General features: G+C 66.6%; 103 protein-coding genes and 8 pseudogenes (2 of these 111 running past the window's edge). 59 read left to right on the top strand and 52 right to left on the bottom strand.

Features of this window, described 5'->3' with window-relative positions:
• From HEB94_RS27485 to HEB94_RS27500, 4 genes are all read right to left on the bottom strand, one after another.
• Positions 1-1,146, bottom strand: partial view of an amidohydrolase family protein gene (locus HEB94_RS27485; RefSeq protein WP_192752577.1) — the beginning only. 1,419 nt of this gene lie to the left of the window's left edge; the window shows 1,146 of its 2,565 coding nt (coding positions 1-1,146); it begins with the start codon at positions 1,144-1,146; its stop codon lies off the left edge, out of view.
• Positions 1,133-1,429 (bottom strand): transposase, encoded by a 297-nt coding sequence (locus HEB94_RS27490; RefSeq protein ID WP_192752578.1) that lies wholly within the window; start codon positions 1,427-1,429, stop codon positions 1,133-1,135. Before HEB94_RS27490 ends, HEB94_RS27485 begins: the two co-directional genes overlap by 14 nt.
• The gene (locus tag HEB94_RS27495; protein ID WP_192752579.1) at positions 1,365-2,324 is read right to left on the bottom strand and encodes a LysR family transcriptional regulator; all 960 of its coding nucleotides are present in this window, start codon (positions 2,322-2,324) and stop codon (positions 1,365-1,367) included. The genes HEB94_RS27490 and HEB94_RS27495 overlap by 65 nt, the downstream gene beginning before the upstream one ends.
• A gap of 584 nt (positions 2,325-2,908) precedes the next feature.
• Positions 2,909-4,372, bottom strand: a complete 1,464-nt coding sequence (locus HEB94_RS27500; protein ID WP_192752580.1) for an amidohydrolase family protein — start codon at positions 4,370-4,372, stop codon at positions 2,909-2,911.
• Between the two features lie 842 nt (positions 4,373-5,214).
• Here HEB94_RS27500 and HEB94_RS27505 point away from each other — a divergent pair.
• From HEB94_RS27505 to HEB94_RS27560, 12 genes are all read left to right on the top strand, one after another.
• On the top strand, positions 5,215-6,969 hold the full coding sequence (locus HEB94_RS27505) for an ABC transporter substrate-binding protein (RefSeq protein WP_192752581.1): 1,755 nt from the start codon (positions 5,215-5,217) through the stop codon (positions 6,967-6,969).
• 3 nt (positions 6,970-6,972) lie between these two features.
• On the top strand, positions 6,973-7,926 hold the full coding sequence (locus HEB94_RS53745; protein WP_192752582.1) for an ABC transporter permease subunit: 954 nt from the start codon (positions 6,973-6,975) through the stop codon (positions 7,924-7,926).
• Complete coding sequence (locus HEB94_RS27515; RefSeq protein ID WP_192752583.1) at positions 7,923-8,924, top strand: ABC transporter permease subunit; 1,002 nt, start codon at positions 7,923-7,925, stop codon at positions 8,922-8,924. The genes HEB94_RS53745 and HEB94_RS27515 overlap by 4 nt, the downstream gene beginning before the upstream one ends.
• Positions 8,921-9,781, top strand: a complete 861-nt coding sequence (locus HEB94_RS27520) for an ABC transporter ATP-binding protein (protein WP_192752584.1) — start codon at positions 8,921-8,923, stop codon at positions 9,779-9,781. The genes HEB94_RS27515 and HEB94_RS27520 overlap by 4 nt, the downstream gene beginning before the upstream one ends.
• Complete coding sequence (locus HEB94_RS52750; RefSeq protein ID WP_192752585.1) at positions 9,778-10,608, top strand: ATP-binding cassette domain-containing protein; 831 nt, start codon at positions 9,778-9,780, stop codon at positions 10,606-10,608. The genes HEB94_RS27520 and HEB94_RS52750 overlap by 4 nt, the downstream gene beginning before the upstream one ends.
• 479 nt (positions 10,609-11,087) lie before the next feature.
• On the top strand, positions 11,088-11,645 hold the full coding sequence (locus tag HEB94_RS54800) for a peptidylprolyl isomerase (RefSeq protein WP_192752586.1): 558 nt from the start codon (positions 11,088-11,090) through the stop codon (positions 11,643-11,645).
• Between the two features lie 45 nt (positions 11,646-11,690).
• Positions 11,691-12,095 (top strand): hypothetical protein, encoded by a 405-nt coding sequence (locus HEB94_RS54805; RefSeq protein WP_192752587.1) that lies wholly within the window; start codon positions 11,691-11,693, stop codon positions 12,093-12,095.
• 190 nt (positions 12,096-12,285) lie between these two features.
• Positions 12,286-12,681 (top strand): hypothetical protein, encoded by a 396-nt coding sequence (locus tag HEB94_RS27540; RefSeq protein WP_192752588.1) that lies wholly within the window; start codon positions 12,286-12,288, stop codon positions 12,679-12,681.
• A gap of 2 nt (positions 12,682-12,683) precedes the next feature.
• Positions 12,684-13,616 carry a proline dehydrogenase family protein gene (locus HEB94_RS27545; RefSeq protein WP_202896576.1) on the top strand — a complete coding sequence of 311 codons (933 nt, stop codon included), beginning with the start codon at positions 12,684-12,686 and terminating at the stop codon, positions 13,614-13,616.
• Positions 13,617-13,728: 112 nt separating this feature from the next.
• Entirely contained in the window at positions 13,729-13,863 is a 135-nt protein-coding gene (locus HEB94_RS54810) for a transposase (protein ID WP_192752589.1), read from the top strand.
• Between the two features lie 1,749 nt (positions 13,864-15,612).
• Entirely contained in the window at positions 15,613-16,497 is an 885-nt protein-coding gene (locus HEB94_RS27555) for a phytanoyl-CoA dioxygenase family protein (protein WP_192752590.1), read from the top strand.
• A gap of 1,096 nt (positions 16,498-17,593) precedes the next feature.
• On the top strand, positions 17,594-18,361 hold the full coding sequence (locus HEB94_RS27560) for an aminoglycoside phosphotransferase family protein (protein ID WP_192752591.1): 768 nt from the start codon (positions 17,594-17,596) through the stop codon (positions 18,359-18,361).
• Between the two features lie 461 nt (positions 18,362-18,822).
• On the opposite strand, the gene HEB94_RS27565 is transcribed toward HEB94_RS27560, so the two are convergent.
• A complete protein-coding gene (locus HEB94_RS27565; protein WP_192752592.1) occupies positions 18,823-19,020 on the bottom strand; it encodes a hypothetical protein in 198 nt (65 codons plus the stop codon).
• Here HEB94_RS27565 and HEB94_RS27570 point away from each other — a divergent pair.
• The 3 genes from HEB94_RS27570 (at position 19,019) to HEB94_RS27580 (ending at position 20,884) form a co-directional block, all read left to right on the top strand.
• On the top strand, positions 19,019-19,321 hold the full coding sequence (locus HEB94_RS27570) for a histidine phosphatase family protein (RefSeq protein ID WP_192752593.1): 303 nt from the start codon (positions 19,019-19,021) through the stop codon (positions 19,319-19,321). The two genes, HEB94_RS27565 and HEB94_RS27570, sit on opposite strands and share 2 nt — an antisense overlap.
• 160 nt (positions 19,322-19,481) lie before the next feature.
• Positions 19,482-19,628: a hypothetical protein gene (locus tag HEB94_RS27575; RefSeq protein WP_192752594.1), complete on the top strand. Its 147-nt coding sequence runs from the start codon at positions 19,482-19,484 to the stop codon at positions 19,626-19,628.
• Between the two features lie 716 nt (positions 19,629-20,344).
• Positions 20,345-20,884, top strand: a complete 540-nt coding sequence (locus HEB94_RS27580; protein WP_192752595.1) for a hypothetical protein — start codon at positions 20,345-20,347, stop codon at positions 20,882-20,884.
• 744 nt (positions 20,885-21,628) lie between these two features.
• Here the strand turns inward: HEB94_RS27580 and HEB94_RS27585 are convergent.
• The 3 genes from HEB94_RS27585 to HEB94_RS49540 all read right to left on the bottom strand — a co-directional run bounded on the left by HEB94_RS27585 (position 21,629) and on the right by HEB94_RS49540 (position 24,116).
• Complete coding sequence (locus HEB94_RS27585) at positions 21,629-22,237, bottom strand: P-loop nucleotide/nucleoside kinase family protein (protein ID WP_337918026.1); 609 nt, start codon at positions 22,235-22,237, stop codon at positions 21,629-21,631.
• 375 nt (positions 22,238-22,612) lie between these two features.
• Positions 22,613-23,428 (bottom strand): phenylacetate--CoA ligase family protein, encoded by an 816-nt coding sequence (locus HEB94_RS49535; protein WP_202896577.1) that lies wholly within the window; start codon positions 23,426-23,428, stop codon positions 22,613-22,615.
• A 49-nt stretch (positions 23,429-23,477) separates the two neighbouring features.
• The gene (locus HEB94_RS49540; protein ID WP_202896578.1) at positions 23,478-24,116 is read right to left on the bottom strand and encodes a hypothetical protein; all 639 of its coding nucleotides are present in this window, start codon (positions 24,114-24,116) and stop codon (positions 23,478-23,480) included.
• Between the two features lie 414 nt (positions 24,117-24,530).
• Here HEB94_RS49540 and HEB94_RS52755 point away from each other — a divergent pair, with 414 nt between their 5' ends.
• Complete coding sequence (locus HEB94_RS52755) at positions 24,531-24,665, top strand: hypothetical protein (RefSeq protein WP_273376543.1); 135 nt, start codon at positions 24,531-24,533, stop codon at positions 24,663-24,665.
• Positions 24,666-25,063: 398 nt separating this feature from the next.
• Here the strand turns inward: HEB94_RS52755 and istB (HEB94_RS27595) are convergent, their stop codons facing one another.
• The 3 genes and pseudogenes from istB (HEB94_RS27595) to HEB94_RS27605 form a co-directional block, all read right to left on the bottom strand.
• A complete protein-coding gene (gene istB, locus HEB94_RS27595; RefSeq protein ID WP_192752597.1) occupies positions 25,064-25,867 on the bottom strand; it encodes an IS21-like element helper ATPase IstB in 804 nt (267 codons plus the stop codon).
• Positions 25,864-27,435, bottom strand: a pseudogene (gene istA / locus HEB94_RS27600) (IS21 family transposase). The gene istB (HEB94_RS27595) and the pseudogene istA (HEB94_RS27600) overlap by 4 nt, the downstream one beginning before the upstream one ends.
• Before the next feature lie 547 nt (positions 27,436-27,982).
• Complete coding sequence (locus tag HEB94_RS27605) at positions 27,983-28,510, bottom strand: P-loop nucleotide/nucleoside kinase family protein (RefSeq protein ID WP_192752598.1); 528 nt, start codon at positions 28,508-28,510, stop codon at positions 27,983-27,985.
• 68 nt (positions 28,511-28,578) lie between these two features.
• Here HEB94_RS27605 and HEB94_RS27610 point away from each other — a divergent pair, with 68 nt between their 5' ends.
• The 5 genes and pseudogenes from HEB94_RS27610 to HEB94_RS51175 form a co-directional block, all read left to right on the top strand.
• On the top strand, positions 28,579-29,199 hold the full coding sequence (locus HEB94_RS27610; protein WP_192752599.1) for a TetR/AcrR family transcriptional regulator: 621 nt from the start codon (positions 28,579-28,581) through the stop codon (positions 29,197-29,199).
• A 16-nt stretch (positions 29,200-29,215) separates the two neighbouring features.
• The gene (locus HEB94_RS27615; protein ID WP_192752600.1) at positions 29,216-29,689 is read left to right on the top strand and encodes an alpha/beta fold hydrolase; all 474 of its coding nucleotides are present in this window, start codon (positions 29,216-29,218) and stop codon (positions 29,687-29,689) included.
• Between the two features lie 710 nt (positions 29,690-30,399).
• Positions 30,400-31,485 (top strand): IS110 family RNA-guided transposase, encoded by a 1,086-nt coding sequence (locus HEB94_RS27620; protein ID WP_192752601.1) that lies wholly within the window; start codon positions 30,400-30,402, stop codon positions 31,483-31,485.
• A 686-nt stretch (positions 31,486-32,171) separates the two neighbouring features.
• Positions 32,172-32,465: a GlsB/YeaQ/YmgE family stress response membrane protein gene (locus HEB94_RS27625; RefSeq protein ID WP_192752602.1), complete on the top strand. Its 294-nt coding sequence runs from the start codon at positions 32,172-32,174 to the stop codon at positions 32,463-32,465.
• Between the two features lie 367 nt (positions 32,466-32,832).
• A pseudogene (locus tag HEB94_RS51175) lies at positions 32,833-32,949 on the top strand (MmyB family transcriptional regulator); the annotation flags it as partial.
• A gap of 181 nt (positions 32,950-33,130) precedes the next feature.
• Here HEB94_RS51175 and HEB94_RS27635 read toward each other — a convergent pair.
• The 8 genes and pseudogenes from HEB94_RS27635 to HEB94_RS27670 all read right to left on the bottom strand — a co-directional run.
• Positions 33,131-33,437: pseudogene (locus HEB94_RS27635) on the bottom strand (ISL3 family transposase); the annotation flags it as partial.
• A 94-nt stretch (positions 33,438-33,531) separates the two neighbouring features.
• Positions 33,532-34,239 carry a 4a-hydroxytetrahydrobiopterin dehydratase gene (locus HEB94_RS27640; RefSeq protein ID WP_192752603.1) on the bottom strand — a complete coding sequence of 236 codons (708 nt, stop codon included), beginning with the start codon at positions 34,237-34,239 and terminating at the stop codon, positions 33,532-33,534.
• A gap of 41 nt (positions 34,240-34,280) precedes the next feature.
• Positions 34,281-34,916, bottom strand: a complete 636-nt coding sequence (locus HEB94_RS27645) for a GNAT family protein (protein WP_192752604.1) — start codon at positions 34,914-34,916, stop codon at positions 34,281-34,283.
• A gap of 131 nt (positions 34,917-35,047) precedes the next feature.
• Positions 35,048-35,739, bottom strand: a pseudogene (locus tag HEB94_RS27650) (ISL3 family transposase); the annotation flags it as partial.
• A 75-nt stretch (positions 35,740-35,814) separates the two neighbouring features.
• Positions 35,815-36,246, bottom strand: coding sequence for a TIGR03618 family F420-dependent PPOX class oxidoreductase (locus HEB94_RS51180; RefSeq protein WP_192752605.1), 432 nt, complete (start codon positions 36,244-36,246; stop codon positions 35,815-35,817).
• Between the two features lie 763 nt (positions 36,247-37,009).
• Complete coding sequence (locus HEB94_RS27660) at positions 37,010-37,606, bottom strand: DinB family protein (RefSeq protein ID WP_192752606.1); 597 nt, start codon at positions 37,604-37,606, stop codon at positions 37,010-37,012.
• A 293-nt stretch (positions 37,607-37,899) separates the two neighbouring features.
• The gene (locus HEB94_RS27665; protein WP_192752607.1) at positions 37,900-38,817 is read right to left on the bottom strand and encodes a phosphotransferase; all 918 of its coding nucleotides are present in this window, start codon (positions 38,815-38,817) and stop codon (positions 37,900-37,902) included.
• 286 nt (positions 38,818-39,103) lie between these two features.
• Positions 39,104-39,913 carry a class I SAM-dependent methyltransferase gene (locus HEB94_RS27670; RefSeq protein WP_192752608.1) on the bottom strand — a complete coding sequence of 270 codons (810 nt, stop codon included), beginning with the start codon at positions 39,911-39,913 and terminating at the stop codon, positions 39,104-39,106.
• An 85-nt stretch (positions 39,914-39,998) separates the two neighbouring features.
• Here HEB94_RS27670 and HEB94_RS27675 point away from each other — a divergent pair, with 85 nt between their 5' ends.
• Positions 39,999-40,259, top strand: a complete 261-nt coding sequence (locus HEB94_RS27675; RefSeq protein ID WP_202896579.1) for a hypothetical protein — start codon at positions 39,999-40,001, stop codon at positions 40,257-40,259.
• A gap of 16 nt (positions 40,260-40,275) precedes the next feature.
• Here the strand turns inward: HEB94_RS27675 and rox are convergent, their stop codons facing one another.
• The 3 genes from rox to HEB94_RS27690 all read right to left on the bottom strand — a co-directional run bounded on the left by rox (position 40,276) and on the right by HEB94_RS27690 (position 44,952).
• A complete protein-coding gene (gene rox, locus HEB94_RS27680; protein ID WP_192752610.1) occupies positions 40,276-41,820 on the bottom strand; it encodes a rifampin monooxygenase in 1,545 nt (514 codons plus the stop codon).
• 335 nt (positions 41,821-42,155) lie between these two features.
• On the bottom strand, positions 42,156-43,142 hold the full coding sequence (locus HEB94_RS27685; RefSeq protein ID WP_337918027.1) for an AraC family transcriptional regulator: 987 nt from the start codon (positions 43,140-43,142) through the stop codon (positions 42,156-42,158).
• A 373-nt stretch (positions 43,143-43,515) separates the two neighbouring features.
• The gene (locus tag HEB94_RS27690) at positions 43,516-44,952 is read right to left on the bottom strand and encodes an aldehyde dehydrogenase (protein WP_202896580.1); all 1,437 of its coding nucleotides are present in this window, start codon (positions 44,950-44,952) and stop codon (positions 43,516-43,518) included.
• 500 nt (positions 44,953-45,452) lie between these two features.
• Between HEB94_RS27690 and HEB94_RS27695 the strand changes: the two genes are divergently transcribed.
• The 12 genes and pseudogenes from HEB94_RS27695 (at position 45,453) to HEB94_RS27745 (ending at position 55,503) form a co-directional block, all read left to right on the top strand.
• Positions 45,453-46,265: a class I SAM-dependent methyltransferase gene (locus HEB94_RS27695; protein WP_192752612.1), complete on the top strand. Its 813-nt coding sequence runs from the start codon at positions 45,453-45,455 to the stop codon at positions 46,263-46,265.
• Complete coding sequence (locus tag HEB94_RS55115; RefSeq protein ID WP_192752613.1) at positions 46,249-46,764, top strand: pyridoxine 5'-phosphate oxidase C-terminal domain-containing protein; 516 nt, start codon at positions 46,249-46,251, stop codon at positions 46,762-46,764. The genes HEB94_RS27695 and HEB94_RS55115 overlap by 17 nt, the downstream gene beginning before the upstream one ends.
• Positions 46,765-46,822: 58 nt before the next feature.
• Positions 46,823-47,479, top strand: coding sequence for an O-methyltransferase (locus HEB94_RS27705; protein WP_192752614.1), 657 nt, complete (start codon positions 46,823-46,825; stop codon positions 47,477-47,479).
• Positions 47,480-47,764: 285 nt separating this feature from the next.
• Positions 47,765-48,361 carry a protoglobin domain-containing protein gene (locus tag HEB94_RS27710; protein WP_192752615.1) on the top strand — a complete coding sequence of 199 codons (597 nt, stop codon included), beginning with the start codon at positions 47,765-47,767 and terminating at the stop codon, positions 48,359-48,361.
• A gap of 78 nt (positions 48,362-48,439) precedes the next feature.
• Positions 48,440-49,033, top strand: coding sequence for a GNAT family N-acetyltransferase (locus HEB94_RS27715; protein ID WP_238361639.1), 594 nt, complete (start codon positions 48,440-48,442; stop codon positions 49,031-49,033).
• 267 nt (positions 49,034-49,300) lie between these two features.
• Entirely contained in the window at positions 49,301-49,822 is a 522-nt protein-coding gene (locus HEB94_RS27720; RefSeq protein WP_192752617.1) for a hypothetical protein, read from the top strand.
• Between the two features lie 238 nt (positions 49,823-50,060).
• The gene (locus HEB94_RS27725; protein WP_192752618.1) at positions 50,061-51,464 is read left to right on the top strand and encodes an IS1380 family transposase; all 1,404 of its coding nucleotides are present in this window, start codon (positions 50,061-50,063) and stop codon (positions 51,462-51,464) included.
• 97 nt (positions 51,465-51,561) lie between these two features.
• Positions 51,562-52,080, top strand: a complete 519-nt coding sequence (locus tag HEB94_RS27730; protein ID WP_192752619.1) for a hypothetical protein — start codon at positions 51,562-51,564, stop codon at positions 52,078-52,080.
• A 286-nt stretch (positions 52,081-52,366) separates the two neighbouring features.
• Entirely contained in the window at positions 52,367-53,782 is a 1,416-nt protein-coding gene (locus HEB94_RS27735; RefSeq protein ID WP_337918557.1) for a sulfatase family protein, read from the top strand.
• Between the two features lie 304 nt (positions 53,783-54,086).
• Positions 54,087-54,149, top strand: a pseudogene (locus HEB94_RS55120) (zinc-ribbon domain-containing protein); the annotation flags it as partial.
• A 27-nt stretch (positions 54,150-54,176) separates the two neighbouring features.
• Positions 54,177-54,869 carry a DUF4328 domain-containing protein gene (locus HEB94_RS27740; protein ID WP_192752621.1) on the top strand — a complete coding sequence of 231 codons (693 nt, stop codon included), beginning with the start codon at positions 54,177-54,179 and terminating at the stop codon, positions 54,867-54,869.
• 28 nt (positions 54,870-54,897) lie between these two features.
• Complete coding sequence (locus HEB94_RS27745) at positions 54,898-55,503, top strand: dihydrolipoyllysine-residue succinyltransferase component of 2-oxoglutarate dehydrogenase complex (protein ID WP_192752622.1); 606 nt, start codon at positions 54,898-54,900, stop codon at positions 55,501-55,503.
• Between the two features lie 134 nt (positions 55,504-55,637).
• Here the strand turns inward: HEB94_RS27745 and HEB94_RS27750 are convergent, their stop codons facing one another.
• On the bottom strand, positions 55,638-57,860 hold the full coding sequence (locus HEB94_RS27750; RefSeq protein WP_192752623.1) for a HelD family protein: 2,223 nt from the start codon (positions 57,858-57,860) through the stop codon (positions 55,638-55,640).
• Positions 57,861-58,338: 478 nt separating this feature from the next.
• Between HEB94_RS27750 and HEB94_RS27755 the strand changes: the two genes are divergently transcribed.
• From HEB94_RS27755 to HEB94_RS27765, 3 genes are all read left to right on the top strand, one after another.
• On the top strand, positions 58,339-60,084 hold the full coding sequence (locus HEB94_RS27755) for a helix-turn-helix domain-containing protein (RefSeq protein WP_192748203.1): 1,746 nt from the start codon (positions 58,339-58,341) through the stop codon (positions 60,082-60,084).
• A gap of 398 nt (positions 60,085-60,482) precedes the next feature.
• Positions 60,483-61,142: a cysteine hydrolase family protein gene (locus tag HEB94_RS27760; RefSeq protein WP_192752624.1), complete on the top strand. Its 660-nt coding sequence runs from the start codon at positions 60,483-60,485 to the stop codon at positions 61,140-61,142.
• Between the two features lie 281 nt (positions 61,143-61,423).
• A complete protein-coding gene (locus HEB94_RS27765; RefSeq protein WP_192752625.1) occupies positions 61,424-62,254 on the top strand; it encodes a phosphotransferase enzyme family protein in 831 nt (276 codons plus the stop codon).
• A 110-nt stretch (positions 62,255-62,364) separates the two neighbouring features.
• Here HEB94_RS27765 and HEB94_RS27770 read toward each other — a convergent pair whose 3' ends face one another.
• Positions 62,365-63,312 (bottom strand): FAD-dependent oxidoreductase, encoded by a 948-nt coding sequence (locus HEB94_RS27770; RefSeq protein WP_192752626.1) that lies wholly within the window; start codon positions 63,310-63,312, stop codon positions 62,365-62,367.
• Positions 63,313-63,671: 359 nt separating this feature from the next.
• On the opposite strand from HEB94_RS27770, the gene HEB94_RS27775 reads away from it, so the two are divergent.
• Both HEB94_RS27775 and HEB94_RS27780 read left to right on the top strand, forming a co-directional pair.
• Positions 63,672-63,962 (top strand): transposase, encoded by a 291-nt coding sequence (locus tag HEB94_RS27775; RefSeq protein ID WP_192752627.1) that lies wholly within the window; start codon positions 63,672-63,674, stop codon positions 63,960-63,962.
• The gene (locus tag HEB94_RS27780) at positions 63,959-64,579 is read left to right on the top strand and encodes an IS3 family transposase (RefSeq protein ID WP_192752628.1); all 621 of its coding nucleotides are present in this window, start codon (positions 63,959-63,961) and stop codon (positions 64,577-64,579) included. The genes HEB94_RS27775 and HEB94_RS27780 overlap by 4 nt, the downstream gene beginning before the upstream one ends.
• Positions 64,580-64,589: 10 nt before the next feature.
• On the opposite strand, the pseudogene HEB94_RS27785 reads toward HEB94_RS27780, so the two are convergent.
• The 3 genes and pseudogenes from HEB94_RS27785 to HEB94_RS27795 all read right to left on the bottom strand — a co-directional run.
• Positions 64,590-65,084: pseudogene (locus HEB94_RS27785) on the bottom strand (IS30 family transposase); the annotation flags it as partial.
• Between the two features lie 73 nt (positions 65,085-65,157).
• Complete coding sequence (gene ltrA, locus HEB94_RS27790) at positions 65,158-66,960, bottom strand: group II intron reverse transcriptase/maturase (protein ID WP_192748948.1); 1,803 nt, start codon at positions 66,958-66,960, stop codon at positions 65,158-65,160.
• A 682-nt stretch (positions 66,961-67,642) separates the two neighbouring features.
• Positions 67,643-68,521: pseudogene (locus HEB94_RS27795) on the bottom strand (transposase); the annotation flags it as partial.
• Positions 68,522-68,542: 21 nt separating this feature from the next.
• Here HEB94_RS27795 and HEB94_RS27800 point away from each other — a divergent pair.
• From HEB94_RS27800 to istB (HEB94_RS27810), 3 genes are all read left to right on the top strand, one after another.
• Positions 68,543-68,794 (top strand): hypothetical protein, encoded by a 252-nt coding sequence (locus tag HEB94_RS27800; protein WP_192752629.1) that lies wholly within the window; start codon positions 68,543-68,545, stop codon positions 68,792-68,794.
• 96 nt (positions 68,795-68,890) lie between these two features.
• Entirely contained in the window at positions 68,891-70,258 is a 1,368-nt protein-coding gene (locus tag HEB94_RS27805; RefSeq protein WP_192752630.1) for a Mu transposase domain-containing protein, read from the top strand.
• Positions 70,255-71,112: an IS21-like element helper ATPase IstB gene (gene istB, locus HEB94_RS27810; protein WP_202896582.1), complete on the top strand. Its 858-nt coding sequence runs from the start codon at positions 70,255-70,257 to the stop codon at positions 71,110-71,112. The genes HEB94_RS27805 and istB (HEB94_RS27810) overlap by 4 nt, the downstream gene beginning before the upstream one ends.
• A 255-nt stretch (positions 71,113-71,367) precedes the next feature.
• Here istB (HEB94_RS27810) and HEB94_RS27815 read toward each other — a convergent pair whose 3' ends face one another.
• Positions 71,368-72,504 carry an FAD-dependent oxidoreductase gene (locus HEB94_RS27815; RefSeq protein WP_337918028.1) on the bottom strand — a complete coding sequence of 379 codons (1,137 nt, stop codon included), beginning with the start codon at positions 72,502-72,504 and terminating at the stop codon, positions 71,368-71,370.
• A 44-nt stretch (positions 72,505-72,548) separates the two neighbouring features.
• Positions 72,549-72,944, bottom strand: a complete 396-nt coding sequence (locus HEB94_RS51190; protein ID WP_337918558.1) for an FAD-dependent oxidoreductase — start codon at positions 72,942-72,944, stop codon at positions 72,549-72,551.
• Between the two features lie 642 nt (positions 72,945-73,586).
• Between HEB94_RS51190 and HEB94_RS52760 the strand changes: the two genes are divergently transcribed.
• The 3 genes from HEB94_RS52760 (at position 73,587) to HEB94_RS27830 (ending at position 76,809) form a co-directional block, all read left to right on the top strand.
• Positions 73,587-74,330, top strand: coding sequence for a hypothetical protein (locus tag HEB94_RS52760; RefSeq protein ID WP_273376561.1), 744 nt, complete (start codon positions 73,587-73,589; stop codon positions 74,328-74,330).
• Between the two features lie 545 nt (positions 74,331-74,875).
• On the top strand, positions 74,876-75,979 hold the full coding sequence (locus HEB94_RS27825) for an IS630 family transposase (protein ID WP_192756705.1): 1,104 nt from the start codon (positions 74,876-74,878) through the stop codon (positions 75,977-75,979).
• Positions 75,980-75,999: 20 nt separating this feature from the next.
• On the top strand, positions 76,000-76,809 hold the full coding sequence (locus HEB94_RS27830; protein WP_192752631.1) for a DMT family transporter: 810 nt from the start codon (positions 76,000-76,002) through the stop codon (positions 76,807-76,809).
• On the opposite strand, the gene HEB94_RS27835 is transcribed toward HEB94_RS27830, so the two are convergent.
• The 3 genes from HEB94_RS27835 to HEB94_RS27845 all read right to left on the bottom strand — a co-directional run bounded on the left by HEB94_RS27835 (position 76,757) and on the right by HEB94_RS27845 (position 78,985).
• Positions 76,757-77,164 carry a GNAT family N-acetyltransferase gene (locus HEB94_RS27835; protein ID WP_192752632.1) on the bottom strand — a complete coding sequence of 136 codons (408 nt, stop codon included), beginning with the start codon at positions 77,162-77,164 and terminating at the stop codon, positions 76,757-76,759. The two genes, HEB94_RS27830 and HEB94_RS27835, sit on opposite strands and share 53 nt — an antisense overlap.
• A gap of 268 nt (positions 77,165-77,432) precedes the next feature.
• The gene (locus HEB94_RS27840) at positions 77,433-78,101 is read right to left on the bottom strand and encodes a hypothetical protein (protein WP_192752633.1); all 669 of its coding nucleotides are present in this window, start codon (positions 78,099-78,101) and stop codon (positions 77,433-77,435) included.
• Between the two features lie 122 nt (positions 78,102-78,223).
• Positions 78,224-78,985 (bottom strand): hypothetical protein, encoded by a 762-nt coding sequence (locus HEB94_RS27845; protein WP_192752634.1) that lies wholly within the window; start codon positions 78,983-78,985, stop codon positions 78,224-78,226.
• 445 nt (positions 78,986-79,430) lie between these two features.
• Between HEB94_RS27845 and HEB94_RS27850 the strand changes: the two genes are divergently transcribed.
• The 3 genes from HEB94_RS27850 (at position 79,431) to qcrB (ending at position 84,623) form a co-directional block, all read left to right on the top strand.
• Positions 79,431-81,884, top strand: a complete 2,454-nt coding sequence (locus HEB94_RS27850) for a CehA/McbA family metallohydrolase (protein ID WP_192752635.1) — start codon at positions 79,431-79,433, stop codon at positions 81,882-81,884.
• 146 nt (positions 81,885-82,030) lie between these two features.
• A complete protein-coding gene (locus HEB94_RS27855; protein WP_192752636.1) occupies positions 82,031-82,894 on the top strand; it encodes an LLM class flavin-dependent oxidoreductase in 864 nt (287 codons plus the stop codon).
• A 154-nt stretch (positions 82,895-83,048) separates the two neighbouring features.
• Positions 83,049-84,623 (top strand): cytochrome bc1 complex cytochrome b subunit, encoded by a 1,575-nt coding sequence (gene qcrB, locus HEB94_RS27860; protein ID WP_192752637.1) that lies wholly within the window; start codon positions 83,049-83,051, stop codon positions 84,621-84,623.
• A gap of 101 nt (positions 84,624-84,724) precedes the next feature.
• On the opposite strand, the gene HEB94_RS51200 is transcribed toward qcrB, so the two are convergent.
• Both HEB94_RS51200 and HEB94_RS51205 read right to left on the bottom strand, forming a co-directional pair.
• Positions 84,725-85,222 carry a sigma-70 family RNA polymerase sigma factor family protein gene (locus HEB94_RS51200; protein WP_337918560.1) on the bottom strand — a complete coding sequence of 166 codons (498 nt, stop codon included), beginning with the start codon at positions 85,220-85,222 and terminating at the stop codon, positions 84,725-84,727.
• Complete coding sequence (locus tag HEB94_RS51205) at positions 85,183-85,659, bottom strand: sigma factor (protein WP_238361646.1); 477 nt, start codon at positions 85,657-85,659, stop codon at positions 85,183-85,185. Before HEB94_RS51205 ends, HEB94_RS51200 begins: the two co-directional genes overlap by 40 nt.
• A 222-nt stretch (positions 85,660-85,881) precedes the next feature.
• Between HEB94_RS51205 and HEB94_RS27870 the strand changes: the two genes are divergently transcribed.
• Entirely contained in the window at positions 85,882-86,511 is a 630-nt protein-coding gene (locus HEB94_RS27870; RefSeq protein ID WP_192752638.1) for an LUD domain-containing protein, read from the top strand.
• 81 nt (positions 86,512-86,592) lie between these two features.
• Here HEB94_RS27870 and HEB94_RS27875 read toward each other — a convergent pair whose 3' ends face one another.
• From HEB94_RS27875 to HEB94_RS27925, 11 genes are all read right to left on the bottom strand, one after another.
• Complete coding sequence (locus HEB94_RS27875) at positions 86,593-87,708, bottom strand: MDR/zinc-dependent alcohol dehydrogenase-like family protein (RefSeq protein ID WP_192752639.1); 1,116 nt, start codon at positions 87,706-87,708, stop codon at positions 86,593-86,595.
• Positions 87,677-88,693 (bottom strand): zinc-binding dehydrogenase, encoded by a 1,017-nt coding sequence (locus HEB94_RS27880; RefSeq protein WP_192752640.1) that lies wholly within the window; start codon positions 88,691-88,693, stop codon positions 87,677-87,679. Before HEB94_RS27880 ends, HEB94_RS27875 begins: the two co-directional genes overlap by 32 nt.
• Positions 88,694-88,778: 85 nt before the next feature.
• Positions 88,779-90,422, bottom strand: coding sequence for an extracellular solute-binding protein (locus HEB94_RS27885; RefSeq protein ID WP_192752641.1), 1,644 nt, complete (start codon positions 90,420-90,422; stop codon positions 88,779-88,781).
• A 28-nt stretch (positions 90,423-90,450) separates the two neighbouring features.
• Positions 90,451-91,398, bottom strand: a complete 948-nt coding sequence (locus HEB94_RS27890; RefSeq protein WP_192752642.1) for a carbohydrate ABC transporter permease — start codon at positions 91,396-91,398, stop codon at positions 90,451-90,453.
• Complete coding sequence (locus HEB94_RS27895) at positions 91,395-92,366, bottom strand: ABC transporter permease (protein WP_192752643.1); 972 nt, start codon at positions 92,364-92,366, stop codon at positions 91,395-91,397. Before HEB94_RS27895 ends, HEB94_RS27890 begins: the two co-directional genes overlap by 4 nt.
• Before the next feature lie 82 nt (positions 92,367-92,448).
• The gene (locus HEB94_RS27900; protein ID WP_192752644.1) at positions 92,449-94,932 is read right to left on the bottom strand and encodes a glycosyl hydrolase 2 galactose-binding domain-containing protein; all 2,484 of its coding nucleotides are present in this window, start codon (positions 94,930-94,932) and stop codon (positions 92,449-92,451) included.
• 102 nt (positions 94,933-95,034) lie between these two features.
• Entirely contained in the window at positions 95,035-96,030 is a 996-nt protein-coding gene (gene dhaK, locus HEB94_RS27905; protein ID WP_192752645.1) for a dihydroxyacetone kinase subunit DhaK, read from the bottom strand.
• Positions 96,027-96,689, bottom strand: coding sequence for a dihydroxyacetone kinase subunit DhaL (gene dhaL, locus HEB94_RS27910; RefSeq protein ID WP_192752646.1), 663 nt, complete (start codon positions 96,687-96,689; stop codon positions 96,027-96,029). Before dhaL ends, dhaK begins: the two co-directional genes overlap by 4 nt.
• Positions 96,686-97,477, bottom strand: a complete 792-nt coding sequence (locus HEB94_RS27915; protein ID WP_192752647.1) for an HAD-IA family hydrolase — start codon at positions 97,475-97,477, stop codon at positions 96,686-96,688. Before HEB94_RS27915 ends, dhaL begins: the two co-directional genes overlap by 4 nt.
• 2 nt (positions 97,478-97,479) lie before the next feature.
• Positions 97,480-98,412, bottom strand: a complete 933-nt coding sequence (locus HEB94_RS27920; protein WP_337918030.1) for a class II fructose-bisphosphate aldolase — start codon at positions 98,410-98,412, stop codon at positions 97,480-97,482.
• A 17-nt stretch (positions 98,413-98,429) separates the two neighbouring features.
• Positions 98,430-100,265, bottom strand: coding sequence for a hybrid sensor histidine kinase/response regulator transcription factor (locus HEB94_RS27925; RefSeq protein WP_192752648.1), 1,836 nt, complete (start codon positions 100,263-100,265; stop codon positions 98,430-98,432).
• Positions 100,266-100,709: 444 nt separating this feature from the next.
• On the opposite strand from HEB94_RS27925, the gene HEB94_RS27930 reads away from it, so the two are divergent.
• From HEB94_RS27930 to HEB94_RS27940, 3 genes are all read left to right on the top strand, one after another.
• Positions 100,710-101,498 (top strand): hydroxypyruvate isomerase family protein, encoded by a 789-nt coding sequence (locus HEB94_RS27930; protein ID WP_202896584.1) that lies wholly within the window; start codon positions 100,710-100,712, stop codon positions 101,496-101,498.
• A gap of 62 nt (positions 101,499-101,560) precedes the next feature.
• Positions 101,561-102,439, top strand: coding sequence for an alpha/beta hydrolase fold domain-containing protein (locus tag HEB94_RS27935; RefSeq protein ID WP_192752649.1), 879 nt, complete (start codon positions 101,561-101,563; stop codon positions 102,437-102,439).
• Positions 102,440-102,486: 47 nt separating this feature from the next.
• Positions 102,487-103,008: a DinB family protein gene (locus HEB94_RS27940; RefSeq protein ID WP_192752650.1), complete on the top strand. Its 522-nt coding sequence runs from the start codon at positions 102,487-102,489 to the stop codon at positions 103,006-103,008.
• Positions 103,009-103,121: 113 nt separating this feature from the next.
• Here the strand turns inward: HEB94_RS27940 and HEB94_RS27945 are convergent, their stop codons facing one another.
• The 3 genes from HEB94_RS27945 to istA (HEB94_RS27955) all read right to left on the bottom strand — a co-directional run bounded on the left by HEB94_RS27945 (position 103,122) and on the right by istA (HEB94_RS27955) (position 107,412).
• Positions 103,122-104,339: a Gfo/Idh/MocA family protein gene (locus HEB94_RS27945; protein ID WP_202896585.1), complete on the bottom strand. Its 1,218-nt coding sequence runs from the start codon at positions 104,337-104,339 to the stop codon at positions 103,122-103,124.
• Positions 104,340-105,103: 764 nt separating this feature from the next.
• Positions 105,104-105,865 (bottom strand): IS21-like element helper ATPase IstB, encoded by a 762-nt coding sequence (istB, locus tag HEB94_RS27950; protein WP_192752343.1) that lies wholly within the window; start codon positions 105,863-105,865, stop codon positions 105,104-105,106.
• Positions 105,862-107,412 (bottom strand): IS21 family transposase, encoded by a 1,551-nt coding sequence (gene istA / locus HEB94_RS27955; RefSeq protein ID WP_192752342.1) that lies wholly within the window; start codon positions 107,410-107,412, stop codon positions 105,862-105,864. The genes istB (HEB94_RS27950) and istA (HEB94_RS27955) overlap by 4 nt, the downstream gene beginning before the upstream one ends.
• A gap of 658 nt (positions 107,413-108,070) precedes the next feature.
• Here istA (HEB94_RS27955) and HEB94_RS27960 point away from each other — a divergent pair.
• The 5 genes from HEB94_RS27960 to HEB94_RS27980 all read left to right on the top strand — a co-directional run bounded on the left by HEB94_RS27960 (position 108,071) and on the right by HEB94_RS27980 (position 110,251).
• Positions 108,071-108,298, top strand: a complete 228-nt coding sequence (locus HEB94_RS27960) for a DUF2188 domain-containing protein (protein WP_192752651.1) — start codon at positions 108,071-108,073, stop codon at positions 108,296-108,298.
• A gap of 169 nt (positions 108,299-108,467) precedes the next feature.
• The gene (locus HEB94_RS27965; protein ID WP_192752652.1) at positions 108,468-108,854 is read left to right on the top strand and encodes a PRC-barrel domain-containing protein; all 387 of its coding nucleotides are present in this window, start codon (positions 108,468-108,470) and stop codon (positions 108,852-108,854) included.
• Positions 108,855-108,965: 111 nt separating this feature from the next.
• Complete coding sequence (locus tag HEB94_RS27970; protein ID WP_202896586.1) at positions 108,966-109,211, top strand: hypothetical protein; 246 nt, start codon at positions 108,966-108,968, stop codon at positions 109,209-109,211.
• The gene (locus tag HEB94_RS27975; RefSeq protein WP_192752653.1) at positions 109,201-109,371 is read left to right on the top strand and encodes a hypothetical protein; all 171 of its coding nucleotides are present in this window, start codon (positions 109,201-109,203) and stop codon (positions 109,369-109,371) included. Before HEB94_RS27970 ends, HEB94_RS27975 begins: the two co-directional genes overlap by 11 nt.
• A 31-nt stretch (positions 109,372-109,402) precedes the next feature.
• Positions 109,403-110,251: a hypothetical protein gene (locus tag HEB94_RS27980; protein ID WP_192752654.1), complete on the top strand. Its 849-nt coding sequence runs from the start codon at positions 109,403-109,405 to the stop codon at positions 110,249-110,251.
• On the opposite strand, the gene HEB94_RS27985 is transcribed toward HEB94_RS27980, so the two are convergent.
• Entirely contained in the window at positions 110,234-111,178 is a 945-nt protein-coding gene (locus tag HEB94_RS27985) for a phosphotransferase family protein (protein WP_192752655.1), read from the bottom strand. The two genes, HEB94_RS27980 and HEB94_RS27985, sit on opposite strands and share 18 nt — an antisense overlap.
• A gap of 523 nt (positions 111,179-111,701) precedes the next feature.
• The gene (locus HEB94_RS27990; protein WP_238361647.1) at positions 111,702-112,643 is read right to left on the bottom strand and encodes an IS630 family transposase; all 942 of its coding nucleotides are present in this window, start codon (positions 112,641-112,643) and stop codon (positions 111,702-111,704) included.
• 62 nt (positions 112,644-112,705) lie between these two features.
• Between HEB94_RS27990 and HEB94_RS27995 the strand changes: the two genes are divergently transcribed.
• On the top strand, positions 112,706-113,389 hold the full coding sequence (locus HEB94_RS27995; RefSeq protein WP_192752656.1) for a haloacid dehalogenase type II: 684 nt from the start codon (positions 112,706-112,708) through the stop codon (positions 113,387-113,389).
• A gap of 82 nt (positions 113,390-113,471) precedes the next feature.
• Here the strand turns inward: HEB94_RS27995 and HEB94_RS28000 are convergent, their stop codons facing one another.
• On the bottom strand, positions 113,472-114,062 hold the full coding sequence (locus tag HEB94_RS28000; RefSeq protein ID WP_192752657.1) for a hypothetical protein: 591 nt from the start codon (positions 114,060-114,062) through the stop codon (positions 113,472-113,474).
• Between the two features lie 68 nt (positions 114,063-114,130).
• On the bottom strand, positions 114,131-114,565 hold the full coding sequence (locus HEB94_RS28005) for a VOC family protein (RefSeq protein WP_192752658.1): 435 nt from the start codon (positions 114,563-114,565) through the stop codon (positions 114,131-114,133).
• A 237-nt stretch (positions 114,566-114,802) separates the two neighbouring features.
• Here HEB94_RS28005 and HEB94_RS51210 point away from each other — a divergent pair.
• A pseudogene (locus HEB94_RS51210) lies at positions 114,803-115,343 on the top strand (isocitrate lyase/PEP mutase family protein); it runs 273 nt beyond the window's last position.

Genomic DNA, 115,343 nt, shown 5'->3' on the forward strand with positions numbered 1-115,343 from the left:
GCCCTGCGGCGGCGCCAGCGTACCGTCGATGAGGGTGACATCGCGCAAGATCAGCCGTGGATAGGGCCCCTCGCCCACCGTTCGGTCGGGAGCGGAGTGGGTTGTCTTCGCGGCGTCGTCGGTCATTCCGTCTCCATAACGTTGTCGATCGGGACTACGGTCTGGGCGCGGAGCGGGACGCGCCACGACGCCTGCGCCTGTTGCCGCTCGTGAGCCATCGACCAGCACGCCGGCCGATGGCCACGGCAAGCGCTGCGACTCCGGTGGCGCCTCGGAATCGGCGACCGCCTCCGACAGGTACAGCAGGGCGTCGTCGCGGACTGCGATCACGACGGCGTCGCCCGGATCGAAACGGCTGGCGGCTCGCGGCACCTCGGCCGTCACGACTGTGTCCGACGGGCCTGCGGCCAACTGGTACTGCGTGACGCCGCCCAAATATGTGCGTTGCACGATCGTCGCCCGCGCGACCATCTCGTTGGCGCCGTGCTCGGCGCCCGCCTCCCGCACCGCAACGCCGCCGCCGCTCTGCCGGATCCCGATGTAGCTGGCGGGCGGTCGCCCGGCCGCATTGAGTTCGAAGACGTCGTCCGCACATCGGGACGACCCGCGCGAGGTCACCGGCAAGATGTTCTCCACGCCGAGGAAGTCGGCCACGAACACGGTGCGTGGGCTGTTGTAGATCTCCTGCGGGCTGCCAAATTGCTCGATCACGCCGCCGTTGAGCACCGCGATCCGATCGGACATGGCCATCGCCTCCTCCTGATCGTGCGTCACGAACACCGCCGTCTGCTCGATCTTGCGCAGCAGGTTGCGCAACTTGGTGCGGACCTCCTTGCGCAGCTTCACATCCAGGCTCGACAGTGGCTCGTCCACGATCTGCACTGCCACACCGAGATGTTCTTTGGTCCGGGACAGGAGTTTGCCGGCGTAGCCGCCGTCGGACCAGATCAGCTTGATCCGCTGGCAGCAGGCTGTCAGGTGGTGCAGCAGGGTGGGCGGTGCGTCGCGGTTTTGGACCGAAGCGGCACTCACCATGACGGACAGCAGTAGGCCAAGGGTGTCCACGACGATGTGACGTTTCCGACCGTTGAGCTTCTTTCCTTCATAGCCTCTGCTGGGCTTGGCGACGGTCTCAGCCGCCTTCACCGACTGGCGGGTCGATAACGGCAGCCGATGCCGCAGCGGCGGCACGACCCTCGACCAACCGGACCCGATCTCGCAGACAGTCCAGCACGTTCTGGGTGATGCCGGCGGTTTCCCAGGCGGCGAGGTAGTTGTACACCGTCGACCACGGAGGGAAGTCCGCGGGCAGCGACCTCCACTTGGTGCCGTTGTCGACCAGATGGAAGATCGCGTCCACGATGTCACGCCGACAATGCTTCTCCGGGCGGCCGCCCGCCCGTGACAGCGAGGCCGGATCGGGCAGCAACGCCGTTTACCTCCGGCGCCGCGATTGCAGCACGCAATGCTTGGCGGCAGGCGCGGAGCGCGGGGGTGTTGACTGAGGTCTTGCGGGCCGTCGTGAACACGTGACGCAGAGGTCGCCCGGGAAGATCAATCAGTGTTAGGTCCGCGGGCCGACTCCCGAGGAACAGACTTGGGAGTATCCCGCAAGCGTTCCCGCTCTGGATCAGGAGCCGATGCGCGGTGAGATCATCAGTCTGGTAGCGGACGTCCGGTTCGAATCCGGCCGCGCGACACTGCTGAACTGCCCATTCTCGGGCGGCCGTCCCCAACGGTTCCATCACCCAGACGGCGTTACGAAGATCAGCCAGGGATGCCGCCGAACAGTCGGGGGCGATCGCAATGCGCATAGCATCCTCGCACAAGGGCTCGTAGTCGAAGTCGGGCTGGAGATCGCGTGATGTGCCTGGATACTGCTCCGCGATCACAAGATCGAACCGCCGGCCAGCTAGCTCGAACAAGGCCTGTTCGGGAGGAAGCTGGAACATCTCGACGCGCAATCGCGGATGATCACGCTGAAGAGCCGTCAGAGTCCTCGGAAGGGCGGTCAGGGTCGTCGACTGAAGGGCCGACAGCCGGATTGTTCCGGTCACCTGGTCGGACCCGTTTCGCAGCTCATCCCGAATCTGGTCGTGAAGCGCAAGCAATTCGGCGGCTCGCTCTGCGAGCTGTTCTCCCGCTGGTGTGAGCTGCAGGCGGCGCCCAACGGGAATGAAAAGCCCGACACCGGCCTCTCGCTCAAGGATCGCCAGTTGTTGCGATACCGTAGACGGGCTATAGGAGAGCGCTGCAGCAACCGCCGCCACCGTTCCGCGCAAGCGAAACTCATGAAGTAGCCGTAGTCGATGCAGATTCAGCAATTGATCGCTCCACGAGCTCTCTTTCTCTGAGCGATTTGTCCTCGGGGTTAGTAGTGGCGATTGTGTATTCACCATAACGCTGCCAAGTCCGGGCCGAGCACCGCTGCATCGATGCACAAAAAGGCAACCTCATGTCACTGCGATCGATCGGCTTGGAAGTCCTGCCTGCTCCATCGTCGGTGTTGTGATGAGATCGCATTTTCTTTGTTGTAAATTCGGAGCGACGATGTCGTCCTGTTTCGGGGACGCTGTAGGTGCGCCCGTCTGATGAACAGTAAACACTGCCGCGGATCTGGTCCGGCAGCAGGAAGGGCGGCTATCGCCCAGTTTGAGTGTCCGGCTGATGCCAACGACCACGGAGCGTCGTCGCGGTTGACACGTTGCCCGCAACGGCAGACACGTGTTCGGTACGGCCGTGGTCTGCTGGGCCAACGTTCACCGAAAGCAGCTCACCGGTTGAAGCGCGCCGGCATGATTTCCGCGCGGCGATGGCCTGCCCGCCTACTCACGTAGGCTGCGCGTCCCGGCCGGCGCTCATTGAGGAGTCGCCGGACCGGGACGTGCGCTGGAGCCTTTGGCCGTCCTCAGGCAGGTACGTACTCGCCCGGGTCGTCCGCCAGGAGCCGGCTCGCCGCAAGAGAATCCCGGTCAACCGTGATTCCGTCCTTGATGACGTCGCGGATCTTGCCGTAGTTCTCGGGGGCCGCCAGGGGGTCGGCGTCGAGGACTACAAGATCGGCCACCTTGCCGGGAGTCACGGTGCCATAGAGATCGTCCTTGGCGTATGCCTGTGCGATGTAGGCGCTGGCGGAGCGCAGGATCTCCATTGGCGCCAAGCCGCGTTCCCATGCGGCCTGGATCCATAGGAAGTGGCCGCGACCGATCTGGGTGGGCATGTCCGGGACGGTGTCCTCGAGAATGCCGGGCCGGAAGCCGGCGTGGTTCTTGACCCGCTGACCGTAAGCGAAGGCGTCGGTGGTCAACAGGACGCGAGCGCCCTCCTCGATGAACGTGCGGTTGTTCTGGTCGGCAACCGACCGCTTCGTAGCCATGGTGGGCTTCGCCTCGCCAAGCCAGGCGAGATAGCGCTCGGTGACCATCAGGGTCATGCACGGTAGCTCTTTCGTGACGATCTCCGCCATCAACTTCTCGGGGATCGGCGTCCCGCCGGTGACGTCGGGGTGCTGCAGCAGGTCGGCACCGGCCTCGACCTCCATCCGCAGCGACTCGACCGTGGTGGTGTGTGCCTGGACCAGCAGGCCCTTCTCGTGACAGACTTCCACGATCTTCTTCTGGGCCTGCTCGGAGAAGAGCAGGAAGCCTTCGGCTCGGTGGTCGGAGGCAGCGTACTTGATGAAGTCGACGCCGGTTCCGTCGATGTAGTTGGCGATCGCTTCGCCGATCTGGTCGATGGTCATCGAGATGAGTTTCGTGCCGCAGCCAACCTCCCAGATCTCGTTGATGCGGTCCAACGTCTCGGGCTCGAAGGTGAGGCCGGTCTTGAAGAAGTCCTGCGACATGGGGCCTTCGAGGCCGAGGATGTTGCCGGCACAGAAGAACCGGGACCCCCTCCACTTACCGGCGTTGATCGCATCCCGTGCCGCTACCAGCGGCGCAGCCGGACCCCAGGTGTCGAAGACTGTCGTGAGTCCGTACTTGAGAGCGATCTCGGCTGCCTCGAAGGCCAACTCTTCGTAGCGGCCTTCGAACTCCAGAAGCGTGTCCGGCGTGCGAGCGGAGACCAGGTGAATATTTGCGTCCATGAGGCCGGGAATGACATAAGCGCCGGCGAGATCCCGAATCTCGGCGTCAGAGGGAATGTTCACAGAACCAACAGGGCCAGCGGCCTCGATCTTGCCGTCCACGATCAGGATCGTCGAATCCGGGGTCGGGTCGGTTCCTGTGCCATCAATAAGGGTGGCATGCTGCAGGGCTGTGTATTCCGGCATGAGACTCCCTTTTCTGAGGCTGATCATTTGAATCATTGAACAACGTTGGAACCTGTCGCAGGTTTCAGGCAGGTCACAAGTTCCATCGCCGCCAGGCATGGCGTTAGCAATCCGGCTAGCCGTTGCCCCGCTGGTCGTCGTTAGCGGCCGCCACAACTCCTTCCTGGCGGGTGGGGCAGTGACCCATATGTGTCTGATGCTCGCATCCCGTTATGGCCTAGGCGCTGACACCAAGTCAAGGCTTCTAGAAAAATTGTCTGACCTATGGAGGACGCATAAGGGTCCGGTCATCAGGTGCGCCCAGAGGTGATGGCTGGCGACGGGTTCCGTTGAGCGGCACCGACACTGCGCCTAGCAGTTGGTGGCGCATGTTCGTTTCGGCAGTGATCATTCGGTTTTCCCGAATGATCATCGAGACTTTTAGTTGCTATCGCTGGTGTAGCCCCGTCGGGATACTGAAGGCTCCGCTGAGGCCGCGACGCGGATCGCCCACGAGCTCGACCTGTAACAGGAAGGCTGGCCGGTGGGGCGCTGCACGCGGCGGGAGTTTGGCCTGTCCGTCAACTCTCAAAGGAGCGCTCTCTGTCATGCCAGACGTCAAGTTCATCCGGTTCGAACATGACCGCTTCGGCCCACTCCATCCCTGGGGGGTACCCGATCGGCGCGCGGCACGAGTGGCTTATGAGCCATGAACGGGTTCAGGCGGCGGACTGCGAAGCGTACGCCGCTACTTCGAGCCAGATCTGTTTGATCCAGCAGAATGGGCGCCGCCGACAGGAGGTGCCTACACATGGTCAGGTCCGTGAGTAGCTGACGGATACGCCGACGTTGCCAATGTAGACACGAATGTGTTCGCTGGACTGCTAGCCGTTTCGTAGCTACCGTGTCATCTCCCGTCGGCCTCCAAATACACTTTCCTAGCAGAGATAGGACTTCGACCCATGACCTGTCTTCGCAGACTTGTCGTTGCCGTCGTAGCATCATCTGCCCTGTCGCTTGCCGCCTGCGGGGGTGGAGGTGGCGTCAAATCCAGCAGTGCAGGCATCGACGGGTTCGTCACCGGGAAGGACGGTTTCGCGCTGTATACCGGTGACCCGAAGCAGGGTGGGACGATCACGATCTTCAGCGCGGTCGACTTCGCCCACCTCGACCCGGCCTTGGGTACCGGCGGCGACGTGACCAACATGTATCAGCTGATCTATCGCCAGCTCACCGGCTACAAGTACGACTACAAGACCGGCAAGCTCACGCTGGTGCCAGATCTGGCGACCGACACCGGCACGCCGAACAAGGATGCAACCGTCTGGACCTACCACCTCAAGGACGGGATCTCCTTCGAGGACGGCAGCCCGATCACCGCCGAGGACGTGAAGTTCGGGATCCAGCGCTCGATGGCGCCGGAGTTGTCCGGCGCGAGCGACTACATGAGGCAGTATCTGAAGGGCGCCCAGGACTACAAGGGCGTCTTCGAGGATCCGAAGGGCCTCGATTCGATCAAAGTGGTGGACGACAAGACCATCGAGTTCCACCTGAACCAGACAATGGCAGCCTTCCCCAACATCGTGGCCCAGCCGTCGACGACACCGTTCCCGAAGGACAAGGTGACCTCGCCGGACCAGCTCGACAAGCAGCCGATCGCCAGCGGACCCTACCGCGTGAAGAGCTTCACCCACGGGCAGAAGCTGGTGATGGTGCGCGACGAGCACTGGGACCGCAAGACCGACGACCTGCGGAAGGCGTACCCGGACAGCTTCGAGTTCGTGCTGAATCTTGACCAGAACACCATCGACCAGCGCCTGTTGTCCGGCCAAGGCAAAGATGTGAACGCTCTGGCATCCAGCACCAACCCGATCCTGCCGTCCGCGCTCCCACGCATCCAGCAGGACCCGAAGCTCAGGGCGCGTACGGTCCACGACCTGGCGAACTGCACGTGGTTCATGTCGATGAAGATGACGGTCAAGCCGCTGAACAACCTCAAGGTGCGGCAGGCGATCAACTACGCCACGGACAAGGTGGCGATGGTCAATGCCACCGGCGGGCCGGTCTTCGCCGGGCCGGCCGACGACATGCTGTTGCCGAACACTCCGGGCCGGGTCGACTTCGATCTGTATCCGAGCAAGGGGCACCGCGGTGACCCGGCGAAGGCGAAGCAGTTGCTTGCCGAGGCCGGCTATCCCAACGGCATCAAGCTGACTATGGACGTGCGCGGCATTCCGAAGTGGCAGAACCAGGCCGAGGCGGTCCAGCAGTCGCTCGCCAAGGCAGGCATTGACGTAAAGCTCAACGTCATCGATGCGGCGAACTTCTACGACGTGATCGCCACCCCGAGTCAGCAGCACGACATGGCCATCTCCGGAACGTGCTCGACCGGCTGGAACTCGGGCCTACCGCTGTTGACGCGGACGAACAACGGCCACTACATCACCGAGACGGCCAACAGCAACATCTCCCAGCTCAACGACCCGAAGATCAACGCCGCGTTCCAGAAGGCGGAGGTCATGTCCGACATCGACGAGCAGAACAAGGCGTACGGAGAGATCAACAAGATGATCGCCGAGCGCGCGCCCCGGGTGCCGTTGTTGCGGGAGACCCCGCTCCAGGTTGTCGGGGAGAACATCGGCGGCGCGTACGCCCATGCGGCGCGGACTGGGTACGTCGGCTACGCCGACCTCGGCCTGATCGACCCGGAGCGCTGAGGCATGGCCGTCTCGGTATCCACTGCGATAGAGCGGCTGGAGAATCCGGTCTCCACCGGTGGGCCTGGCCGGTCCCGCGCTCGGGTCTGGCGCAGCCTGCTGCGCAAGCCCTCGGTGGCGCTGTCGGTGGGCTTCCTCGTCCTGGTCGCGCTGCTGGCGATCTTCGCGCCGGTGATCACCGCGATCAGCGGCCACGGTCCGTACGAGTTCAACGAGTCTGCGCTGAACGCTGCGGCCGGCGGTATTCCGGCCGGACCGGCGGGCGGCATCAGTGCCGATCACTGGTTCGGGGTAGAGCCGCAGAAGGGCCGTGACACCTTCGCCAGGATCGTTTACGGCGCGCGCGTCTCGATGTTGATCGGCATCTCTGCCACTGCCGTCACCACCGTACTGGGCGTGACGCTCGGCATGCTGGCCGGATTCTTCGGCGGCCGGGTCGACCAGATCATCTCCCGGATCATGGACTTCCTGATGGCCTTCCCAGCGCTCATCTTCATGATCGCCGTGCTCTCGGCCATCCCGCAGGGCAACCGCCCGATGCTGTTGGTGATCGTGCTCAGCATCTTCAGCTGGACGCATACCGCGCGGGTAATCCGCGGGCAGACCATGTCGCTGGCCAACCGCGAGTTCGTCGAGGCGGCCCATGCCTCCGGTGCCGGGCCGTTGACAATCACCTTCAAAGAGATCCTGCCGAATCTGTCGGGCACGGTGATCGTGATGGCAACGCTAGCGGTGCCCCGCTTCATCGCCACTGAGGCCGGCCTCTCCTTCCTCGGTGTCGGTGTCACGCCGCCGACACCGTCGTGGGGTCAGATGATCGCGACGGCCGTTCCGTGGTACTCCGCCGACCCGATGTTCTTCGCCATTCCCGGCATGTTCCTCTTCCTCACGGTGTTCTCCTTCACCGTCCTCGGCGACAACCTGCAGCAGGCCTGGGCGACAGGAGGTCGGGCGTGACTGTCCTTCCGTACCTCGGGAAGCGGCTGCTGGCGGCGCTGATCACCCTGCTGGCCGTGGTCTTCTTCACCTTCGCCGTCTTCTTCTGGCTGACACCGGATCCGGCGTCGAGTATCTGCGGCGAGACCTGCACGCCCGATCAGATCGATGCGATCCGGCACCAGTTGGGCATCGACCAACCCTTCCTCGAGCAGTTCTGGACCTTCCTCACCGGCATCTTCGTCGGCCGTACCTACGGCTCCGGCGCGTCGGCCATCCACTGCGCCGCACCGTGTATCGGCCACAGCTTCCAGTCGGGGGCAGATGTGCTGCACACGATCGTCCAGCGGATGCCGGTGTCGATCACCGTCGCCGCCGGGGCGGCCGTGCTCTGGCTGCTGGTCGGTGTCTCGGGCGGGATGATCTCAGCGGTCAGGAAGGGCACCTGGTGGGACAAGGGAGCCATGATGGTGGCGCTGGCCGGCATCTCGCTGCCCAACTACTTCGTCGCTCTGGTGCTGCAGTACCTGCTCGTGGTCAAGCTCCAGTGGCTGCCGTTCCCGGCACTTGTCCCGTTCGGCGAGGACCCGGTGGCCTGGTTCGAGACCTATCTGATGCCGTGGATCGTGCTCGCTCTGATGTATGCGTCCATGTACGCCCGCCTGACCCGTACCAACATGCTCGACACCCTCGGGGAGAACTTCATGCGGACGGCCCGGGCCAAGGGGCTGGCGCGCCGGCCGATCTTGTTCCGGCACGCGCTCCGGCCGTCCCTCACCCCGGTGGTGACCCTGCTCGGCATGGATTTGGCCACCCTGCTCGGCGGTGCCTTGATCACCGAGACCGTGTTCGGCCTCAGCGGGATCGGCAAGTTGGCCTACGACGCCATCGGCACCAATGACCAGCCGGTGATCATGGGGGTGACGCTGGTCGCGGCGTTCGCCGTCGTCCTCGCCAACATCGTCGTCGATCTGACCTATTCGATCCTCGATCCGAGAGTCCGGGTGGGTGCCCGATGAGTAGCGAGAGTACGAGCCCGGCGGCGGACGCCAACGCGTCGTCGACGATGCTCGCCGTGCAGAACCTGACCGTCAGCTTTCCGGCTTTCGGGTCGACGGTCGTGGAGGACATCAGCTTCACGATCGAGAAGGGTAGGACGGTCGGACTGGTCGGTGAGTCCGGATCCGGGAAGTCCATGTCAGCGCTGGCGATCATGGGCCTGCTGCCGGAGGGCGCCGAGGTGAGCGGATCGGTCGCGTTCTGGGGGGATGAGCTGCTCGGCCTGGCGGACACCGCGATGCGCCGACTGCGAGGGGACCGGATGGCGATGATCTTCCAGGACCCGCTGTCGTCGCTGAATCCGTACTACACGGTGGGTTTCCAGATCGCCGAGGCGTATCTGGCCCACCGTGGCGGCACCCGGCGGCACGCCCTCAGCCTTGCGTCCGAGGCCATGGACCACGTGCGGATCCCCGACGCGGGACGACGCGTCAGCCACTACCCACACCAGTTCTCGGGCGGTATGCGGCAACGGGTGATGATCGCCATGGCGCTGGTCTGCCAGCCCGATCTGGTCATCGCCGACGAGCCGACGACGGCGCTGGACGTCACCGTCCAGGCGCAGATCCTCACCCTGATGTCCGACCTCCAGGACAGCACCGGCGCCGGAATGCTGTTCATCACCCACGATCTCGCCGTGGTCAGCGAGGTGGCCGACTCCATCGTGGTGATGCGGAACGGGCACACAGTCGAGCAGGGCACCGCGGAAGCGATCTTCTCCCGCCCCAGCAACGACTACACCCGAGCGCTGCTCGCGGCCACTCCCAGGCTGGACGACGTCGTCGAGCTGCCCGAACCGATCCGGGAGGCGCGATGAGCACGCCGGCGTACACGCCACTGCTGCGCGCACGTGATCTTGTCAAGGAGTTCAAACAGCCCGGCCGGAAGGCCTTTCGTGCCGTCGACGGCATCAACTTCGAGCTGGCCCAGCGGGAGACCCTCGGCATCGTCGGGGAGTCAGGCTCCGGCAAATCGACGACCGCCCGGATCGTGGCACGCCTGATCGATCCGACATCGGGCTCGGTCGAGTTCCACGGTGAGGACGTCACCCGACGGTCCGGCGCCGCACTCCGAGACTTCCGCGGCAGCGTCCAGGTGGTCTTCCAGGACCCGTACTCCTCGCTCAATCCCCGGCAAACGGTCGAGCAGATCATCTCGGCACCGCTGCGCTATCAAGGGCGCAAGGCCACCGGTGGCTATCGGAAGGTGGTCAAGGAGGCCATGGCGCGGGTAGGGCTTGATCCCGATCACTCCGACCGCTACCCGGCGCAGTTCTCCGGCGGGCAGGCACAGCGGATCGGGATCGCCCGCGCGCTCGTCGTCCGACCCAAGCTCGTGATCTGCGACGAGGCGGTGTCGGCGCTGGACGTCTCCGTCCAGGCACAGGTCCTCGACCTGCTCCGCGATCTTCAACGGGAGCACGACCTCAGCTACATCTTCATCGCCCACGACCTCGCCGTCGTGCGGCAGATCGCCCACACCGTCGCCGTCATAAGTGGCGGCCGGGTGGTCGAGCAGGGCCCCCGCGACGCAATCTTCGACGATCCGCAGCACGAGTACACCAAGACCCTGCTCTCCGCCGTACCGCGCATCAACCCCGCCTGGGACTCCGTGCGGACGGGGCTGGGCCGGGAAGGGACATGATCAGGTGACGACCGAGGACACCGTCAACAACAGCACGACCAAGGGCGATGCGAAGGAGAAGGCGACTGAGACGACGGTCGGCCCGCTCCGAATTCACTTCTCGTCGGCGCCGGCGTCGACTATCTGGCAGATGTGCCGTGTTGGATCGCCAGCAACGCGGAGCCCAGCCCCGCCGGGCCGACCTAGCCTTCACCTACGCGATGACCACCGGCTTCGCCAACGCCGTCGTCAAGGGCGTATCGCGGCTACACCAGGAATCATGATCTCGTCCAGCGGGGTGATCAGGGATGTGACTCGTCCATCTGCGACATGGCAAAGCCGAATCCCTCGGCAGGTCTTGTTCGAGAGCAGCCTCCAGAACAAGCACCGAGATCCCCGGACTGGTGCAGCGGGCGGGACTGCAGGTCGACCGTAGGCCAACCACCACAGCGGACCGGCGACACAAACATCAGCTCGGGATACAATCAGGAAGGATCTCAATGACGTCCACTACAGGACACCTCCTGCCGGTGGTGGTGATCGAAACCACCCTCGGCAGCATCGAGGTCGAACTCGACGCCGGCGCGGCGCCGATAACTACTGCGAATTTCCTCTTCCGTCTGGACAGCGGGCTCTACGACGGCGGGCGTATGCACCGTACGGTGACGTTGGAGAATCAGACGTCGATTTCCGGGAAGACGGTCGACACCTCGGTCGCCATCGAGGTGATCCAGGGCGGAGCCGATCCGGGGAAGATCGCAGAGGAGCTGCAGCCGATTCCGCTTGAGCGCACCAGTGTCACCGGGCTCAGGCATATCGATGGTGCGATCTCAATGGCGCGCGGCGGCACGGACACCGCGAAAGAGCAGTTCTTCATCTGCGTTGGCGACCAGCCGTCGCTCGATTTCGGTGGCCTGCGTAATCCGGACGGTCAGGGATTCGCAGCCTTCGGCCATGTCACCTCCGGCATGGATGTCGTACACGCGATCCATCAGTCCCCACAGGACGGTCAGCGCCTCGATCCGCCAATCAAGATCAGGAAGGTATTCCGCAAGTGAGCGTGCGTTGCGCGGCATCCCTTCGCGCTCGTCGTCCGAGCCTGCGTGGCGTTGCGCACGAAGGATCCGACGCTTGATGGTGCCGAAATCCGCCTCCTCCGCCGCCTCCTCCTCACCACCACCGTCGAGTTCGGCGAGTGTACCTTCGACGTACCGGCGGGGCAGGTCGAGCTTGTCAGCGATTCGGTGCAGTTGGTCGGCGTTCTGGAGCCGCTGTTCACGCCAGAAGTCCGATCCACCCTCGGCGTCAGCATGCAAGATGTCCGCTTGCCGCCCTGCGCGTGCCGCCACCTGCCGGAGGCGACGTTCACGCTCCTCAGATGGGGTGCTTGGCTGCGTCGCCTGGAGGATGTCGTCCCTCGCGCCCGCGAGGCCCCCGGAGGTGTTCGGCGGCATCGCGTCCAGTTCGGCGATCGCGCCCTCGATGTTCTGCTGGGGTTGGGCTTCTGACCCTGCCGGCCCGACCTGCTCCGCCTGGTCGCGTTCCTCGCCGGCGGGCGCGTCCAGCATGTGCGCGATGCGGCGTAGGTTCTCCGCGCCCTGGCGGTTCGTCTCGCCCTTTACTCACCTCGAATGGAGCCCCAGCGTGACCGCAACCAGTGCCCCGTGGCACGGCGTCTTCGCCGCGACCGCGTTGCCAATGGCGGCCGATCTCACGGTCGACGATGAGCGTTTCCCCGAGCGCAGCTCCCGATGGACCGACATGTGCAGCAGCCGATCCGTCGCCGCCGTCGACTCGCACACCGAGGGGATGTCGACGCGGGTTGACAACGGCGCGGTGATTACCAACGACAGGCTGGCGATCGACCAGGCCAGCGAACGGCTGCGGTTCGCCGATGGCGACTGCTGCGTCAACGACAAGCCCTCTGGTGCGGCGGTCGGTCGACAACCCTTCTACGGTTCCTGGGCGTCGGGCACCAACGAAAACGCAGGCTCGATCCTGAACCTGCATCGTCGGGTCTATCCCCGAGCGATCAGGGAATGCGCGATCAACCCGACCGTCCTCGTCTACTCGCATCAGCTTTCCGAGGCTTGATCATGCCGATCTTGAGACGACTTCTGCTCGCTTCGGCCCGTTCGGCCAAGCTCGGCTCGCTGGCCGAACGGTCTCGGCTGGTCCGCCCCGTAGTCGACCGGTTTGTCGCCGGTAGCAGCGAGGCGGACGCCGTGCACACCACCGGAAGGCTGCTCAGCAGCGGGCTGAACGTCACGCTCGACTTTCTCGGTGAGGACGCCGATTCGGCCGAGCAGACCGCAGCGACCGTCGCGGCTTACTGCTCGGTGATCAATGCACTTGGTCGGGCCACCGCCGGCGGCCGAGCCGAGGTTTCGGTCAAGCTCAGCGCACTGGGCCAAGCGCTACCGCGCGATGGCGACAAGATCGCTCTCGAGAACGCGCGGCAGATATGCGAGGCAGCTGCGGCCGCCGACACGACAGTGACGCTCGACATGGAGGACCACACCACCACCGACCGCACCCTCGGCACGTTGCAGGATCTGCGGGCCGACTTCCCCTGGGTCGGTGTGGCGTTGCAGGCCTACCTGACCCGCACCGCCGGCGATTGCCGGGACCTATCCGGCCCCGGGTCCCGTGTTCGCTTGTGCAAAGGTGCTTATGCCGAACCGACATCAGTCGCGTATCAGGGCAACGCGGTGAACGACTCCTACCGTAGCTGCCTCGAGATCCTGCTGTCTGGTGAGGGCTATCCAATGATCGCCACGCACGATCCTAAGATGATCAGCGCCGCCCGGGAGTTGATCGTTCGGCAGAACCGGACACCGGATAGCTACGAGTTTCAGATGCTGCTGGGTATCCGACCGGAGGAACAGCGGGCACTGGTGGGGTCGGGCAACCGGGTGCGGATCTACGTGCCGTATGGGGGACAGTGGTACGCCTATTTCATGCGGCGGCTGGCCGAACGGCCGGCGAATCTTACGTTCTTCCTGCGGGCATTGGCCTCGGGTAGGTAATTACTGGACAGCTCACCCCACGGGTCGCGCCGACCTCGGGCGGATCTACTCGCGCAAGAATGCGCCGACGAAGGCCTGAAGGAACTCGCCGGAATCGGTACCCCGCACGCTATTGCCGGGCATCGGTACCTCCGGTGCAGCCCGCCTGCGAGTCGAGGTCGGCGAGATCACCCGCTTACCGTCCGAGGCACACTTCGCTTTCTGGAAGGGCACCGGGCCGGAGTGCAATTCGAGTGCGCTCTATTGATCGATCTGTGCGTCCGCCGGTCCGCGCATAGCGCGCTGCTCGACGGCTCTGCGCGGCCTCGCCGCTGACCGGGGGCCGCTGGCGAGTTGTCGTTGCGGTCGTTCGGCCCACGGCAGATGGTGGCCGGAGTGCTTGCCGGTTAGCCGACCTGTTCCGGCTCCCCGAAGGCGCTTCCGCGACACTCTGCCGTGCTGGACCCCGCGCAGACAGCGACGCTCATGCGGCTGCGTCGACCATCGTCGAGAAGCGAGTCGTCACACCCTGGTCCTCGCGATGACCGGCCGATCCTCGGCTGCGGCGTATACGCGGCGAAGATCTGTGTGCTGCGACGAACTCGCAGGTCAGAGCGTGGTTGGCGTCTTTCTGTAAAACCGTCGGCTTCGCCTACACTGGTTCGAACCCAGTACCTGCCACAGCACTACGAACGGCCCCTGACCTGCACAAACAGGTCCGGGGCCGTTCGCGTAGCGGGGTGTTCGAGGTGACGGTGTTCGGACCGTCGGCTCTGGTGGTCGCTAACACATTTTTTGCTGGTCAGAGGCGTGCTGCTGGTCGCCGTTCGGCGGTGTTCGAGTGTCGCGCGGCATATACGCGGCGCCGTTTGGAGGTGCCCGCTAGGGCGTCGATGGCGGCGGTTGTTCTGCGCCCGTAGGTGGGTCGGCGTGCGTGGTGGCGGCGCTCGGGGGATTGTGCGGGGTTTCCGCGGCACTCTGCGGTGCGCCTGACGTGAGGGCGATGGACCGTGCTGACCTGCGCAGACGTGCGTCTGGTCCTGGTTCTGCGAGTTGTGCGGATTCTGCGGTGTCCATGGCGATAACACGGACGTCCCGTTTAGCTGCTGGAGAACCAGATCCGCGACACGACCGGCCTGCTTCCGGCCTCGACCCACCCGGGCGTCGTCGTCGCGGCCCTCGGTGGGTTCGCGTGCGCGGCGACCCCGGCGAGTGCGGTCGGATGGCGGCAGGGACTGAAGGGATGTTGTCTCGGCAGTGGTCTGCGTGCTCTCGCTGTCTGGGACCACGCCGTTGGGGCAGGACCTGACGGCGGCACTGCGGTCAATCTGCCGATCTCCCGGACGACGGACGACCTCGTGGTCACGAGCGATGAGCCATACGCCGGCATGCTGCGGGTCGATGTACGCCGTCCGTGCACGGTCGACCTGCGCATCCCCGGTGATAGCCAGGCGGACCTGCTAGCGACGGTCAACGGCGAAACGATCGCGGCCGGACCGTCCGGAAACCGAGTGTCCCTACGGGGACTGGGCCGTTCCGATGTCGTAGAGGCGGAGTACCCGATGCCGGAACGCATCGAGACCGTGCGTGTGGCGGGCCAGAGTGGACCGTCCGGGGTCGTACGGTCCCCGACATCAATCCGCCGGGCGAGGTCTGCTAAACGTACCGCCGAGAGCATGTGCGGTCGGCCAGCCGACCCGAAGGCGCGCTGCGATGGTGAGCGCTGCGGCGGTGAAGGGCCGATAGTGAGGGCGGAGACCACAGCGTCCGTCGCCGGGCCGGTCTGGACATTCTTCATGCTCGCGCTGATCCTTACCACGCTGGTCTTTAGATCGAGCCCCATCTGGGTCCGCTACGAGGGGGCACGACGCCGACGAAGATCTGGGGGAGAGGGTGTTGGCCGGGCGGTGGTCGGGCTTCTGGCCGCGAGGTATTCGTCCTAGTGTTGGTCCTTGCTGATCATGCCGATGCTTCGTGACGCTGGTCCCGCAGTCGGGAGATAGGGGAGCTGGAACCAATGACGACGGATATGGAGACCGATGGTGATGAGCGACTTGCGGATGGTGGCGCCGATGGGGGCGCGCCGAGGCTTACCGCTGCGCAGCGGCTCCATCTCGATGTGTATGGCTTCGTGCTGCTGGATAACGCCTTGACCTCGGACGAGGTCGCGCGGACGAAAGATGCACTCTATCGGTTGAGAGCTGAGCCGGATCTGGAGCGTTTCCGTGTCTACGTCAACCATCGCAGTGATCATCACCTCAGCGTCGGCCATCTGGTGGAATATGATCCGGCTCTGCTGGAGTATGCGAGCCACCCGAGACTAATCCCGCTCGTGGAAGAGTTCGTCGGTGGATCGGTACGCCTGGAAGAGTCGGAGGCGATCATCAACCGGCGCGGCCCCGACACTCCGGCCGAGTCCTCGACGGACCGTGGATCGGCGAGAAGAGTTGAGCCACTCGGATTCCACACCGGTACCCGTCACGGTTGGGGAACCTACTATCAAGATCATCACTTCCACAGCCTCTTTGTGAAGACGCTGGCCTACCTTACTGACGTCGGTCCCGACGACGGAGGCACCGCAGTGATCCCCGGAAGCCACCGACTTAGCTGGCCGGTGCAGGACATCATCGACGCCGCGCTTGAGGACAACCGCTTGATCCACCAGGTCGAGGCGACTGCGGGATCGGTCCTCCTCTTCTCTGAGGCCCTAGTCCACAGCACTACTGCTATCCGGAGCGACAGAGAACGCGTCGTTCTGATATCGGGGTACACGCCACCCATGATGCGAGAGTGGCCCGGGAACGAGCTCAGCCCCGAGTTCGTGCGCTCGCTCCCCGACAATGTCCGCCCCCTGATATCGGGAAGCGAAAGCTGGCACTGGAAGCGTCATGAGCGCGGATGACCTCCCTGCGTAGCGAGTGGGGCGCGGCTCTATGAAGGTCGGCATCGCCAGCTCTCGCGGGAGATGTAAGCGGCGACCGCGGGTGGCCCATCCGCAAGCGTCGTCCGGCCAGGCCGGCGGCTGTTCCGTCCGGACCGGCCGCCTGAGGGTTATCCATGGCGGCCGCATCCGGATGCCGAACCATCCGCGGGAGAGATGGCCGAGCCGCGCCTTCCACACCTGCAGCGGGTCGGTGTTGTCGGTCTGGGCGTGGTTGTGGTGCAGGCCGGGGGAGTCGGGAAGGCTGGCTGGTTGTGATCGCCCCACGGGATAAGCCCGGCCGCGCCGCGTTCAGCCTTTCTGTAAAAGCCGTTGCGGGTTGTGGTGCGAACGATGGTGACGGGGGTGGTTTCCGGGGCTGTGGGGAAGTGGTCTGGGGGCAAAGTCGCTGGTAGATGGCGTGGTCGGTGTTGCTGGGGGTTTCATAATCTGTCCCTCCTGTCGACTGCTGTTTCGGCACCAGGGCCGTTGAGCGAATCCGGCTGGGTGTCAGGTGGGTAGGGTGCGCCGAATCCGGCAGCATGGGCACGCCGCCCGCACTTCCGCAGGCCGAGCAGCGGGTGGCGCAGCTGTCGGCATTCACCTCCTCGGGGTGGCCGTGCGCTGGAGCATCTGGATGCGCTCCCGGACCTGGCGGGCCGCTGCGACCGGGGGTGCGGATCGAGGGTGGTTCGAGTGACCGGTTCGGCTAGGTCGTGTCCTCCGTGTCGGCGGTCGCGGGGGGTCGCGACGGAGTATTCGGGGTGCTGATTTCGCAGTGTCTGCCTAGGCTCGCCTGAATCGGTATGGGTGGGAGCGTGGGGGCGTGGCTGAGGCGTGGGGTACGCGGGTCTGGCTGGGTGAGGTTCGGGACTGGGTGGCCGAGTCGCTGTCAGGTGTCTGTGTCGACGAGCTCGGTGAGGTGGTGTCGTACTCGATCCAGCCTTGGTCAACGGTATGGACTGTGGAGTGCGGTGGGTCGCGGTACTGGTTGAAGGCGAATCGCCGAACTCGTCGACAGGAAGGAGTCGTTCAGGCTGCTGTGGCTGGATTGGCGCCTGAGTATGTGGACGTCCCGGTGGCGGTGGAACCGGAGCGGGGCTGGATCCTGACCCGGGACGGCGGTCAGGTTCTGTGGACGACGCTGGCGAACCTCCGACGCGTGGAGATCGACTCGTTGGCGTCATTGGTGGCCGACTACGCGCGTTTGCAGCGCCGCACAGTCGGATGTCGCTGGCTGCTTGCGTCGGCTGGTGTGCGAGAGGCCTCGGCCCTGGTCCCCGACGTGGCGGCGAGGGCGCAGGCGTCGCACCTGGTAAGCCTGCCCGCAGACGATCCCAGGCGGATCACCGAGGAGCAGTACGGGCGTGTGCTGTCCGCCCTGCCCGCGCTGCGGCAGGTCGGGAAGATCCTGGCGGCCGGCCCGGTCCCTCCGGCGCTGGACCAGGGCGATCTGTGGCCGGGGAACATCTTCTGCCCAGTTGGCACCTGCGGGTATCGGTTCTTCGACTTCGCAGATGCTGTGTGGGGGCATCCGTTCGGGTCGTTGGTGATGTTGGTGGTCGAGTGTGTGTTCCGGTGGGAGGTTCCTCAGCCCGAAGATGCCGTCGATCTGCGGGATGACCGGATCCGTGAGGTGTTTGACAGCTACCTGCGGCAGTGGACGGACCTCGCGTCGATTGAGGAGTTGCGTGAGCTGGCCGGCTACGCGCTGCGGACCGCGTCCCTCAACTGCGCGGCCGCCTGGTTGCGCAACCTGGGGGATGCCACCGCTGATGACCTGGCCCGGTATGGACGCATGCCCTGGGCGTGGCTCGAGGACGTCACCAAGCCCGTTCTGATCTGACCAAGGACTGGATTTCTAGCTGCATGCGCTCTACAGGGAGTTGCAACACACCCTCACCATGCAGGCCGCCATCGGCTGATGAAGGAGATCGGGTGCTGACGATGACCCGAACCAGGATTGGCCGCGTCTCGAGAGCCCGCCAGAACACTTGGTCGGAGACGACTCTGGCCACTGTTATCGACTGTGATCCCGGGTTGAGTCCGGCTAGTGCCGTAGGCGGGTATCTCCTCCGGCCACGGCGCCTGGCGCGCAGCCCGCCACCACCGTCGGCTGTCGGGGAGAATCGGTACAGGATCCTCAGGCATGGCTGAGGAAGCCGGTGGCTGCCCGAAGGGGCATAGGAACTGCCCGATGTGCCGTCCACTCAGTGAGCGAGGTCCGCCCCACTCGTGACTCAGACTCGGATCTGTGGACCGGGAACATAAGGAACTCGATCGCGATGACGACGTTCTGCGGCGAGATCACCCGGCCGAAGCCCGGTCGGCGCCGCCTGTGCAGCCCATCCAGGGCCGGCAGGCGAAGGCGATCATCCAGGCGTGAAGGTCGGCGTCGCCCGCCCGTTCGGCCGCAACCTCGCGTGCGTCCTCGTCGGCGTCCGGGCTGGTCCGTTCGCACTGGTATCGATGCTGCGGACGACGTTGCCACACAGAATGGGGCATGACGCGTCTCATTTTCGTGCGGCATGGCGAGAGCGAAGCGAACCTGCTCCACGTGTTCTCCAATCGCGGCATGAAGCACGGGCTCACCGCCGACGGCCGCGTTCAGGCGCTCGAGCTCGCCCACCGGCTCGCAGGTGCCTCCGTCGACCGCATCTACACAAGTCCGCTGCTCCGCGCAGTGCAGACCGCACAGGTTCTGAGCCGACGGTTGGGTGTCGATGCCGCGCCGGCCGAGGCGCTGCGTGAGTACGACGTCGGCGCGTACGAGGGCAGCGACGACCCAGCCCACTGGCGCGAGTAAGACGAGGTACTCGGCGCATGGATGCTCGCTCGCGAGTGGGACCGCCGAGTCGGCCGCGGGGAGAGCTACCACGACATCAGGCGCCGCTTCGCACCGTTCGTCGAGCAGGTCACGGCGATGAGCGGTGTGACCGTCTTGGTTGCCCGTCGTCCTTGCCAACGTGACTGCCACATTCGCGCTGGCGCACCCGCTCGCCAACACCCAGCAGGTGGTCGCGGTCCCGCACCACGGGGCGGTTGCCTGCTCCACCTGGGGCAGCATCGCCATCGACCTGGGAGCAGTCCTCGACGCCCCCGCGCCGCGCTGACTACGGCTGCCCACGCAGCCACGCCCGCTTGGACTACGCGGACGACCGGTACGCCGGTGAGGATGGCCGGGCACCGCACGACATCGACGCGCTGGTGAATCGGTCGACCTGACCGGGATGTGTTGGACGAGGCCAGCGCCCGGGGTGTTTCTGCAGAGGTTCTGCGGATTGTGCCGATTCTGCGGCGGACCGGGAGCCGGGGTGTGGTTGCTGTCGCGCGGGGGAGGGGACTGCCGCCTGACCTGCCGGCGCGCATACCAGCGTGGCCGGGCGTGTACTAGTCGGAACGCCCATGACAACGCGTCCGGGCCCACCGCCAGGTCCTTGGGATCACGACCTGCGGTCGCATGAGCCTGGCAGAGGGAGGAACCGTTGGTGGGCGGTTCGAGCCAGACGGTCCAGGCGGGTCCCACCGCTGCGGGATTTATTTCATGATCCCTGGCTTTAGATGAGCCGTTGACTGCCAGATAGCCGAGGGGAGTCGTACGCTCGCCAACGTGGTACGTCTTGTGGATTCCCGCGCCGGTGAACTCGTCCAGATCGGATTGAGCCGTGGCGGGCTGCTGCGAGTGTGCGTCCACCCACATCCCGGTGGCCAGGGTGGTCTCACCGACCTCCGTGCACTTCTCATTGCCGACGTCCTCACCCGAGTAATCGAGCTGAACGACGTACAGGTCCTCGTGGCCCTTGCCATTCCCGACAGTTGGCCAGGCCGGGTGGACGACCTGGTGCAGCCTGCCCGCGCACTTGGCATCCATCCACCGGCCGTGACGAGGGGGGAGGGTGAGGTTCGAGCTGCGCTTGGCGGGTCGGTCGACGTCCACTTCGCTGGCGCTGGCGTCGATGGCCTCGGCGGGGTACGCGTCGAGGTTGGTGAGGCAGCGGCCGTGCCGAATCGGTTGGCTGGCGACCGGGATCCTCTCGCCCTTCGACTGGCACTGCTCACCAGGCGTCACTATTGCGGGGCCCAGTTTACACCCGGCATCCTCGACGAGGCTGATGCGACGCTTCACCGCTGGCGCGATGGCGTTGCCGTATGGGCGCGGGCGCCGTCTAGGCCGATGCCGCCGGACGTCGTGCGGGACGCGTACGCCGCATTTGAAAACAACCTCGACACACCTTCTGTTCTGGGGCAGCTCAACCGACTGGCAGATGATGTCGACGTTGCGGACGGTGCGAAGTTCGAAACCTTCGTCCATCTCGACCGAGTGCTCGCCGTCGACCTAGCACGCGACATCGGCGCGGGCCCAGACTGATCGCCGTTTGCCCGCTGTCGCTTTGGCCTGGACGTAGTGATGCGATGAGGCTCGCCGCAACCGTGGATATTCCCGATGATGTTCTCTACCTGATCGCTACGGGCCTGCGACCCGCGAGGTCTGCTGACCTGGCACCGTTGGTTAACGAGATGCCCCTTGACTCCTGCCTGACACAGATGTTGGAGATCGCCCTTTCCGGCGACGGTGATCAGAAGTCCCCTCGCGGCCTGAGCATGTGCACGAACTCGGCTTGGTTCTTGGTACCGGCATCGCAGCCGCGGGCGGGCTGTCGACGACGCTGCACTGACGGGCACCAGTGCGGCAGGCCTCGGTCAGGCTGGACTTGGCGATGCCGCAGCCGGAACACGTGTAGACCGGAGTACCCCAACGCGGCCGCCAGGAGGCCATTCCGGTGGGACGGCGCGCGACCACTGCGGCGCCCATGGCGGTGCAACCTTTCTGGCGACGCTGGATGTTCTGGCGGCGCTAACGACCTCAACGGATGTCTGGAGGACATCACACCCCCAGCCGCCGATGACTCGCCAGGACTTATGGTCTGAGTGGATGAAGGTCATTCTGAACCTTCGCCAGGTTCGCGGAGCGTCGCCAGCCAGCCTTCCAATCTGGTCACCGGGCCTTCCTGCGCTCAGAGTGCGCCTTCGCGTCCCTATCTTCACTTGTCCTGGGAGGAGCGAGGGGCATTCCCAGATGCGGTGGCCTTGGTCGACTTGGCGGAGGCGAGGGTCATCCTGTCGCTGTTGAGCGATGGTGGTCTGGCGTGGGTCTTCCCAGGTCCTGTAGATGCCCCAGTGCCTGTGCGTAGACGAGATCCGGCTTCTGTACCGCGTCGACTATTCGCGCGTCAGGTCGGTCCAAGCGCTCAAGGTAGTCCCACACGTTCGAGTGGACACTTTGGATCTGTGCGGCAGTTGATCGTGTGCCGCCGCTCTCTTCGTGTCGGCGGGTGATGCGTTCAACGGCGATGTCGCGAGGACAGCGCAGAATGAGCGGGAGAAAGCGCACCTCGGGCTGTCTCCTGAGGATGGCGTCCAGGCGCTGCCATTGGAACTCCCAGCCCATGTTGGTATCGATGACGACCGAGCAGCCTGAACCGAGGAACGTCTCGGCGAGTGTGAAGAGCAGCTCATAGCCGGCTCTGAAGGCATCGGAGCTCTCGACCTTGCCCTGCAGCACGTCTCGGATCGTTCCCCCGGTCGTGTCCGAGGCGAGCAGCGGCAGCGACAGTTCGCGGCTCAGCCGACCGGCGATCTGGCTCTTTCCGGCTCCGGGGAAGCCCCCTATCACCACGAGGACAGGGGCCTCCATAGACATCGCTGGTCGGTGCTTTTGCACTGTTTCCTTTCGCTTGGCGGCACGGATGATCGGCTCTGCCTCAGTACGTGATCATCCTTCGGTGTTCTCCTCGGCCACGCTAAGGTATTGCACCGGGCGTCCGTCACATCCGGTTTGACTGGTCCTGGACGGCCATGGCCGCCCAGCCGAGGATCTCCAGAGCACGTACGAGCAGGTCGCTCGGACTGGACCCAGCCTGCCCCCACGACCTGCGACACCTAACGGTGACGAGCACAGGCCGAGGACCTCCAGAACACGGACGAGCAGCTCGGTCCGCACCCGTCATGAGCGGTCTGTCAGAGGTAGCCGCTATGACGCCCTGTTGTCGGTGCACAACGAAGCCCCTGGCCGCAGGCCCCGGCCCTATTCCGCAGGTCACAGACCTGAGTTTCGACCGCTTTCCTTCAGCGCGACGAACCGGCGCAGCTTTCCGGCGGCGGAGCCGCGCTGGAGGTGGTCGACCAGCTCGACCTCGACCTCGGGATCGGGCAGCCCCTGCCGGCGCAGTTCCCTCGCGATCGCCCGGGTCAGACTGGGCACGTCGGGTGATCCCACCGCGAGGATGCGCGCCCCGGTCGCCGTTTGCCGGACCTGGTACTCAGCGATGCGGGGATTGGTGCCGAGGACCGACCGGAACACGCTCGCGGGCACGGTGCAGGTCGGATAGCGGAAGTCGTCGTCGAGTCGCCCCGCGATGTCAGCCAGACGGACGAACTCGCTGCCGCATTCGCACGGCCCCGGCAGCACGGCGACCTCGTCTCCGAGGTCGTAGCGGATGAAGGGAAACGTCCGGTTCGCCAGCCCGGTAGCCAGAGTGTGCGCCGCCGGCTCGTGCGGGGCGACCGGAACTCCGTTCGCGTCGACGCGTTCGAGCACGACCTCGTCCTCACACACGTGCAGGCCGGCCCCGCGTCCGCACCCGGTCGCCGCCGCGCCGATCTCTGTCGACCCCCACTGGTTGTGGACCGGTGCGTTCCAGGCCTCGGCAATCGCCTGACGATCCTCGTCGAGGAGGGGTTCGGAGTTCGTGCTCACCCGAACGGGCTGGATGTCCAGGTCACCTGCCAACGCGGCGCGGGCCAGTCGTCCCACTACTGTCGCGTACCCGACGAGATGGGTGGGTCGTGCGGCGGTGACCGCGGCGAGCACCTCCTCGAACGGTGCGCTCGCCGGTATCACGACCGTCTCCATACCCCCGACGGTCGCCACGTCGAAAACCGCCGTGCTGACATGCGGCGGCTCACCGGCCTGGAGGACGGCAAGCTTCGCTTGACGCCGCAACGGCGGGTCGCGGCGCTCCTGTCGTGTCTGCATTCGCCAGGCGAGGCAGGCAAAGGTCACGAACAGGTCCCAGTCCCAGACGTAGACGCCGCGCACACCGCTCGATCCACGAGCTGAAGACTTGCAGGCCTCCTGGCGTGTAGGAGAACCACCGTTGCTCGGCCAAGATGCCCTCGGCCCGCTCGCGGGTGAGATCAGGGACGGTGACGATGGAGTCCCACTCCTGCTGCGCCTCCTGTTTGGTCATCACCGGCAACCGGGCCAGGTCGGCGACCGTGGCCGAGGAAGGATCAAGGTCACGGAGGCGGCGCGCGTGGAAGGGCGAGCGTTCGCGAGCGTGGGCGAGGAGCGCCCGCAGTCGCTGGTCGCGGTAGTGCTCGATCCGTTCCCGGGGCCGGTCGAGTCGCGCGATGTGGTCCTCGAGAGCCGCCCGTACGGCGTGCAGGTGGCCGGCGCGCAGACGACCGTACGCGGCCCTCGCGGCCAGGTCTGGATCATGCCCTTCAACCGCTCCGGACATAAGTGTCGCCCCGGCGACAACCCAGTCGTGGGCGTAGACGGGTACTCCCCACTTTCGGCCGGCAAACTTGGCCAGCATTCGCCTCTGGGCCATGATAAGTCGGACGGTGCGGGTTAACCAGGTGCGGCGGTAGGTCGTCTCGGCGCCCTGGGTTGATGACCGGGCTGCTCCCAGACTCCGGGTTTGTCTCATGCCTGGTGGGGATCCGTGCGGGCGATGTCGTCTGGACGGCGGATACGTGGAGGTCCCCGCCGCGAGGATGAGCGGCGCGAGTGTGTGCCTCCCGGTCGAAGCGGCGCGTCGGACGCGGGTCCATGGCCGACGTCGCCAACGTCCCCAAGTTGGCCGTCCTGACGACCCAGGCAGTGAGACGTCACAACCGCGCCCTCGCGGCCGTCGCTGACCCGGCGACCTACAACCCCTTCGTGATCTCCGGCCCCTGCGCACCCTGCCCATCGGGCAGGCGTCACCCACACATCGAGGAAGGTGCGTATGAACCCGCTCACCCCCGGCAACGGCTCCTCCAGCGGCAACGGCTCCAGCTCTGTTCTCGTCGATGAGCAAGTGCCCGTCTCGACGATCTGGAGAGCCGGCGACCCAATCGATCGAACGATCGAAGCGTTCTAGTCCAGGCCAACCGGCGATGGCGAAGGTCGGGGCAACGGCTAAGATCTCTCCGCCATCTATCGAACACCTGTGCGAACATCGCTTTTCCTGAACGTGACGGGGGTCGCACCACCTACCAACTGGGCAGGGAAGTCGGCGCGGCGCGGCCCCCGGCACCCGCAGGCTGACTCAAGTCGACGTTTCGCCTCTGTGGATAACCGTAATGTCCCCGCAAGGCGTGCGGCATCCTTGCATGCACGTTCGGGGCGAACCACCCGCGCGCCCGCCGGCCGCGCCCGTGCGGACGTGGGGCGGGCACGTCGGAATGAGAATGACAAGCCCATCTGGCCCCGTTGTGCTGCTTTGATTTGGCCCCACCCTGGTTGTGCATGGTCACTTGTTGTGTGGCTGGTTCGGGTTCAGTGGTTGGTGGGTTTCCCCTTCTTGCGGGTGGTGTGGAGCCGGTAGGAGGTGGTGCCGGTCTGGATGATGTGGGCGTTGAAGGTGAGTCGGTCCACGACGGCGGCGGCGAGGCGGGGGTCGGTGAAGGTGGCGCCCCACTCGGAGAACGGTGCGTTGGAGGCGCAGGCGATCGAGGCGCGTTCTTCTCGGGCGGTGATGATCTGGAACAACAGTTCGGCGCCGCGGGGGTCGAGGGTGAGGTAGCCGAGTTCGTCGAGGCAGAGCAGGTCGAGTCGGGCGTAGCGGCCGATGACGCGGGAGAGTTGTTTGTCGTCGGCGGCCTCGACGAGCTCGTTGACCAGGGTGGCGGTGGTGACGTAGCGGACCCTGCGTCCTTGTTCTGCGGCTGCGGTGCCCAGTGCGATGAGCAGGTGGGTCTTGCCGGTGCCGGAGTCGCCGAGAAGGACGAGGGGTTCGCCTGCGTCGATCCAGGCGCCGCCGGCGAGGTGTGCCAGGGTCGGGGGTGGGAGGTCTGGTAGTCGGGTGGGGTCGAAGTCGGCGAGGTGTTTGGTGCGGGGGAACTTGGCTTCGTTGACCCGGCGGATCCGCCGTCGGGCATCGCGTTCGTCGCATTCGGCGGTGAGTACTTCGGCCAGGAACGCCTTGTGGGACAGGCGTTGCTTGGCCGATGCGTCGGCGATCGGGGCCGCCTGGTCGCGCACCGTCGGTAGGGACAGGACTCGGCAGGCGGCGTGGATCGCAGCTTCGGCGGCTGGGTCGGTCATCGCCCTGGCCGCGCCGGTGGTGCTGGTCGAACTCATGCGGTGGCCTCCTGAGCGGAGTGGGTGAGCAGCTGGTCGTAGTCGGCCAGTGACGGTGGGGGCCGGTCGATGGAGGCGGTTGGGGATGCCGTGGCTGGTATGGGCACCAAGGGCTGTGGACCGGTGGTGGGTGTCTGCATGGTCCGGCGGGCCTCGAGGGCGACCACGTCGGGGTCGAAGTTGGCGACGGTGAGCGCGGCGTCCATGCCGGCGGTGACGGCCTGGGCGGGCAGGGAGCGGTGCAGGAGCAGCACCCCGACCAGGGCTCGGGTGCCTGGTCCGTCTCCGTGTTGTGCGCGGGCGGCGTCCCAGAACCGTTGATGGCCAGCCGTGAACGCGCCGCAGGCGCGGGCGCAGGCCAGCGCGGTCGACCCGGCCAGCGCCCCGGGCTTGCGGGTCAGAACTTCCAGGTAGTGGTCCAGCAGGAGGTCCTCGCTGCCCTTGTGCAGTGACCGGGCGTGCTCGGCCACCACCTTGCCGGCGTCCAGGACGCGAACCGTGGTCGCGCCGAGACGGACCTGCAGGCGGCGGCCTGCGAACCTGGCCGGCACCGAGTAGTAGGACTGGCGCACACATACCCGTGCCTTGGCATCGACCCGGCACGACAGCGAGGCTGAGACGTCGAACGGCTGCGCCGGGAGCGGGCGCAGCAGCGGTAGCTCCCGAGCTGCGGCCGCGCCGACGGTCTCCGCGCGGGCCCCGATCCGGCGGGCGTCATCACCAGCATCAGCCGCCGCGAGTGCCTCATTCAGTGCCGCCAGCGAACCCGCGTGTGGAACGGGGGTGAGGTGTCGTCAGCGGAACCGGCCGGCCTCGCCCTCGACCCCGCCCTTCTCATGCGCACCTTGAGAGCCGGGGATGCAGAAGAACGAGTCATAGCCGTAGTGGGACCGCAACGCTATGAACCGTGGGTGCTCGAAGCGTTCCCGCCCCAGCGCGACCCGGATCACCGCGGGCTTGAGGTTGTCATACCGGATCATCCCGGTGGGGACACCGCCAAACGCCTGAAACGCCTGCACATGCCCGTCCAGGAACGACTCCTGGGACTGGTTGGCATAGGCCACGTGCACTGCCTTGCCCGAGTGTGACAGGCGCAGGCAGAACATGAACAACTTCATCATCACCCCCGCGATCATCGCGGCGAACTCGCCGAAGTCGACCTCGGCCTCCACCCCCGGCAGGTGGGTTTGGGGCACCACCACATCCCCCCGGTCCGCGCCGATCTCCCTTCGTAGCCTGGCCACCAGGTGACGGACGCTGGACTCCGCGACCACCGCACCCTCCTCTTCCATCAGCCGCTGCCAGATCCGGCGAGCGGTGTGCCGCTGCTTCCTCGGCGCCTTCAGGTCCTCGCTCAACCAACCACGGACCGTGGCCTCATACGGACCCAACACCGGGGCCTGCCGTTGCGGGGTCTTCCGCTGCGGAGGCACCGCATCCGCTAACGCCTGACGCACCGTGCGCCGATGCACTTTGTGCTTGGCCGGGAGGGCTCGGACCGACAGACCACCATCTCGATGGTCACGTCGTATACGTTCGAACTGCTCCACTCTCGATCTCTCCTTCAACCCCTACGCCTCTCGTGATCGCCTTGGCAGACGACACGCAACGTAGGGGACTGGTAGGTCGAGAGTGGGGCCACTTCAAGCCAGCACTAGGCCTCCAAGTGGGGCCAATTCAGACTGGCACACTCATCGGAAGGAACCCCGAACGCTGATCAGCGGCCCCGGCCATACCGTGGGACCGCAATACCGCATCACCCCGCGGTGCGCATCGCCGGGCCGATCGAGCCCATGCTTGCCCGGAGCACTGACCGGTTACCTCCATCACCGCGCGGCAGCCCGCGTCCTCCAACCACGTCAGAGTCTCAAGGTCGCTTTGGGTGTTTGTGGTGTCTGACGGGCCTGACGGCTCTGAGCTCCTGTGACTTTGGGCCGGCCGGCGCGGGCCGGCGGGCGGGTACCTGGGCCCCGAGGGTGGGTTCCCCTGGGGGATGGCCGCCTACGCCTCGCCTCCGGCCCGGCGCTGAGGGCGCAGGCGGCCTAACCTCGATGTCCAGGCGCGTCAGGGGTTGATCTGGCGACGGCCGCCGACAGGAGAGATGAATTTCTCGGCTCAGATTGACTCGCAGTGGGTCGAGATCAGCTTGAGGCAGGTCTCGATGCTTTGCGTGGTCTCGACTACCAGCCTGTCATCGGTGCGCACTTCGTACTCTCGCGCGGTACGGGAGACCTGATCCCAGGTAGGCAAGGGAAACCCGGGCAGATCGACAGTGCGTTCCTGAACCCTCCTTCGATGCTCCTCTGTCGTCGAGCAGACGGTTTCGATGACCACGTGCCGTGCGCCCTGACTCCTCGCAAGTTCTCGCCAGCCCGCCCGGGCGACTTCTACCGGGCTCACCGCATCGACCACGACGGGCAGGCAATGTCGAAGCTGGACCGCCGCGACGTCGTGGGCGACGCTATAGGCCGCGATCCCCGTCTGCTCAAGTCGCAGTCCATTCCGCCACATCGCCGCTTCCAGGCCATCGATCCGCAGCCACACCGCCCTCATACGGTGCGCCACGTGGCGCGCCAGAGTGCTCTTGCCTGTGCCTGGTAACCCGCAGAACTCAACCAGGATGCGTGTTCCGCTGACTGTCATCGGCTGCTACCCTTCTTTACACGCTGTAAAGTGAGTTGTGACTTTACCATCTGTGAAGGAGGTTGGGAATGGTGACGCCCAGGCCCGGTGCGTCTACCCGAGCATCCCGCCAGACGAAGACGGCCACGACCAGGAGGGCGATTGTCGAGGCGGCCCGCTCACTTCTGGCCGAGTCGGCGGACGGGCACGTGAGCCTGGAGGCTGTCGCCGTAGCCGCCGGGGTGAGCCGAGTGACGATCTACAACCAGGTCGGCTCGAGGCATGGGTTGTTGGACGCGGTACTGACCGACAGCGCCGAGCGGGGTGGGATGGACCAACTACTCGCCCACACCAAGGACGAGCCAGCCCGTCAGGCCTGTACGTCGGTAATCAGACGCACGTGTTGCTTCTGGGCTGCCGAGCGATCGGTACTGAGGCGGTTGACGGGCTTGGCGGTCGTAGACCCAGAGCTCGCTCGTATCTTCGACACCCGTGAGGGATGGCGGCGCCGACAGCTCAACCGCCTACTCGAGCGGCTGGAGGAAGCAGGTGAACTCACGCGTACCGGCGCAATCTCCCGGGCAGCCATCCTCGACGGATTTGTCGCGCTGACCTCCTTTCAGGCCTACGACCGGCTGGGCCAGCTAGCCGAGCATCCCCTCAAGGCCACGCGGGTCCTCGACCAGATGCTGACCGGCCTTATCGGCTAGACGATCCCCGGCGCTGGTGCTGTGGGAGGTGCCGCTCGGGGTCGAGGGAGGTTCGGACGGGGCGGAGTTCCTCGCCGAGATCAGAGAGCGGGTCCTGACGGGGGACCGGGAGGAGACGCTCCGGCGTTTCATGGCCGGCACGCCGCCCGAGTGGTTCGAGGATATGAGGGCCGGACCGCAGAGGCCGTTGTTCGAGCGGATGGCTCTGAGTGTGCAAGCAGGCGCCGAAGCGCTGGCGTGGGCTCAATCGGCGCCTCGTAAGGAGTTGTGGGCGGGAATCAGCGCCCGGACGGTCGTCCTGCTCGGCACGAAGGCGCTTACCTTCTTCTCCGACGCAGCCGACTCGATCGTCGCGTCGCTGGCACATGCTGAGCGGGCGGAGGTCCCCGGTGCGGACCACGGCTGGCAGCCGGCCGACATGGCGGACAGCATCGCCGCACGCCTGACCCGAATGGATGAACCGAACCCCGCCGGCTCCAGCGATCGCTAGCTCTATGACGAACGAATGGCGCCGCTCCCGATGGTCTCGGAGGTCATCCACGTCGCCCCCGGCGAGGTTGTCAACGGCTACGCCATGCTCCACGTGACCGCAGGGCCGCTGCAGGCCGCAAGCAGCGTCGGAGCGACGTCATGGCCGGTGGAAGTCCTGGGACAAGCGGGCCGGTGAACGGCTCTACGCCCTGTTCGGTTGGTTCGGCACTCCCGTGTTGGTCGCCTTCGGTCTCTTCTTTCCGATCCAAGACATCGGCCCTGCGTGGGAGGCTTCGCAGGGCGGCGGCGATCATGGAACGTTGATTGTGACGGAACGAGAGTGCCACAGGCGTACCTGTGGGGCGGTCGGATCGTTCCACTCAGACGATGGCATCGTTCATATCGAGGAGGCCCGTCTGAATGAACCGCCTGTAAGTGTTGGTGGTGGCTGGCCTGGGGCTGGCTGGCAGGGTTGGCGCCGGTCGCTCGGCGCCCGTTGTGACTCCTGAATCGCCTGACCCCTCGCGGGTGTCATGCCCGGGATCTGTCCAGTGGGCGCTGGGTGCCGGCGCCGATCCTGGCCCACCACGATGGCTTGATCAGAAGCATGTCCGCCGAGGGATTGCCGTCCCGCGGCGTGGCTCGTTACAGGCCTGCCTCGTAGTGACTTCTCATCCTGGGCCGACGCCGGCAACGACGTCCGTCCCAGCGAGTGAGGAGAACATCGTCTTGTCCAGTGTGACAACCACCGTGGCTGACTTCTACCGGTACGTGGTCGGGGTTGACACCCATGCCGCGAGCCACAGTTACGCCATCGTCGCCGGCCCCAACGGCGCCCTGATCGACCAGGCGACCTTCCCGACGACCACGGCCGGACTACGGCGAGCGCGTGCTTGGATCGGTCGCCGCACAGGCGGTGACCTCGACGGCGTACTGGTCGCTGCCGAAGGGACTGGCTCCTACGGCGCCGTGTTGGGCGACGTGCTCGAAGAGGCCGGCTACCGAGTCGTCGAGGCACCAACGCCCCGACGCGAACGTGGCCGAGGCAAGACGGACACCCTCGACGCGGCGCTCGCCGCCCGATCGACACTGGTGATGCCGCTAGTGCTGTTGCGGGATCGGCGCGTGGGTGAGGCGCAGACGGCCCTGCAGGTGCTGACCGTTGCTCGAGACCAGCTCAACGCCGACAGGCTGCGGTGCATCAACGCGCTCACCGCCCTGATCCGCCGCCACGACTTGGGCCTCGATGCACGTCGGGCGTTGACCGACTCACAGATCACCATGATCGCGGGCTGGCGTCGACGCGAGGAGTCGCTCGGAGCGGCGACCGCGCGGGCCGAAGCCGTTCGCCTGGCCAAGAGGATCCTCGTCCTTCATAACGAGCTGGCCGACAACCGCAACCAGATCACCACGATCGTCGCCGCGCAGGCACCCGAACTGCTCGACCTGCCCGGCGTCGGTGCGATCACTGCCGCGGTGATCCTGGCCGTGTGGTCCCACCCCGGCCGGATCCGTAGCGAGGCCGCGTTCGCCCAGATCGCCGGCACCTGCCCGATCCCGGCATCCTCGGGCAACACAGTCCGGCATCGGCTCAACCGCGGTGGCGATCGGCGGCTCAATCGGGCGCTCAACACCATCGTGCTCACCCGGATGCGCACCGACACCAACACCCGGGCCTACGTCGAGCGGCGCCTGGCCGAGGGCAAGACGAGCAAGGAGATCCGACGTTGCCTCAAGCGCTACACGAGCCGTCAGATCTTCCGCACCCTCGCCGCAACGCACCGCCCACCTGAGATGGTCCCGTCTGCGGCTTGACACGACATAGAAGCATCCCGGGGCTTTGAGGTCGATGATCGAATTCGAGCGATATCCACGGATGGCAGTCGATATCCTCCTGTCGTTTACCGCGAGGAAGGCTCTCGGGACTGGTTGTGGGCCGGCGGTTTCCTGGTCGTCTCGGTCGTGGCTGGCTTCGTGTGGGTGGCGGCAGTTTTCGCGCGGTTGACTCGCCGAGGTCCGTGGCGAGTCGAGTCCCCATAGCGTCCTCACCGGTACGGAGGGGCACAGGGCCGGCGGCTTTAGCCACCTCGCTTGGTCTGGCACCCGAAGACCGGGGGCCCGCGGCGGGCGGTTGGCGGCAGGCAGGAAGCTGCCCGCCGAGCCGGGACAGGCTACCTACGGGCCGCGGCCTCTCGGACCAAGCCAGGCCACCGGCCAAACGCGCCGGCCAGCGGTCCCGGGCGGTTCACGCCCCGGGTGCCTCGTGCGATTGCTTCGGGCACGGCGGGTGTGTCGCGCTCGTGGAGGTGCCCCTCGAGGAGGAGGGCGGAGTGGGGGACAGAGGCTCTCGCCCTTCGCCGCGACTTAACCGGCGACCGTTGCTACGGTCGACCGTCGTAGGCCGGGGGTCTCCTTGTCCGGGGGTGCCCGGCTCCGGCGGCCTCGGGACTGGCACGCACAAACTGGGCCTGGGGCCGTCCTTGACCCGGAAGGGACAAAAGATGGAAATCGTTGGCGTCATCATCGCGGGAGTCATCATCGGCCTGCTCGGCAAGTGGGTCGCCCCGAGTGACCGGGACAACATTCCGCTCTGGTTGACCGTTATCTGTGGGATCGGTGGAGTGCTCATCGGCTACTACGCCGCCGCTGCGCTCGGGGTGGCCGCGACGCCTGGTGTCGACTGGGTGCGGTGGATCGTCAGTATCATCGTCGCGGCAGTACTCGTCATGATCGCCGCCTTGATTACCGGGAGGCGACGGGGAAGGCTCACCGGCAAACGCGGCAAGGCCATCTGAACCCTGGACCGAAGCCCCCCGGTCGACCTCGGCCACCGCCCGCGCCTCAGGCGTGGTCAGGTCCACCGGCGACATCTCGACCTGCACCCTCGCCGTCTGCACCGCAGCCGACTCGACGGCATCGGTTCCAACGGCGAGGACGGGCTCCCACAGCCGACGTGGGCCCCAACGAGGATGGTCCCGCCGCATCTGACAGACGTCTTCAGCGTGAGGAGTTCCACGTCGGGAACGACCGAGTAGGTGACGCCGTCGAGGTGGGGCAGTTGCCGGCCCTGCGTGTCGACCCAGGCGTTCGACGACCCAGCCCGGTCCGCGAACCTCGCCCGCTTCAACTTCCTCGACCCCCGGCGCGAACGACTTCTACCCGGACTGGGACGACGCCGCCAACACAACCGTCGCTCTCCTGCGTACCGAAGCTGGCCGCGACCCGTACAACCGTGAGCTGTCCGACCTCGTTGGCGACCTCGCCACCCGCAGCGAACAGTTCCGCACCCGGTGGGCCGCCCACAACGTGCGGCTGCACCGCACCGGTGCGGTGCGGTGCGGCTGCACCGCACCGGCATCAAACAGACTCTTCCCAGTTGAGGGTGTAGCGATCGCTGGAGCGTCGATCCTAGGTAGCGGGCCACCGGCGCCTTTGAGGACATCGATCGGGATCGACTGTTCGCCGCGCTGGTGTCTTGGTGCCACACGTGTCCGCAACCGCTGCACCGGTAACGGCGCACGACGACCTCGAGCACCGTGGGGCGCCAGCTCAGCGCCTGTTGGGTCCAACCGCCGGACCACTGTGTCTCGCGGGACGCGTTCGCGGACGTATCGTCGACACCACTGATCGGGCTCGACGACCCGGCAGGCAAGTCGGGGGCTGAGCCTCTGCCCGATGACCTCGGGATCGAGCTCATCAAGTCGGCAGAACGTGGTCGGGTCAGAGCAGGCGAGGCCCGCGGAAGGGGTAGCCCTCGATGCCCTCAGCCTGTCGTGGCGCCGGAACCCGGTGGGCTGTCCACTCTCACGGACCGGACAACGACGGTCACGTGGGCTGATAGGGCGTGCCACGGTTGGCGGTTCAGTCCTTCTTCGCAGGGGGTTGGGCGACGCATAAGATGCCCTTGTTGCCGTCCTGGTCAGTGATCACGGTGAGCGACGGCGCGTCGCTGTCATCGACGACGGTCCCACCCGCGGCGACGGCGGCGGCGATTCGTTGCTCGGCTACCTCGGGCGCCACATAGACCTCGACGTGGAACCGCTGACGCGGGGACCCGTGCTCGTCGCCGTCCCCGAACCACAGGTTCGGTACCCGTCCCGTGGCGTCCCGGATCTCGTCGCTGGGGGACCCGTAGCCCTGGGACTCGGCGTTCCCGGTCAGCAGGGCGGCCCACACCGGGGCGATGGTCGCGGAGTGCGCCGTGTCGAGGCCGAGCTCGATGACGCTCACCGAGGCCGGGTCGGCGTCGACCTTGTGGTCGGCGGCGATCTCGCTGATCCGTCGGGCGAGGTCGACGTCCTGCTGGGTCACCCATTCAACGACGTGTTCGGTGCCCTCGTCGTCGCGGTAAATGGCGTCGGCGGTGACCAGCTTGAGGTCGACGTACCCATTGCCGAGCGACACGCTCGGGTAGTGTCCCAGCGCGTCGCCCGCCTCGCCCACCGCGGCGACGAACCGTGCGCCGGTGCCGAAGTCGGCGACCAGGTAGCGGGCATGCAGTCCCTGGGCCAGCTTGCGCCAGTCGGTCAGCTGCGCCTCGGCGATCTCGTCACCCTTCAACATGTCCATGTTCGGGGACCCTATCTGTGATTCAGCTGCAGCGCTCGTGCTCATCGCTTCGCCCGCGCCTTCGTGCTGATCACGCGTTGCGCAGGCACCTCGATCGACATCACGCAGTTCTTCAACCCCTTGGGCCGGACGTACCTGAAGCCGAGTCGTTCGTAGAGCCGGCGGGTGCCGTTGTAGAGGAACGACGATGACATCTTCTTCGTCTGGTGCGTCAGGTCGTGCGGATAGGCCTCGACCACGCCGCCACCGGCCTGCGCGATGAGGTCGAGGGCGCCCCGGATCGCGATCTCGGTGATGCCCCGGCGGCGGTACCTCCGGTCAACGAAGACACAGGTGATCCGGTAGTCGGGGTCGCGGTCCTTCTCGGCGTCGTACTGCTTGCGATGGTGGATGGTGGGCAGCTCGGTCGGCGTGCCGTACTCCGCCCACGCGATGGCCACTTCGCCGTCCATCACCAGCGCCGCGTGGGCTGCGCCAGCCTCGACGCACCGCTTCTTCAGCTCCCGGTTGGCCCCGGCCCCCTGCCCGCGCTCGGGGCCGTCGGGATGGAACCAGATGCACCAGCAGCCGCCAAAGATCCCGTCGTGTCGCTGCACGAGGGCGTCGAACGCCGGCCAGGTCTCGGCAGTCAGAGGGCTGACCTCCAACGTCGCGTCGGTGCTCGTCTCGGCACTCATGGACTTACCGTAGAACGGTTACCGGACGATGCGCGTCCGGATCAGCGACTCGCCATAAGTCCACGTCGAGCGCCCTCAAGCTGCTCCTCGGTGGGTTCCCGTGTTCGACCCACCCCATCGGGCGCGGACTCCGGTGACAGAACTGGCCTGGAGCCTCCGGCCTCGAGCAGGGACCTGGCGATGTAGTTGGTCAGGTTCCGGAACCCGAGTGCGCTGCCGCGGAGGTGTTCGAGTCGGCCGTGGCCTCGGTCGGGCCGTTGCTGGTGCCGGGTCGGTCGAAGTAGGCCGGCACGTCGGCGGCGCGCTTCTTCAAGGTTCGGCCCAGCGTGATGACCTCGGTCAGTGTCTTGGGTACGCCGGTGCTGATCGAGTCGATCAACTGGACCACCAGCTCGCGGCCACGACGTCGGTCCTCCTCGCGGTAGTCCGCGATCATCCGCTGGTAGATGCCCCAGGTCGCTTCGACCTCGACGTGCTCCTCGGTGGCGAACAAGGCGGTGAGCCGGTCGATCTGGTTGTCGGTGAGCAGCCCGGCGCCGGTGTGCAGGGTCCGTCGTGCACGGTAGAGCGGGTCGTCCTTGCGGCCACGGTGACCGTTGATCGCCAGCTGTACGCGGCGGCGGCACTTGTCGAGGGCGTCACCGGCCAGGCGGACGACGTGGAAGGGATCCATAACCGCGACCGCGTCGGGCAGTTCTTCGGCGGTGGCGGTCTTGAAGCCGGTGAACCCGTCCATCGCGACCACCTCCACCTGGTCGCGCCATGCGTCGGGGCGCTCGGCGAGCCAGGTCTTGAACGCCTTCTTGGAGCGGCCCTCGACCAGGATGTAACAACACATCCCGACCAGGAGACACCACCACGCACACGAGTCGTCAGACCAAACATCGCCCGTGCTCTGTCACTCGCCGGGAACTGCCTGGTCGTTGTCCTTGAGTCGGCCCCACCCGTACCAGCGCTGCACCTCGATCCAGGCGTTGTAACGCCTGCGGTCGCGCTGGGCGTACTCCCGCCCGAAGTACTGCTGGGAGAGACGGTCGATGCCGGACAGGTCTACGTCCTCACTGATCTCCGCCACTCGGCCGATGAGGGTGACATGCGTGTACCAGTCATCCTCGTCCAGGACAGTGAGCGAGACCCTCGGATCACGGCGTAGGTGCTTGAGCCGTACCCGCCCTTCGTCCATGTTGATCAGCACCCGGCCATCGTCCTCCCACAGGTACCAGGTCGCGGTCGTCACCGAGTCCCCGTCGGGGCGGAGTGTGGCGATGACGGCGGGGTTGGGGCGGCGCAGCATGGCGACGGCGTCTTCGGGCAGCGGGGGCAGCGACACGGGATTCTCCTGTGCGGATCGTTGTCGGCCGTCTCCAGCCGTGATGGGCCGTGACGGTCCTGGTTGATCGTGATCGTTCCCACCCGAAGACCAGAGGACTCCCGTGACATCCGTCTGGCTGTGGCCGGTGAGGACGAGGGGGGCGGGGTGGCGCGTTGCCGTACCCGCTGTGCCCGTCGTCGACCTTCCAGCGGCTTGCTTACGTCCTGCGCCACGCGATGACGGCCTGACCATCGCCCGCGCGGCATATACGCGGCTGGCGAACTTCCCGCTCCGCTGACGCATCCGCAGGTCAGAGGGTGGTCGGCGTCCTTCTGTAAAGCCGTTGGCCCGAGGGCAGTCGACACCTCGCCCGACGACTCCGACGGTAGGAGGGGTCTGGCGGGTTGCGCGCTGGAGTGTGACCGACCGGCTGGGCTGCGGGATGTGTCGCTCATGCGCACGGTCGTGGTGCGGGTTGTGGTGCGAAATGGCGTCGGCGCGGGTGGTTGTGGGGGAGTGGTCTGGGGGCAAAGTCGCTGGTAGATGGCGTGGTCGGTGTTGGGAGGGTTCTCATAATCCCTGGGTCGCGGGTTCGAGTCCCGCCCGCCGCGCACGCACCTCGTGCGGAACCGCGGCACACCGGCCGGCTACCGCCTTTGCGGGCGGCGCCGGGGCACCGTCCTAGGGCTCGCCCGGCGGATCCGGCGGTGACTCACTCATCGAAACCTCAGAGGGCGCCGCCCTCCGAACCTCCCGGCGGTCCTCTCTGGCAGAGGAGCCTTCACACGGGACGGCTTGTGCCGGCATCGTCAGCCGGCCGGAAGTAGTCGGCAGCATCTTGCGCACCGCTTACTTGGTTCCGCCAGAATGTCGGGCCTGCAGCCACGGATCCGCCAGCGCCGATCCGGCCGTCGATGAGTTCGCGGATGATGTCGGCATGCCCGGCGTGCTGCGCGGTCTCGCTGACCATCATGATCATGAGCACTCCCAGCGTTGTCTCTTGGTGGCCCTCCGCCCAATGCGCAACATGGCCCGGGCTGTCCAAGTCATGCTCGGCGATCGTGACGTCAGCATGAGCTCCGGCCCTCCGGTAGACGCCGGTGATGTAGTCACTGGACTCGTCGGGCGTCGCCCACATCAGCTCGGTGCTCGGGTCATCTCGGAACCAAGACGGCCGCTCGTAGGCATCCCGACCGAACGAGTCGCCGAAGTAGCCATACTCCAGACCAGCCAGATGCTTCACCAAACCGAGCAGGTTCGTGCCCGTCGGAGTCAGTGGGCGACGCCGGTCATACTCCGGCAAGCCCTCCAGCTTGGCGAGCATCACTGAGCGGCGTCCACGCAGAGCCGCCAGCAGCTCCGCTTTGAGATCGGTCATCACCTCACCTCGCGACCTGACCCTACCGAGCATGGGTGATGCTCGCTCAAGCAAGCTCGTCGTGCCACTTGCGTGCCAGATGGGGCAGCTGATCATGGTCCGTCACGGAAAACGGCGGACACGACCTTAGCCGTCTCCCGGTCAAGTCCGCGACGTGGTTTGGCCGGCCCCACCGGATCGAGGCCGGGCCATCCAATGGGTCATCAGCCCAGGGGCCCGGGCAGGTCGCTCCGGGACACTCGTGGCCATCCTCTCTGGCGGGCCAAGCACGCGAAGCCGTAGGCGTACGTTTCTCAAGCTGACCGGTATGTGGACGATGCGAGCCGTACCAGGTTCCGCCTGACCTGCTCTGCGAACCACGGGTCATCCCGCCGGAAGGGTTTGATGGCCCACCAGAGCATGGACGACCACGCGAGAAGGATCGTCTCCAGTCTCTCAAGTGTCGGCGGGTCTCCTGTTGGAAGGCCGAGCGACCGTCGCGCCTCGGCAAGGAGCGGAACCAGCCTGGGGGTCCGTTCCTTGCCCGAAAGCATTTGCGCGTAGGCGGCGTCCCAGGCCCAGCTTGCGGTCCGTGGGATCGGGTCGATGAGGAGGAGTGGGCCTCCTGGGGCCTCTGACAGCGCGTTGTCGAAGTGCACGTCGCCGTGGCATCGAACACGAGGGCATTGTTCGTCGATCCACCTCATGTCGTGGTGCAGCCTGGCCAGGACTTCCTTGCCCGGGCCCGGACAGTCGGCTTTGATTGCGTCAGGCATGCACCACTCGAAGAACCCCGCGTCGATCGGGTAGGTCATTTTGTCGATGTCGTGTGCCACCTGTTGGAAGCGCGCCGCCGCGAGCATCAGGTTGCGGCAGTCGGCGGGGCAGCCGGAGTCGATGTGGTGGGGTGCTCTCCGCAGAACGAGCCAACCCATGTCCACATCGCCCAGACGCCGGCCGCTGGCATACACATGAGGCACCAGTCCGGGCGCGCGGCGCGAGATGGCAGACATCCACTCAAGCTCGATCACACTGGCGTTCAGCTTCACCATGACGGACTCGCCCGTGGGTGCCCAGACCGCCCGAAAGAACGTGCCCATGTCGCCGGTCGTCCGCGGCACGTACTGGATCTCTGTCAACTCCGCGAGTAGGGGTTCACGGCCGATCTGTTCGTACAGGAACCTGGTGACCTCTGGTGCGTCCACCAAGACTTCGCCGTCCCAGAGATCCAAGGCAGCCCTCCCGTTCCCGTGCGGGCGCGCGACCCGCCATCGACCGCAGGATGGCATTGGAACCTCGAATGTGCCATCGGATATGTGGTGCCCCGCAATGGTCGGGGACCACAAGCGCCGGGCCGACGACCTCCGGAGCGCAACCGGTCAGCTCGCGCAACGGATCTGGAGAGGTCAACCGGTATGCAGGAGAAGCCGAGCGGGACGACAGGCACGACCAGGACTCCGTCCCAGCCTTCCAGGCTGGTCGTAGGAAGCGCCGAGCGAGGATGGTGGCTCAGGTCTCTCACCGGGGGCCGGGCAGTTCTGGTTTCGTGAATGTGACGGCGTAGCCGGTGAGCTTGCCGAGCATGCGGTAGATGTGCCAGAGGCAGTCGCCGAGCATGATGTCGTAGTTGGCCTGTCCGAACTGTTCGATGTAGCGCTGGGGTTGTCGCACCAAGCGGGCGGCGTAGAGCAGGCGTCGACCTGCGGTCCCGTGCTGCTCCTGGGAGAGTTCACCCCACTCGCTGCGGTAGTCGACCTGCTCGTTGATGGTGAGCCCGGCACGGCGCAGCGCGTGTTCAACGTCGGCTGGGTGCAGCGGGCTGGGTGCCAGTGGCTTCCACAGTTGGCTGATTTCTGCGTCGGTGATCCGCGGATCGTTGAGGACCAAGTAGACCAGCCCTCGGCCGCCGGGGCGCAGGACTCGGGTGAACTCCGTCATGGCGGCAGGTAGGTCGGTGTACATCAGGGACTCACGGCAGAAGATCAGGTCGACCTGGGCGTCGTCGAGGGGTATCGACTCAGCTGTTGCGTCGGCGAAACGGACGGCGCCGCTTCCCAGTGTTTCGGCCTCTTTGGCTGCGTCGGCGGTGCGGTAGAAGGGGTCGATGCCAAGGACGGTGAACCTGAAGCGTCGGGCGAGTTCGATGGCTTGCCGACCGCGGCCGCAGCCGACGTCGACGACTCTGGAGCCAACCGGCAGGTCCATCGCCGAGACGAGTTCGAAGAGTGAGTCAGGGCCGCGGGGGTCCAGTGTCGTGTCCAGGGCCGTGTGGAACGCGTCCTCGATCGCGTCGAAGTGCCCGTGTGTTGCCACCACGTCGTTTGTCATCGTGACCTCCCGCTCGGATGTGGTCCCACGGTACTTTGGTCCCATGGTCCCGGCGAGTGAGAATTCGCGTCCTCGGATCGATCGGGTGCAGATCGGTGTCCGGATGGAACGCAGCATGGTCAAGGTCCTCAAGGCGTTGGCGGAGTTCGAGGGTCTGACGCTCGGTCAGCTTCTGGAGAAGATCGTTCTGCACTCGTTCGAGCCGGTGCCGGGCGAAGAGGGTGAACTGTCGGCGAGTCCGCACAGCAAGCGGGCGCTGGAGGCGGTCGCCGATTTCAAGCGGATCTACGGGATGGACGTGGACGGGCGTGAACTGCGACAGCCGGAACCTGGCGACGGCGCGTGACGTGGGCCAACCGACATCAGTTGGCGGGCTTGCCGAACCAGCGGGAGAGGTGGTCGTCCAGGTCCTGCTGATCGTCGCCGATCCAGGCGACGTGGCCGTCGGGGCGCAGCAGGACGCACGGAACATCCAGTACCGCAGTCGGATCCGCGAGGTAATCGACCCGGTCTGACCAACCGCCGACGGTCAGGCGTTCGGTGCGGTCCAGCAGCAGGCCGCGGCCGCGATGCAGCAGACCGTAGAGGTGGCCCTGTTTCACGTCGATGTCGCGCAGGCGGCGGCCGAGCAGGTCGGGGCCTTCGCCGAAGTTGTAGCGGATGCCGATCGCGGTGATCTTCTCGATCAGATAGCGGTTCACCTCGTCGAAGTCCATCAGTTCGGTGAGCAGCCTGCGCACGGCCTGCGGGCCCGGTTCGGTGGACAGCAGTTCCATCTGCGCGCGGGTGTTGTCCAGCACGTCCTCGGCGACCGGATGACGTTCGGCCTGGTAGGAGTCCAGCAGTGTTTCCGGCGCCCAGCCGCGGATCTGTGCGGCCAGTTTCCAGCCGAGGTTGAATGCGTCCTGAACGCCCAGGTTGAGGCCCTGTCCGCCGGTGGGTGGATGGATGTGTGCCGCATCGCCGGCCAGCAACACCCGCCCGACCCGATAACGTTCGGCTAGTCGGGTGGCATCCCCGAAGCGGGACAACCAGCGCGGGGAGTGCACGCCGAAATCGGTTCCGGCGATGGCGCACAGCTGTTGTTTGAAATCCTCGAGGGTGGGCGGTTCCGCGCGATCGCTGACTCCCCCGACGGGGACTACGACGCGATAGACCCCGTCGCCGAAGGGCCTCAGACTGAATTGGTTGTTGGTCTCGTGGATTTCGGTCACCTTGGCGGCGATCTCCTCCTGCGGCACATCCACTTCCATCTCGCCCATCAGCGTCTCGGTCCGCGAGGGCTCGCCGGGGAAGCCGACGCCGAGCAGTTTGCGCACCGTACTGCGCCCGCCGTCACAGCCGACGAGATAGCGCGAACGTAGCCGTTCACCGTCGGCCAGCTCGACGGTCACACCCTCGTCGTCCTGTTCGAAATCGGCCACCGCACAACCGCGCCGGACCTGCACACCCAGTTCGATCGCATGTTCTTCGAGCAGGTGAACGATGACCGGCTGCGGGACGCCAAGCAGATAGGCGTGCGCGGAATCCAGGCCCTCGGGCGCGGGTTTTGTGATGGCGGCGAAGAATCCGCCGGCCGGACGCTGTCTTCCGTGTTCGAGAATGCGATCCAGCAGCCCGCGCATTGCCATCAGCTCGGTACTGCGAATATGCAGACCGACTATGCGGACGAACGACACGGGCTCGGTTTCCTTCTCCAGAACGAGTACCCGCACATCGTGCAGCCGCAGTTCGGAGGCCAGCATCGCGCCGGTCGGCCCGCACCCGGCAATGATCACGTCGAACATGAGGGGCGCGCGATCGGCGCCGGAGGCCGGCGACCGGAGTCCGGGGACGTCGCCCACGGTGAAGTCGCGCTCGACCATGCCGTTCGACGACAACTCGGGGGTGGACTGCGGAGAGTGCATCGGTGTTGCCTTTCGGGAGTGCGTTGTTGTCGAGGCGCTCCCGGCGACACCTACGTCAATCGCCCGACCGTGACGGGAAGGGGGAGCACCCACATCGATACAGCGTTCATGGGTCTCACCTCCTCAGGCGGCGTCACGGTCACCTGCAAGCTACAAGCCCGAGCATCACCCGTCCAATCCTTTCCCGGCCACGTGATCACGACTCCACTGTCAACGAGACATCGGCGGCGGGGGACATCGGTGCAGGTCTGACAGGCAAAGGTCCAGGTCAGCGGTGTGTGGCAGACCGTCCGGCGCCCTGCCGGGCCTCGTGCACAACGTCGACCGCGATCAGCTCAGCCACGCTGGGTCATCCAACGAATCGGGTCACCACCGTCGAGGTCGTCCAAACCAAGGTCATGCAAGGCACCCGCGACCAGGGTGCGGCGATGAGCGGCGAAGGTGAGCACGTGCGCGATCACCGCGCCGAACGTATAGACCTCAACGTTCTCACCCGGACAGATGATTGACTCATCGAGACGCCCCTGCTCGCAGACCTCGCGGACAGCCGTGAGGAAGGCCGGACCCGCCTCGGCATGCCGATCGCGCATATGCGCGACGGATTCGCCGCGCTCGACGGCGAAGTCGTATGCCTTGCCCTCGATCGCTGCGCCCCACATGTCCAGCTGGCCGACCAGCCGGGACGGTAGGGAACGCAGCGTCGGCTCGTCGTCGACACCTTCCACCGACAGCTCGATGCGTTCGTCGAGCTGGTCATCGCGCAACCGTTCCGCACGGATGAGCATCTCGCCGACGAGCCAGACATGGTGCTCCACCATCGAGACGAGGACGTCCATCGAACTCACCTCCCGTTGGGCCGGCAGCCGCAGGCTGCCCGGCGGATGGAAATGGACACCGTTCGGCGATTCGATCTGGAGTCGAGTCGGCGAGTGGCGCCACTGGGCAGGTGGCGACCCGTACGCTCGCACGAACGCGCGGGTAAACGACTCGTGCGCCGAATAGCCGGCCTCGACGCCAACGTCGAGGACCGAGTGGGTCGTGGTCAGCAGCCGATACGCCGCGCGTTCAAGCAGCACCCGCCGCCGCAGCCGCCCGGGTGACTTCCCAGCCGTCGCGGCGATAACCCGGTCGAAGTGAAACCTCGACAGGTACACCCGCTGAGCCAAGTCAGCGCTCGTCGCCTCGTGCTCATCGAGCGCCTCCGTCAGCACCTCGACGAACGCTGCGAACACGTCCGGTGGCCTCATGCGCCCATCCTTCAATGGTGGCCCGATGTCCCGCTTGACAGATTTTGCTGCGCTGGAGCCCGGGATGACGACCACGCGAGGCTACATTCGTTCGGCGATTCCCGACGGACAGCGATGAGGAGGGCCTGCTTCCTCCCCCACAGATCGGCGACACGTCCAGTGAGCACGAGTACCGGGGCGAAGACGATCGCATTCGCGTCGAGTACCTAGGACAACCGGAAAGACTCGAACCCGGGAAGGACGAGCCGATCCCCTCCCGCTTCGGCGGCATCAAGGGCAGCGGCTACGGCAAGTCCGGTGGACGTCCGGGCTGCGGGAGTTCACCGAAGTCCAGTGGATCACCATCGAAGGTACCCAGCCGCCGCGCTACCCCATCCGCCGTATAAGTTCGGTGCGTCGCCGTCCGGCCGCACGACGCGGCCAGTGTGGATTCGACGGCGGGCCGTGTTTACGGGTGGTAGATCGACTGCAGCCGCTGATAGGACTGCAGGCCTTCGGGGCCGAGTTCGCGGCCCAGTCCGCTTGTCTTCATTCCTCCGTAGGGCGAGGTGATGTCGGGCAGATAGCCGTTGACGCCGATGGTGCCGGTCTGGATACGGCCAGCCAGCTCCGTGCCTCGGTCTGGATCCTGGGTCCATATGGTGCCCCCGAGGCCGTAGGGCGAGTCGTTCGCGATGCGTATCGCATCGTCCTCGAGGTCATAACCGGTGATACTGAGGACGGGACCGAAGATCTCCTCCCGCGCGATGGTGGAGGCGTTGTCGACATCGGCGAAGATGGTCGGTTCCACGAACCAGCCGTGGTCGAGCCCTGGAGGGCGGCCTCCACCGGTGGTGAGACGTGCTCCGCTGCTTTTACCCTGGGCGATGTAGTCCTCCACCCGTGCGCGTTGGCGCGAGTTGACCAGTGGGCCGATCTGGGTGGTCGTGTCGAGTGCATCGCCCACTTTCGCGTCATGGGCCATCGCGGCGTAGAACTCGACGACCTCCTCGTATCGGCTGCGCGGTGCCAGGATCCGGGTGCAGGCGTAGCAGGTCTGTCCGTTGTTGAGAAGGCTCGCTGCGAAGAGTTGCTCGGCGTGGCCGGCCAGGTCCGCGTCGTCGAGGATCACCGCCGCCGACTTTCCGCCTAGTTCCAGGGTCACTGGCCGCAGCGACTGGGCGCAGGATGCGGCGATGTGTTGGCCGGCGGCGGTCGAACCCGTGAAGGTGACCTTGTCGACGTCGGGGTGTGCGACGAGATGGGCTCCGACCTCGCGGCCGCCGGGCACGACGTTGACCACGCCTTCGGGTAGACCGGCCTGCGCTATCGCCTCCGCCAGCAGGACCGAGTCGAGGACAGTCTCCGGCGCGGGCTTCAGGACGACAGTGCATCCTGCTGCCAGCGCCGGTGCGAGCTTGGTGAACGCGAGCGCCTGGGGATAGTTCCATGGTGTGATGGCGGCGACTACTCCTATCGGTTGGTGTCGTACCAGCGTGGTTCCGATGGGTATGCCGACCCGCTCATCTTTTTCGGGGGCCTCGGACACCAGCGTTGCGTAGTAGCGCAGGAGACTGGCCGGCACGCTGCCCTCGATGGCCGTCGCTGTGGAGATCGGCATGCCGTTCTGCGAGCTGACGCGGGCCGACATCTCCTGGCTTCGGGCGTCGAGTTCGTCCGCGAGACGCATCAAGGACTCGGCACGGCGAGCAGGTTCCCAGTCGGCCCAACCACCGGGGGTGTCGAATGCGGTCCGAGCCGCCTCGACAGCACGGTCGATGTCGGCGTCCACGCCTTCCGGCACCGAACCGAGTGGTTGTTCGTCGCTGGCCGATGCGACGGTGATCTTCTGATCACCACTCGGCGCGACCCATCGTCCTCCGATGAACAGACGATCCGATTCCATCATGAAACTCCAGTGCCGATATCGATGTCTCCACTACGTGGAATCTCCCGGCCAGGACCGGTCCGAAAGTCGGACTGATCTGTCGTTTAGCTGTGGTTCGTTCGGAACTGCGGATATTTCGACTTGTTATAGATCGCAATTGCGTGCGTCTTCGTAGCCTGCTAAACACCGCAGTCCTGATGCGGCCCAACACCGAAAGCGAAGATCTTCTTCGCATGAAGCCTACGTCGGGTCAGGCTTCCTCAGCGGCTCGGCAGCCGCGTGACGATCGTCACCGAGCGACTTCGACCACCACCCGCAATGACGCGAACGTTGCCTCGGACATGCAGGCAAGTACGCGTGCGGCGAGGTCGGTTGGTGCTAAATACCCGGGTACTCCGCGTCGGCCGCGTAGGCGGTGTTCATCTCGGCAAGGTTCTCGAGCTCGGGCGGCCGCATCGTTGCGGCGAGTGGCTGGCTCTGCCGTAGAGTTTCCGGCGGGAACGATGCGAAGGAGCCCGATGAGTACCCTGCATCAGAGCCCCGGACGATCGGCGGACGGGAGCGCCGGCGACGCGGACTACGGCCGGATCGGTGCTGGTTACACCTCCTACCGGCAGCCCGAACCGCAGATCGAAGTGGCCATTCGTCGCGCCCTCGGCGATGCTCGCACAGTCCTCAACGTCGGGGCCGGAGCAGGCTCGTACGAGCCGCGCGACCTCGACGTGACCGCGGTCGAGCCGTCGGCGCAGATGCGCGCCCAGCGGCCCGCTGGCCGGGTCGCGGCGATCGATGGCACAGCCGAGGATCTGCCGTTCGCCGACAACTCCTTCGACGCGGCGATGGCCACCTTCACCGTGCACCAGTGGTCCGACCTGAAGGCCGGTCTGGCCGAGGTACGCCGTGTCACCCGCGGGGCGGTCGTCGTACTGACCTGCGACCCGACGCTGCTGCGCAGGTTCTGGCTGTACGACTACGCGCCCGAAGCGATCGACACCGAAGCGCGCCGCTACCCACCCGTCGACGCGATCGCCTCCGGCCTCGGTCGTGGCCAGGTCGCTTCACTACCGATCCCGCTGCACTGCACCGACGGGTTTGGTGAGGCCTACTACGGACGGCCAGAACGACTCCTTGACCCAGGAGCGCGGAAGGCGAACTCAGCCTGGAGTTTCGTCGGCCCGGAGGTCCACGAGCGCTTCGAGACGGACCTCGGTCGTGACCTGTCCGACGGGAGCTGGGACGCCAAACACGGCCATCTGCGCGAACAGCCTCACTTCGAGGGGTCCCTCGTCCTGATCGTGTCGCCCGGCGACCGCAGTGGGGGAGTCGCATGAGGGGACCTGCTCAGACCACGAATCTGCGCGCGCTTCTTCGGAGTGTGCCGACTCAAGGAACGTCGAGGAGGCCGGGTGGCAGTTCGCGAGTAACTCCACCAGCCGCAAGGGTCTCGAACTGGCCGGGCGACCGGCCGCGGCGTTGACGTTCTACTGGGTACCGATGGCACGTCAGGTACGGATCAGTGGCGCCGTCGTGGCGTCGGAGCCGGATGAGAGGGCACGCGATTTCCTCGCCAGGTCCGAGTCTGCTCGGGCTGCCGCGCTGATGGGCAGGCAGAGTCATCCGCTCGGCGCCCAGACAGACATGGACGAGGCCCTGGCCAAGGCCTCGGCCCGGATCGGCGAGGACCCCGACACGGTCGCGCCGGGCTGGACCCTCTACACCCTGCGGCCTGAGGAGGTGGAGTTCTGGCAGGCAGACCCGGATCGGCGCCACCTACGCCTGCAGTACCGACGACACGACTCGGCCTGGACCCGAACCCTGCTGTGGCCGTGACGAGCACCCCCGCGCGGGCAGCCGTCTGCGACCGGCGGGGTTGAGTAACCTCGCCCGCATGACTCTCAGACCCACCCCGCTGTCGGATGAGTTGTACGACTACCTCGTCGCGCATGGCACCCCGCCAGATGCCACGCAGGAAGCGCTGATCGCGGAGACGGCCACGCTCGGCCACGAGGCGCGACTTCAGGTCTCTCCTGACGAGGGCTCGTTCCTCACGTTGCTGACGAAGCTCCTGGGTGTCAGGACGGCGTTGGAGATTGGCACGTTCACCGGCTACTCCGCCCTGTGCATCGCGAGGGGTCTGGCTGACGGGGGCGTGCTGACCTGCTGCGACATCAGCGAGGAGTGGACGCGGATCGCCCGCCGACACTGGGACGGCGCCGGCGTCAGTGACCGGATCGACCTAAAGATCGGGCCCGCGTTGGACACACTGCGCTCGTTGCCCGCGCGTCCCACCTACGACCTGGCATTCATCGACGCCGACTACCCGAGTTACCCGGCTTACTGGGAAGAGGTCGTGCCGCGCGTCAACACCGGCGGCGTCATCATCGTCGACAACGTGCTCTACCACGCCCGGGTCATCGATCCCTCCGACACCGAGGTCACCACCGAAGCCGTGCGAGCACTCAACGAGCGGGTCATCTCCGACGAGCGGGTCGAGGCAACCATGATCCACATCGCGGATGGGATCACCCTTGCACGTAAGAAATAGCGCCAGGAGGTCGCACGGTCGACGGCGCGGCGCTTCGGGTAGTGCGTCGAGCTTGATCCAAGCGTCACCGCGTTACCGTTCAGATGTAGATCCCAGCGGCGAGGGAGCCAGCGTCGTTGGCGACCGATGGTAGCCGGGCCTCCGTAGTTCGGGTCCGAGGGGCGCGTCTGCGGATTGTGGGGCATGGCGGAGCGAATCGGTCGTCGTGGTGGTACGTGGCTGACTTACCTCGCGTAACTCCAGGAGGCCTCGCGAATGGGTCATCACACGCCAACACCTGAGCTCGTGACGGAGCATCCCGAGCAGATCGCCGGGTACACCTATGGCACCGCAGAGGCCACAGCTTCTCCGTTGACCATGGAGGACCTGGAACGGCTCAAGGCCGTGGTAGGGCTCACCAAGGAGGATCAGGAAGCCTTGGTGGAGGCCGCCGGAATCCTCGCCGACCAGGCCGACGACATGGTGACCGCCTACCGCGACGGGCTCGTCGAGCTGCCGTTCATGCGCCCGTACTTCGGCCATCCGGACGGGAGCGCCAACCCCGAGTACGGAGCGGCGTCCAAGCCGCGTTTCGACCGGTTCATCATCGACGTCTGCACCCGTCCGCTGGACCAGGACTGGTTGAACTACCAGCACGAGATCGGCCTGCGGCACACCCGTGCCAAGAAGAACGCCACCGACCACGCCGACTCACTCGACCACATTCCGATGCGCTACCTCGTCGCCTTCACGGCGGTCGTGATCGCCACGGCGCGCGATTACCTGGCCGCCAAGGGCTCTTCGCCTGAAGAGATCGACCGCATGCACGCCGCCTTTACCAAGGCAGTCATGCTCCACGTCACGGTCTGGACCCGGCCGTACGTGGACGCCGCCGACTGGTGAGCGCGGCGTAGGGGTTGAGCCGGGAAGATAGCCTCAGACCTTCTGGATCAATCGATCGAGCAAGCCCTGGGGTGCGCGATGTTCGTTGGTGAGAAGGTCACCTTACGAGGTGTGACGCGCGACGACCTGCCTGTGCTCCTTTCGTACTACAACGACCCCGAGGTCGACCTTGCCGCTGGGGAGTTGCCGTCCCCGACGTCGATGGAACGTCTCGAAAAGTGGTACGAGCGGTTGATCGAGCAACAGCCGATGCGCCGTTTTGCCATCGATGTCGACGGCAAGTTCGTTGGAACGTGCCTCCTGCAGGACATCGACGAGACCGCCGGGCATGCTGAGCTGGGAATCACCATCGGTGACAAGGACTCCTGGGGGCGTGGTTACGGCCGAGACGCGATCCGGCTCTTGCTCGACTACGCCTTCCGGTTGGCGAACCTCCGGCGGGTGTGGCTACGGACGCACGCCGACAACGAGCGAGCGATTCGTGCCTACCGCGCTGTCGGTTTCGTGGAAGAGGGACGTTTGAGGGAACATCAGTGGCTCGCTGGACGGTATGTCGACACGGTCATCATGGGGATCCTTCGGACCGAGTTTGGGGGACCGGCACCGCGGTCCATGACGCATCAATCGGGCAACCCGGCTCGGGCGACAGGTCTCCAGGAGCGGGCGAGATGATGGTGGCGGTCCCGATCGACTCGCGTGCGTTTCTGGTCAGCAACCGCGTCGCGCTGCAGGTGCCAGATCACGCCGTCCGGCTATGCCGCGACCCTCTCGACCCCACCCGCCATCGCCAGCTGGTCGTTCCGGCCGCGAGTCCCCTGACCGCCGGGCCGGGCCGGCTACAGCCCCCCGGTCTACCGGACCGATCCAGGCCACTGGCCAAACCCGCCGACTCGCGGCGTCGGCATCGCGACCCAGGTCGGACTCTGGAATCATCCCGCCATGAACTTGGCCCCGCGGTGGATGCCCCTGTGGATCGCGCTCGGCCTGGCAGCCGTGGCGTTCCTCTGGTCCCATGTGACCACGCCGCCCGAGCGGCCCGAGCCGTCCACTCGTGAGTTCGTCCGAACAGAACTGGACGTGGCCGACGGCGTGCAGATGGTCCTGCCGATCGAACTCCCCGCGGGTTACGACTATCCGACGGAGTACGACTACGACACCTGGCAGATCACCGAGGGAACGCCTGGCGCCAGCAAGCGCCCGCACGCCGAATCGCGCTCTACCACCTTCTTTCCAACCGGCGGCACGGCGAGGGCCCGTCTGCCCATCGTCATCATGTGCGTGCAGCCGGTCAACCTGAAGCAGGAGATGTGCCCCACCACGTCCGGCTCCCGAAACCTGCAGCTTCGCCATCAGCAGACCCGCGTCACCGTCTACGCCGCGAGCAAGGACGCCTACGACGTCAGCGCATGGCAGGACGTTGAGCTCACCACCGACATCGACAAGGTGACCTGGCTCCACTGAGACGAACGTCCAGCGTGGACGAAACTGGCTCCAGACGATCTCGCGAGGTGGGATGATCTCGCGATGAGCGCAGCGCGTGGTGCCTCTCCGGTGAGGTGGATCGTCTTAGCCTGAATCCGTGGAGTCGTAGCTGACTGGCGGTGGTCCTGCGGCGGGTCATGCAAAGGAAGTGCCTTCTGGGCAAGGAGAATCGGGAGTGCTGACGTCCTGATCCTGCCGAGCCGAGAAGGCACTTGAAGTGAAACTACCGCACTCGTGGTCCAAGGCTGCGCCGCTGTTCGACGATGAGCGCCTCGTGTCGTGCGCGGGGCTGGTCCCGGTGATGGGGTTGGCCGAGCGGACGGGCCTGTCAGAGCTGATCTTGAGCAAGGTCGCCATCTGGGCGACCAGGGTGGCCTCGGCCGGGGCCAACCCGGCAGGCAAGCTGACCTCGATCATCGCCGGGATGGCCGCCGGCGCGGACAGCATCGACGATCTGGACGTGGTCCGCTCCGGCGGGATGCCGCGGCTGTTCGGCGATGTGTACGCGTGCGCGACGCTGGGCCAGTTTCTGCGGGAGTTCACCCACGGCCACACCCTGCAGTTGGCGTCGGTGGCGCGGGCGCACCTGGTCAACCTCGTCGAGCACAGCCAGTTGCTGCCCGGCATCCAGACCCAGGCGTATGTCGACATCGACTCGCTGCTGCGGCCGGTGTACGGGCATACCAAGCAGGGCGCGAGTTTCGGGCACACCAAGATCGCCGGTCGGCAGGTGCTGCGCCGGGGGCTGTCCCCACTGGCCACCACGATCAGCACCGGTGAAGGCGCGCCGGTGGTGGCCGGGATCCGGCTCCGGGCCGGTAAAGCGGGCTCGGGCAAGGGCGCGGCGTCGATGGTGCGCGAGGCTATCGGTACCGCCCGTGCCGCCGGCGCGACAGGCGAGATCCTGGTCCGCGGTGACTCCGCATTCGGCAACAGCGCGGTCGTGGGGGGCTGTGTCAAGGCAGGGGTGCGGTACTCGGTCGTGCTCACCAAGAACCCGACGGTATCCCGGGCGATCGGCTCCATCCCCGACCACGCCTGGACCCCGGTGCACTACCCGGGCGCGGTGACAGATCCCGACACCGGTGAACTGATCTCCGACGCCGAGGTCGCCGAGGTGGAGTTCACCGCGTTCGCCTCCACCAAGAACCCGACCACCGCAAGGCTGGTGGTACGCCGGGTGCGCGACCGGGCTCGCACCGAGGAGTTGTTCCCGGTCTGGCGCTACCACCCGTTCTTCACCAACAGCACCGAACCAACCGCGGCCGCCGACATCACCCACCGCCGGCACGCGATCATCGAGACCGTGTTCGCCGACCTGATCGACGGACCACTGGCGCACCTACCCTCGGCGCGCTTTGCCGCCAACGGCGCCTGGGCGATCTGCGCCACGATCGCCCACAACCTGCTCCGCGCCGCCGGAACCCTCGCCGGGCCGAAACACGCCCTGGCCCGGGGCGCCACGCTGCGTCGGCAGATCATCAACGTCCCCGCCCGGATCGCTCAACCGCAACGCCGCCGCGTCCTGCACCTGCCCGCGCACTGGCCCTGGGCCGACCACTGGACCGCCCTGTGGAACGGCGTGTTCGCAGTGGCGACCGGACCACCCGTCACCGCCTGACCCATCCACCGCCGCGCAGGCCCGACCGGAGAACCCCAGTGGAAAAGCTGGACAGACCAGCAGACTCGCCACGCCCACCCACGCCACCCACCAGCTCATGCCGACCAACGCCAGTCACGCCAGCGGCTCCACGGATTCAGGCTTAGTGGCAGCTGTCGCGGTCACGGGCTGGGGCATGGCCGTGGCGTTCGGCGGAAGCTGGCCATGGCGCCGGGGTCGATTCAAGGAAGACCGCGAGCTGTTCCGTGGCGGGTTGATGGTCAACGGCGACGTGCCGGTAGCGCTTCCCATCGAACTGCCCGCGGGCTACCAGGTGCCTGACAAACACGGGGTTGCCCGCCCCGTCGACGGCCCGGTAGACGCCACTTCGTTCAGCTTCCCTCCCACCGGGAAGGCAAGGGCCAAGAAACGTCTCGGGGAAGTCGAGCTGTGCGTCGAGTACGCCGAGAAGTCCGCGCATCGTTGCCCCACCGACGGCGGAGCAGCGACGATCGTGCGGACCGTTGACAGGATACGAGTGGTGATCACTCTGCAGGACCACAACGAAGCTAACAGGGTTGCTTGGCAGACCGTGCCGCTCACGACCGACCTCGAGAAAGTCGCCTGGCTGCAGTAGCACCCACGCTCCTGGATGTCGCGCTGATCGAGACGCAACCGCGTGGAAGCCGACTGCCCCAGACGCTCCGCCCTCGGTCCGGGAGAGGCGTCCCCGCTAGATTCGAGCAGGTGCGCTAGTGACCGCTAGGCGCAGGCCAGTCCAGGTGCGAAGCCAAACAGTGCCGAGGGATGCCAAACTCGTCGTCGAAGACCACCTGGGAGTGGGCGAACGGTGGCTGACGGAGGTTGACCTTCACAGCCCGCATGGGAAGAGGTGATCGCGCGTGCCGAACCGTCCGAACATCGTGTTGATCGTAGGTGAGGACATCGGTCGGATCGCCGGCTGTTATGGCGCTGGTTATGTGCGCTCGCCCAACCTTGACCGTCTCGCCGCGCGTGGGTGTCGGTACGACGAGGCGTACGCGACCTATCCTGTCTGCGCACCGTCACGGTCGACCATGGTGACTGGTCAGTACCCGATGAAGATCGGTACGCACCAGATGCGGTCCACGCTTGTGCATCCGCCGCGGTTGTTCACGCATGAACTCCGTGACGCGGGCTACTACGTGAGCTGGCCGACCAAGCTCGACTTCAACTTCGAGCCGACGAGCGGTTGGCGGGATGACGATCAACCCTGGATCGACAGATTGCGGGCTGGTGCCATGCCGGGCCAGCCATGGCTTGCCTATGTCAACCTCGCGATCACCCACGAGTCGTCCATGTGGCCTGACGAGGGTGAATACCCGGGCCGCGAAGGGCTGGACCACTGGAACCCGAAGGAAGTACGTCCGGCGCGCACCACCGATCCGGCTGACGTGCCAGTGCCGCCGTACCTGCCCGACACACCGGTCGTGCGCGGCGACATCGCTCGGCATGCCGACAACATCGCCGAGCTCGACTGGCAGGTCGGGGAGATTCTCGACGCGGTGGACGCCTCCGGCGTGGCGGACAACACCGTCGTGGTGTTCCTGTCCGACCACGGGCGTGGTCTGCCGCGGGAGAAGCGCTGGCCCTACAGCGCGGGGATCCACATGCCGCTTCTGATCAGCTGGCCAGGCGTCATCGAGCCGGGCAGCGTCAGCGATCGGCTAGTGTCGTGGGTCGATGTCGCGCCGACCTTCCTGTCGATCGCGGGCACGCCCATTCCGTCCGACTACGACGGTTCGGCGTTCCTCGGAGCCACCGAAGCACCACCCCGCGACTATGTTTTCGCCGGACGGGATCGTATGGACGAGTCCTTCGACCGGGTCCGCGTGGTACGTGATCGTCACTTCCACTACGTGCGCAACTTCTATCCGCAGATCCCGTACTGCCAGCGCAACCTGTACATGGAGAACATGCCGACGATGCAGGAGCTCCGCCGGCTCAGTGCCGCCGGCGATCTGAGCGGCGCTTCGGCGGTTTTCATGCCAGCGCGCAAGCCGGCCGAGGAGCTCTACGACCTGCGCTCGGACCCTGAGTGTGTGCACAACCTGGCCCTTGATCCACACCACGCTGATGTCCGAGAGCGCATGGGCGAGGAGTTGGATCGCTTCCTCGCCGAGATCGACGACCTGGGCGCCTGTCCGGAGCGGGACCTGGTGGCGAAGGGCGTTGTGGTCGACCGGATCGAGGAGTTTCGCGCCCGGCTCGGGCCGCTGCCCGCGGAATACCAGCGCGGCTACCCCATGGCGGTCTTCGAACCGGCCGACCTGGCCGACGACCAGTCCGGCGGCGCCTGAAGCCATATGCCAAGGGCGACCTGCTCCGTGGGGTCGGTTAGCCGGCCGGTGGCGCAGACCGGCTTGGCCCAGGGCGGCCCGCGGCGCAAAACGGCGAAGCGCCGGCGCCACCCAAGAAGCGTCGCTGGTGGCGAGTCCGTATCCGGACGTCGCGTGACGGTTTCGGGTCGGGTGCCGTTACTACCTCGGATCGTGTCCGGCCTTGCGGGACTGTTCGTCGGAGTGGGAGTCGTATGTCTGCCTGGGTTCGTCGTGCCTGGAGTTCTCGGGCAGGCACTACTGTCGCGGTGCGCGAGGAGGCCCCGTGAGGTGCAGCAACTGCTCCGCGCCGCTACCTCCGGACGCGAACACCTGCCCAGCTTGTGGGATGTGGGCAGCGGGGCCTCCGAAGACGGTGGCGCTGAAACCGGTGCGTAGCCTGGGCAATGCGCTGGGCGTACTGATCGGTGTGTCGATGGCAGCTGAAGTCGTGGCCGCGATTACCTCGGTCCTGGCAGCGCTGTCGCTGTCTGCCTACGACCCGGCCACCCGGTACGAATCGGTACCGCTGACGACCGCTGAGGCAGTCGACGCCGTAACGGCTCTTGCGTGGTATCTGCCAATCCTGGCCAGCGCGATCACCTTCATCGTCTGGCTCTTCCGTACGCGACACAACGCTGAGGTGCTGTGCGCCGTGCGGCATCGACGGGCCCGAGGTTGGCTGATCGCCGGCTGGATCGTCCCGGTCGTCAACCTGTGGTTTCCCCGACAGGTCGTCGACGACATCTGGCGCGCCAGTGACCCGAGCACTCCTGTCGACCGGATCACTCTCGACGAGCTGACTCGTTCCGGCCTGGTCAAAGCGTGGTGGGTGAGCTGGCTTGTCTGGCTGATTGGGGACCGCGTCGTCACCCGGATGACACTAGGTGGGGAAACCGTGAACGACCAAGTACACGCTTCGCTCGTCGCCTCCGTGTCAGCCGTACCGTTCTTGCTGGCCGGCGTCCTCGCGATCTTGGTGGTCAGGCGTGTCACGCGGTTTCAGCAGCTGCGTGGCAGCGAATCGGCCGGCTCCACGCCATGGGCGAGCCCGGCCGTCCAGCTGTAGACCGACACCAGCACAGACCGGAGTTCTCATGCGCCAGCTCGCCACCGTCACGGCTGCGGCACTTCTCGTCCTCGCAGGGTGTGCGCCCACAGCCGGTGAGGGACTAAGGACACAAGCCGTCGCCGAGACGACGGGTCCGAACGTGACCACCGCGTCGCCAGCGTCAACTCCGAGTGTCGCGGCCACGCCGACGGTATCGGCTCCCAAGGTCACGCCGTCTCCGACCGCCAAACCCAGCGCCACTCCACTGTCGAAGGAGCAGGCACGAGAGCGTTACCTGCTGATCGTGGAGCCTTACAACCGTTCGTTGGAAGGCCTCGAGAAGGCGTTCAACACGGGCAAGCCGATGAGCGAACTGCTGCTCGTCGCTGCGCGCGTGGAGGATTCGAACGCCACGCAGATTCGAGCGCTGCGCACAACGCGGTGGCCGGCGAACCTGCGAGCACCGATCGGGGACCTGATCGCCGAATCCAACGCGGCGCAACAATACTGGCGGCGGGCGGCAGCAGCCGGCACACGGCAGGAGCTCGGAGAGGCGGTGGTTGCTGCCGGGCGCCACGACGGCTCCGAACCCGCTGGAACGATCCGCAAGCGTCTCGGACTCGGCAGCTATGACGAGAACGACTACAGCTGAGCCGGCTCTCGTCGCAACGCACAGTTGACGACGCGTCCTGAGTTGTTCATACCTGCGCGCCCGTCGTCTCGGTCATGCTTGCCCCGTCCTCACCAGCCAGGTCGGCTCATGAGGCCAGACCGGGCCGTCGTTCATCAGGCAGTCGCGTTGAGGAGTTCGGCAGGCAACGGCAGCGCGTGCAGGACGGTGAGTGCGGACACGGCGCGGGTGAGTACGACGTACAGCCGGTTCAACCCGCGAGGTTCGGCGTCGACGATGTGGGCGGGTTCGACCGCGACGACGCCATCGAACTCCAAGCCCTTCGCCAGCGAGGCGGGCACGCACACGAGCCGGAAGTGTTCCAGGGCGTTCTCAGTACGCCCGAGCATGCCGGGGACCAGGCCAGCCCGGTCCAAGCGGGATCTCACCGGCTCGGCCGAGAGCACGTCGAAGACTCGCGCGATCTCCGTGTCGGCCGCGATGATGCCGATCGACCCCGCGCGTCCGCCCTGCTCGTCAATCCGCAAGCAGGCTTGGAGGATGTGATCGGCGGTCACCTCGTGCCCGTCGACCGCCATTACCGCCAGGGCGCCCTCGGCACGCCGCAGGCTCACGGGCTCGGCCAAGTCTGGTTGCAGGGCGGGCAGCAACCTGGCGGCGTACTCGATGATCGCGGCCGGGACCCGAAACCCGCGGGTCAGCTCCACCAGCTCGGCGGATTCGCTCGCCCCCAGTTGATCCAGCACGGCCTGCCACGAGGTCGTCGCGTACGGCGTGGTGGCCTGCGCAAGGTCGCCCAACACCGTCGCCGTACGACACCGCCGGCCGAGTGCGCGGAGCTGCATCGCCGAGAGGTCCTGTGCCTCGTCGACGACCAGATGGCCGCGGCGAGGCCCACGCTCGAGCAGGTCCCCAAGCTCGTCCAGGAGGACCAGGTCCGCTTCGGACCAGCGGGCGGACTTCACCGACCGGTATGGCTTTGGCCAGCGCAGGGCCTTCTGCTCCTCGGGCGTGAGCTCGCCACCCGTGGCCTCGGCGAGGAAGTCGGCATCCGACAGCAGCCGGTACAGCACCTGCTCCGGGGTACGTTGCGGCCACACCCGGTCGAGGATGCGCCTGACCGGCGCCGACCTGGCCACCGCGTTCTGGGTCCGATCGTCCGGAGTTCCGCCGCGCTGCTCCATGCGAATCAGCACGGCGTGAGCGAGCCGCTGTGCGAGCGTGGTGCGGCCGGCGGCATACCTGGTGGCGGTCTCGAGAACGCCCGCGACGATCTCGCGCACCTCGTAGTCCGGCACCCGGAAGCGACTCGCTCCCTGGCTGTAGACGAGCGCCTCCACGTCATCGCCGAGACGGGCGCCGGACCACAGAGCGCGCCGCGCGACCTCCGCCATCCGGGCGTCGCCTTTCACGGTGACCGTCGCCGTCGGCTCATCGTCGGCGGCCATCGCGTGGTCGGGGAAATAGCGTCGGATCAGATCCGGGAAGGTGAGCTGTTGGACGAAGACCTCGCCGAGTGCCGGGAGCACATGCCGGATGTACTGCAGGAACGACCGGTTCGGACCGATGATCGCGATCCCGCCGTCCCGGGCCAGGCGGGTCCGTTCGGCGTACAGCAGGTAGGCGATCCGGTGCAGGCCGACCGCGGTCTTCCCGGTGCCGGGCGCCCCCTGCACGCAGATCGTGGTGTCGAGTGGTGCCCGGACCAGGACGTCCTGATCAGGCTGGATCGTCGCGACGATGTCCCGCATCGGCCCCGATCGTGGCCGCTCGATCTCCGCGGTCACCAGGTTCGAGAAGCCCTCCGCGGGCGCCACCGGGCCGCCGCTCACCGGCTCGTCCTCGTACGCCGTCAACTCGACGTACCCTCTCGGCCCGGGCTCATGGGAGAAGCCGTGGCGACGGCGCACCAACACGCGCTGGGGGTCGGCCGGTCCGGCCCGGTAGAACGGTACGGCGACCGGAGCCCGCCAGTCGATCACCAACGGCGTACCGTCTGGCTCCCGGATGTGCCGGCGGCCGATGTAGATCCGGTCGACCGCGCCGCTGGACCCAGGCCCACGCTCGACGCGGTCGAACACCGCGCCCGGCTCGCAGTCCAGGCGACCGAAGAACAGCGGGATCTTCGGTTGGTCCAGCAGTATCTCGGCGCGGAGTTCTCGCGACCACTGGTAGAACTTGTTGTCCCAGTAGCTGTCCGCGCCGGCATAGACGATGGCCGGAGTATCGGTCTCGACGACCTCCGCGTGCATGAGCTCCAGTGCGGCATGAGCGGCTCCGAGGTGGGCGCGTTCGACGGCCAACTCGGGGTCCGCCCCGGTATCGATCGCTGCCTCGTTCGGCAGATCCGCGGCGGCGTTGGATTGGGCAGAGGGCATGACGGGGGCCTCCACGATGGTTGTCAGGCACTCGTCAGCAGTGGGCGCGGGCCCTCGCTCCGGGGCCGCCTCGAAGTGGGCGGCGCAACCGGCTCGTTTCGGTCCCTACTCTCCGACACTGCTGCCGTACGACAAGCCACCGGACATTACCAGTATGGGCGGGTTAGCGCCGATTCTCGTGTCTAGCGGTGGCGCGTCGGTGGCTCCAGGATGTTGGGCGGCTCCGGGCTGCTTTCGCCTATGGGCATGTGATTGTGATGGTCGTTGCGCCCGAAGCGGGTGATCGGTCAGGGTCGATCTGACTGCCTGTTGTGGCGGATTTCGGATTGTCGTCCGACCCGGATGTGATGAGCGAGCACGATCTCACTTGGAGTACGACGGCGGGAGAGACGCAGCGATGGCTGCCGTTGCGCTCTGTCGCCGCCAGTGATCGGCGTGTCACGTTGACCGCGATCGTGTCGCTTGCTGTAGTTGAATCGTGGAACAAGCAGCGATATCCACCCCAGAAGCGGCCCGTCGGGGCAGTGAGTACTTCGCCGCCCCAGCAGCGGCGAACCAGCGTCGTTACGAGGCACTGCGCGCGTACCTGTTCGAGGGAGTCTCAGCGGCGGAGGCGGCGACCCGCTTCGGCTACACCCTGACGACGCTGCAGTCGCTGGTGCGGGACTTCCGGGCCGGACGCTGCGAGTTCTTCCAGAGCTCGCGTCCGGGCCCGAAGACGGCCCCGGCCAAGGAAGCGGCCCGCACCAGGATCATCGAGCTGCGCCGGTTGGGCCACTCGGCCCACGAGATCGCTGCCGCGCTCGCCGAGGAGGACACTCCGCTCAACCGCACCGGGGTCGCCGAAGTCCTGGCCGAGGAAGGGTTCCCACGCTTGTGGCCCCGTCCGCACGCCGAGCGCGGCCTACCCCGACGCGAATCCCAGCCCCGCACCAAGGTGATCGACTTCGCCGTCCTGCCCGCCCACGCCGACACCCGGATGGCCGGGCTACTGCTGACCATCCCCGATCTGGTGGCACTGGACCTGCCCGGCCTGGTGCGGGCCGCGGGCTATCCCGGCACGTCTGTGATCCCGGCGATCAGCTCGATCCTGTCGCTGCTGGCGATCAAACTCACCACCACCCGCCGCGTCTCCCACATCGACGACATCGCCACCGACCCCGGTGCGGCGTTGTTCGCCGGGCTGACCAGCCTGCCCAAGGCCACCGCGCTGACCACCTACTCCTACCGGCTCGACCACACCCGGCAACAACGATTCCTTGCCGCACTGGACAAAGCCAGCCTCGCCGCAGGGCTCGCGCACGGCGAGGCGATCAACCTCGACTTCCACGCCGTCATGCACTGGGGCGCCGACCCCGCGTTGGAAAAACACTACGTGCCCAGACGTTCGCAACGCACCCGCTCAGTGTTGACCTTCTTCGCCGAAGACGCGGCCACCCACACCCTGCTCTACGCCAACGCCGACCTCGCCAAAGCCAACCAGAACAACGAAATCCTCGCCTTCGCCGACCACTGGCGCACAACCTCCGGAGCGGACCCGAAACTGTTGATCTTCGATTCCAAGGTCACCACCCAGGCCCAGCTCGCCGACCTCGACGCCCGCGGCATCGCCTTCATCACCCTGCGCGCCCGCACCCCGAAACTCACCGAACACCTACATGCCTTGCCCGCCAAGGACTGGACACCACTCACCATCGCCCGAGCGGGCGGGAAAACCCGCCGTGTCCGCGTGATCGAAGACCCCGCCGCCACACTCTCGGCCTACCCCAGCACGCTACGCCAACTCGCCATCACCGGACTCGGGCACGACGAACCCACCATCCTGATCACCAACAATCGCACCACCCCGACCAAACACGTGATCGAGGCCTACGCCAGGCGGATGAACATCGAACAACGCCTCGCCGAAGCCATCCGCTCCTTCGGCCTGGACGCCCTCGCCGGCGCGGTCCCCCTCAACATCGACCTCGACGTCGTGCTCTCCGTACTCGCCCACACCATCTGCGCCGCGCTCCGCCGACGCCTCCCCGGCTACGCCACCGCCACACCCGACACCCTGCAACGCCGATTCCTCTCCACCGGCGGCACAATCGAAAACCGCGATAACGAAACCATCGTCCGCCTCGACCGACGCGCCTACTCACCCGTCCTCCGCCACGCCGACCTCCCCACCACCGAAGTCCCCTGGTGGGGCGGACGACACCTCCGCTACGAATACGAGTGATCAAACTGGGGTTGAATCCGCTGCGCGAGAATCAGCGTTAGGGCTAGACCCGCGGATGAGCACAGGCCCTGCCTGGTCGCCACGCTGATGACGTGTCGTAGAGACAAACACAGCAGTGTTGCTGCTCGATGACTCCGGCGTGCGGGTCGCGGCCACGACAGCGCGCGACGGCATGTGGAGACCCATCACTCCCGAACTGCGTGGAGTACTGGGTGATCCGGACATCCGGGACAGATCGGCCGCGCGCCCAACTTCTGGAGGCGGTAGCACGGCTTGGTCAGGTCAAGAGCGTGCCATCGCGAAGTTACACTCGGTGACACAAGTGGTCGCGGACGGAGACCCTGCAGTCGGGGACCAATGGGTTGCGAAGGGGTCGTCGTCCCGGCATAGGGGGAAACATGAACATTGGGAAGAGGGAAACCGCGGTAGTTTTCATCGATCCTCAGAACGAGGTGCTGGCAGAAACCGGGCTGGCGTGGCCGTTGGTCCACGAAAGCCTGCGGGAGATCAACACCATCGAGAACATGGAACGCATCTTCGAGGCGGCGAAGGCGAACGGGTTCGAGGTCTTTATCTCTCCGCACTATTTCTATCCGACGGACCGAGGGTGGAAATTCAACGGGCCACTCGAAGCAGACGAGGCTGAGTCCGGAATGTTCGCTCGCAGGGGAACCTTGAACCTCGACGGCCTGGAAGGGTCCGGCGCTGACTGGCTGGAGCGTTTCAAGCCCTACATCGAGGACGGCAGGACCATCGTGGCCGCTCCGCATCGCGTCTGGGGGCCAGAGACCAACGACCTGGTTCTACAGCTCCGCAAACGGCGGATCACCAGTGTCATTCTCGGCGGAATGCTTGCCAACATCTGCGTCGAGTCTCACCTGCGCGAACTGCTGGAGCAGGGGTTCGAGGTGGCCGTCGCCAAAGACGCGACAGCTGCACCAAAGCATCCTGAGTGGGGCTACGGGTATGAGGCGGCCCTCATCAACTACGCGTTCCTCGCCCACGCGGTCCTGACCACGGACGAAACCGTCAAGGCGATGGAGCAGGGTAACTCCTGACCGACGAACGCCGGGCCCGCGGACCTGGTTGACCGCAGCCACCGACGCGTCGAGGGTGCGCAGCCACGGCACGATCGCCGTCCGGTTGTGACTCAGGCACCATGACGCGCGCCGCACCCGAGCGTGCCGGTCACCATCGGCCCTGTGTGTGGCGTGGCTACTGCACGCGCTCGATCGCCCTGTCGCGGCACGGCGCCCCCTGTCGACAACTTGGTATGGTGCCCAGGTTGTGCCGCTCGGAGCGATTCGGCGGCTCTCGAAGGAGAGGGGCAAGGCGAACCATGCAGGCGACAGAGGCCCAGCGTGCGGTGGCTGCGGCCATGTCGATCGCCTCGTCACTCGGACTGCCAGCCGACGACGCAATCATTCTCAATGACTCGAACAAGCTCACTCTGCGTCTTCTACCTTGTGACGTCCTGGCCCGGGTGGCGCCTGAGGACGAGCAGGTCGCACAGTTCGAGATCGACCTTGCTCAACGCCTCGCCGAATCCGGGAGCCCGGTGGCTACACTCGAGCCCCGAGTGCAACCGCGTGCCTTTGAGCGTGACGGCTTCGTGATCACGCTGTGGACCTACTACGAACCCGTGGCAACTGACGTGGTCTCACCAGCCGGCTACGCCAATGCGCTCGAGCGGCTCCATGCCAGTATGCGCAAGCTCGATGTCCCGACACCGCACTTCACAGATCGAGTTGAGAGTGCCCAGCAACTCCTGGCAAGCCGAGACCTCACCCCAGCGCTTGCTGACGCCGACCGGGAGCTCCTCAGCAACACGTTACGAAGTTTGAGACGAGCGATCGGCGAACGCGGCCCGGCCGAGCAGCTTCTGCATGGGGAGCCGCATCCAGGCAACGTGCTCACCACGAAGAACGGGCTGCTGTTCATTGACCTTGAAACGTGCTGCCGTGGCCCTGTCGAATTCGACCTCGCCCATGCAGCCGAAGAGGTCGGCGAGAACTACCCAGGTGTCGATCAAGACCTGCTGCGCGAGTGCCGGATCCTCGTTCTGGCGATGATCACGACGTGGCGGTGGGATCGAGGCGACCAACTCCCGAACGGGCGCGAGCTGGGCGCAGAATGGCTGGGCCAGATGCGAGCGGAACTCGGTCGCTAGACGCCGGATACCCACAGCTGATCGCCGGCCAGGACATCGATGTCCCGACCGGCATGCGCTATCGGCCTGCGCGATTCATGGGTGCACGACTGTGGCGCCTCGCGTACGTCTCAGATGTGGAAGGACTCGACGCGTACGCGCGCCAGGTCCTCGCGCCAGTGTCGGTGGACGCCGTTGTCGTCGAGGTAGCGGGCGAACTCTTTCCAGCGGGTGGGCAGAGATCTCGGCTCGGTGCCGTTGCGGAGTGCGAAGGCGAGTGCGTGTCCGGCCGCTTCGCCGATGCTCCATTCGATCGGGTGGTAGCGGTAGCAGCCGTTGGCAAGGTGGGTGGTGCCGATGTTCTTCGCGCCCATCAGGAGGTTCCGCATGCCGCGGGGGACCAGCGAACGGAGCGGGATCTCGAACGGATAGGTCGCCAGGAAGAGGCCGCCCGGATGCGCGCGGGTGCGGTGGATGTCGATGGGGCCGACGCCGGTTCCCACCGAGTCGGTGTACCGCGTAGCCGTCTTGTCGGCGTTGCGCTGGCGTGTCCGCGCCGCCACGCCGACGTCGTTCTCGGTGATGGTCTGCTCGGCGCTCGCGCGGCGCGATTCGCGGACGTAGGGGTGGGCCGCGAATCCGGTCGGTGTGCCGATGGCCCCCGGTACGCGGAAGATCCCAGGCCAGCCGCGCCCTGAGCCGTCCGGGCGCGGGTAGTGCCGCTGGAAGTACTCGATGAGGCCGCGCGTCTGCTCGGTGGCACGCGCCACGGCGGCCGCGAACGCGGAAGTGTCGGGGCGACCGTTCACCGGGATCAACAGGCGCGCGCGGTGGTCGTTCTCGGCTTGGTTGAGCAGCGTGATGTCGCCGAGGTAGGCGTCGCGCAGATACCCGCGGTATCGGACACGTCGGTACTGCCAGAAGTTGCGGCCGTCCTCCCACAACCAGTCCCGGCTTGGATCAAAGACGTCCCTGTGGTTGGAGCCGAACTTTTGGTAGACCGCAGCGAAGTCGGCATAGGCGGTGGTGTGAACACCGTCTCTGGGGCGGCCCGGCGCATAGCTGAGGGCGGCGACCATCGTGAAGGGCTGCTGGCAGGACGGGTCGGCATTGGTCCAGTGGTTGTGCGGTTCGCGACGCCGCCGCCGGCGATCAGGACATCTGGCTGAAGGATCTCGGCCGTGGAGGTCGGGCTGGGTGTCGGCGAAGTACTTCCGGCTGGGGCCGGTTGCGCTTCCACCGCACTGGCTCCTCTGGGGCGCAGGAGGGCCGCGGTGGCGCCGGATCCAACAGCGGCACCTGCCACTCCTACCACGCCCGCGCGCAGCAGCGAACGTCGCGTCGTGCTCACGTTGAAGTTCCCCCCGCGGACTGGACACCTGGAGACTGGGACGTGTGAGCCCAGAGGAAGTAGTGCCAGGTGGGAACCAAGAGCAACATGAGTAAGCGGTATACCGAGGAGTTCAAGCGGGACGCGGTCGCGCTGGTGCGCTCCTCGCCGGAGCGGACCGTCACCGAGATCGCGCGGGAGCTCGGGGTCAGCCCGGAAGGGCTGCGCGGTTGGGTCAACCGCGATGGGGCCGACCGGGGCGAGGGCCGGCCTGGGGAACTGACCAGCACCGAACGTGAGGAGCTGAAGCGACTGCGCAAGCAGACCGCCGAGCAGCAGAAGACGATCGAGATCCTCCGCAAGGCGGCCGCCTATTTCGCCACGGAGACGATACGGTGATCCGCTTCCGTTTCGTTGAGGATCACCACGATGCCTGGGGCGTCAAGCGGATCTGTCGAGTGCTGGAGATCTCCCGCTCCTCCTTCTATGCGTGGCGGGCGGGTAGGCCTGCCGCCGAGGCCCGCGCCCGGGAGGAGGACGTCCTGGCCGGGGAGATCGCCGAGATCCACCGCGACTCCATGGGGGCCTACGGTGTCCCGCGGGTGCACGCCACCCTGCGCCGCAGCGGGCGGGCGGTCAATCGCAAGAAGGTGGAGCGGATCATGCGAGAACGCCGGATCCGCGGCATCACACGGCGTCGGCGCCGCAGCCTGACCAAGGCCGACACCACGGCTGCGCCGGCGCCGGACCTGATCGCCCGCGACTTCACCGCGAAGCGGCCCGGCACGAGACTGGTCGGCGACATCACCTACCTGCCCACCGCCCAGGGCTGGTACTACCTCGCCACCGCCATCGACCTGGCGACCCGCGAGGTGCTCGGCTGGTCCATGGCTGACCACCACCGCGCCGATCTGGTCATCGACGCCCTGCGCATGGCCCACGCCCGCGGCGACTTGGAGGAGGACTGCATCTTCCACAGCGATCGCGGCAGCGAGCTTAGGTTCAAGGGGTCGTAGCAACACCGTCCTAGGAAACTAAGGATAGGTGGTCTTTGAACGCTTCGGCGGGTGTTCTCCATCCGAGTGTTTTGCGGGGACGTGTGTTGAGGGTGGAGGCTATGGCGTCGAGGTCGGTGATGCTGTGCCGCGACAGGTCGGTTCCTTTGGGGAAGTACTGGCGCAGCAGGCCGTTGGTGTTCTCGTTGGTGCCGCGCTGCCAGGGTGAATGGGGGTCGCAGAAGTAGATGTCCAGACCGGTTTGGAGTTTCAGCTGTAGGTGTTGAGCCATCTCGGCTCCTTGGTCCCAGGTCAACGAGCGGCGCAACTGCTCGGGCAGGCCGCCGATCTGGGCCGCGATCGCGTCGCGCACCGCCAACGCGCCGTGTCCGGCTAACGGTGGGCCGTTCTTCGTCGGTAGGGTGAGTCCGTAGCTCTCCATCCGCGGCAGGTGCAGCAGGACGGTGAACCGCGTGGTGCGCTCGACAAGCGTCCCGATTGCCGATTGGTTGAGTCCGATGATGAGTCGGGTAGCGGGGACGCATTACTGCGTCCCCGCCCCCTCAGAACCGTGCAAGCAGCTATTCACCGCACACGGCTCAAGCAAGCCCGAAAGGCGCACCGGCAGGAGAAGGTGCGGGACTCGTCATCACGGCGGCTCCGTTCCGCCGTTGACAATGGGTGTGGAGGAGACGGACTCGTTGATCGCCAGGCGTGCTCTCCTCCGGGAATGCGATGTATTGCTTGGAGATCGCCTTCCGGATGACGACCCGCCATGCTTCCCATTCTTGTGGGCTTTGTGGCGGGTGGTCGGCGTGCAGCAGGAGCCCTCCGCAGACCGAGCAGCGGCCGTGTTGAGCCTGTAGGAGGCGCACGGTCATAGCGGCGACTGGCAGAGGTGTTCCCTTGCGGCGCCGCTGAGCCCAGTATGACTCCAGGGTGGGGTCGTCCGGGGACGCCTTCCCCTTGACCAACTGGTGCCGGACTATCTTCGTCCAGGAGAACTTGAGCAGGTAGGCGCCGCTGTCGCGGTCACCGAACACCCATCGGTCCCTCCTGGTCTTGTTGAACCGGCCGAAGTACTTGTCGCAGATCCAGTGCTTCGGCTTGTTCGGGTGGCCGTGCTTGGCCCACTTGTAAGCGAGCTTCCACATGTAGCTGTCCAGCGCCGTGAAGATTTCGCTGGACACCACCGTCCGGTAATAGGCCGACCAACCCCGCACAATCGGGTTGATCTTCTTGAGTACCGCACCAGCGTTGGCCCCTCGCAGGGCCAGCATTTCGGTGCGCAGCCGTTCCCGGATCCGTCGTTGAGCCGCTGCACTCGGTTTGATCAGCAGCTTGCCGTGATAGCGGCGGACATTGAATCCCAGGAAGTCGAACCCGCTCTCCGCGTGGACAATGCGTGTCTTGCCCTCGTGGAAGGCGAGCCCCCGGGGCGTCAGCCATACCGCCAGCCGTTCCTTGACCTGTTCGGCCTGCTCACGGCTGGTGCACATCGCGACAAAATCATCTGCGTACCGCACCAGCACGGGGCTACCGCTCTGCGCACTCCCGGCATCTCTGCCGGAGGTGTAATAGCGGACCCCTGCGGCTTCCTCCATCCCATGCAAGGCCACGTTGAAGAGCAAAGGGCTAATAACCCCGCCCTGCGGAGTTCCCTCCTCGGTCGGGGCGAACCGACCGCGATCCACGACCCCGGACTTCAGCCACTGCCGGACCAGTCCCCGGGCTGGGAAGGTGCCGAGCGCCGCCATGAGCCGGGCATGGTCGATACGGTCGAATGCCGCCGTCAGGTCAGCGTCGAGCACCCACGCACGCTGCGGGTTCTTCCCGTTGAGCGTGGAGTAGATGGCCCCGATCGCGTCGTGACAGCCGCGGCCAGGCCGGAAGCCATACGACTTCGGCTCGAACCGCGCTTCCCACTCGGGCTCCAGTGCACCCAATGCCACAGCTTGCAGGCATCGGTCAACAATCACTGGAATCCCGAGCCCGCGCTTCTTCTTCGTCCCCGGCTTGGGGATAAACACCCGCTTGACGGGCCAGGGAATCCACGGTCGGGCACGGTGCTGGACCCAGTCGGCCAGAGCGGCCTTTGACTGGGAAAGCAACACCACCTTCCCGTCGACTCCCGCCGTCGCACGTCCCGCGTTGATCTCCGTCACCCGTCGCACGCTCAGGAGCGTGTTCGAGCGGGACCGAAGCATCAGCTTCTGCAAATTGCGGACCTTCCTCAGGTCCCCTGCCTGCGATGCCGTGAAGATTCTCTGCCGCAGACGTCGTACGTCTTCCTCGACCCGCCGCCAGTCAACCGACGCCCAGTCCAAGTCTTCGCCCTCGGGTCCGTTCACCAGCGCGGAGGCGGCAGAACGACCGAGGCCGTTCCGTCCCGCGATCAACATGGTGTCCAACTTGCCCCTCGGTTCCGTCGTCTTTCTTCAGTGATCTCTGCACAGGCTCACCTGGCCCACGTCAGCACCCTTTCGGGCCGGGCAGCACACCCGTATCCGGACGGTTATGCGGGGCGGCCGGCGGAGAGGCCGGCCATACTGCCCCGGGTTCCCGTTTCCTTTCGGCTTCCGGCATTGGCTTCTTGGGTCATCCTGTTCCCGCTGGGGAATTTAGCCTTCCTCACAGTCGGCCGACCGGGCTCCTAACAGCCCGGACCCCAACGGGGTTTCCACGTTCCACACGAATGAGATACGACCGGGGTGGGTGCTCCCTTTACCCCGAGGCGGCGGTGTCCACCTGGCCGGAGTGACCTCTACCAGCCAGCGCCTACCGCTTCACAACGGCTAGCCATACACCCCACTAAGAACTTCCATCGGCGAGGCTTGGGATCACGAGGCATCATCGGGAGTTCACTTTCGTTCACCCGTCCGGTCTTCCCCTTGCCTGTAACTCCCGGATGGAACGGGAGTCCTTGGGCTTTCCCCTGAGCTTCGCACCACCCCGTTACCGGCGTCGCACGTCAAGGGCGGGGACGGGCCATACGGACACAGACCCGTGACTGCACCTACGGCCTTATCAACCGCCTCTCCAACTGGACAGTCCACTCAAATTCGTGCGGCTTCGTGTCGCACGGTCGCCTTCCCAATGCCCTGGAACGGCCCGGTCCTCAACCTCAGCAGGCCGGTTGGTGATCAGCACCTCGGGCGTGACGAACTTCTTGCCCCGTCCACGGGTGCGGGCGCGGGGAACTCGAAGGGCACGGCCAGTGCGTAGGCAGGCAGTCAACTCGCGCTTGAGGGCGCCACGCCCTTGGATGTATAGGGCCTGGTAGATCGTCTCGTGCGAGATCCGCATTGACTCATCATCACCGAAGTCGACCTGCAGCCGCTTGCTGATCTGCTCGGGACTCCACGCAACTCCCCAGCGCCGGTCCGCGCGGCGGCCGTGACGCCTTCCCTTCCACGGCACGTTCGGTCCCGGGATCGGCCGGCCCTCGGCGTCGCGGACCACTCCTGCCAGCCGCTGTTCGACATAGCGACGGAGCCGATCGTTGACGGCCAGCTTCGCGACCTTCGGGCGCTTACCGCGACTCTCGGCGTGCCACTGGGCAACGGATGCGCGGTAGTCCACACGCCCGCCGCGGGTGGCGGCGTTGCGGCGCAGCTCCCGAGAAATCGTCGAGGGGCTGCGACCCAGCTGTGAGGCGATCTGACGAACCCCATGGCCTTCGACTCTCAGCAGCGCGATCTCCTCACGCTCAGTGAACGACAGATACCGACCCGACGGCTCGGCAAGACTGATCGGTGGCATGCCGCCACCCTCACGGAACCAGCGCGATCCCACTGGCACCGACACGCCGCACGCGACAGACGCGTCCTCACTCGACAATCCCTTCCTGACCTCACGCCAGAACCGTCGCTGGACCTCGCGAGCGTTGCCGCCTGGCCGACCCGACGACCGCATCGCCGGCCTTCCCGTAACAGCTGTCGTCCATCCCGGCGGACGCCCCATCCACACACCTCCCTCTTCGAGGTGTTGCGACGACCACTGGAATCCGCCGAGTACACCTCACGTGAGTTCCGCAGCGAGATACACAAGTTGACGATGCGCCAGAGCATGGGTCGAGTGGGATCGTGCTACGACAACGCTGCCGCCGAGAGCTTCTTCGCGATCTTGAAAGCAGAGATCGGGACCGAGGTCTGGCTCAGCAAACAGGCCGCCCGCGCCGACGTGTTCACCTTCATTGACGGGGCTCGTTTGAAGTTCCCCAGACCTGCTCACTGAAATTCCCCACCCGTGTGGCTCCGCTTGAAGCGGTCGGGCTCCTTCGAGACTGGCGGTCTCTGACCACGCGCCATCTCGAAGGAGCCCTCGCTTCCCATGTTGACACGGGAGGACGATGTGGACGCACATGCGCTGCATCGCCGGGGCTGGACGATCTCTGCGATCGCCCGGCATCTGGGACATGACCGTAAGACCATCCGCGCCTATCTGAACGGGGACAGGGTCGCCGGGCAGCGCCGCCCGGCCGGGCCGGACCCGTTCGAGCCGTTCATCGGTTACTGCCGTGAGCGGCTGGTGGAGGACCCGCATCTGTGGGCGCAGACCCTCTTCGATGAGGTCACCAAGCTCGGTTACGCCCGTTCGTATCCGAGCTTCACCCGACAGCTGCGCACCCAGCGGCTGCGGCCGCACTGTGAGCCGTGCTCACCGGCCAAAGGCCGCCCCGCCGCGGTGATCGAGCACCCGGCCGGTGAGGAGACCCAGTGGGACTGGGTAGAACTGCCCGACCCGCCGCAGCAGTGGGGCTGGGGTGGCAAGGCGTTCTTGCTGGTCGGGGCGCTGGCGCACTCTGGCCGCTGGCGCGGTGTCCTGGCCGCGTCGATGGATCAGCCGCATCTGGTGGACGCCCTGGACCGCACGACTCGTGCGCTCGGTGGGCTGAGCAGGGTGTGGCGGTTCGATCGGATGGCCACCGTCTGCCACCCCGCTTCGGGAAGGATCACCTCCTCCTTCGCGGCGGTGGCCAAGCACTACGGCGTGCAGGTGGCGATCTGCCCGCCGCGGCGCGGGAACCGCAAGGGCGTGGTGGAGAAGGCCAACCACACCGCCGCGCAACGGTGGTGGCGCACCCTGCCCGATGAGCTCACCCCCGAGCAGGCCCAGGCCAGCCTGGATGACTTCTGCCAGCTACGCGCCGATGTGCGGATCCGCGCCACCGCCGACGGCAAGGCCTCCGTGGCCGCCCTGGCCAACGCCGAGGGTGAGCGTCTGAGGCCGGTGCCTGCCAGGCCGTTCCCCGCCACGATCACCGTGCAACGCCTCGCCTCGGCACAGGCGCTGGTCGCCTACCGCGGTAACCGCTACTCGGTCCCACCCGAACTCGCCCACGCGACCGTGACCGTCTCCCACCGGCTCGGCGCCCACCACCTCGACATCGCCACCACCAACGGCACCGTGATCGCCCAACACCGGCTCGCGATCGACGGCGCCGGGGTGATGGTCCGCGACCACGGCCACGTCCACGCCCTCAACCACGCTGCCCTGACCGCGTTCACCGATGCCGCCCCGCACCGACGCAAGCAGCGCATCCCACCCGGACCCGCCGCCCGAGCAGCCGCCGACCAGCTCCGCACCCGCCACCAAGCCGCCGACCCCGGCCGCGGCGAGGGCCCACCCGACCAGGGCGTGGTCATCGACCTGGCCCGCTACGCAACCGCAGCCAAAGGAAGGAACACCCTCACATGACCACCACGACCACGACCATGACGCCTGCGGGGCCGAGAACACCGGCCCAGGCCAGCCTCTACCAGCAGCTGCGTGCCCACCTGGCCACGTTGAAGCTGCACGACGCCGCCGAGCACCTGCCCGCCGTGCTGGCCGCCGCCGAGACCGAGCAACTGTCGATGACCGCAACCCTGGAACGGCTCCTGGCGATCGAGGTCGACGCCAACCAAGCCCGCCGCCTGGCCGGCCGGCTCCGGTTCGCGTCCCTGCCCACCCCCGCGACCCTGGCCGACTTCGACTACGACGCCGCACCCGCCGTGGACAAAAAACTGATCGAGGAACTGGCCACCTGCCGCTACCTCGAGTCCGCCACCAACGTCCTGCTCATCGGTCCACCCGGAGTGGGCAAGACCCATCTGGCCGTGGGACTTGGCCGCGCCGCCGCCGAAGCCGGCTACCGCACCTACTTCACCACCGCCGCCGACCTCGCCGCCCGCTGCCACCGCGCGGCCATCGAAGGCCGCTGGGCCACCACCATGCGCTTCTTCGCCGGCCCCACCCTGCTCGTCATCGACGAACTGGGCTACCTGCCCCTGCCCGGTGAAGCCGCGTCCGCCCTGTTCCAAGTCGTGTCGCAGCGCTACCTCAAAACCTCGATCGTCCTCACCACGAATCGCGGTGTCGCCTCCTGGGGTGAGGTCCTCGGCGACACCACCGTCGCCGCCGCCATGCTCGACCGACTCCTCCACCGCAGCGTCGTCCTCAACTCGACGGAGACTCCTACCGACTCCGCAACCACCACGCCCGAGCCGACACACTCCGACAAGCCGCCACCGGCACCCGCCGACCACTACAGTGACCGCACCACCAGGTGAGGAACTTCGATAAGCAACCCTGGGGAACTACGGCGAGCGCCATCATCATCGAGGTGAACTACAACCGCCGAAGGCTCCGCAAGGACCCCGAACTGGGCTACGTCACACCACTCGAAGCACGCCTCAGATACAGTCCACACACAACCCTTGCCGCGTAGAAGTTGAGTGTCCACTCCGCGGGGGGAACTTCACGTTGTTCTCGATTCGAGGTTTGTCCGCGGTTCTGGACTCGGTTGACAGCGCCGCCGTCGGAACCTAGCTCCGTACGCCCTTGGGAAGCAGCCAACGGTTCTTCACCGCAGTGGGCCAGACCGTCTGGACGCCCTGGGCGGTGAGCACGCTCGTGAGCTCGCTCATTCGGCTGGCCCTCACGGTGCGCGGGTCGGTCTTGCGCGTGACGCAGAACGCAGCAACGATGCCGGCGGCCTCTCCGATGCTCCATTCGGAAGGGTGGACCCGGTAGGCGCCGTTGGTGACATGGGTGGTGCCTAGGCACTTACCACCTGCGAGGAGATTGGCGACGTTGTTCGGAATCAGCGCCATCAGCGGAATCTGGTACGGGTAGCAGCGCTGCCACAGGCCCGTAGGGTCTTTGGGGCCGCCGTGGATGTCAAGCCAGTAGTGACCGGTTCCCACCGAGTCGGTGAACTGGGCGGCTGTGCCTTGGGAATCCGGTAGCCCGGTGAGGGCGACCCGGTTGTCGACCTCGACATGCCACTCGAAGATGCGGCCGATGCTCTGGATTCGACGGCCCTCACGGATGTAGGGCGTCTTGGCGATGCCATCCAGGGTCCCGGAGACGTCCGGGCGCAGCCGCAACGCGGGATAGTCGGTGCCCCCGTCTGGCCGTGGAACCTCGTTCTGCAAGTAGTAGAGCATCGACAGCGACAGCTCCTTGGCGGCTGCGGTGTTGGCCGCCTTGGCAGCGTCGTCAACGCCAAGGAGGACTCCGGACTTGAAGTCGTTGCAGGCGAAGTTGAGCAGCGACACGTCCTCGAGGACTGATCCGGAGGTGAAGTTACTCAGTGCGGAGACGCGGCGGTACTGCCAGAAGTTGGGGCCGTCGTCCCAGGAGTATTCCTTGCTCGGATCAAAGAGGTTGTCCGCGAAGAACGTGCGGAAGCTTGGTTCGTGGGTCACGTAGCTGGCGGGCTTGCTGACCCGGTTGTCACTACCGCCACTGCGCGGGTATCCGATTGCCATCACCATGGTGAAAGCCTGCTGGTCCATCGGATCGGCCGTGGGGTTCGGGTTGTTCAGTTCCCCTGTGCCGCCGGAGGCCTGCGCGCCCCCCTTTTCGCGGCCAACCGTGTGGTTGGCTCTGGCGAGGGGGAGGATGTCGCCCAGGTCGGTGGCGTCGATGAAGTAGGAGCCGAACGCGTAACGTTTCACTCCGTCGGGACCCTGGAGGCCGAGCGACTCGATTCGCCCGTTGATCATCGCTGCCGAGACGGTCGGTGGTTGAACAGCACGTGAAGTTTTCCGCCGGCCATGTACGGCATCAGAAGGTTCCAGAGGCACGCACGCCACACTGCGGGGTCGGCCGCCAGCCGAGAAACCCACGCCTTGCCGGGGTTGGGCTCGCCGGCTGCCTTGAAAGCGCTGGTGACCGGGTAGTTCGACTTGTAGAAGCCGCGAACGGCGGCGCGAAGATCCTTGTACGCCTTGGTCTGCCCGTAGCCGCCGGCACTGGGCTCGATCCACAGATGCTCGTCCGGCGGAACCAGTTGTGTCGTGAACTGGCCACCGATCCAGTCGGTCTCCTCAGTCAGCAACACGGTCGCACCGGTGCGCAGAGCACCCAGAGCAGCGGCCGCTTCCGCTGCCACCACCGACGACAACCACGTCGGCACGGTAGGTGTCGATTGTGGGCGCATCACCTGCCGCAGCGGCGACCTCGGCCCTGTTCAGAACGGCGGCGCCCGTCGCCGCCGCTGTCACCCCACCCAGAAGCGCCCTACGCGAAACAGACACAGCTCCCCAGCCCCCAGTCCACCCCAACGCGTCACGATCTAGGCGCGTCACCGGCGAGCAGAATGCCAGAGATCACGAGCTCTTTCCATACTGGGTTCCGTCATGCGCAACATGCCGGGATTAGTCATTTTGCGGCATTTCGCCCGCGCTCGATAACGGGACGGTAAAGATCGTCCGGTGCCCGTAACTCGACCGTCTGATCTGACGATTTCTTTGGTGCACCACCGCGTCGGCGCGAAGGCTTGTTCGTTCTGGGGCTCCGTGATCCAACCGTGATGCAACCCTCCCGGCATCCGGGAACTGATGACCTTCGCCGATCGGAAATGGGGAAGTACTCATGATCACGGTGGGGAAGTGGATGTGGCCCTGTCGCTGTCGCTTCGCGGGTCGTCGAGGTGCTGAAGATCTGATCGTTGGCGGACCAGAGCCACTGGCTTCACACGGTCGGTGGCTCTGACCTGCTCGCGACTGGCGCGAGACGGACACGGAAGGACTGGGTTGTGAACAAGGCGTTCATGAAGCGCGGTGCGATCGCGGGTGCAGTCGTCGCGGCTGCTACTGCCCTTATCGCCGGCTCGGCCGGTGTCGCCAGCGCGACGCTCGACCCGAAGGACGGCTACAACTACTTCGGGACGATCTACTCCTGCTCCGGCAAGACGGCGGTCCGGATCGTCAACGCGAGCACGAAATGCAAGCCCGGCGAAGGCGCGATCAAGTGGCCGGGCAAGGCTGTTCCGGGTCCGAAGGGCGAGAAGGGCGACAAGGGTGCGACCGGCCCGAAGGGAGCCACTGGCGCCCGTGGTCCCGTGGGCCTGACTGGTCCTGCCGGCCCGAAGGGAGCCACTGGCGCGCAGGGGCCCGCTGGCCCGAAGGGCGACGCGGGCGCTGCTGGTGGCGACGGTCAGGACGGCGTATCCGACCTGACGACCGGTGCCGGCTACACGAGCGTCTGGAAGGGTGACGGCGGCGCGGAGCTGCACGAGACCATCCAGAAGTGCCCGGAGGGCCAGTACGCGCTCAGCGGCGGTTTCTCGACCTTCGGTGGCGACTCGAAGGACCTCGGCGGCGACAACAAGAACATCCAGGTCACGGTGTCCGCGCCGTACTTCGAGGGCGAGTACGAGCCGGTGCACGGTGACTACTTCCGCGCGACGGAGTGGGTCGTGCGCGGCTACAACCACGGCGAGACCGACCAGGTGGTCCGGGCGTTCGCGATCTGCGCGGACATCGCGGACGCCGAGTAGGCGCCGTACCTGCCAGGGGCCGGAAGGCTCGGCCCCTGGCCACATCTCCACAGGCCACATCTCCACAGGCCACCTCTCCACAGGGCACCCTGCCAACCGACAGGCCCGACCTCACAACTCCGTGCGCTGAACTCGTTGCCGTCGGCGACGGTCCTGCACTGCGGCGGGCTACTTCGTGCGCTCGGCGTCGATCGTGAGAGCGTTGGCGTCGATGCTCGGGATGCGGCGGCGACGACAGACGTTGGCCCCTCGTCGTATTGGTGCTCTGAAAGCCGACCGAGCACCGCTGGTGTTCCTGCCACGTCCTTCGTGGCCGGGTGTGCTTGCTGAGAGGCGGGTTTCGTGACCGGGCGGGCAGAGGTACCGGCCGTCGGAGGCGATCGGGGCGCCGCACCTGCTGTTGCTCCGGTTGGGCGTGGCCTGTTGTTGCCGGTGCCGTTGGCGGTGTCGGTGTCGGTTCTGGGCGGCGCGTGTTCCGCGGCGCAGGCCTTGGTGAACGGTCGGCTAGTGTTCCCCGCCGGAAATTCGTATGTTAAATCGGTATGATGGTGTCCGTGGCTCGTACTGGGCGGCCGAAGGCCGAGTTGGTGTTGTCTGCTGGTGAGCGGGAGCAGTTGGTTCGTTGGTCGCGTCGGGCGAAGTCGTCGCAGGCGTTGGCGTTGCGGTCGCGGATCGTGTTGGCGTGTGCGGTGCCGGGGGCGGTGAACAAGCAGGTGGCGGCTGACTTGGGGGTGTCGCCGAACACGGTGAACAAGTGGCGTCGGCGGTTTGTGGCCAAGCGGTTGGACGGTTTGGTCGATGAGCCGCGGCCGGGTCGTCCACCGTCGATCTTGTTGGACAAGGTGGAGGAGGTGGTGGTTGCGACGCTGGAGGAGACGCCGGTGAGTGCGACGCACTGGTCGCGGAGGTCGATGGCGGCGCGTTCGGGTTTGTCTGAGTCGACGATTGGGCGGATCTGGGCGAAGTTCGAGTTGAGACCGCATCGCAGTGATGGGTTCAAGCTCTCCACGGATCCGTTGTTCGTGGAGAAGGTGGTCGATGTGGTCGGCCTGTACCACAACCCGCCGGAGCGGGCGGTGGTGTTGTGTGTGGATGAGAAGTCGGGCATGCAGGCGTTGGACCGCTCCCAGCCGGTGCTGCCGGCCATGCCCGGGATGCCGGAGCGGCGCAGCCACGATTACGTCCGCCACGGTGTGACCAGCCTGTTCGCCGCGTTCAACATTGCCGATGGCACGGTGATCTCCCAGACCCACCGACGACGCCGCGCCCTGGAGTTCAAGAAGTTCCTGATCGCGATCGACAAAGCGGTCCCTGCCCAACTCGACGTCTACCTCGTCTGCGACAACCTTTCCACTCACAAGACCCCCGCCATCAACGACTGGCTCGCCCGCCATCCGCGCTTCCACATGCACTTCACCCCGACCGGGGCCTCCTGGCTCAACCAGGTGGAACGCTGGTTCGCCTTCCTCACCGACCAACTCCTACGCCGCGGCGTCCACAAAAGCGTCCAGGCGTTGGAGAAAGACGTCCGCGAATGGATCAAGAACTGGAACACCGACCCGAAACCGTTCGTCTGGAAGAAGACAGCCGAAGAAATCCTCGACTCCCTCGCCCGATATATCGCACGAATTTCCGGCGGGGAACACTAGGCGACCACGTCGGTTCGCCGGTGACGGCGGCCCTGGTGAGTAACGGCCTGGCGACGGTGGTGCTCACTGCCACGTTGGCGTTGTCGTCGGTACGCGCGGGTCTGTGGCGGGTAAAGGCCGCGCGACTACCGTGGTGGCTGTATCTCGGTGGTGTGCTGGGGGCACTGTCGGTGGCTGGTACGGCGCTGGCCGCGCCAGTGCTGGGCGTCGCGCTTTTCACCGTGGTGCAGGTGTGCGGCACCTCCGTCGGCAGTCTCGTGACTGACCGCGTTGGACTTGGGCCAATGGGTCAGGTACGCGTGACGGCGGTCCGGCTGGTCAGTGCGCTGCTCGCCGTCGCGGCGGTAGGGGTGGCTCAGGTCGGCCGTCCGATCGGCCATATCGCGGTCGGCATGCTCGGGTTCGTTGTGGTGCTCGGCGTGTGCCGGCCGGTGCAGGTGGCGTTGAACGGAAGGATCACGGCGGTGGCCTCGAACGTGGGGTCGGCGTCGCTGGTGAACGCGATTGTCGGCACCACCGCGCTGTTGGGCGTGCTGGTGGGATTCCATCTCACTGGGCACCTGCGGTTCGCAGGCTGGCCTGGCGGATGGTGGCTCTATGCGGGTGGCCTGTTGGCGTTGGTCGTCACCGGCGCCAACATGATCACGGTGCAGTCGATCGGTGTGCTGCGCACGGCCCTGTGCGCGCTTGCCGGCCAGATCACCGGGGGCCTTGCCATCGACAGTCTCGTACCAAACGGCGCGCGGCCCACGCTTTGGGTCTTCTGTGGGGCCTCGCTCACGATGGTCGCCGCACTTGCCGCGGGGTTCGGTCGGCGCCGCCACACCTGAACGGCCCGGGCCCTGCCCATGTGTTGAGCGACAGACGGTCCCGCGGCTGCGTTGCCGCCTGTGAAGCGCCTTTGACTGTCTGACCATCATTTAGTCTGGTGAGCATGTCGCGCCGCTGGAAGTCAGCGCCGATCGTGACCCCGTAAGAGAAGACTCCGGCGTTCTTGTCCACACCGTTCGTGCTGAGTCCGCCGACGAGTCGCCCCTCGGCCAGCGATTCGATGCCGACGCCGAAGGCGTCATCGTCGGGGGTGCCGGCGTTGGCCTCGACCCACCGGCGGTAGCCGGCTTTGGAGCGTGGCGGGTGCAGCCGGTCCGCGTTGCGCATGACCATCGTGTCCTGGTCGAACTCCATCGCCAGCTGCCACTCCTCCGGCTCGACTCCCCGTAGGCGCACCCGGTCACCAACCCAGATCGAGGTCATGCGCCCGGACCGTAGCAGGGCTCCCGTCCTGAAGCGACCGAGATTCGCCGTGGGGCGGAGGAGTCGGGCCGGCCTTGTCAAGCGGTCGACGAGCGAACCCGGAGACCCCGCGCAGAACCCGGGTGTGGACAAGCTGTCCGGCTGACGGGAGCGGAACCCAAAACCAGGTACGCGCGGCAGTACAGGACAGGGAACGCTTCTAAATGGGTTCGAGGAACTCGGAAGCGATCCATGCCTGCGTGCCTCGTCCGCCGAGGTGTTGGATGCTCGCGATGACGAGTGGATGGATCAGGTCCGCAGTGGACGCGGCCTCAGCGGTAGTTGCCTTCGCTCTCAGGCTACGCGCGGCAAGGCCTGCGAGGTCGTCGTTCAACTCCCAGCCAGTCAGTACTCGGAGGACTCCGCGAGCAAGGGAAAGCCATGGACGATCGGGATCGTCAGGCGAGAGCACCTGGACGTCATCTCCGGACACGCAGGTGACGCCCTCGACACGCTCGCCGTTCGACCCTCGGCTGAAGCGAAGTTCCCACTCGCGGGGAGCATGGGGGTAGTTTGCCGACATCGGACTCGTCGGATCCACGGTCACGACGTCCCCTAACCACAGACCCTGGTACTGATCAGCAGTGGCGTCGACGATCGTTCCGTCTGCGAGCCGATTCCAGCAATGCACCCAGCTCACGGTGCCGTCGAGGAGTCTCAGGTAGCCGTACTGACTTTGCCATCCGAACTCAGTCTCGAGCGCGGCCGCAACCTTCCCACATCGCCCGTCGTTCGGCCATGCGTCGCGGCGACGTACGTCGCCGCGGAGTTCGTATATACGTTGCAGTACGGCCGCGTCACTCGGATCGCTAGCAGTCGCAAGCATCACCAGTGCAGCGTTGCAGCAGGTGGCTGAGTGAGCAAGCACAATAGGACGGTGGTGGGCTCGAAGCGCGCTTGCGGGGGGACTGGCCGACGCGGTGTCGCGTGGGCCATCCACAGGCCATTAGATCAACGGATGCTCGCCGGCACGTCCGCTGCGTCCGGGTCATCCGGCTCGTCGGGTTGCTGCACTGGATGCATCCTCCGCTGTGGACGTTTCATCTGATCATCGCTGTAGTCGCCTCGGCGGAGAAGCTCGTCGAGCACAGCCCTCATGGCGGCCGGTCGCTCCAGCTCACGCATCGCACGCACCGCACGCGCATAACGGAGGTAGCCGGCCACCGCGCCATCGTGGCCCAGCGCGGCAGCCGAGATCGACGGCTGGTCGTCGTCCCAGCTGACTCGCGGCTTGGGTTCCAAGCCCAATCTCGCGAGCATCGCCCCCCACTCAGCCCCTTCCTTGAAGGTCTGCTCGAAAGCCGCGCGTCGCTCCTGCTCGCTCCGTAGCACTTCCTCTGCGGCTCGTTCGGCCTCCCTCTTCCGCTCCTCCTCGGAGGTCTCGGCCTCGACGAGACGGTGAAAGTTGAGGCTCACAGCGCTGTAGAGGTCCTTGGTGGGCCTGGCTACGAGTACCTCCGAGGGCTGCGCAACGTTGTGTGAGGCGGCCTCGCTCACTCGCTCCACCACCTCCTCTGGCCTGAACTTGAGGCCGGCCCCTGGCAGCGTCACCTCCTGCACCTCGCGAGCCTTGACTCGGAGTACGTCGCGAAGCCACCACCCAAGGGCGCCAAGCGCCACGGGCCATACCAGGACCTTGAAGTATTCGAGCAGGAGCTTCGGGTCGTGGACATAGATCACGACCATCGCCGCGGCAACGACTGCGCCGGCCACCCATGGCCGCCAGGCCCGTCTATCGGCGGGCTCCTCCGCCTCTTGTTCCCGCCTGTTACTCACAGCGCGCATCTTCTCACGATCAAGCGCTCGACCCCGGTAAGCCGAGAGGAGGGCCGACCATGGCGCGGTCCGCGCGCGAGGTTGGGAGCCCGCCATGGCGTCAGCTCACCAAAGCGATGGATTGGCTGGAGGCACGTCGTTCAGGAACGCGCTGATCATCGGCTCGAGGACCTGTACGACCGCCACCGTTGTCGAACAAGCTCACCGGCCAGGTGGTGTGGTGGAGACCGCGCTCGTGGCGGCACCGCGACCGTCGACCGCGCGGCACGGGCCGTTCATGAGGGGTTCAGCCGCGGCATGGTCACCTGGCCTAGCGTCTGCCCGTCGACAAGCACTGTGTTCGACGGAGAGGCGCACAATGGGAATCAGTCGGAGAAGCTTCGTGGCGGCAGCCACCGTGACCGCGGCGGCGGCCGGGTTGGCACCCAACGCGGCTCTGGCCGCGGCCCGGCCCGACGCCGCGGCGGGGGTGGGCGCGGCCCGTGGCACCGGGCGGCGCGCCGGGACATGGCTGGCCGGAGACACGCACGTACACACCGACCACTCCTCGGACGGCAGCACGCCACGGCAGCTGTCGGACCAGAGGGATCCGGGCGACATGCCGGTGCAGGCTCAACTCAGCAAGGCCGAGGAGAACGGCGCAGACTTCCTCCCGCTCACCGACCACCGGGTCTATGACCAGCACTGGGACCCGCAGTGGGAGTCGAAGAACATGCTGCTGATCCCCGGCGAGGAGGTCAACGGCTCGCCGCACGCCGTCGTGCTCGGCGCCGTGGACACCGTGGTGGACGGTGCCAACCCCGCCGGCTCCGCCGAGTTCCGGCACTTCCAGCAGTCGATCTGGGAGGCGCAGGCCCAGCACGCCGTCTGGCAGACGGCGCACCCGGACGACGGTGAGTACACCCGGGCTGACGGGCCGAGCGCCAACGCCAGCGCGCAGGGCGTCAACACCGTCGAGATCTGGAACGCCAGCAGTGACCCGGACGTCGAGATCGAGTACGCCGAGAACCGCTGGAACGCGGGATTCCGCTTCGCCGCCGTCGGCGCGGGCGACAGCCACCACCGCCCGCTGTGGGAGACGCAGGCCCCAGGTAACCCCACCACCTGGGTGTTCGCGGCGGATCGCTCGGTGCGGGCGATCCTCGACGCGCTGCGCGCCGGCCACACGACCGTCGGCCGGCACAAGAGCGGGCCGTTCCTCACCATCGAGGCGGACGTCAACGGCGACGGACGTTTCGAGGCGATGGGCGGTGACGAGGTGATCGTGCGGCAGCGGCACCTGCACCGGCGTGCAGCACTCCGTGTGCGCGTGCAGTCCGGCAAGGGCGCCCGTGTGCTCGTCTACGCGACGCCTGGACGTTCGGCCGGGCCGCTGGCGGAGTTCACCGCGGCCTCGGACGACGAGACCTACGACGTGCCGCTCGCCTTCCCCGCCGGCGTCGAGCGCCACGCGTGGTTCCGTGCGGAGGTGCGCCAGCCGGGCCAGCTGTCCGGACGCGAGGCTGACCCCACGCTGCCCGACCAGCTCTACGCGGCCACCACGCCTGTCTTCGTCTCCGTCGGCAGCGCCGCCGAGCCCGAGCCGGAGATCCCGCTGCCGGCGGCGGAGCGCGGCGCGGACGGCGCACAACTCGTGATCGGCGAGCAGGGCGCCTTCGCCGGCTTCGCTGACGTCGCCGTGGCGGACGGCACCAGGCACGTGGTCGCCGAGGTGCACGACGACCACCGCACGACTGTGGTCTACCGGCGTGTCGAGGAGCGGGGTCATCCGGCCAAGGCCGTGGTGCTCTCCGGCGATTCGGGCACCGCGCGGTTCCCCCGGATCGCCGCATCGGGCAAGGACGTGTGGGTCGTGTGGCAGGACGAACGCGGCCACGAGCAGCCGCACCGGCCGACGATTCTGCTGCGCCACAGCAGCAACGGCGGCAAGACGTTCGGCAAGGCGCAGCAGCTGAGCGACGGGCGTGGCCGGGCGGAGCATCCGGCGCTCGCGGTGCTGAACGGCCGTCACCCCCTGGTGGCGTGGGCGGACAACGCCGGGGGCGGCGCGTTCGACGTGCTGGCGCAGGTCGTGGGAGTGGACCGGCGGCCCGTCAACCTCTCCGCGCAGGGCAAGGTCACCGACCCGGGTGACCCCGACGCCGACGCGCGCTCGCCGCGCTGGCCCGCGTCGCTGTTCCCCGCGGTGGCCGCCGACGGCGACGGGCGGGCGGTCGTCATCTGGCAGGACGACCGCTACGACCCCGACCCGCTGTGGACCGGCCACACCCCGCCCCCTGGTGAGGAGGCCAGCGGCGGCACCAGCCCGGACAACTGGCAGATCCTCGCCCGCACGCTGCCCTCGCCCGGCGCGGACTGGACCGAGCTGGTGAAGGTCAGCAAGGCCACGGACGCGGCCTCCGTTCACCCGGCGATCGCTGTGGACGGGGACGGCGGCTTCGTCGTGGCGTGGGAGACGAAGGCCCTGTCGCAGTCCGGGGTCAACCTCTCCCTGCGCTCGGCGCGTTCCGGTGACGCGGGGGCGACCTGGTCCGACCCCGAGCCGGTGGCACTCGACCCTGTGGCGATGAGCCAGCGGCCGTCGCTGTCCGCCGACCCTGACGGCGCGGTGCGGGTGGTGTGGTACGACTCCCGTTCGGTGGACTGGCGGTGGAAGGTGTTCACCGCCCGACTCGACGCCGGGAGCGGCTGGTCGGCTGCCGAGCGGCTCACGGTGCCCGGCAACAACACGTGGCCGGCGATCGACGGTGGCACGGTCGTCTTCACCACCGACCGGTCGGCGACCAGGATCCAGCGCGACAGCACACACGAGATCCACCTGATCCAGGCGGGCTGACACCCCACCCGCCGGGGGACACCCTGAGGCGGCCACGAGCGCGCCCACGCGAGCGCGCGTTCGTGGCCGCCGCAGCCGCGCGTCGCTCTGCGCTCCTCGCCGCGGATCCGTCAGTTGGCGAGGGTGGTCGTGCGTACCATCCGTGGATGCGTTTCTCGATCAACATCCCCAACTTCGGCGACTTCGCCGATCCGCGTACGGTCGCCTCGCTGGCCGCCACGGCGGAGGAGGCCGGCTGGGACGGGTTCTTCGTGTGGGACCACGTGGCCCACACCAAGCGCGCCCGTCGTCCGCACGGTGACCCGTGGATGCTGCTGACCGCCGCCGCCTTGGCCACCACACGGATCAGGCTCGGGACCCTCGTCACGCCGGTGCCCCGTCGTCGCCCGCACCAACTTGCCCGCCAGGTGGCCACGCTCGACAACCTCAGCGGCGGGCGGGTGATCTTTGGGGCCGGCCTGGGCGGGCCGATCGCCGACGAGTACGCCAGCTTCGGCGAGCCCACCGATCCGGTCGTCCTCGCTGAGCGGCTCGACGAGGGCCTCGACCTGCTGGAGCTCTACTGGTCCGGCGACGCGATCACCCACCTCGGCCGGCACTACGAAGCGAACGACGTCGCGCTGTTGCCGACGCCGGTGCAGCGGCCGCGACCGCCGATCTGGATCGGAGGGTTCTGGCCGGCCCGCCGACCGATGCGACGGGCGGCCCGGTGGGACGGCGCGGCACCGCTGTTCACGTCTGCGCGACACGGTGAGGCCCCACCGCCCGCCGAGGTACGCGAGGTCACCGACTACATCCGCCGCCACCGCACGCACCAGCCGGACGCCCCCTTCGAGGTCGTCGTCGGGGGAGTCAGCCCGACCGAGCCCGCTCAGGCACGCGACCTGCTCGGTCCGTTGGTCGACGCGGGTGCCACCTGGTGGGACGAACGCCGCCGCCAGGACGACCGGGTCGACCAGCTGGAACCGGTACGACGGCGCGTCGAGCAGGGTCCGCCGCGCGTGGACTGACGGCCGGGTGGACTGACGGCCGGGTGGACCGACGGCCGGGTGGACCGACGGCCGGGTGACGGTCGAGATGTGAGGTGGATCGCCCTCAGGCGCGCCGATCAGAGGTCACATTCCAGCCGCGGATCTCGTCGTAAGGGGGACGACGTCGATCACGATGGGAGGCCTACCGGTGCGCCACGTTCGGAACATCAGGTCTCGATCTCGCCTGGCGGAACTGTTCGCCACAATGCGGACAAAAACGTTTCCAGACCACTGGTCCGTCATGCTTGCGCAGATCAGCGTCTACAGCTTCATCGTCGTGGCGATCAGTGGCGTCGTGTTGATGTTCTTCTACGACCCGTCGATGGAGCAGGTGACGTACGCCGGGTCGTACGCTCCGCTCACCGGTACGGAGATGTCGCGTGCGTTCGCATCCACGTTGGACATCTCGTTCGAGGTACGCGGCGGACTGTTGCTGCGTCAGGTCCATCACTGGAGCTCGCTGGTGATGACGGCCGCGATCGTGCTTCATCTGCTGTGGTTGTTCTTCGCCGGTGCGTTCCGCAAGCCCCGGCAGCGGACCTGGCTGATCGTCGTCGCGCTTCTCGCCGTCACGATGGCCGCCGGCATGACGGGATCGGCCCTGCCTGACGACCTGCTGTCGGGCAGCAGCATGACCGTCCTCGACGGCGTGCTCAGGGCAACACCCGTTGTCGGTACGTGGCTGTCGGGTTTGCTGTTCGGCGGCCCGTTCCCGGGCGACATCAACGCGGTCTTCTATCCGTTGCACGTCGTGGTCCTGCCCGTGGCGCTGGTGATCGGGTTCGTGGCAATGGCAATCCTCGGTCTCCGCCACGGGCCCGCCCAACCCGCTGGAGGAGGACGAGCGAAGGCCACAGTCGTGGGCGCCAACCTCCGGACGTTCACGGCCAGGAGCGTGGGCCTCTTCTTCCTCGTGAGCGGTGTGATCACGCTGATGGCCGCGACGCTCACCGTCAACCCGACCGGACAGTACGGCCCCGCGGACCCCGCAGCCGCTACGGCCGGATCGAGCCCGAGCTGGTATCTGGCCTTCCTCGACGGCGCGCTCCGCCTCACACCTGGGTGGGAGTTCGTCTGGCTGGGCCGAACCTGGTCCGTTGCCCTCCTGCTTCCGGTGCTTGTCTGCACGCTGTTCCTCCTGGCCTTGGCGGCCTATCCCTACCTCGAGCAGTGGGTGACCGGCGACAGCGACGACCACCATCTGCTGGAACGCCCGCGCAACAACCCCACTCGTACCGGCATCGGTGTGGCGGGCATGGTCTTCTACGGCGTGCTGTGGGCGGCCGCAGGCTCCAACACCATCGCCCTGGAGTTCGACATCTCCGTCGAAGGGTTCATGTACGCCCTGCAGGCACTGCTCGTTGTCGGCCCTGTGGCAGGGTTTGCCATCGCCAGGCGGATCTGCATCGGACTGCAGCGAAGGGACCGAGCGATCGTGCTTCACGGGCGCGAGACCGGTCGGGTCGTCCGGACGCGCAGCGGCGGGTACGTCGAGGTGCACCTCGCCGTCGACGCGGGTGAGCGTCGCCGTCTGGCTGGCTACGAGGAGCATCCGCCGGTTTCCCTCCACCGCGATGTGCACGGGAAGACCAGGTTGGCGCAACGGCTGCAGGTACGTCTGTCGCAGCTCTTCTATCGGGACCGGATCGCCCCGCTCGCCATGGCCGAGCTGAGCCGTGATCGGCACGATACGAGCTCTACGCAGTGAGTTCGTTGCGGAGCGACAGACGTTCTCATACCGGCCGAACGGTCAAGCGACACCCGGTGGGGCGGCGGCTCGCGGCGAACCCGATGGGATGCGGACGCGCGTCAGCCCGTCGTCCAGGGCCGAAGTTTCTCGGGGTTGCGTACGACCCAGATGTGCCTGATCCGGTCGCCCACGACCTCGAACGCGAACACCGTCACGGTGACGCCGTCCAGCTGCGCCACGAGGCCGGGCTGGCCGTTGACGGTGCGTTCGAGGAACGTCATGTTCCTGGGCGCCCGGTTGGCGATATCGACCCAGGCGCGCGCGATCGGCTCACCGCCTTCGATGGGGTGCAGGAACGCGACGGCGAGGCCGCCGCCGTCGGCGATCGCCGTCGCGTCGGGGTCGAGGAGGCCGAGGAGGGCGTCGATGTCCTTGGCTGCCCATGCCGTCTTGAAGGCCCTGACCACGCCGGCCTGCTGGGACGTCGGCGTCGCGGGAGCCTGCGCGGCGCGGATGCGGCGGCGGGCTGAGGAGGCCAGCTGGCGACACGCCGCCGGGCTACGACCGGCGATCTCACCTACTTCGGCGAAGGAGTAGCGGAAGACGTCGTGCAGGATGAACGCGACGCGTTCGGCCGGATCGACTCGAGCAGGACGAGGAAGGCCATGTTGACGGACTCGTCCAGGGTGACCCGGTCGGCGGGGTCGATCGTGGAGTCGCTCGGCCGCCCGGCGATCCACTCGGACCGTTCGGGCAGCGGCTCGGGGATCCACTCCCCGACGTAGGTCTCTCGCCTGGCCCGTGCCGAGCCGAGCAGGGTGAGGCAGATGCGGCTGGTGACCGTCGTCAGCCAGGCGCCCGGGGATGTGATGGCGTCCTGCTGCTGCCGGGACTGGGCGTACCAGCGGGTGTAGGTCTCCTGGACGACATCCTCTGCCTCGGCCAGGGATCCGAGGAGCCGGTAGGCGAGGTTGAGCAGCAGACGCCGCTCGCTCATGATCGCGTCAAGGCCCTGATCGGGCCGCCCGGGTTCTGGCTCGGGTCGAGTGGTCATGGTGCCGACGGCTCCCTGGGTCGCATCTGGCTTCACCTGTTCGACAAGACAGGGCACCGGAATGTGAGGCCGGCGTCGCCTCACATTCCGGTGCCCTGTCTTGTCGAACCTGCTGGGAGGAGAACACGCGCCACCCCGCGAGGCCGCTGGTGGTGCTGACAGCCGAAGCCACCCGCCTCGCGCCCTCCGACCCACCAGACCACGAGCAGCCCAGGAGAAAGCATGACCACCCCGATTCCGGCAACTCTGTTCACCGACCCGGCGGCCGCGCAGCGCCTGGAGCGGGCGGCGGCTGCGCTGACGGCGCGAAACTTCGCCGTCGAGATCCTCGATGACGCCGCCGCCGCGCGTACCCGTATCAAGGACCTGATTCCCGAGGGCGCCAGCGTGTTCACCGGGGCCAGCGAGACCCTCCGCCTGTCCGGCATCGAGGAGGACATCAACGCCAGCGGGCGGTACGAGGCCATCAAGCCACGCACCCTGGCCATGGACCGCGCCACCCAGATGGACGAGATCCGGCGGCTGCTCGCCAGCCCCGACGTCATCGTGGGCAGCGTCGCCGCGGTCACCGAGACGGGCTCCCTTGTGATCGCCTCGGGCAGCGGAAGCCAGCTACCTGGCTACGCCGGCGGCGCCGCCCGCGCGATCTGGGTCGTCGGGGCGCAGAAGGTGGTATCCGACCTGGACACCGCGCTGCGCCGCGTCGAGGACCACTGCCTCCCGCTGGAGAACGACCGCGCCATGAAGGCCTACGGGTGGCCCAGCGCCGTCAACCGCCTTCTCGTCCTCAACGCCGAATTTCACCCCGGGCGTGGAACCGTCCTGCTACTCCGGGAAGCCATCGGATTCTGAACCTCGTGGTCTTGGGGATCAACCTGGGGCCGCGGTTCGAGCCGTGCCGCCTGGAGGGAGGCGGAGTGACCTGCGCTCGAATCACTCGTCCGACCAATGGACCGTGGCCCCCATGACGCTCCCGAGCCCTCGCTCGAGAATTCGACTGTAGAAGCCTGGCGTGTCAGCGGCTTCCACATGATCGGTCATCGTCAGCTCCCATTTGAGCCAGCCGTGCTTCATCGATGTCATGACACTCTGGCGGGCAGGGCGATAGCCGTCATCGCACGGAAACACCATGCGGATCCGACGGCCATGAGCTGCGAGGAAGTCGAAGGAGACGGGCCCCTCCCCATAGTTTCCCTGCCAGACGAAACAGCCGAACTCGCGGAGCAGGCTGATTCCCAGGTCTATCGAGTCGTGCCGGCCCGTTGACTCGAAGACGAAGTCGACTCCATCCTGCCCGAGCTTCACCCGGACGTGCTCCGCGACGTTGGCCTCCTGCGCGTTGACCACCTCGTGTGCACCGAGCCTCATGGCCACGTCCAGCGTTTCTGGGCGCAGGTCGACGGCCAGTACACGTGCCCCCCGGGCGACGGCGGCAGCTACCACCGCAAGGCCGATGGGGCCAACGCCAATCACCACGACCGTGTCTCCTACCCCGACCCCAGCTTGGTTCACCCCGGTCAGGCCGACGGCAGGAAGCACGAACATGCTCGCAAGGTCATCGGGTACGCCGTCGGGAATGTGGTCGGCGCCGTGCGTCCCCGTCGGATCGAGCACTGCCACCGAGGAGTGCAGGCCGGAGGCGCAGTTGACCGACTCTCCGTCGGGAGTGACAAGTTGCTGGTTCCTTCGGCAGTAGACGCGGTCGCCGATCGAGAATCCGGTGACGTCCGAACCGATGTGGGTGACGACTCCGGCGGCCATGTAACCGGTAGTGAGCGGGAACGGTCCCCAGTCCAGCTTCTTGGACAAGACGGCGAACTCGGTGCCGAAGCTTATCCCGGACCAGCGTGTCCGAACACCGATGGTGTTCGAGGTCATTGGCGCCGTGAGTACATCTTCGATCGCGAACCTGCCGTTGTCCCGAGCGACGAGTGCCTTGCCCACCAACTGTCGCGCATCTTCGGACTCCTGAAGTGTCACGGCTCTTTCCTTTCTGGACAAGGGGCCAGCTACTTCGTCACTGAGAGAAGGTGATGACTGCCTTGACAACCTCACCGCGCTCGATCGCTTCGAAGGCAGCGGCGATCTCCGAGAACGGGTATCGGTGTGTAACAAGCTCGTCCGGGTTGATGACACCGCCGTCAAGCATCCGAACGACGCCGGGCAGAACCGCCGCCTCGCGGGTGCTCGCCACGGTGAGGGTGGCATCACGGGGGCTCTTGAACAGGTCCATCTGGGTGGGGCTGTCCGGTGCGCTGTAGACAACGGCGTGACCACCCGGCTTGAGCCAGCGGTATGCGTGGGCGATCATCTTGGCCTGCCCCGAGGCCTCGAACACGAAGTCCGCGCCGCCCGATTCGGCTATGGCTGACGCCGCGTCGTCGGCGAGGACTCCGCGGTCCGCGCCAAGACGCTCCGCGAGCTCGAGTCGAGGGGCGCGCCGACCGACGGCGATGACCTGCGCGGCGCCCAGCATCTTGGCGTACGCGCCGAAGGACAGGCCCGCTACTCCAGTCCCGACGACGGCTACCGTCTTGCCCAGGATGTCGTGGCGAACGATCACGCTGAAGGTCTCGCTGAGACTGATGCTGAGCGCGGCCCGAACGGCATCCGTCGATCCCGGTAGGCGAACCTGGTCCGATCGAGGGCGGAGTTCGCACGTCTGACGGTCTTCGGACAGGGCCGCCCAGTCCGTCACGACGCCCTGCTCGGCAAAGCCTCCCCAGTACATGTCCATCGGGGCGCGATCAGGCCGGTACGCGCTGGGCCGCGTGAGCAGGTCACCGACCTGATAGGACCGAACACGATCTCCCACCCGAACAACTCGGCCCACGGACTCGTGCCCCAGGATGCTTGGATAGGTCACACCGAGGCTGAAGGTTCCAAGGCGAAGCATCTTGTCGGTACTGGAGCAGACACCGCAGGCAAGCATCCGGACCGCGACGTCGTAGTCCCCGATGGTGGGATCCGGAAGCTCCTCGAGGCCACCGCGGCCCGGCCCATCCATGACGTAGGCGAGCACGTGCTTATGCACCTCCCCATGCTGATGGCGATCTTCTTGGTCATGTGACGGCTCAGTGTGGACCCGCACGGATCGGTGGCGTCCGGGGGCGGGCGAGTCAGCTGTTCTGGATCTGGTCCTCGAACTCGCCACGGATGGTGTCGCCGCCCGACGTCTTCCAGGTGTTGATGAGGTCGTTGAGCCCGTTGAAGGGCTTGCGGCCCTGGATGATGTCGTTGAGTCCGTCGTTGAACGCCTTGTCGATGGTCCCGTTCTTGGTCGCGAAGGTGTTGGAGAACAGGCCCACAGTCGGGTCGGCGATCCCGGTGGGGATCTCGAGCGTCTGATAGGCGTGCTGGACGTCGGCGTCGTTGGGGCGACCCGGCTCGAACACGACGGGCGGGGCGTCGGCGAGGTACCGGATCGGCACCACCGTGTTGGTCTTTCCCTGGGCGGTGAGGATCGGGTTGCCGTCCTTGTCGAGTGTGTGGTCGCGTCCCTCCTGCCCGTACAGGCGGTAGAAGTACTCCTCGGTTCCGAACGGTGCCGCGAGATAGTCGCAGATCCGGAGCAGCAACTTGATCTTCTCCGGATCGTCCTGCTTCTTGAACGCGTTGACAGAGAAGAAGCCGTTTCCCAGCCACCAGTGGGCGAGCTTCCCGGAGCTCCGCTCGTAGCTCGGCATCAGCCCCAGCTTGAAGTCGGGGTTGGCGCGGTTGTCCAGGACATACTGGGTCCAGCCTGCGTATCCGTCCGCGTTGACCGCTACGGTGCCGGCGCTGAACAGCGCCTTGAAGGGCTGGGTCGGGGAGAACGCGTCCGGGTGCATGACGCCGCTCTTCCACATGGCGATGAGATCGGTGACCGTCTGCTTGAACTCCTCGGTCTCATACGAACGGGTGAGCCGGCCGCCGTCCTCCCGCCAGGCGTTGGGCATACCGTTCATCTGCCCGAGCAGCCGGTAGGGCTGGTTGAGCTGGCTGAAGCACCACCGCCGCTGGCTCGGGTCGGTCAGTGCCTTCGTCGTCTCCACGAGCTCGTCGTAGCTCTTCGGCTCCGTACTCGCACCGTGCTTCTCGAACAGGTCCTGCCGCATGTACACGTAGTTGCCGATCGCACCCCGTGGGACGGGGATGCCGTAGATTCCGCCGTTGTAGACCGCTGTCTTCCACGTGGCGCTGGGGATGTTGGCGAGGTTGGGATAGTCGAGGATCGCGTTCCCGGACAGGTGCTTGGAGAGATCTGTGAAGCGGGCCTTGAGTAGCTGCGGAAGGTTCGGGATGGCTGAGTTGGGCAGCTGCAGCATCAGCATGTCAGGCAGGTCGTTGCCGGCGACGGTCGTGGCGAACTTCGTCGCGTAGTCGGCGTCGGGCACCATCTGCATGCTGAGGTTGACGCCGAGCCGCTCATTGAGCCCAGCCCACCAGGGATTTCGGTCCGGGCCCGGTGGCACCGCGTAGTAGATGTTGGCCATGCCAGAGACCGACTGCCCGGTGCCCGGCTTGTCCTGCGCGGTCCGGGGCCGGTCCTTGGGAATGTTGCGGAAGGCGGGTAGGACGCCCTGCTTGGTGCCGGGCAGGTCCGGGGTGACGCCTTCGTACGCCCGGTAGGTGGGCAGCGCGACACCCTGGTTGTCCTTGACCGTGTTGGTCGCCTTCTGCCCTGAACTACAGCCGGTCAGCGATCCGCCCGCTGCGGCCAGCAGACCGAGGCCGGCGGCACCCAGTAGGCGTCTGCGGTCGAATGTCCTGGTGAAGGGCATCTCCTGATCTCCTTTGACCCGTGGGCGGTCAGCCCTTGACGGCGCCGATCATGACTCCCTTGGCGAAGTGCTTCTGGAGGAAGGGGTAGACGATGAGAATGGGGACGGTCGCGAGGACGAGGATCGCCATTTGCAGGGGAAGTTGGGGTGGGATCGCCTCTGCCTGGGCGACCTGGTCGCCGCCGATCGCCGCCTGGTTGACGACATAGGTGCGAAGCACCAGCGCCATCGGCCACTTGTCGGCGGTTTGGATGTAGAGCAGTGCGTTGAAGAACGCGTTCCAGTACGCGACGGCGTAGAAGAGACCGATCACGGCGAGCACCGCCTTGGAGAGTGGCAGCACGATCCGGACCAGCACGGTGGCCGACGAGGCGCCGTCGATCGCCGCTGACTCGAACAGTTCGGTGGGCAGCTGTTGGAAGAACGCCCGCATGACGATGACGTTGAACGCGTTGACCATGACAGGCAGGATCAGCGACAAGTAGCTGTTCAGGAGGCCGAGCTGTTTGACCACGAGGTAGGTCGGGATCAGCCCGGGGGAGAAGAGCACCGCCCCAAGCACCAGCAGGAGTACCGGTTTGGCCAGGAAGGCCCGCGGCCGGGACAGCCAGTACGCCAGTCCCGCGGTGGTGATCAGGGAGAGCAGGGTCCCGACAACTGTCACCAGTACGGAGATGGCGAGGGCCCTGGTGACCATGCCGCCGCCAAGCAGCGCTTGATAGGCGGCCGTGCTGAAGCCGGTCGGCCAGAGCACCATCCCACCGCCTGACTCGTTGATGGTCTGCTGGTCGGCGAACGAGGTGGCGAGCACGGTCCAGAACGGGATGATCACCAGGACCACCGACACCAACAGCGCGATGAACTTGATCACCTGCGCTACCGGGTTGGGCCGCTCCATCCACACCGGGCGCTTCCGGTTCCGGGGGCGCCGAGTTACGTCCTGACCGATCGTCGCGGCCGAATCGATGGTGGTCATTTCTCGTACACCCCGCGCTCTCCGAAGAGGTGTGCCAGCTTGTTCGCCAGCACGACCAGGACGATTCCGACCAGCATCTTGAACAACCCTGCCGCGGATGCCATCCCCCAGTTCCCGCCGATGATCCCGTAGTTGTAGACCCAGGTGTCCAGAACCTCGCTGGCTCCCAGACCGACCGGGCCCTGTTGCAGGATGATCTGCTCGAACCCGACCGAGAGGCTGTTTCCCAACCGGAGGATGAGCAGCAGGATGAACAGCCCCTTCAACGACGGCAACGTGATCGACCACAGCCGCCGCCACGGACCGGCACCGTCGACCGCCGATGCCTCGTACTGCTCCTGGTCGATCTGTGAGATCGCCGCGAGGAAGATGATCGTCCCCCACCCGGCGTCCTTCCAGATGATCTGCGACGTCAGCAACGCCTTGAACAGCTCGGGCACCCCGATGATCTCGACGATATGGAAACCGTTCTGCAGCAGGAAGGTGTTCAGCATCCCCCCGTTGCCGAGCATCTGCTGGAACAACGCCACCACGATCACCCATGACATGAAGTGCGGCAGGTACAGGATCGACTGCAGGAGCCGCTTCAAGCGGTCACCGGCCAACGAGTTCAGCATCAACGCGATCACCAACGGGATCGGGAACACCAACACGGTCTGGATCACCGTCAGGATCAGCGTGTTCCGCAACGCGTTCAGGAACGCGGGGTTCCCGTCCCACAGGAACGAGAAGTTCTGCAGTCCGCTCCACGATGATCCGGCGATCCCGAGGTAGGGCTGGTAGTCCTTGAATGCGATCACGTTGTACGCCAACGGCGCGTACTGGAAGAGGATCAGCGCGACGGCGCCCGGCACCCCCAGTCCGAACAGGAGCCAGTCGCGCTTGATACGACGCGGACCGTCCGCGCCCCCCGTCCCACGTCGAGGCGTGGAAGTCCGCGTGTCAGCGGTCGTCGTGTGTGACGCCATGATCACCTGCCTGAGGGTCGTACTGCGCAGTCGTCTGGTGTGGTCGACGGCCGGTCCAGGACCGCGACACGGAAGGAAACGCCTAGCGAACCGACGGCGTGACGGCGTTGGCGTTGAGCGCCGAGACCGACACCACTCCGGTCGTTCGCGGCAGGTCGACGAGCCTGATCCGACGCTTCTGCCCGGGCATCAGGTCGAAGTAGTTGTCCTCGACCCGAACGCCGTCGGACGCCGCGTCCCAGTCGAGGACGACCTGGCGCGCGAAGACGTCGGTGCTGATCACCAGTTCGGAGTCGACCATCCGAGCGGTCAGTTCTGCGGGAGGAAGTTCCAGGTAGCGCTCACCGACCAACAGATGCGTCGCGACGCGTCCGCCCAGCTCCGCGGAGAGGAACTCGTTGCGGAGGACGACTGGTCCCAGCGGCGCCGTGTCGACCAACCGGGTCGATTCGCCGGGGGCCACGGCTACCGCTTGACGCAGCTCGCCGATCACGCGTCCGTCGAAGCGGACCCGGCGGACGGTGAGGTCTCCCACGACAGGATCGGGCGTGTCATTGGTCACCCAGACGACGAGTGCGTCGGCGGTCTGCTCGAACGAGACGAGCACGGGGGAGTAGGCCCGGCGGAGGTAGTAGTACGCGATCTTCGGCTCGAGGTACGCATCCACGACGCTCCAGTAGAGGATGGGCCAGGGGTCGTTGAGGCGCCAGACGATGTCTCCGCCGTTCCGCCGCCGCCCGGACTCGGCGCCGTCCGGCACACCGCGCCGGTGCCGCTCGACGCTGGTCTGGAGGTACTCACCGTGCGCCGTGCCGAGGGCGCGGACCAGTCCGGCGGCGTCTCGGGGTTCGAGGTACTTCTCGATCGGGCCGATCTTCGCCCAGGCTCCGTCCGGCGCCCGGTACCCCCACATCGGCGGCCAGGACGGCTGCCCGGGCCGCGTCACCGTCGCGTCGTGGTCGGCCGGCCACAGGTCCTCCGGCGCGAGGAAGCGCTGCATGGACCGCATGGACGGAGTACTGACCCGGCCCATCTCGGAGACGAACGCCGGGACGCTCAAGCGGTGGCAGTAGGTGACGGTGGTGTAGTCGTGCCAGTCTCCGGTACGCGGCCAGTTGGCGACCGGGCCGCCGAACGGCGAGCTCGGATGGTAGGACCGGGTTCCGTCGTGGTCGCGGCAGACGCGCGGCATCACGGCCTCGAAGAGTTCCGTGCCGAACTCAGGTGGAGTGTGGAACTGGAAGTCCCAACCCATGTGGTTCTCGTTCCCACCACACCAGAGGGCGATGCAGGCATGGTTACGCAGCCGCTTCACCACGTCGATCAGCTCGCGCTCGACGGTGGCCAGGTATCCCGGCAGATCGGTCGGGTACATGCCGTACTCGAACATGAAGTCCTGCCACACCAGCAGGCCCCGCCGGTCGCACTCCGCGTAGAACTCCGGCTCGGGGATCAACCCGCCACCCCAGACGCGGAGGAGGTTCATGTTGGCGTGCTCGGCCAGGTCGAGCAGTCGCAGCGCACGCTCGCTGTCCCAGACGTTGGTCATTCCCTCGACCTGGGCCCAGTTCGCACCGCGGACGAACACCTGCCGACCGTTCACGACGAACTCGAAGACTGGCTCGTCGGTTCCCGGGCGCGTGGTGCGAACCTCGATCTCACGCAGCCCGACCTCGACCTCGGAGGTGTCGAGACGACGACCGTCGTCGCCGTGGAGATCGACCACGAGGCGGTACAGCGCCTGCTCGCCGTGGCCTCGGGGCCACCACAGTTGCGGATTCGGTACTCCGATGACCCAGGACGGCCCGGCCGCGGATCGCTCCCCGTCGGACACCACGTCCCCGTCGGGTCCGCGAAGGCTCCACCGTAGTGTTCCGGCCGCGATGCCACCAGCGGTGACGTCGACCTCGACGTGCGCGGTACCTTGGCCCAGCGTGGTACGGACCTGCACGTCGTCGAGCCAACTCTCCTCGGTCAACGACAGGACCACATCGCGGTAGATGCCGGTCTTGACCAGTCGAGGGCGCGCGCCCAGGTAGTTGCCGAAGTCACCGCCCCCCTTTCGCAGGTGATAGCGCGCGGGGATGTGGCCGCGGTGATGCTCGGGCACCGTGACCGAGTCGACGAAGCGGGACGCGGACCGGACCGCGACGACCAGCGCGTTGCCCTGACCGACCGGGTTGAGCCCGTCGGTCACGTCGAGCACGTGCTCACAGAACATGTCGTCGAGGTCGGCGATGTGAGCCCCGTTGAGGTACACCTCCGCTAGCGTGTCGACGCCGCGCAAGACCAACCTGACGGGCCCCTCGGGGTGCTGCGGCGTGTCGAACACCTTCCGGAACACCCAGTCCCGGTCGCCGACCCAGTCGGCGTCGGCCGCGTTTCGACCGACGTGCGGATCACGAATCCGCCCCTCCCGAAGCATGATCTCGTGCACTCCGGATGGCAGTGTCGTGTCGAACCAGGTTCCCCCGGCCGTCTCGCCGGCCAGGACCGGTTTGGGATCCGCCCAGTCTCCGAGGTCTGCCACCTGCCAACCGTCGGCCATCACCACGTCGCTGCGCACAGCGATCCCACTTCCTTTCTCGTCGTTGTCGTCCCGCTCCGCTGTTCACGGCGGGGTGGTGAGCTTCAGGTGACCGATGGGTTGGGTACGGCACCGAGCGAGTCAGAAGATCCGCAGTCCGGTGTCGGCCGGTGCGGCCAGCAGTTGTTCGATCTCGTCGTCGAGCCGGACGAGGGTCACCGACGCTCCAGCCATGTCGAGTGAGGTGCAGTACTCGCCGACGTAGCTGCGACCGACGTCGATTCCGGACTCGCGAAGGCGTTCGTGGGCGCGCCGGTACAGTACGTAGAGTTCGCCGATCGGTGTTCCACCCAGGCCGTTGATCATCAGTGCGACCCGGTCTCCCGCCTGGTACGGCAGGTCGGCGAGCACAGGCTCGAGCATCTCGTCCACCAGGTCGTCGGCCGGCAGGAGCTTGCCGCGACGCCGACCGGGCTCACCGTGAATGCCGACGCCGATCTCGATCTCGTCGGGGCCCAGCTCGAACAGCGGGGATCCCTTGGCGGGCGGGGTGCACGGGGTGAGCGCGATGCCCATGGTTCTGGTTGCCGAGTTCACTCGTTCACCGATGCGGACCAACTCGTCCAGGTCAGCGCCGTCCTCTGCCGCCGCACCGACCGCCTTGATCACGAAGAAGTTGCCCGCGACCCCTCGGCGACCGACGGTGTAGGTCGAGTCCTGGACCGAGACGTCGTCGTCGATGAACAGGGTACGAACGTCGATGCCCTCGGCGGCCAACAACTCGGCCGCCATCTCGAACGCCATCCGGTCGCCGGTGTAGTTGTTCACCAGGAGCAACACCCCGCGATCCGACCGCAGGAGCCGAGCCGTCTCATAGACGCTGTTCATCGGTGGCGCGGCGAACACGTCGCCCGGACACGCGCCGTCCAACATGCCGCGACCGACCGCGAGCACGTGCGCCGGCTCGTGACCTGAACCCGAGCCTTGGATGATCGTGACCTTGTCGGCGCTTGGCGCGTCTGCTCTCGCGATCAGGTTGAGCTCCGGGACGTATCGCAGTCGGTCCTCGTTCGCCCACGCGATTCCCTGCAGCATCTCGGCTACGAAAGCCTTCGGGTCATTGACGAACTTCTTCATCGCTCACTCCCGCCTTCTGCCGTCGACGCGGCCTCGCTGTGTTGTCTCCAGTCCTCGGTCAGCCTCTCGACGATCACCGCGACCGCGATCGCGCCCGCATCGGGTACGCCGATGCTCCGCTCACCGCTGTAGCTGGCCCTGCCACGCCGCGCCTGCAGCGCTGACGCTGCCTCGGCCGCTGAACGCGCGGTGGTGGCAGCCAGCGAGAGCAGCGGTCCCGACGTGGCTGCCTCGACGGCGTCGGTCATCGGTACGAGTGCGTCCAGGAGGGTCTTGTCGCCGACCTCCGCCTTGCCTCGGGCCTTGATGCCCTCGATCGCGGCCCGCAGCATCGCCACGGTTTCGTCCACTCCAAGCTCGGTGAGTCCCTTGGCGACCACCGCGGCTCGAAGGAACGCCGTTCCCCAGATCGGACCTGAGGTCCCGCCGATTCGACGTGAGATGGTCAGCGCCACACCCTGGAGGAAACTGCCGATGTCGTCGCGCGAGTAGTCGTCCCAGCCCTCCAACACCGCTTCGAACCCCCGGGCCAGGGAGAATCCGAAGTCGCCGTCGCCGACGACCGAGTCGAGTTCGCCGAAGTACTTCTCGTTCGTGGTCACCGTGTTCGCGATGGACCGTACGCCGAACTCCACGTCGGACAGAGTTGTCGCCGTCATGCCGGCTCCTCTCGATCGGCGGGTGCGAGTTCCATGACGGCCCTGAGGTCGTCCAGATGGATGCGCGAGCCCGGGTCGATCCCCAGCGGATCGGCGATCACCCGGGCCGGCTCGTCGTCACCGCCCAGCGAGGTCAGCACCAACGACGCGTCGGTGAAGTCCTCCTCCGCGGTGTAGCCGCTGACGGTGACGACCGTGCTTAGACCCGCACCGCGGGCCGCCGTCAGGCCCTGGTGACTGTCCTCGATGACAACCGCCTCCCTGGCCTCGACACCGAGGCGATCCAGGGCGAGGCGGTAGATGTCCGGCGCGGGCTTCTTTCGGGCGACCGCGTCGCCGGCGAAGATCGAGAACCTGTCGGCCATCGCGCCGACCGCGTGCTCCAGAACGGCGCGGACCGAGGAGGCGGCCGAGGTCGACGCGACCGCCACCTGCCACCCGGCCGCAAGGGCCTCGCTCGCGACCCGTGCGACGCCGGGCCGGGCCGGGATCCTGCCGTCCCGGATCAGCTCGGTGTAGCGAGCCGTCTTCCGCTGATGCCAGTCCTGCAACAGTTCGCGCTGGCCGGCGGTGTCGATCGGCAAGCCCCAACGCTCAACGAAGTCGGGCGTCAGGAGCGTTGCCATGCGTTCCTTCCCGCCGCCGACCCGTAGCTTCTCCGCGTAGGCCTCCACCGACCAGCACACCGGGATCCCGACCTCGGCGAAGGTCGCGTTGAACGCCGGCCGGTGACCGTCACGTTCGGTGTCGGCGAGGACGCCGTCGCAGTCGAAGATGAGCGCAGGCATGCTCACCACGCCTTACCAGCGCTGCCGAAGGTGTGCGCCAGATCGACCGTCAGGCCGATGACCTTCTCGCGCACGTTGGCGAACAGCGACGGTGGATCCCAGGTCGAGTTCTTCTCGGCATCGCGCAGAAAGGTCAGGCTGCTCTTCATGAACTCCACCTTGAGCGCCGTCGAGATGTTCACCTTGGCGCAACCACGGGCGATCAGGTCGCTGAACTGGTCACGGCTGAGGCCGGTACCGCCGTGCAGGGCGATGGGCACGGAGCAGGCCTTGACCAGGTCCGACACCCGCTGGCCGTCGAGTTCTGGCTCAGTGGTGTAGACGCCGTGTGCGTTGCCGATGGCAGGTGCGAACACGTCCACGCCCGTGGTGCGCACGAAGTCGATCAGCGTCTGCAGGTTCTCTCGCCGACCCTCTTCGTCGGCGCCGAGATCATCCTCCACTCCGGTGATGGCTTCGATCTCGCCTTCGACGTGAGCCCCGTGACGATGAGCCTCGGCGACGACTTCGACGGTCTGCCGCTGGTTCTCCGCCACAGACAGGTGCGACCCGTCGAAGAGCACGGAGTTCCAGCCCAGGCGCAGGCACTCGGAGATGACCGAGCGGTCTGGACAGTGGTCCAGATGCAGCGCCACAGGCACCTCGATGCCGGCTGTCATCGTTCGCCACATGGCGACCAGGACCTCCGCACCGATCGATCGCACGGTCTTGACCGAGGTCTGCACGATGAGCGGTGATCGTGCCGAGACCGCACCGGCCAGGACGGCTTCGAGGGTGAGATCATTGACGATGTTGATTGCCGGGACTCCATAGCGCGCGTCGAGCGCGTGGTCGACAATCGATTTGGTCGATGCCACAGACACGAGTCCTCCTCCCGTGGCCACCGACGCTAGGGCCGAAGCTCGGTGGCGGGATATGAGGAGTTCCCCTGCCACTCAGTAGGGTTGACTGATCAGTCGCGGCGCCGAGAAGATTCGCGGGCGAGAGTGGTGCGGTTGGCTGCGCCGGTCTTGCGCAGGATGGAGCCGACGTGCTTCTCCACGGTTTTGATCGAGATACTCAGCTCGCGGGCGATCTGTTTGTCCTGTAGGCCTTGCTCGACCAGCCGCCTCACCTCACGTTCACGTGGGGTCAGTCTGGGCCGACTGTTGTCATCGTGTGGGTCCGTCACGGTTGGCAACGTGGTCATGAAGGCGTCCCGGCGAGCCGCGGCAACGACCGCGCGCGTCAACTCGGTTGCTTCGGCGTCCCGGCTCACGAAGGCCGCGGCGCCGTTGCGAGCAGCGTCTTGGACATCGACATCATCGAAGGATCCGACGAGGAGAACGACCGCGACGTCCGGCGACGAGGACCGGATGTAGGAACTGAGCCTCACCCCGTCGATCGCGGATCCGTCAAGGTCGGCCAGCAGTACGTTCGGGCGGAGCAGGGCACACGCGTCCACGGCCTCGTCCGGACGGGTGATCTCCCCGACGACCTGGATCTCGGGCTCTGCCGTTGCCAGCATCCGGACCAGGCCTGCTCGTACGATCGGTCGCTCGTGAGCCACGAGCACCCGCCAACGGTCACCACCTTGACGAATGCTCTGCGGGTTCTCGGCGAGCGGCATCTCGACCCGAAGGTGAGTGCCCCAACCCGGCGTCGACTCGATGTGGACCTCGCCACCGACATGATGCGCCCGGGCGACCAGTCCCTGTAGCCCCAGACCCCGAAAGCTCGGTCCGCCCGGCTGCGGCTGGACCGCCTGCAGATCGAACCCACAGCCGTCGTCCTCGATCAGCATCGTGATCTTGGCTTGGCTGTAGACGATCCCCACCCGCATGCGGCTGGCCCTCGCATGCTCGACGACGTTGGTCAGCGCTTCCTTGACGATCCGGAAGAGCTGGTATCCGACCGTCGCCGGCATGGGCTGCCGAACGCCGACGATCGTGAGGTCCGCCTTGAGGCCGGCTGCCGACTCCGCCCAGGTCAGCTCGAGTCTGATGGCGTCGATCAACGCATCGGTGTCCAGACCACTGGGTGCGAGCCCCAGAACCGTGCGCCGCGTCTCGGTCAACGCGTCACGCGCCGCACGCTTGGCCCGGATGATGTCGTGGGAACGTTCCGCCCCGGAGCGCTCCACCGCGTCCAGGCGGAGCAGCACGTCTCCCAGAGCCCGAGCCACGGTGTCGTGCACGTCACGGTAGACGCGTTCCCGTTCGGCCATCACGGCGGCTTCGCGCGCACGTTCGGTGGCGGTCATGTGAAGCGTCGCGTTCATGATCGCGATGGCGGCGTGCGAAGCGAACAGCTCCAACAGCCGAACGTCGCTGTCGGTGAAAAGCCGCTCGGGATCTTCACTGAAGACCACACAGCTGCCGATGATGTCGCCTTTCCACATGATCGGTACGCCGACGACCGCATGTATTCGCTCGTGCTCGCGCCCGGCCAGATGCCCTTTCGGGACCTCCGAATAGCTGCGGAAGACGACCGGCCCCCGAGCGACCACGATCTGCCCGGTCACCCCTTCACTCAGCGGGAACGTCTGGCCGGAGTGGCACCCGACACCAAGGTCGACCTCCTTGCGGTAGGTCGCCGCCGCCTCGTCGACGGTGCAGATGGAACCACTCTCGCAGCGCAGCAGATGGAGGGCGTGCAGCAGGATTCGGTGGAGGAGCGGGTCAAGTGTGAATTGACCGGCGAGATCTCTCGCAAGGCCGATGACGGTTTCCAGCTGTGTCCGGATGTCCGGCCCGGTGGGCCCGACAGCAGTGCTGCGTATCGGATGCGCGACTGTCTCAGCAGACATGGCAAGCCCCTGTGTCCTGCCATCCCGGCCGAGCGCTGCAAGGGCACGGTCGTCCCATTGATGCTCTCCGCTCGAGCTGAAGTTCGGAAGCGCCCCAACTTCATCTACGCCGGGCATGGCCATGGACCGGACTGATCGCCGACGTGTCTGATCAGGCACCGCCGCCGATGTCCCGGCAGGTGGCGTGAGCGCAATCGTTGAACGGGGCACTGCCAGCCAGTATCTCGATGGGTACGTTGGGCTGAGGTAGCGATGCCGTCAAGGTCAACGTCCTAGCATGGCCAGGTTGACGCGAGGCACTCCGACGCTTGGCTGGCTACGGACTGCTGACGTGCGCGTACCGCGTCGCCGCGGCGGACCAGGCGTACGCTCTGGTCGACGCTGTCGACCCCGGTCCAGTGCGTGCTGAGGTGTGACCGCGAACCACGACGGAGGAGTGAGGACATGATGCGGCTCTCGACCTGCCTGGAGTGGCTCTACACCGAGGCGGGCGACGATATCGGTGACCGCGTGCGCGCGGCCGCCGCCGACGGGACCGACGCCGTGGAGATCTGGAGTTGGCGCACCAAGGACCTCGACAGTCTCGGATCCGCACTCGCCGAGACCGGCAGCCGGCTGGTGTCGATGATCGTCGACCCGCAGTCCCGGCTGGTCGACCCGGCGACGCGCGAGGAGTTCGTTGCGGCTGTCGCCGACTCGGTGGAAGTCGCCCGTCGGCTTGACGTGCCGTTCCTTGTCGCGGTCGCTGGCCAGGTGCGCGACGACGTGCCGCGGCCGGTCCAGCACGCGGCGCTCGTCGAGGCGCTGCGTGGGGCCGCCGAGGTCCTGGAGGGCACGGATGTCACGGTTCTGCTCGAGCCGCTGAACTCCCGTGTCGACCACATCGGCACCTACCTCGACACCACGAGTGAGGGTCTGGACGTGATCCGCGAGGTGGGCTCGCCGCGGGTCCGGCTGCTCTACGACGCGTATCACTCGATCGTCATGGGCGAGGACCCGCGAACCGAACTTGGCGGCGCGATCGACCTGGTTGGGCACGTTCAGATCGCCGATGCGCCCGGCCGGCAGGAGCCGGGGACCGCAGACGTCGACTGGGCCGCGCTACTCGGGACACTGGCCGACCTCGGCTACACCGGGGGCATCGGGCTGGAGTGCCGCCCCTCCGTGTCGACCTCGCAGGCCATGGGCTACATCCGCGAGGTCGCAGGCCAGGTGGAGCGCTCGCCTCGCTGAAGGCCGTCGCCAGCGCGGCGAACTCGGCCGTCAGCTGAGTCCGCACCCGCCCGAGGGAACCCATGAGCCTGCAGATGCGCGCGGTCGCGGCCTACGTGCGCCTGACCTACAAGGAGCGCCACGCCACCACCGCCGGCGCTCGTCGCCTGCTGGCGGCTGCGAAGGGGGAGTCGGCCCCACCGGCGCGGCTGCGCTCTCGGCACCAGGTCCGCTGCCGGCAGGTCGCCGGCTTCGACTGCTGGACTGTCGCCCCGACCGGCCGGGCCGCCGAGCGCGTCGTCGTGTACGTCCATGGTGGTGCCTACGTCAGCGAGATTGTCGTCCAGCACTGGGGGTTGATCTCCCGTCTGGCCGACGCCGGGGTGCGGGTTGAGGTTCCGCTCTACGGGCTGGCACCGCAGTACACCTATCGGGAGGCCTACCAGCTGCTGGAGGCCGTCTACCGGGACCTGCTCGTCGACGTCGACCCCTCCGCGGTCACCCTCGCCGGTGACTCGGCCGGCGGCGGGCTGATCCTGGGGTTCGCGCAGACCCTCGCCGCGGCGGGGCTGCCGCAGGCGCGCCGACTGGTGCTCATCGCCCCGTGGCTGGACATCACCATGTCCAACCCCGCCATCCCCGCTGTCGAGGCTCGCGATCCGATGCTGGGGTGGGTTGGCGCGGTCGAGATCGGGCGGGCGTGGGCCGGCGGCGACGACCCGGGCGACCCACGGCTGAGCCCGATCAACGGGTCGCTGACCGGCCTGCCGCCCCTCGACGTCTACGCCGGCACCCGCGACCTGCTCCTGCCCGACATGGTCCGTCTCCGGGAGCGCGCCGCCGCCGAGGACGTGACGATGCGACTCACGGTCTGCGACGGCGCCGTGCACGTCTACCCGCTTACTCCTACCCCCGAAGGCCGCGCCGCCGCGGCCGCGATCGTGAGGGAGATCGCCGGATGACTGCCGTCGCGCGCACTGGCCGGCCCCGCATGCGGTAGGTGTAGGGCATGCGGGCAGTCCACGTCCTGAGGTCGCAGTGGCAGCAGTCGGCGGAGCGTCTGGAGCGGCGCCTGGATGGGCTGAGTGACGACGAGTACTTCTGGGAGCCAGCTCCCGGCGGGTGGAACGTCTACCTCGACCCGGAGCGGGGCGGTTGGAGCTATCCATACGAGTTCGCGCCCGATCCTGCGCCGGTCACCACGATCGCCTGGAGGCTTGTCCATATCGCTGCCGACAACCGGATCTACTGGGAGCACGCTTTCGGTCCTGGCGAACGCAACTTCGCCGACCTGACTGTGCCGTCCACGGCGGGGGCAGCCATCGACAGCTGGACGCGGAGCCGAGAATCGGTCACCGAATGGATCGAGCACGCGACTGACGGAGACCTTGACGAGCAACGGCCGAGTCACCTGGGCGGCACACGGTCGGCGGGCGCGGTGCTGCAGATTCTGATCGACGAACAGATCCACCATGGCGCCGAGATCGCACTACTGCGTGACCTCCATCGCTGGACGAGGACCAGTCAGTAGACGGTGTCGGAGCACGGCCCCCAGGGCGCCGCAAGGGCGGCCCTGGGGGCCGTGTCAGTGGCCATGACCTCCGAACAGGCGAATCCGGCTCCGTCCGGCGGCTGCTGGGTGGTTTACCAGGCAGGGTTCTCGGGGCCGTCTCCGAAGTCCGGGATCGGCAACCGGGCGCCGCCCTGGCGGGCCGACTCGAGCGCGATCACACCCGGCAGCGTGAACCGGGCCGCCTTCCAGGCGTTCACCGGCGGCTGCGTCTTGGTCGTCACCGCTCGGACGAAGTCGTCGGCCAGGAAGTGGTGGGAGCCCTCATGCCCGTTGTGCGCACCCTCGAACTCCTTGGGCAGCCGGCTGCGGTCCTGCACCTTGGCGGTGCCGGAGGCGAAGCTCTGCATCAGTGCCGGGTCGACATCGCCGAAGCCCTCCGGCACCTGGGCGTTGCGGGTGTAGAAGAGGTCGCTGATGTCGAGGGTGTCGCCCTTGCGGTAGTCCTCGCCCTCGGTCTTGATGCTCCAGGTGGCGCCCTGACCGGTCTGCTCCATCACCGAGTCGGTGCCGTAGAACCGGAACCGGGACTCATGCCCTCGCCAGTAACCGACCCGGCGGAACTCGTTGGTGCGCATCGCGCCGCCGTCGGCGAGACCGAACAGCGCACTCATGTTGGAGAAGTCGTTGCCCCACAGCGACACGTCCTTGTCGAAGACGCCGTCGCCGCGGTCATCGTGGATGCCGATGCAGCTGACGCTGGTGGCGTAGGTCGGCAGCGCGCCGAGGACACCACCGATCGCGTGCGTCGGGTAGAGCATGGGCGGGTAGCTGGCGGTCTTCTTCCAGTCGTCGCCGCCGCTGTACCGGTAGGCGGCGTAGAAACCGTTGTCCATGTCGTGGACGTAGTCGCCCTCGGCGTAGAACACCCGCCCGAACGCGCCCTCGGCGACCTTGCCGCGGGCCCAGACCACGGCCGGGTTGTAGTAGCTGGTCTCGCCCATCATGTAGATCAGCCCGGTCTCGGTGACCTTGTCGATGATGGCCTTGATCTCGTCGACGGTGATTGCCATCGGCACCGCGGAGTAGACGTTCTTGCCGGCCTCCAGCGCCTGCAGCACCAGCGAGCCGTGCGTCCAGCGCTGGGTCATCACCGCCACCGAGTCCACGTCGGAGGCCAGCATCTCCTCGACGTCGGCGAACGTACCGGCCAGGTCGTACTTCTCCTGGTGCTCCTTGGCCCGTTCGGGAACGAGGTCGCAGGCGTAGATCGCCTCGACGTCGGGATGCTTCTGCCACAACGAGATGAAACTGCGGGCGAACTGCCCGGTACCGATGACGCCGATCTTCATGTCGATCATCCTTACCGCTGGTCTTGATCGTGTACGAGCGGGGATCGCCCTGCCGGTTTGCACCGACGCGTTTCGTGGATTCTGCCAATTCTGTCCAATGTGTCCAGGTCCGCGCCCCGCGGCCCCCTCGATCGCTGGGCGCTGACGGCCGCAGGGCGCACAGCACGGTCGGTGGCATGACTCAGCGGGGTGATGGTGCGCCGTACGGACGTCCGCGATGGCCACCAGGCCAACTACGAGGAGTCGTGAGCCCGGTCGACATCCTCTGGCTGGTGGCAGAGCACGTGGTCGCAACTGGCCGCAAGTGGTCGCGGAGTTCGCCCACTCCTGGGTGAGCCTACGAGGGGCTCCGTCCCTCGCCGCGCTCGATCGGGTACGGGCGGTCAGCCTCCGCGGGGCCGCGGGTCCGAGGCCGGGCCAGCGGCGGTGGGCTGCGGCAGTCGCCACCGGGCGGACCTAGAACGAAGGCGGCTCGTCGTGCGCCCAACGGCGGATGTCCTCGGCAACTGAGGGGTCCAGTTCGGCCAGCGCTGCGTAGATGCGTCCATCAGAGGATGGGCCCATGCAGGATCGCGTGCATCTTTCGCAGCCCGGCCCTACCCGGCCTGCGAAGGGGCCGCCTGTCCGGAGCGACTGCTCCGATGACCTCGAAGGCAGTTTCCAGAAGGAAATGATTCAGGTTGTCAATGGCCAAGTGCGTGTCCCCGCTGGTGGCCATCTAAAAGTCCCCGTTCCTCGGGTTTGATCAGCTTGTGGTGAGGCGTTCACCTCCTGGTGTGTCGGGCTTGTCGCATGCGGTAGCTCTCGCCGTCGGTGACCACGGTGTTGCAGTGGTGGAGGAGTCGGTCGAGGAGACTGACCGCCGTGGTCTGTTCGGGTAGGAACCGGCCCCATTGCTCGAAGGGCCAGTGCGAGGCCACGCCGAGGGATCGGCGTTCGTAGGCGGCGGCGACGAACCGGAACAGCAGTTGGGTGCCGGTGGCGTCCAGGGGTGCGAACCCGAGCTCGTCGATGATGATCAGGTCGTTGCGCAGGAGGGTGTCGATGACACGGCCGACGGAGTTGTCGGCGAGGCCTCGGTAGAGGGTTTCGACCAGTTCGGCCGCGGTGAGGTAGCGGACTTTGTGGCCTTGTTCGACGGCGGCGACGCCAAGCGCGACGAGTAGGTGCGACTTGCCGGTGCCGGCCGGTCCGATCAGGCAGGTGTTCTCTTTCGCACGGATCCATTCCAGGTTGGCGAGGTAGTCGAATGTTCCTTTGGGTACGGAGGAAACGGTCAGGTCGTACTCCTCGAGGGTCTTGACGAGGGGGAAGGCCGCGGCCTTGAGCCGGTTGCGGGCGTTGGAGGCCTCGCGGGCGGTGATCTCGGCCTCGATCAGCGTCCGGAGTAGCTCTTCTGGTGTCCAGCGCTGGGTCTTGGCCGTTTGGAGCAGCTCGGGAGCGAGTTTGCGGATCGCGGCTAGTTTGAGGCGGCGCAGTCCCTCGGTCAGGTCAGCGGCCAAGGTAGGCGGGCTGGACGCGGTCATGAGATGATCTCCCTTGCGGGGTTGGTGTTGCGGGGCTCGGCCGGAGTGCTGTGCTCGGCATCTGTGGTGAGGGCGTAGTCGGCCAGGGACCGGACCGGGACAGCGGGTAATGGCAGGATCAAGACATCACCGGGCTCGGCCGGTTCGGGCGCACCGGCGCCGGTGGCCAGGATGGAGCGGACGTCGGCGGCCTTGAACCGGCCGAACGCCACCGCCCGGTTCAGCGCGGCCAGCAGTGCCTGACGGCCGTGTGCTGCTTCGAGCGTGGTGATGTCGGCGAGCTCGGCGGCTAGGCGGGAGTTCCCGGCCGCGGCTGCGCCCTTGATGAACTCTTCGGCGACGTCCCCGAGCGCGCAGAAGTCTTTCTCCGCTTGGGTTTTGGCCCGCACCGCCCGCGCGGGCAGCTCGGGGCGAGGGCCGCCGTAGTGTTCGTCGAGTATGCTCGCCTCCCCCGGTGCGACCAGCCGATGTTCTGCCAGCACCTGCCCCGTGCCCGGTTCCAGGACCAGCAACCGGCCACCGACTCCGCCCGGCGCCGAGCCGGCGTGACAGATGATCTGCACGCTCGCGCCGATCGAAGAAGTCGGGACGGAGTAGCGGGCCGAGCCGTATCGCACACACGAGAGCCGGTCGACCTTCCGGAGGGTCGCCCTCCCCAGGCTCGGACGTAGCGAGGGCAGCTCGCCTAGCAGCCCTCGCTCGGCTGGCAGCCGCTCGGCCGGAACCGCGCAGATCTCGGCATGCCTTACCTGGTTGACCTCCCGGCACCACTGGGCTGCGGCCGTGTTGGCCGCAGGAAGGTCGGCGAACGGCGCCTGCGGGATGAGCAGGTCGCGCTTGGCGTAGCCGACCAGGTTCTCCACCATGCCCTTGGACTGCGGATCGGCGGCCTCGCAGAAGTCCGGGCGGAACCGGTAGTGCGCGGCGAACCGCACATACCCACCCGTGGGGACCACGGCATTCGCCACGACACCGGCCTTCAGACAGCCCATCCGGTCCGCGAGCACCACCTTTGGGACTCCGCCGAGGGATTCGAAGCACTCGGCCAGCAGCCGCAGCGTCGTCTCGGCCCGCTCATCGTGAGCGAACCGGACGAACCGGTACCGCGACCAGGCCAGTACCGCGCAGAACACGTGCACCCCGAGCTCGACACCCCAGTCGATCAGCAGATGCTGCCCCGGCGCCCACACCCCGGGCCGTCTGCCGCGGTGATTGTCCTTACGCCATTGGCCTTTCGCGTCCGCCACCAGACGCCGGAAGTTCCGCGCCGACCCGGCATAGCCTGCTGCGGCCGCCACTGGCAACAGCCGCTTGGCCGAGATCCTCCCGCTCGTGGCCTCCACCCGTCTGGCCACCAGGTCGCCGACCTCGTCATAGTTGTGCCCGCGCGGCTCCCGCTCCGAGGCCACGTCCCCGCCGGCCTCCTGCCGCTCGATCACCCGTTTCACGGTCTTGTGAGACACGCCGCACATCGCGGCCGCGCCCCGATACGTGCCTACCTCGCGGTAAGCAGCGATGATGTCCATACGTTCCCTCGCAGATAACAATGGGGAGCTCCCTGAGCGGTGCGGTGACTGGCTAGACACCGCCACCGTCACCGCTCAGGGCCACAACCCCCGGCCGACACGCGGGACCAGCAGCGAGGAAACGGGGACTTCTACCTGGCCACCAGTGGGGACCTAAAACTGGCCACCACTGGGGACTTTCTCATGGCCATGGACACAGGTTCCCGTTCTGCGATGTAGCCGTGCGGGCCGAGGTTGGCGAAGAGTTCCGTGAACCACAAGAGCCGGGGTTCGACAGCGCTCCAGCTTCGCTGGTCCTCGGACGTCGAGCCAGGAAGGGCGATCGGCCAGGTGGGTTATCTCGTGTGCGATGACCAGGTCGGAGAAGGGACCGAGATCGGGCGGCTCGTCGTACACGCTCCGCAGGCGTGCCATGTCGGAGCGGGAGAGATGTGGAGGTGCGTTCTGTCCCGCTCGGCGATGGGGGTGACGCGGTCCCTGTCTCCGCTGCTCGCATACACAGGCATATGTCCAGCACGTACACGTTTCGGAGAGCGTCTCCAGCAGATCCCCGGGCGAGAGACCCCACGCCGAGCCGCATGATGACCTCGATCCTGGAGGCCTGATCTGGCCACGATGGGACCACGATGGAAGAAGTGCTCGACACGGGGGCACGGATCTGTGGCGGAAGGAGCTGACCATGGCCAGTGATCGAACGGTCTACCGCGTCCAGCCGGAGCGGGGGCAGTGGAAGCTCAGCCGGGACGAGGCGAAGGTCCAGCACTTCGAGAACAAGGCTGACGCCGTAGCGGAGGGCCGCAAGCGGGCGCGTGCCGAGCAGCCCAGTCAGCTGGTCGTTCACGATCACCACGGCAAGATCGAAGGTGAGTCGACCTACCTGAACGACCCCTTCCCTCCGCGCGGGTAGCGCGTGTCGAGGCCGAATGCGTGGCAACCCTCGCACCGCTTCTGGACGACCTGACCGACCGCCGCGATCCTCAGCGCGACAATCGTCGTGAACGGGACATAAGGACCCTGTCGACCGCCGGCCGCGCGTAGCGTCGGAAGTGGACACTCGCCCCTCAGGGAGCACGTCAATGCAGGAGGACACGGGGGAGGCGACGCTGATGAGCGCTGCGGCCAATGTCGGAGACTGGCGAGGGCATGATGTCTGTCTCAGTGGTGGGAACAAGCTGGGCAAGCTCGAGGACGTCTACTACGACGGCGAGACCAACGAACCGCTGGTGCTGTGCGTGCGGACCGGCACACTCTCACGCACACAGGTACTCGTCGCGGTCCGCGACGCGGTGGCTGTCCCCGATCGGCTGACGGTTGCTTGGTCTGCCGAGGACGTTGAGGGCGCACCCACCACCGAGCCAGGCGAGGAACTGTCGGCGGAGGACGAACAACGGGTGTTCCGGCACTACGGCATGGACTACAAGTCGCCCACGACTCCCGGCAGCCGTCGCCTTGTGCGCCGATGAGGGTCGGCTGCCGCTTCGGACGGCGGACCCCGTTCCCTTCGGGGGACGCACGCGTCCCCAGTGGGATACTGAACGATCCCCGCGGTTGACAGTGTGGTCTACTGTGGCGACATGCCAGAACCACGCACGGCTGACGAGCTCGCCACGATCTCGGCGAAGCTTCGTGACATCAAGTCAGCCGGCGACAGGGCAGACGCAGCGCAGCGCGCGGCCGCACAGCGCCAGGCCGACCTCGCCGAAGCCGTACGCCAGGCACGTCTCGCGGGTTCCTCCTGGAGCGAAGTCGGGCTCGCGCTCGGCATGACCAGGCAAGCCGCATTCAAACGCTGGCGGGAGATCGAGGGGAGTGACGCGTGAGCGCCTGGCCGACGCTGGGCTGCTCCGCGGCTTCGACCGGGCCGACGTGCAGGGCCGGCTCGCCTCCACCTACCTGAACGCAGCCCGGGCCACCACCTCGCGCGATGCCGGGCACGTCGTCGCGTACCCACTCACCCATCGTTGGGGGACGCACGCGTGAGCCAGCAGACTGACCGGGAAGGGACGTACCAGTGACTGACAGCTCATCGGACCGGGAGGCCCGAGTTGCCGAGTACAGGCGCCAGGTCACCGCGGCTGCCGACGCACTCGCCGCCGCGATTCGCACCGAAGTGGCCGACGGTGGCGAGGTGATCAGCCACATGCTCGCCACTGTCGCCGCGAACCTCGGAGGGATGCACAAGCTCACCGAGAAGCGCCCTGGGTCCTGGGAAGCCGACTACGTGGATCGGTTCCTGGGGTCCACGGTGGGGCCGCAGGGCAAGTACCTGTTGGAGTACCGGACCGAACCGATCGAAGTCGTCGCCTGCGTGCCGGCGATGCTCGCCGACCTCGACATCGACGGCTTGTACGACGACTCCGTGCTCCTGATCGGCCAGGCCGAAGCCGCGGTGCTCGGACCGGATCCAGACGATGCCGCCAAGGCTGCCCTGGCAGAACGCTTGGAGCACATCGAGCGTCTGATCCTGCGGCTCCGCGAGGCCGACTACGCGGCGTACCGTGCGGCGTTCGAGGAGCAGTTGCGGGTCGCGGGTCGGCATCTGTTCGACCAAGAACACCTTTCCGAGGACGTCTCGGTGTCGATTCGGTTCGTCGACGGGCCGCGGTCTGAGGAGGCGACCGGAGCCGGCGAGGACGTCGGCTCGATCGAGTACCGGCTGTGGGAGACCGCTCGCGCCAACACTGCCCCGCCAGGGTTCACCGAGCCACTCTCGCAGCTACGGGGCCAGTTGGACGATCTGCTGCGCCAGTCCGGACGCCTTCCACACCAGCGCGTTCCCGAGCTCGCGCAGCTACTGCGCGGCATGCCAGAACCGGAAGAGCGACCAGCAGGGAACCCGCAGTTATCCGAGGCGCCGTAGCGCTGTCTCGATAGCGACCTCGACCCGGGAAGTCATGCCGGGCACATCGACGGGACGGCGCCCGGCGACCTGACTACGGATCCACTTCGGCCCGCTATCGTCATAGTGCAGCAGGGCATACAGGTCCCACCACGGATCGAGAGTCACCCCAGCGATCGACTCATAGAGCGACCGAAGCTGCTCCGACCACTCGGGCGAGTAGAGCGCCGCCAAGTATCGCCGACAGTGCCCGACGTCAATCGCGCGCGCCCCCCGATGGATGGAGTTCCAGTCGGTCAGTCCAGTAATCCTCCCGCGCGACCACAGCATGTTGACAGGCAGGAGATCGCAGTGCAGAAAGACGGCAGTGTCCTTTGGCGGCGGCGCCGCCATGACACCAAACGCCGCCTTCCACACAGCCGGCTTCTGTGCGTCGACCGGCACCTGAAACCCGTCTAGAGGAGCGATCCAAGAATCCGTCCAAGGTCTGAACATCTTCGCGGGGAGATCGAGGGAATGCAGCAATACAGCAATCTCCGCGATCCTCGTCATCCACGACCGAGGTTCCGCCGGATTGAGGTGAACATGCCCCTGCAACCGTGTCATCAGCAACGATGGCGCGCCCCCCGTCGAAGCACCAGCAACATCAGCAGCCAGGATGCTCGGAACCGGGAGCCCGCTTCCCGCCACCACACCAAGGTTGGCGATCTCCTTCTCCAAGCTCCCCTGCAGGCCAAGCCCGCCCGGGTACTGCCGCAGTACGACGAACGTTCGCATTCCACGTCGCTCGACAGTCAGCCGATTCACGGCGGAGCAGACGCCACCGGTCAATCGGCGATAGCCAACGACGCGACTGCCCCGACCCATCGACGCCGCAACCCAGGCGAGAGTCTCCACGGAGGGCCGACGCTGCCTGAACCCGCCATCCCTCCAGTCGCCGTCGGTCATGCGCGCGAGCCTATTCGTCAGGGGCCTGCGGCGATAGGGGTTTTCTAACCGCCAGAGGCAGTGACCCGGCTGCTGGATGGCCGTCACCATCTGGAACGGTTCGCGATGGAGCAGGCGGGTGAGGTCGACTACCTGATCACCTGGAGGGACAACGAGTTCGTCGGACGGGTGAGCCTCACACCGTGTCGACGTGCGGGTGCGAATCGACGGTGCTTCGCATTCCCGAAGTCGCCTTCGTGCCTTCGGCTGTGCTTACACCTCCCCGCCCTCATGAAGTAGGCGATCCAGCATGCGTGCGGCGCCCCCCACAGACTCACGAGCGAATTACTGACCTCGTAGTACCCAACGAGGCCCATGGCCTGTTCAAATGCCCATGCCATGCCATGCCATGCCATGCCGCGCCGCCACTGCACCTCACCGGGGTTCAATCTTGCGCGCACGACGTTGCGCTGGGTCGCGTCCAGGGGATGCCAGACTGAAACCAGGTCGAGTGCCGGGTCGGCCGCGCGGAACCCTCCGGTATCTAGTGTGGTGTCTCGTTATTAGCCGGGATTGATGCGAGTGCGACCCGGCCTCGGCTGACTTTCTCGAGGATCTCCTCTGCCGTGGCGGTCCATACGAACGGCTTGGGATCGTTGTTGTTGGCTTGGAGGTATGCCTCGATCGCAGCGATCAGGTCGGGCACCGACTTGAAGACACCGCGGCGGATGGCTTTCTCGGTGAGCTCGCGGAACCAGCGTTCGACCATGTTCAGCCATGAGCTCGACGTCGGGATGAAATGCAGGTGGAACCGGGGATGCTTGTCCAGCCAGGCCACGACGTTGTCGTGGGTGTGGGTGCCGTAGTTGTCGAGGATCATGTGGACCTGGAGTCCCTTGGGGACCTGGCGGTCAATGGTGCGCAAGAACTTCAAGAACTCGCCGTTGCGGTGCCTGGGAAGACATTGGCCCATCACCACTCCGGTCAGCACGTTCAGCGCGGCGAACAGGGTCGTTGTCCCGTTGCGCTTGTAGTCGTGGGTCATGGTTCCGGCCCGGCCTTTCTTCCAAGGCAGCGACGGCTGCGTCCGGTCGAGCGCCTTGATCTGGCTCTTCTCGTCCATGCACAGCACCACCGCCTTGTCGGGCGGGTTCAGATAGACGCCGACCACATCGATCAGCTTCTCATCGAAACGGCGGTCATTGGAGAGCTTGAAGGTGCGCACCAGACGCGGCTTGAGCCCACGAGCAGACCACACACGCTGCACCGTCGCTGGGCTCACCCCGGCCGCCTTGGCCATCGACCGGCAGCTCCAGTGCGCCTCGCCTTCCGGCTTGGACTCCTGGGTCAACCGGACGAACCACCACCTCGAGGTCGGCGACACGGGTTTGCGCCGGCCACGCAAGGGAATCGGCGCTCTGAGGGCCACCACCCCGGGGCGCGTATCTGTCACCACCCGCAACGCGTGCTCAGTAGCCGCCGGCATCGTCGGCCTCAGCGCCTGGGAGGCAGTCCAGTCTGTCTGGTCGAGGAGCCGAGGAGATCGACATGGCTGCCACACCGCTGATCGTTTTCGACGTCAATGAAACTCTCCTGGATCTCGAAACGCTGACGCCGGCCTTCGAACGCATATTCCACGAACGCTCCGCGATGCGGATGTGGTTTGCCAATCTGATCCTGTACTCCGAGGCGCTCACGCTCGCGCAGGTGTACGTACCTTTTACCGAGATCGGAGAAGCGGTCTTGCAGATGCTGGCCGACGCGCATGGCATCCGCATCTCGGCGCAGGACAAGAGCGATCTGACCGACCGGTTCGCGACGATGCCGCCGCATCCTGAAGTTCCCCAGGCGCTGACGAAACTGAACGCCGCGGGATTCCGTCTTTTCACGCTCACTGACAATCTCCTGGAGATACAGGGACGACAGCTCGAGCAGGGCGGAATCATCGATCGATTCGAAAGGCGCTTCAGTGTGGACGCGCCTGAAGTCCGCCACCACAAGCCCTCGCGCGGGGCTTACGAATACGTGGAGACGCAGTTGCGGGTCCCGCCTGAGGATCTCTTTCTCGTGGCATCTCACACCTGGGACACGCTGGGAGCCGTCGCGGCCGGGTGGGGCGCGGCGCTCATCAAGAGGCCCGGGAATGACCTGCTGCACGTCGGACCCCAGCCGACGCTCACCGGGGATGATCTTGGGGACGTGGCCGACCAGATCATCCAGCGGTTCGGTTGACGTCATCCGTCAGACGTCGGTCGCCGCTGGGTGGCGCCAGCCAGGCTCTGGGACTGGACCGGCTGTACGCGCCTGCGCTGGGTCAGACGGGCTTGTGTTGGCGAGCCTTCCAGGCGGCCCGGTCGGTCTGCCACAGGGTGATCTCGTCGCGGGACCACATGGGGGTGCGGCCGACGTACTCGACGGGCTGGGGCGCTTCGTTGCGGGCGACGTATCCGGACCAGGTTGCGGTCGTGATCTGCCGGCCGTGGTGGGCCAGCAACTCGACTGTCTGGTCGCGGGTGAGCAGCTTCTCCTCACTCGCGGCCTGGGTCTTGGGCATGGAGTCGAGGAAGTCGGCGCCGACCGGGTGGTATCCGATGGGCAGGCGACGGGCTAGCTCCTCGAGGTAGGCCACAGCGGTCTGGGTGGAGTCGGTGGGGTATTCGGTCCAGTCCGACCAGGGGATGCGGTGGGGCTCGTCGAGGTTCTCGCCGGGCCAGAAGTGGATCTCGTCGGCGGGGATGAGGTCGCCGGTGGGGTGGATGGTCTGGAGCCAGATCGTGGCGAGGTTGCGCAGGGGACGCTGCTCAAGGCACTCGGCGAGCGCGCGGGCCAGGGGAGTCAGTTCGTCGAGCTCGATGGTGTCGCGGTGATCGGAGTCGAAGCGGAGTTCCACGCTGACGGCCGGCATGATCCACACAGTACAAACTGAATTTGTGCAGCGTCAAGCTGTAGATCGATACGGCCTACGTCGCGACATCACCAGGGCGCGACCGTGACTCCGCCCCACTCCTCGGGCGCGGTGTCACGAAGAGTTTGGGTGAGCTCCCAGCGGTGACCGGCCAGATCCTCCAGGACGCAGGAGCGTTCGCCGTACTCCCAGGTTGTCGGCTTCTCGACGACGCGCGCGCCGAAGTCGCGCGCTCGGGCGAACGCGGCGTCGACGTCGGCCACGCGCACCTTGACGATCTGCGTGACCACGCCGCCGCTCGGTGCGACCTGATCGTGGTGTGCGTCGGCGACCACGACGGCCCCATCCGAACCGACGCGTAGCTGGGCGCGGTGGGAGTCGTCGATCCGAACCCGCTCGCCGAACCCGAACGCGGCCTCCAGCCACGCCACTGCCGCCCGTACGTCGGGGTAGACCAGGACCGGGGTGACGGTGGCAGGCGGCGCGGAACGATTCGTCTGCATGGCGAAGACACTAACGTCGGACGCCGAAGAGTCGATGGCAAACCAGAATGAGGCCGACGATTCCTCGCCCATCCCGAGACCGCGGCGCGGGTCGAGCAGCGGGGGAAGATCATCCGCCGGTTGCGCGCTCTCGGGCGGCTCGCCGGGGGTTAGCGTGGACTGGAGGGTCTCCCTGCCGTGTTTGCCGTAAAACGCACCACCCGACTCCGGCAGCTGTTGAGTGACCCGAAGATCCTGGTGGCCCCAGGTGTCTACGACGGCGCTGGAGCTCGCCTCGTCCAGGCGCTCGGATTCCAGGCCGGCTACCTCAGCGGCTATCAGACCTCGGCGAGCGTGCTCGGCCAACCAGACGTCGGCTATCTGACGATGACGCGGATGGTGGCCCGGGTCGCCGCGATGTCTGAGGTGGTCGACCTGCCACTCATCGCCGACGGGGACACGGGTTACGGCAACCCGCTCAACGTTCGCCTCGCGGTTCGCGAGTACGAGAGGGCCGGCGCCGCGGCGATCCATGTCGAAGACCAGACCTTCCCCAAGCGGTGCGGACACATGCTCGGGCAGGACGTCATCGACCGGGAGGAGATGGTCCAGAAGATCAGGGCCGCGGTCGACGCGCGGCGCGACCCCGACTTCGTGCACCGACGCGCGGACGACGCGCGGCCTGGCCGAGGCGATGGAGCGCGGCACCGCTTACCACGGCGCGGGCGCCGACGTGCTGTTCATCGAGTCCCCGGAGAGTGAGGAGGAGATGCGGCGTACGTGCGAGCGGTTCCGCGGC

Origin of the sequence: Actinopolymorpha pittospori (assembly GCF_014873875.1) — a bacterium.
Classification (GTDB): domain Bacteria; phylum Actinomycetota; class Actinomycetes; order Propionibacteriales; family Actinopolymorphaceae; genus Actinopolymorpha; species Actinopolymorpha pittospori.

Coding starts and splice junctions, on each gene's coding strand:
- HEB94_RS27895 (WP_192752643.1), bottom strand. CDS start 92,366: ATGGCGTCACACACGACGACCGCTGACACGCGGACTTCCACGCCTCGA.
- HEB94_RS51205 (WP_238361646.1), bottom strand. CDS start 85,659: ATGACCACTCGACCCGAGCCAGAACCCGGGCGGCCCGATCAGGGCCTT.
- HEB94_RS27690 (WP_202896580.1), bottom strand. CDS start 44,952: ATGGAATCGGATCGTCTGTTCATCGGAGGACGATGGGTCGCGCCGAGT.
- HEB94_RS27885 (WP_192752641.1), bottom strand. CDS start 90,422: ATGCCCTTCACCAGGACATTCGACCGCAGACGCCTACTGGGTGCCGCC.
- HEB94_RS27605 (WP_192752598.1), bottom strand. CDS start 28,510: ATGACAGTCAGCGGAACACGCATCCTGGTTGAGTTCTGCGGGTTACCA.
- HEB94_RS27640 (WP_192752603.1), bottom strand. CDS start 34,239: ATGGACATGTTGAAGGGTGACGAGATCGCCGAGGCGCAGCTGACCGAC.
- HEB94_RS28000 (WP_192752657.1), bottom strand. CDS start 114,062: ATGCCGGCCGTCAGCGTGGAACTCCGCTTCGACTCCGATCACCGCGAC.
- HEB94_RS27970 (WP_202896586.1), top strand. CDS start 108,966: ATGCCAGAACCACGCACGGCTGACGAGCTCGCCACGATCTCGGCGAAG.
- HEB94_RS52750 (WP_192752585.1), top strand. CDS start 9,778: ATGAGCACGCCGGCGTACACGCCACTGCTGCGCGCACGTGATCTTGTC.
- HEB94_RS27945 (WP_202896585.1), bottom strand. CDS start 104,339: ATGAAGATCGGCGTCATCGGTACCGGGCAGTTCGCCCGCAGTTTCATC.
- ltrA (WP_192748948.1), bottom strand. CDS start 66,960: ATGTTGATCGCGGGACGGAACGGCCTCGGTCGTTCTGCCGCCTCCGCG.
- HEB94_RS27870 (WP_192752638.1), top strand. CDS start 85,882: ATGACCACCCCGATTCCGGCAACTCTGTTCACCGACCCGGCGGCCGCG.
- HEB94_RS27930 (WP_202896584.1), top strand. CDS start 100,710: ATGATGCGGCTCTCGACCTGCCTGGAGTGGCTCTACACCGAGGCGGGC.
- HEB94_RS28005 (WP_192752658.1), bottom strand. CDS start 114,565: ATGCAGACGAATCGTTCCGCGCCGCCTGCCACCGTCACCCCGGTCCTG.
- HEB94_RS27565 (WP_192752592.1), bottom strand. CDS start 19,020: ATGCCCCATTCTGTGTGGCAACGTCGTCCGCAGCATCGATACCAGTGC.
- HEB94_RS27965 (WP_192752652.1), top strand. CDS start 108,468: ATGCAGGAGGACACGGGGGAGGCGACGCTGATGAGCGCTGCGGCCAAT.
- HEB94_RS27995 (WP_192752656.1), top strand. CDS start 112,706: ATGGCTGCCACACCGCTGATCGTTTTCGACGTCAATGAAACTCTCCTG.
- dhaK (WP_192752645.1), bottom strand. CDS start 96,030: ATGAAGAAGTTCGTCAATGACCCGAAGGCTTTCGTAGCCGAGATGCTG.
- HEB94_RS27555 (WP_192752590.1), top strand. CDS start 15,613: ATGACGACGGATATGGAGACCGATGGTGATGAGCGACTTGCGGATGGT.
- HEB94_RS49540 (WP_202896578.1), bottom strand. CDS start 24,116: ATGCTGGCCAAGTTTGCCGGCCGAAAGTGGGGAGTACCCGTCTACGCC.
- HEB94_RS27545 (WP_202896576.1), top strand. CDS start 12,684: ATGCCGATCTTGAGACGACTTCTGCTCGCTTCGGCCCGTTCGGCCAAG.
- HEB94_RS27985 (WP_192752655.1), bottom strand. CDS start 111,178: ATGACCGACGGCGACTGGAGGGATGGCGGGTTCAGGCAGCGTCGGCCC.
- HEB94_RS27935 (WP_192752649.1), top strand. CDS start 101,561: ATGAGCCTGCAGATGCGCGCGGTCGCGGCCTACGTGCGCCTGACCTAC.
- HEB94_RS27645 (WP_192752604.1), bottom strand. CDS start 34,916: ATGAGTGCCGAGACGAGCACCGACGCGACGTTGGAGGTCAGCCCTCTG.
- HEB94_RS27825 (WP_192756705.1), top strand. CDS start 74,876: ATGGTGTCCGTGGCTCGTACTGGGCGGCCGAAGGCCGAGTTGGTGTTG.
- HEB94_RS27805 (WP_192752630.1), top strand. CDS start 68,891: ATGTTGACACGGGAGGACGATGTGGACGCACATGCGCTGCATCGCCGG.
- HEB94_RS27915 (WP_192752647.1), bottom strand. CDS start 97,477: ATGCCTGCGCTCATCTTCGACTGCGACGGCGTCCTCGCCGACACCGAA.
- HEB94_RS27715 (WP_238361639.1), top strand. CDS start 48,440: ATGTTCGTTGGTGAGAAGGTCACCTTACGAGGTGTGACGCGCGACGAC.
- HEB94_RS27890 (WP_192752642.1), bottom strand. CDS start 91,398: ATGACCACCATCGATTCGGCCGCGACGATCGGTCAGGACGTAACTCGG.
- istB (WP_192752597.1), bottom strand. CDS start 25,867: ATGAGTTCGACCAGCACCACCGGCGCGGCCAGGGCGATGACCGACCCA.
- HEB94_RS27770 (WP_192752626.1), bottom strand. CDS start 63,312: ATGGTCGCCGCCCTCAGCTATGCGCCGGGCCGCCCCAGAGACGGTGTT.
- HEB94_RS27760 (WP_192752624.1), top strand. CDS start 60,483: ATGAACATTGGGAAGAGGGAAACCGCGGTAGTTTTCATCGATCCTCAG.
- HEB94_RS27940 (WP_192752650.1), top strand. CDS start 102,487: ATGCGGGCAGTCCACGTCCTGAGGTCGCAGTGGCAGCAGTCGGCGGAG.
- HEB94_RS54800 (WP_192752586.1), top strand. CDS start 11,088: ATGACGTCCACTACAGGACACCTCCTGCCGGTGGTGGTGATCGAAACC.
- HEB94_RS27610 (WP_192752599.1), top strand. CDS start 28,579: ATGGTGACGCCCAGGCCCGGTGCGTCTACCCGAGCATCCCGCCAGACG.
- HEB94_RS27695 (WP_192752612.1), top strand. CDS start 45,453: ATGAGTACCCTGCATCAGAGCCCCGGACGATCGGCGGACGGGAGCGCC.
- HEB94_RS27855 (WP_192752636.1), top strand. CDS start 82,031: ATGCGTTTCTCGATCAACATCCCCAACTTCGGCGACTTCGCCGATCCG.
- istB (WP_192752343.1), bottom strand. CDS start 105,865: ATGACCGCGTCCAGCCCGCCTACCTTGGCCGCTGACCTGACCGAGGGA.
- HEB94_RS27505 (WP_192752581.1), top strand. CDS start 5,215: ATGACCTGTCTTCGCAGACTTGTCGTTGCCGTCGTAGCATCATCTGCC.
- HEB94_RS27990 (WP_238361647.1), bottom strand. CDS start 112,643: ATGCCGGCGGCTACTGAGCACGCGTTGCGGGTGGTGACAGATACGCGC.
- HEB94_RS27745 (WP_192752622.1), top strand. CDS start 54,898: ATGCGCCAGCTCGCCACCGTCACGGCTGCGGCACTTCTCGTCCTCGCA.
- rox (WP_192752610.1), bottom strand. CDS start 41,820: ATGCACTCTCCGCAGTCCACCCCCGAGTTGTCGTCGAACGGCATGGTC.
- HEB94_RS27625 (WP_192752602.1), top strand. CDS start 32,172: ATGGAAATCGTTGGCGTCATCATCGCGGGAGTCATCATCGGCCTGCTC.
- dhaL (WP_192752646.1), bottom strand. CDS start 96,689: ATGACGGCGACAACTCTGTCCGACGTGGAGTTCGGCGTACGGTCCATC.
- HEB94_RS49535 (WP_202896577.1), bottom strand. CDS start 23,428: ATGGAGACGGTCGTGATACCGGCGAGCGCACCGTTCGAGGAGGTGCTC.
- HEB94_RS27960 (WP_192752651.1), top strand. CDS start 108,071: ATGGCCAGTGATCGAACGGTCTACCGCGTCCAGCCGGAGCGGGGGCAG.
- HEB94_RS27520 (WP_192752584.1), top strand. CDS start 8,921: ATGAGTAGCGAGAGTACGAGCCCGGCGGCGGACGCCAACGCGTCGTCG.
- qcrB (WP_192752637.1), top strand. CDS start 83,049: ATGGGAGGCCTACCGGTGCGCCACGTTCGGAACATCAGGTCTCGATCT.
- HEB94_RS53745 (WP_192752582.1), top strand. CDS start 6,973: ATGGCCGTCTCGGTATCCACTGCGATAGAGCGGCTGGAGAATCCGGTC.
- HEB94_RS27500 (WP_192752580.1), bottom strand. CDS start 4,372: ATGCCTGGCGGCGATGGAACTTGTGACCTGCCTGAAACCTGCGACAGG.
- HEB94_RS27670 (WP_192752608.1), bottom strand. CDS start 39,913: ATGACAAACGACGTGGTGGCAACACACGGGCACTTCGACGCGATCGAG.
- HEB94_RS27570 (WP_192752593.1), top strand. CDS start 19,019: ATGACGCGTCTCATTTTCGTGCGGCATGGCGAGAGCGAAGCGAACCTG.
- HEB94_RS27765 (WP_192752625.1), top strand. CDS start 61,424: ATGCAGGCGACAGAGGCCCAGCGTGCGGTGGCTGCGGCCATGTCGATC.
- HEB94_RS27775 (WP_192752627.1), top strand. CDS start 63,672: ATGAGTAAGCGGTATACCGAGGAGTTCAAGCGGGACGCGGTCGCGCTG.
- HEB94_RS52755 (WP_273376543.1), top strand. CDS start 24,531: ATGAACCCGCTCACCCCCGGCAACGGCTCCTCCAGCGGCAACGGCTCC.
- HEB94_RS27730 (WP_192752619.1), top strand. CDS start 51,562: ATGCCGACCAACGCCAGTCACGCCAGCGGCTCCACGGATTCAGGCTTA.
- HEB94_RS27835 (WP_192752632.1), bottom strand. CDS start 77,164: ATGGAGTTCGACCAGGACACGATGGTCATGCGCAACGCGGACCGGCTG.
- HEB94_RS27660 (WP_192752606.1), bottom strand. CDS start 37,606: ATGACCGATCTCAAAGCGGAGCTGCTGGCGGCTCTGCGTGGACGCCGC.
- HEB94_RS27925 (WP_192752648.1), bottom strand. CDS start 100,265: ATGTCTGCTGAGACAGTCGCGCATCCGATACGCAGCACTGCTGTCGGG.
- HEB94_RS27705 (WP_192752614.1), top strand. CDS start 46,823: ATGACTCTCAGACCCACCCCGCTGTCGGATGAGTTGTACGACTACCTC.
- HEB94_RS27540 (WP_192752588.1), top strand. CDS start 12,286: ATGGCGGCCGATCTCACGGTCGACGATGAGCGTTTCCCCGAGCGCAGC.
- HEB94_RS27750 (WP_192752623.1), bottom strand. CDS start 57,860: ATGCCCTCTGCCCAATCCAACGCCGCCGCGGATCTGCCGAACGAGGCA.
- istB (WP_202896582.1), top strand. CDS start 70,255: ATGACCACCACGACCACGACCATGACGCCTGCGGGGCCGAGAACACCG.
- HEB94_RS27720 (WP_192752617.1), top strand. CDS start 49,301: ATGAACTTGGCCCCGCGGTGGATGCCCCTGTGGATCGCGCTCGGCCTG.